The organism is Pseudaminobacter salicylatoxidans, from assembly GCF_003148475.1.
Classification (GTDB): domain Bacteria; phylum Pseudomonadota; class Alphaproteobacteria; order Rhizobiales; family Rhizobiaceae; genus Pseudaminobacter; species Pseudaminobacter salicylatoxidans.
On record NZ_QGGG01000016.1, the window covers coordinates 1 to 107,062 of the forward strand.

Genomic DNA, 107,062 nt, shown 5'->3' on the forward strand with positions numbered 1-107,062 from the left:
GCCACCAACATCACGGCAGCGAAGATCGACGCGAAGCTGATCCTGCAGAACGGCACCGTCATCGAGGACCTGATCAATGTCGATGCATTCTCGCGCTTCGAGCCGCTGACGTATTCGTTTACACGTTCGACCAACTTCGATGATGGCGCATGGCGGCATCGTGGAACACTCATCGTCAACGTTCCTGCCGGAAAGCCATTTATCGAATTCGTTGATCTGACCGCGACCTCGACCAGATCGGGAAGCAACACGACGTGCGATGCTTACATTGTGGTAAAGCGGAACGGAAACTCATCCAGCGTGTCCGCCGGTGAATTGTTTGGTGAGGCCCGATCGCAGAATGGCGCGGGCACCGTGTCCGACAGCCGAAACGTCATGCGGCGCATATCTGGCGCGTCGACGGTTCGATATGACATCTGGACGTGGAACACGCTTCAGACATCTCCCAACCAAACCGGCTCTGTCACGGTCAGGTGCAACTCCGGCATTTGGGTGTTCACATGAGTACGCGCAGCACGTTCTATCTCGTCGTTGACCGCAACGGGTGCATCGTCACGCAATGCCGCGTTCCAAACTCGATGTTCCCTCCGGAAATCGCAAGGGGCACGCGTATCGTGGTCCCGGCGGATGGGAAGGGGCCTGACACAGAGGTGCGCGTTGATCGACGTAAAGTTCGCAAACCGATCAACGCGGTCGCCACGCTTAACGATGTTCTGCTTCCATCCAACGAACAAGCGGCGCCGGCCGAACACCGCCTGGAGATCTTGCGCGGCGAAGCAATAGCCGAGCTGGACCGTGCCTTCGCAGCTCGGCTGCGGTCACTGCTTGGGCCGCTGGCGGATCTGCATGCGGCAAAACGTCGACAAGCCGAGGCAGGTGGCGGGGCTCTGGTTGCTGACGAGACTGACCGGCTCGCGATCATGGAAAACGCCGTGCGTCAGGACGAGGCGATCGCACAAATGGAGCACAAGCGCAGGAGCCTGAAGGCTCGGATCCGGTCGGCTGCGACCTCACAAGATATCGAAGACGCGCTTGCAGCGCTCATTGACGACAAACGCTGAGGCAATCATCACATGGCACAGTCTTACAAGACCGGCACCGTCACGGTGGCGGCCGGGTCCACTTCTGTCGTTGGCGCGGGTACAGCATGGGCGCTTGCGCTTGTCACCGGCGGCCTCTTCTGTTGCGCCGGCATGGCGGTGCCGTGCACCGTGATCGACGACACGCACCTTGAACTCGATTATCCGTGGCCCGGCGCGAATGGTGCTGACCTTGCCTATTCGATCTTCCGTGAGACGGCGCAGGCCGCAAGTGCGATCGAGGCAAATGACCGGCTGGCGTCGATCGCGGATCGGCTAAACAAGCTCAGCTACATCAATTTCGACGCGATGGGCACGCTGGCGCAGCGCGCGGCCTACGACACCGCACCGAAGGATTTCATCTTCCTCGATGTCACGACAGAGCCGTTCGAGCTTTATATCAAGGCTTCGGATGCGGCTGGCGACTGGGCTGGGCCGAATGTTTACGGCCAGGGCGCAAGGGGTGAGCAAGGCCCGCTGACGCCCTTCCTGTTCGTGGCACCCGAAGCGCTCGCGCCGGGATCTCTGCCGACCGTCTCAAACACCGGCACGCCCACCGCGCCGAAAATGAAGTTCGGCATCCCTGCCGGCCGTGGTTTCTACAGCAAGGGCGATTACGCCGCCGGCACCACCTACCAGCCCGATGATGTTGTCCTGTTTGCAGGCTCAAGCTGGATCGCGCTGCAGGAAACGACCGGCAATACGCCGCCCGCGCTGCCAGCGACCGAGAATGCATGGTGGCGGCTGATCGCTCGGCACGGGAACGATGGTCAGGGAACTGTCACCGAGCTGGTCTCTGGCAATTTGGTAGACATCAACTCTACTGACCCAACCAAGCCAGTGGTGTCTCTGAAGTCGATGGCCAGCCAACGCATTCTCGGACGTCAGGCTGCCGGCGTGGGTGATGTGGAACTCTTGACCGGCGATCAGGTGCGCGGCATCGCAACTGCCGCACGCGATACTTTCGCGACAAACACGGAAGCCGATACTGACTGGGACACGATTGTCAGTCCGGGGTTTCACCCTCGGCTGCTTGGGATCAATAACCCAAATGCCCCGGTCTCCAGCCAGTACTTCTACTGCGACGTCAAGCGCTACTCGACGGACCAAAACCTCATCCAGATTGCATATCCTTATCGCAACTCTACTGGCGGGATTTGGTATCGCATTCGCGCCGCAGGATCGTGGGGGCAGTGGGTCCAGGTCGGCTCGGACGCGATCACCCGCATTACCAATGCCAACGGCACGGCGACGCGACTTCCTGACGGTACGCAGATTTGCACGAAGAAGCTCACAGGCCTTGGCCCGGTTTCTCTCGCGTGGGGGAACGTGTTCTGGAACAACAACACGCACAACATAGGCAACTGGGCTGCAGAGTTCATCGAAGTGCCGGCAGTTTCCGGCTTCAAGGTTGGCGGGATCAGACCTCTGCTGATCGGAGCGTCTTCAAACGAGATAACGACCACAGATGGGGGCTCTCTCGTCATGATGAGCGGAACCGCCGTCACTGAATCCAATTTCGTGGTCTCTATCACCGCCATAGGGAGGTACAAGTGACATGATCGTTTCCTTCTCTCCCGTCACCTGCCTGCCCCGGACCCCCAAATCACTGACAGTATCGAAGGTTGGTGATGTCCTGACGATCAATGGCGAGGTCTTCGACTTCACCGACCTGCCTGACGGCGCGACCATCCCGAAAGGCATGGTGCCGTGTGAATTCATTGTCGGGCCGGTCGAGCGTATCGCTGACGTCCTTCAGCTGACACTGCTCTTGCCGCATGGGCCGAACCCGTCGCCTGCGGTCGCCTTTCCATCTGACCTGATCGACCCGCCAGACGGGCCACTCGCCATCCCGTTTGATCCTGAACCCGCCGAGGAGCCCATCGATGTGGAAGCCTGATCCCTCGACCATCATCACGGCCGCAATGAAGGCGGCCGAGGCGCAGGCGACCACCGTCGAGCTGTTCCGCGTCGCCATCCAATCGCATGTCGATATGGTCGCCTCCAGCCGCCGCTATGACAGTGGCAATTCTCTGGCGTCCTATGTTGCCAGCGGCAATGCGCAGTGGGCCGCCGAGGCGCAGGCCTTCGTCGGCTGGCGTGATGCTGTCTGGATCCACGCATATGCAGAACTGGACAAGGTGCTTGCCGGTGAGCGCCAGCAGCCGACGGTGGAAGCGTTTCTCGCTGAATTGCCGTTTATCGAGTGGCCGGCAGAAGCGTCAGCTTGACCGCCAATGGTCCCTGTCTCTGGCTGCAACGTCACCCTTGTATCGCGTGTGCAATTCGGCTGCTTCCCACAGTTTCGACGCGGCGATGAAAAGCGCAAGGGGCAGCAGGAAAGCAGTTGTGACAACAATCGCGACGAGCGATCCGAGCATGTAAACGGCGCGAAGCATTGCAACCTCCCGATTTGTGTCGGGGAGTTCGAAACTCTCGGTGGAGAGCGCCCACGCCTTTAGCTTTCGCCTGGACATGCGCGTGAGCCTCCCCGACGTATCGGGAAGCGCACTTACGGCTGCACTGGCCGCCACCGAGGGGTTTCGACGCCCCGCCTACGGATGCATCCGCAAGGCGTCGAGACATTAGGCTGCAACTTCAACCCAATCAATCCGTGTTTTAGGAAAATCCGCCCATTCTCGGGCGCGCTGTGGCCGGCTACCTGAACAGCCACCACCACCCGCCGGCGAACGCGACCATAAGCGCGATCGTGAGCAATATGTCCCACCATCGCGCTTTACCGCCGCCGTAATGTGGTGATCGATCCCAGCCGCCCATAGCCCTCTCCCATTGATGGGAGCCTAGCTATCCGGCTGATGAACGCAAGGGTGGCCCGACCCGTGGCAAGGCGGGAGTGCAATTCTTGCAAGGGGCCGGGCCTGTCCTGCAGGGCGTCAGGACGGCGGTCTCATATCAGCATCACAGTTAACGAAAGGACCAGCTATGCGAACCAGCCAATCCGGGCGGGGCGATATCGCACGTCGCGAAGGAACCGTTCTGACCGCCTATCAGGATAGTGCCGGCATCTGGACAATCGGAACCGGCCACACATCAGCAGCCGGTGCCCCCAAGGTGGTCAAAGGCATGAAGATCAGCGCGTGGGAGGCTGATCAAATCCTGACCCGCGACCTTGCCGTCGTCGAGAGCCAGGTATCGGCCGCCGTCAAAGTCCATCTGAACCGGAATGAGTTCGATGCGCTGGTTTCGCTCTGCTTCAACATCGGTGGCGGTGCCTTCAAAAACTCGACGCTTGTTCGCAAGCTGAATGCTGGAGACAGGGCAGGCGCGGCCGATCAATTCCTTGTCTGGAACAAGGCCACCGTCAACGGCAAGAAGGTCGAACTGCGCGGCCTGACCATTCGCCGGCAGGACGAGCGCAAGCAGTTTCTGACGCCTTTCGTCACCACCCCAAAACCCAGCAATACCAAGGCTTCCGAGCCTCAAAAAGCCCCTCAAGTCACCACCTCTCCAAGCGGCTTTTGGACCGCGCTTCTCTCCATCCTCAAAGCCATCTTCAAGGGAGGCCGATAATGGGTCCATATATTCGCATTCTGCTGCGCTACGGCGTGGGTGGCATCATCGGCTATGAGGTGGGTGATCACCTTGCCGCCGATCCTGATGTTGTTGCCGTCACCACGGCCGCTGCCGCCGCACTGGTCGGCTTTGCCACCGAAGGCTTCTATCTGCTTGCCCGGAAGCTGGGGTGGCGCACGTGACCGCCTACCTCATCGCAGCGCTGGCCGGTCTTATCTCGCTCATAGCCGTTTACGCGCGCGGGCGTGTCGTCGGAGCCAAGCTCGAACGCACGGCAAACAATGCCAAGGAGGCCGAAGCGAATGCAAAGGAATTGCAGGACGTGGCGGCGGCCGGCGCGGCGCGCGCTGATGCTGACCGGCTCAATGCTGATGCTGGCAAGCTGCGCCAGCCAGACGCCTACAAGCGCAAATAAGGCGATGTGCTCGGTTTGGCAGCCGGTCACATGGGCCGATGCCGATACCAACGAGACATTGCGACAGATCAAGGCGAATAACGCGGCGCGCGACAGCTATTGCGGCCGGAAATAGCATCACACAACGGGGACATGGGCAGTGGACGGACGGATTGCGAACATGGATGAAACAGCCAAACCAGCCGAACGCATGGCGGAGCTTCCAGAAGAAACGCGGGAGTTTCTTGCGCAGCTACGGGAAGAGGACATCGCCACGCTGAAAGACGGCGTGCGACTCGTCAACGCGATCCGCACGGTCGGAACCTTCATGAAATGGCTGATCGTCGGTTTTCTCGGCTTCGTCGTGGGCGTCGTGATGCTGGGCGAATCGGTACTGAAGATCATTGCCTGGTTCCGCCCGCCGCCCGTTTGAGTTCCAGCGCAGAAAGGAGCGACCATGGCCTATCGTTGTCATCCGCCGAATGAGATCAATGCGCGCACTTACGTGACGCCCTGACCATTTTCCCGACGCCAGTAATATGGCTGCGCCCGCTCCGGTTCGCCGGGGCGGGCTTTTTTGCGTCTGGGTGATCGCTTGGGGTTGGTGTGCGACGATTAATGGAACAAGTTGGCGGTAAATCAGTTGTCTCAAAGGTGGGTTTGGAACAGAACGGGCCCGCCGGATTGCCGTTCCGGCGGGCCTTTTATACTTGCGGAAGGATGATGGATGACAAGTGTTCCCGACGGCATCTTCAAGCCCAGACCCACAGCGAGCGAAACCAAGGGTGACATGACCACGAGGGCGGCGCGAGAAATCGTCGAGCGCGAGAGAGCTGTTCGCGACGCGAAGAGCGAGCGATTGCGGCTGGCCAGATTGGCGCAGGAACAGGATGAAGTCACTGATCACCCAGTTGATGACAAAGGCTGATCCGATAGCTGGGCCCGTTCTGGCTGCGAAGCGAAAATCTCAATCCTCTTGCTTTATGTATCCCGAACGTCCATATGAGGGACATCGGCTGCCAACCGGCCGGGAACGCTCGTCGAGATACGATGTTGGGTTTCCCTGAGCGGTAGTTGTATTTGCCCTGATTGATGGTGCGCCGACCACGAATGTACCGGCGGTTCACATGTCTCAGGATTGAAGGGGAAGCGGGCATCACGGCCCGCTTTTTTCATGCCCGCAAAAGCGCTGTCGTTCGCAATCCGACCTGGCGCGTGACTTATCATGTTGCTTCTGTTGCCGAGGCCGTTGACACCTCGCCATCCTTTCTCAAGGCCGCCTCGAGATCGGCGGCGTCTATCTGGACGACCTGGTGCGTTCTGACCCCGGATGTAATCGCGGGCAGGTGGATGAAGGTGGCAACGCGTCGGTAAGCCAGCCATGAAAGGCCCTCGATCTCTTCGTCGTCCTGATCGATGAAATATTCACCAGGCGGCTGCGGAGCGTCGAACCCGTACAGCAGGAACGGGGAGGAAAACCGGACGGTTCTTCTGGTGGTGCGCATGGTTGTTGCTCTATGGTTGCCGGCGCACCCAGAGGGCTGATCTCGGGGTGCGTTGGGAGGCCTATATCAGTTGGTTGCGGCGCTTGGTTTCGGTCAACCGCCGGCGCGTGCCGTCACTGTCATTGTCGATGAAGCGCTTCGCTTCTGTACGCGGCAACCGACCACTCGCGCCGTTATCATTGGGAGCTGTGATTTCAAGCGCTTCCAGATACAGGGCCAATTTCTCCCGAAGCTCCGGCTCTGCCGTGAGGTTTTCCTCGTATTGCTTAATGAGAAAGCGTGCCGCGGCGGTTTCTCTGGGGAGATTGCGGAAGGTCTGCGATTCGCGCACTTCTGCGACAAGGCGGCTGATCATGCTCATGTCGGCGGAGGTGAGATAAGTGGAAGACATGATGTCCTCCTGAACTTGGGGCTAGGGTATGTTGGCCCTTAATCGGGATCGCCCGTTCCAGATGACGCCGACATGGCATCATGCGCTTCATGCCTCACATAGTCCATGAACATTCTGGACTCGCTTGAAAGTCTCGCGTTAAGGGCAGTTTTTCTGTTCGCGAAAAGTAAGTCTCGAATAAACCTCAATTGAGGCGTATGTTCCCCAAATCGTTCATTTGGCCTGACTTGGCCTTCCGCGGCGTCAGAGGCTTTCGACCCGCCAATTTCTATCCAGGTTTACGATGCTCGAGCGCGGCACGATTTTGCCTCGCGACTGTTGGGCAGACTTTTCGTCCATATTGGCGCTGGAGCGCACTCGCCGCGGCACATTGCCAAGGCCTGGACAGAGGGCAACCGCTCTCGAACCTTAGGATACAAGAAAATGGCACTGCATCGATTTGCGATAGGACAGTCAGTTCATCTGAAGAATGGATTCAACCGGTCCGACGCCGCCGGGGGAGTTTATCGTATCACCGCGATCCTGCCGGAGCGGAATAACTCGCCTCAATACCGCATTCGCAGCGATGGTGAGCGGCATGAGCGGGTAACCACCGAGGACACGCTCGAACTTATCAACCTACCATCGCCTATCGGGTTTTTGTTTAAGGGAGATTTCCATGGCTAAAGGTCAGATGCGCAGCAATCGGGAAATCAGGAAGCCTAAGAAGGAAAAGAAACCGGACAAAGCCGGAGCGCCGTCAGGTTCGCAAGTCAGGCTCGCCGACAACGGAAATGTTGGGGTTCGCCGGCCCCAGAAATGAGCCATCCCGCAGGTAGCTCAGATGAAAGTCATCATTGAGTTTTATCGGGTTCGCGACGTGGACGGCGCACACGCGGTCTTAGGGCGCGTAACTTGCGATGCCCTCGACAGCGCCGCGGCTATCAGACTGGCAAAATCGCTCTTCTATTCCCTCGATATGCCCCAAGAGCCTGACAAGGTCAGTATTTACGACAAAGAGGGACGTCAACTCTACTGCGCGGCGCCGAAATCAACGACCTATGATCGCTTTGGCGAGGAGTTATGCCATGCAACCACACAACCAAAGAACCACGCGAGGCGACCACGGTTTTGATATAGGCGCCTGGGAAAATGAAGGTGGAGCGCTAGGGCGGTCCATTATCAACCACAATTACGGCCGCCGCGTTGAGGGGGATCGGTCGTGGACGGTCTATCACGTATTCAGCGGCGTCCCAGCCGTCGTGGGAGGTCGACTTATGACGGGACTGGAGCGAGGGGAGGCCACCGCTACCATGATCGGTCTCAATGCGCGCAACGCTCTGAAACGCAAGCAGCTGGCCGAGGCGGCGCGTTCAAGATTGACTCAGGCGGGAGACAAACCATGACGCTGATCTTTCCTAATCGCAGCCGAAGCTATGATGAAGCGGCCAAACGTATCCGTTTTGTCGGATATGACGGTACCTTCCAGGTACCCTTCTCGATCGAGGCTCAGGCCTTGTTGAGTGAGGTTCCTGTGATCGATACCGAACAGAAATGCCTGGCGGCTTTTGATGCCTCCCGGCTTCCAATTCTGGACGCAGCACAGCGCGCCTATACTCGCAGCAACAAGAGCTTCTACGTGCTGACGGAAGCCGATCTGCGGTAGAAGCGGCGTTGGTTGCGACTCGCCTTCCTCGTCGCGATCGAATGCCATCACGACGATCAGTTTCGGCATCTTCTGCTGTGGCGTGATGCTGGACATGGCGGGCATCTCCAGAACTTCTCATGAACAAACCGGCGATTCGCGTGTCACTGGCGTGTCAATCACGTGTCAGCAAATCATGCTTGTTCCATCTTCGTTCTGCACGAGCCTGCACGAACCTGCAAGAAAGTTTGCCGCAAATCCCTTTATCCCTTGCGGTTTTCTAAGGCTTTCGATATTCGCAGCAGTGGGCCACCTCTCCCCAACGAGAGGCGTGCTATCTGGAAGGATAGGATCAACATGACTGTACTGCCGAAGCCGGACTTGCGTCCGGCAAACCCTAATTTTTCATCCGGCCCCTGCGCAAAGCGCCCCGGCTGGTCCCTCCAAGTTCTCGCTGACGCAGCCCTCGGCCGCTCCCACCGCGCCAAGATCGGCAAGACCAAGCTCCAGCAGGCAATCGACCTCACCCGTGAAGTCCTGCAGGTTCCGGCCGACTATCGCATCGGCATCGTGCCTGCGTCCGACACCGGCGCCGTCGAAATGGCGCTCTGGTCGCTGCTCGGCGCCCGCGGCGTCGACATGCTGGCCTGGGAAAGCTTCGGTGCCGGCTGGGTCACCGATGTGGCCAAGCAACTCAAGCTGCCGGATGTCCGCATCTTCGAAGCACCCTATGGCGCGTTGCCCGATCTCGCCGCAGTCGATTTCGACCGCGACGTGGTGTTCACCTGGAACGGCACGACCTCCGGCGTGCGCGTGCCGAACGCCGATTTCATCCCGGCCAATCGCCAGGGCCTGACCATCTGCGATGCCACTTCGGCCGCCTTCGCGCAGAAGCTGGATTTCCAGAAACTCGATGTCGTCACCTTCTCCTGGCAAAAAGTGCTGGGCGGTGAGGGCGCGCATGGCATGCTCATCCTGTCGCCGCGTGCCGTCGAGCGGCTCGAAACCTACAAGCCGGCCTGGCCGCTGCCGAAGCTCTTCCGCCTGACCAAGGGCGGCAAGCTGATCGAAGGCATCTTCAAGGGCGAGACCATCAACACGCCGTCCATGCTGGCGGTGGAGGATTATCTCGACGCGCTCAATTGGGCGAAGTCGATTGGTGGGCTCGACGCCCTGACCGCCCGTGCCGACCGCAATTTCGCCGTGCTCGATGCCTTTGTCGGGAAGACGCCGTGGCTCGCCAATCTGGCGACCGATCCGGCAACGTGCTCGAACACTTCGGTGTGCCTCACCATCGTCGATCCGGAAGTGACCGCGCTCGACGCGGAGGCGCAGGCCGCCTTTGCCAAGGGCATCGTTTCGGCCCTCGACAAGGAAGGCGTCGCCTATGACATCGGCGCCTATCGCGATGCGCCGTCGGGTCTGCGCATCTGGACCGGCGCGACCGTCGAAGCTTCCGACCTCGAGGCGCTGACGGCATGGCTCGAATGGGCGTTTCGGAACCAGAAGGCCGCGCTGAAAACGGCGGCCTGAGTCCCAGGTTCTTTGGGCGGCCGGGTTGGGACGGTCGCCTGCTTCCCCAAGTTTGAATTTCACCTGATGGAGGCCATTATGGCACCTCGCGTACTCGTATCCGACAAACTCTCCCCCACCGCCGTTCAGATCTTCAAGGATCGCGGCGTCGAAGTCGACTATCTGCCCGATGTCGGCAAGGACAAGGAAAAGCTCGCCGAAATCATCGGCCAGTATGACGGCCTCGCCATCCGCTCGGCCACGAAGGTCACGGAAAAGCTGATCGCCGCCGCGACCAACCTCAAGGTCGTCGGCCGCGCCGGCATTGGCGTCGACAATGTCGACATTCCCGCCGCCTCGCGCCGCGGTATCATCGTGATGAACACGCCCTTCGGCAATTCCATCACCACCGCCGAGCACGCCGTTGCGCTGATGTTCGCACTGGCCCGCCAGATCCCCGAGGCCAACAGCTCGACCCATGCCGGCAAGTGGGAGAAGAACCGCTTCATGGGCGTCGAGATCACCGGCAAGACGCTGGGCGTGATCGGATGCGGCAATATCGGCTCCATCGTGGCCGCGCGCGGCGTTGGATTGAAGATGCACGTCGTCGCCTTCGACCCCTTCCTGTCGGAGGATCGCGCTTCCGAACTGGGCGTCGAAAAGGTGGAACTGGACGCGCTGTTCGCGCGTGCCGACTTCATCACGCTGCACACGCCGCTCACCGACAAGACGCGCAACATCATCAATGCCGATGCGATCGCCAGGATGAAGGACGGCGTGCGCATCATCAATTGCGCGCGCGGCGGCCTGATCGTCGAGGCCGACCTGATCGCAGCGTTGCAGAGCGGCAAGGTGGCCGGTGCCGGCATCGACGTGTTCGAGGTCGAGCCCGCGACCGAGAACGCGCTGTTCGGCATGGACAATGTCGTCACCACGCCGCATCTGGGTGCGTCCACCACGGAAGCGCAGGAGAATGTGGCGCTGCAGATCGCCGAGCAGATGTCGGACTATCTGATCAAGGGTGCGGTCTCCAACGCCATCAACATGCCCTCGATCACGGCCGAGGAAGCGCCACGCCTGAAGCCGTTCGTAAAGCTTGCGGAGGTGCTGGGCGCCTTTGTCGGCCAAGTCACCGAAGATCCGATCAAGGAAGTCGAGATCCTGTTCGATGGCTCGACCGCCGCCATGAACACGCGTGCGCTGATCAGCGCGGCCCTTGCTGGCCTGATCCGCCCGCAGGTGGCGGACGTGAACATGGTGTCGGCGCCGATCATGGTGAAGGAGCGCGGCATCATCGTCGCCGAGGTCAAGCGCGACAAGTCGGGCGTGTTCGACGGCTATATCAAGCTCACCGTCAAGACCGAGAAGCAAACCCGCTCGATTGCCGGCACCTGTTTCTCCGATCACAAGCCGCGCTTCATCCAGATCAAGGGCATCAATCTCGACGCCGAGGTCGGTCAGCACATGCTCTACACGACCAATGCCGACGCACCGGGCATCATCGGCCTGCTCGGCACCGTCTGCGGCGAGAACAGCGTCAACATCGCCAACTTCGCGCTCGGCCGCGACCGGCCGGGCGGCGATGCCATTGCGCTGCTCTATCTCGACGCGCCGTTCCCGGAAGACGTTCTGGCCAAGGTGCGGGCGCACCCGGCCATCGAGTCGGCCAAGCCGCTGCAGTTCGACGTGAACGGCAACTGAGGCTGGCGGAAGATCGGATGAACGGAAAGGCGTCGGGCAACCGGCGCCTTTTTCGTGCTGTGGGGGCGCGTTTCTTGAACGGCCTGGCATTCTTTTCCCCGGAAACGCATGGCCTTATGCAAGCATTGGATCGCGTTTTCTAAACTGCTAAGCTGCAGAGGTTCGGAGGCAGTGATGAAACTGATCGTTGACGTGCGCTGGGATGCTGAAGCTTCGGTCTGGTATGCCGTTTCCAGAGACGGGACCGGACTGGCAACCGAAAGCGAGACGCTTGATGGATTGCGACAGAGCATTCTGGCAATCCTCCCCGACCTGGCCGATCTGAACGATCCTGCCGAAGTTGAGGTGGAACTGATCGTACACGGAATTTCGACTGCAAGCGGGCCAATGGCGGCGGAGTAGTTGCCGGTATATACCAGCATCGTAGCGTGCGGGCCGGATGGGAGACGGCGCGCTATCGATGGAGAATTTTGCGAAGCCTCTGAAAAAGCTGTTGGCGGAAGCCGGTTGGGAATGTCTGCGGCAAGGCAAGGGCGATCACGAAATTTGGCACCATCCCGGCACGGGTCAGCGTGTTACCGTCGTCACATTCCTGAAATCGCGACACTTGGCAATGCAATTCTCAAGGATGCCGGTCTGCCCAAGGCATTCTGAGGAACCGCGCCTCTTCAGCGTTCTTGCTTGCCCGATACCCGGACAAGTAAAGGTTGCGGCGCGACGAAATTGTTGTAGCCGCCGGGCCAAAGAATGGTCGCGTTTCGGGAATGTAGCCGTTATAGAGGCCTGTCGTTCTATAGGTTTGCGCCGCGCGCGCGGCACGGAAGGGAAGAAATCATGGCCAATGTGGTGGTCGTCGGCTCGCAGTGGGGCGACGAAGGCAAGGGCAAGATCGTCGACTGGCTGTCGGAACGCGCCGATGTGGTGGTGCGCTTCCAGGGCGGGCACAATGCCGGCCACACGCTGGTGGTGGACGGCAAGGTCTACAAGCTGTCGCTGCTTCCCTCCGGCATCGTGCGCGACGGCAAACTGTCGGTTATCGGCAATGGCGTGGTCTTCGACCCGCATGCTTTTGTGGCCGAAGCCGAGAAATTGCGCGAGCAGGGCGTGGAAGTGACACCCGAACGCCTGAAAATCGCCGAAAATACAGCGCTTATCCTGTCGCTCCACCGGGAGCTTGACGGATTCCGCGAAGATGCGGCCTCCAATTCCGGCACGAAGATCGGGACGACCCGCAGGGGCATCGGCCCCGCCTATGAGGACAAGGTCGGACGCCGCGCGATCCGAGTGATGGATTTGGCTGATTTGGACACATTGCCGTCGAAGGTGGACCGGTTGCTGACGCATCACAATGCGCTGCGCCGCGGTCTCGGCCATTCGGAAGTTACGCATGAAGCGATCATGCAGGAACTGACCTCCGTCGCCGACAAGATCCTCCCCTATATGGACCGCGTCTGGAAGGTACTGGATGACCGCCGCCGCGCGGGCGAACGCATCCTGTTCGAGGGTGCGCAGGGCACGCTGCTCGACATCGACCACGGCACCTATCCGTTCGTTACCTCGTCCAACACCGTTGCCGGCCAGGCCGCGCCCGGCTCGGGCATGGGGCCGAACGCCATCAACTATGTGCTCGGCATCACCAAGGCCTACACCACGCGCGTGGGCGAAGGGCCGTTCCCGACCGAGCAGCAGAACGAGATCGGCGAGTTCCTCGGCACCAAGGGCCACGAGTTCGGCGTGGTCACCGGGCGCAAGCGCCGCTGCGGCTGGTTCGATGCGGTGCTGGTGCGCCAGGCGGTGGCCGTCAACGGCATCAAGGGCATCGCGCTCACCAAGCTCGACGTGCTCGACGGGCTGGAAGAGATCAAGGTCTGCACCGGCTACATGCTCGACGGTGAGCTGATCGACTACCTGCCGGCCAGCCAGGGCGCGCAGGCGCGCGTGGAGCCGGTCTATGAGACGCTGGAAGGCTGGAAGGCCACCACCAAGGGTGCGCGCAGCTGGAACGACCTGCCCGCGCAGGCGGTCAAATATGTGCGCCACATCGAGGAACTGATCGGCGCGCCGGTGGCGCTTTTGTCCACCAGCCCCGAGCGGGACGACACGATACTTGTGACCGATCCCTTTCAAGACTAGTTTTTGCCAACTCCCGGCCAGCGCAAGGCCGGCCGGGAATGAAACCTACAGGTCGAAAGAAGCATGGCAGATTTCGTTGCGGTTCTGAAGAAGACGCTGGACGGGTTGACCGATCCGACGCCGGCTTTGCGGCAGAAGGTCTATGCCAAGGCCCGCGCGACCATCGAGGCGAAGCTGGCGGCGATCAATCCGCCGCCGCCGCAAGCCGTGGTCGACCGGCAAAAGCGCGCTCTCGAGGATGCCATCGCAACCATCGAGAAGGACTATTCCGACCACGCCCAGCCGAAGATCAGCGAAGACCCGCTGCAGGAACTGGAAAGCGTCTTCGCCTCCATCGAGCGCCAGAAGAACGCGCCGCTGAAATCGGCCGAACCGGCCGCGCCGCTAAGCGCGCCGGAGCCGTTGAAAGAGCCTGTAAGCGAAGCCGCGCCCGAGGCTCCCAGGCGCGAGTTTGCATCGTGGCTCGACACCGCGCCCAAGACCATGCCGGGTGCGGCTGCCGCGGCAACGCGCCCGCAGGAGCCCGAGGCGCCGGCCCCGGAGGCTGAAATTACGGCCGCACCGAAGGCCGACGACGCGGCAATGCCGGCATCGCCGCAGGCGGCCGATGTGGTCGAAGATGACGATGATGATCTTGCCGATCTCGACAGGCTGCCCGGCGCGGACGCCGAGCCCACCCCATCGACCGCGTCGTCCCTTGCCGGCAGCGACCCGGCCAGCGACGAGTTCTTCCATGCCGCCGCCAATCAGCATGAGCGGGAAGAGGTCTTTGGCGAGGAGATTCCGGAGCGCCGCCGGTCCTATCGCGGCCTTATCGCGGCCGCAGCCGCGCTCGTCGTTATCGGTGGCGCGGGTTATGGCATCTGGCTGAACAAGGATGCATTTTCGGGGCTCTTTGGTGGTTCCGGCAAGGAGGCGGCGGCCGTTGCGCCCAAGCCGCTTGTGGATGGCGCCGCCAAGGACGATGAGGCTGCCGGAGGCGCTCCCACAACCGCCTCCGGCGAAGAGCCTGCAAGCCAGCCCGCCACCGCCAGCGGAGAGCCGAAATTCACGCAGCGCCTGAACGCCGACGGCACGGAAGCGGATCCCGGCCCGGCCGGAGGCAGCGCCACCATCGGCGAGGGCACCTCGGTTGCCGCCGCCACGCAAGCCCCCCAGGTGACACCGCCTGCCGGGCCGCAGACACCGCCGCCGGCAAGCGGCAATCCGGCTCAACCGAGTGTGGCGATCGGCCAGCGCGCGATCTTCTACGAAGAGCGCACCAGCGTGGCGCAGGGCTCGGCCGAGCCCGGCAATATCGTCTGGTCGGTGGTGAAGGAATCGCCCGGCGGCGACCTGCCGCCCGAGCCCGCCATTCGTGCCGAGGCAACCATCCCCGGCAAGGACCTGCAGTTGCGCATGACCATCCGCCGCAATGCGGACCAGACGCTGCCGGCCAGCCATATCATCGAGATCATCTTCCTGACGCCGGCAAGCTTTGAGGGTGGCGGCATCGAGAATGTGCTGCGCGTTTCGATGAAGAGCTCGGAACAGGAGGCCGGCAACCCGCTGATCGGCATTCCCGCCAAGATCGCCGACGGCTTCTTCCTGATCGCGCTGAACGACGGCAAGCCGGAGACGGAAGCCAATATGACGCTGCTGCGCCGGCAGAGCTGGATCGACGTGCCGATCGTCTACAAGTCGGGCCGCCGGGCGCTCTTCACCATGGAAAAAGGTCTTCCCGGCCAGAAGGTGTTCGACGAGGCGCTCAAGGCCTGGGAGGCTGCAAGCGCCAGCAACAGCGCCGGCTGAGGCCGGCCTGTGGCGTGATCCCAGGGCGGGCTCTCGGAGCCGTCCGCTTCGTAAAGAGACAAAAAAACCCGCCGGCGAGGCGGGTTTTTTGTTGTTTTGCCGGTGGCTGCGTCAGGCGGCGGTGCGGACCTCGGAAATCACGCCGATAATGTCATCCACCACGGTTTCCACCAGCTTGGGATCGTCGCCCTCGGCCATGACGCGGATCAGCGGCTCGGTGCCGGAAGGGCGGATGACGAGGCGACCGGACTGGCCGAGACGGTTGCGGGCCTCCTCGATCGCGGCCTTCACCGGAGCTGCTTCCAGCGGCTTGCCGCCGGAGAAGCGTACATTCTTCAGAAGCTGCGGCACCGGCTCGAACTTGCTGCACAATTCGCTCACCGGCTTGTTCTGCCGCTTCACGCAAGCCAGCACCTGCAGCGCCGAAACCAGACCGTCGCCGGTGGTGGAGAAATTCGACAGCACGATATGGCCGGATTGCTCGCCACCGACATTCAGGCCATGCGCGCGCATATGCTCGACCACATAGCGGTCGCCCACTTTCGTGCGGTGGAGCTGCAGCCCGATGCCGTCGAGGAAGCGTTCCAGCCCGAGATTGGACATGACCGTGGCAACCACGCCGCCGCCGGCGAGATGGCCGCTCTGGTGCCAGGCTTCGCCGATCAAAGCGAGGATCTGGTCGCCATCGACCACATTGCCCTTTTCGTCGACGATGACCATGCGGTCGGCGTCGCCGTCCAGCGCGATGCCGATGTCGGCGCGCACTTCATGGACCTTCCTGGCCAGGCTCTCGGGATGGGTGGAACCGCATTCCTCGTTGATGTTGAAGCCGTTTGGATCGTCATGGATGGCGATCACTTCCGCGCCCAGTTCCCACAGGGCGGCGGGCGCCACCTTGTAGGCCGCGCCATTGGCGCAGTCGATGACGATGCGCAGGCCCGACAGCGACATGGAGCGCGGCAGCGTGCGCTTGGCAAATTCGATGTAGCGGTCATGCACGCCGTCGATGCGCTTGGCCCGGCCCAGCGCGTCGGCATCGGCCAGCGCGATGTCGATATCCTGGTCGAGCAGCGCCTCGATGCGCATCTCGATCTCGTCCGACAGCTTGTAGCCGTCAGGGCCGAACAGCTTGATGCCGTTGTCGTAGTATGGGTTGTGCGAGGCCGAGATCATCACGCCGATGTCGGCGCGCAGCGAACGGGCCAGCATGGCCACTGCCGGCGTCGGCACCGGGCCGAGCAGGAAAACATCCATGCCGGCGGCGCAGAAACCCGCAACCAGCGCGTTCTCGATCATATAGCCTGACAGGCGCGTGTCCTTGCCCAGCACCACGCGGTGGCGATGGTTGCCGCGCTGAAAGGAAAGACCGGCCGCCATGCCCACCTTCATGGCGACCTCGGCAGTCATCGGAAATTTGTTGGCCCGTCCCCGGATACCGTCTGTTCCGAAATAACGTCTGCTCATACTTGTCCAGTTTCCCCAGCCTTGGGCTCGCTCCCGCACTCAGCTTTTGCCACAGCCCACCGGCGCGCACAGATCACATTGTGTAAGAATATGTTACAAATCCTTCGGAAAGCTTTAATTTACTGTTGTTTTTCCTTGTTAACCGGCTTCACGAAGCAAACCGGGCAATATGCGTGATTTTACCCGTCGACCGCGATGTACAAGCTTTCTGAAGCCGTACGCCAGCCAACTTGCCGCGGATGAGTCGGTTTGCAGACTTAACTATCTGGTTCCGTCGTCCGGGGGAACAGGAAGAAATTTCATGCATTACTAAGCATCTGGCGTCGCCTGCCGTTGCGGGATATTCCTATAGGAGACGTCTGTGGCGGCAACAATGGAGAGAAATGCCATGCTCATCACTCGTCTCATCACCCTTTCCGGCATTGCCATCGCGGCCAGCCTGCTGGCGGCACCTGCCAGTGCGCTAACCATGAAAGAATGCAGCGCCAAGTATAACGCGGCCAAGGACGCCGGAACGCTGAACGGCATGAAGTGGAACGACTTCCGCAAGGCCGAGTGCGCCGCCGATGCGGGCGCGGCAACCGCTGCGCCCGCAAAGACGGAAAAGAAGTCCGCGAAATCGACAAAGAAGGCGACCGACACGGAAGCTTCGAGCGATGGCGCAAAAGGCCTGACCATGCAGGAATGCAGCGCCAAATATAACGCGGCCAAGGATGCAGGCTCGCTGGGCGGCAAGACCTGGAACCAGTTCCGCAAGGCCGAATGCGGCCCCGGCGCCAGCGCCGCTGCAGCCGCCAAGCCCGCCAAATCCTCCACCACGGCCGCCGTCGCCGAAGGCAAGGGCCTGACGATGAAGGAATGCAGCGCCAAATATCAGGCGGCAAAGACCGGCGGCACGCTCGGCGGCATGAAGTGGAACGACTTCCGCAAGACCGAGTGCGGCGCCAACGCAGCCGATGACGACACCGTGCCGGCCGCGAGCGAGGCTACCTACAGCGGCGAGCCCGCCGCACCCACGGCCAGGGCGCCGGGCGGCGTCAAGTTCCCGACCGCCGTGTCCAAGAAGTATTCCAACGAGAGCCCCGGCAAGGCGCGCATGCACACCTGCCTGGATCAGTATTATGCCGCCAAGGACGCCAATGCGCTCGGTGGCCTGAAGTGGATCCAGAAGGGTGGCGGCTATTACAGCCTCTGCAACGCCCGGCTGAAGAGCTGATCGCTTTTCGGCCATTCGGCATTTCGAAGACCCGCGCATTCCGGTGCGCGGGTTTTTTCTTGTGAAGCGGCATCTGGTCGGTGCGTTGAGCCCCGCTCTTTTCGTTTCAGCAGCGGATCACGACCGCGCCTTCCAGCAGCATCGGCGGTTCGCGCAACATGCCGGCGCGGAAAGCTTCCTCTGCCCGCAGGTGCCCTTCCGCGTGAGGACGACGGTTGCAGCAGCCCTCCGGGCTTCCTCCCCGCACGGTAAAGCCCACCGTCCTCAGACTGTTGGAAGCCCGCCCGAAAATCATCGCGACGTGTAGGATCCGGTCGGCACCGAACCGGCGAAATCCGCCTCGCTGCCGGCCCTGTCGCTGAGGGCGGGTGACGAGACGGTAGCAAGAAAAAAGCCGCGAGAAACAATCCTCGCGGCTTCATTGGTCTTGCGGCGCGCGCGGGCGATGTCGCCTAGCCTTGCGGCTGTGGCTCCAGGCCGGCATCGGGTTCCTCGCCGCCCTTCTTCTTGCGGCGGCCACCGCTGCTGCCGGCCTTCGGCACGGCCGAGCCACGGCTTGGCGGCGTGTCGTCGCCCAGGTCGCGCGAGGGCTTGTGACCGGCCAGCAACTGCTTGATCTCGTCGCCCGAAAGGGTTTCGTACTCGAGCAGGCCTTCGGCCAGCGCAATCCAGTCCTTCTTCTTCTTGCTCAGGACGTTGCGGGCGGTGGTGTAGGCTTCTTCGATCAGGCGGCGCACTTCGGCGTCGATGAGCTGCGCGGTCTCTTCCGAGACGTTCTGGGTGCGCGCCACCGAATGGCCGAGGAACACTTCCTCCTGGTTCTCGCCATAGGCGACCTGGCCCAGCTTGTCGGAAAAGCCCCAGCGCGTGACCATGGCGCGGGCGAGCTTGGTGGCCTGCTCGATGTCCGAGGCGGCGCCCGAGGTGATGTTCTCCTTGCCGAACTTCATCTCTTCGGCCACGCGGCCACCCATCATGATCGCCAGTCGCGAGATCATGTATCTGTAGCTCATCGAGTAGCGGTCGCCTTCGGGGAGCTGCATGACCATGCCGAGCGCACGGCCACGCGGGATGATGGTCGCCTTGTGCAGCGGGTCGGCCGCCGGCACGTTCAGCGCCATGATGGCGTGGCCGGATTCGTGATAGGCCGTCAGCTCCTTTTCCGCCTGGGTCATGGCCGTGGAGCGGCGCTCCGCACCCATCATCACCTTGTCCTTGGCGTCCTCGAACTCCTGCATGGTGACGAGGCGCTTGTTGCGGCGCGCGGCCATCAGCGCGGCCTCGTTGACGAGGTTCATCAGATCCGCGCCCGAGAAGCCGGGAGTGCCGCGTGCCAGGATCTTGAGATCGACATTCGGCGCCAGCGGCACATTGCGCACATGCACCTTGAGGATCTTCTCGCGGCCGACGATGTCCGGGTTCGGCACCACGACCTGGCGGTCGAAGCGGCCGGGACGCAGCAGCGCCGGGTCGAGCACGTCGGGACGGTTGGTCGCAGCGATGAGGATGATCGATTCATTGGCCTCGAAGCCGTCCATCTCGACCAGAAGCTGGTTCAGCGTCTGTTCGCGCTCGTCATTGCCGCCGCCGAGGCCGGCGCCGCGATGACGGCCGACCGCGTCGATTTCGTCGATGAAAATGATGCAGGGCGCGTTCTTCTTGGCCTGCTCGAACATGTCGCGCACGCGGCTGGCGCCGACGCCCACGAACATTTCGACGAAGTCGGAGCCCGAGATGGTGAAGAAGGGCACGTTGGCTTCACCGGCCACCGAGCGGGCCAGCAGCGTCTTGCCGGTTCCGGGAGGGCCGACGAGCAGCACGCCACGCGGAATCTTGCCGCCCAGTCGCTGGAACTTCTGCGGGTCGCGCAGGAATTCCACGATCTCCTCGAGGTCCTGCTTGGCCTCGTCCACGCCTGCGACGTCCTGGAAGGTGACGCGGCCATGCGCCTCGGTCAGCAGCTTGGCCTTCGACTTGCCGAAGCCCATGGCGCGGCCCGAGCCGGACTGCATCTGGCGCATGAAGAAAATCCATACGCCCAAGATCAGGATCATCGGCAGCCAGGACAGCAGCATTCCCACGATGGAGTTGGAGCCATCGTTTTCAGGGCGCGCGGTGATGGTGACGTTCTTGTCCTCGAGCTTCTGCACCAGCGAAGGGTCGCCCGGCGAGTAGGTCTGGAAGCCGGTCGAGCTGTCGGTGTAGGAGCCGGTGATACGGTCGCCCGCGATGGTCACCGTCTTGACGCGGCCGGCGGACACATCCTTGAGGAAATCCGAATAGGCGACGTCGCTGGAAGCCCCGCGCGTCTGCGGCGTCTGGAAGAGGTTGAACAGGGCGATCAGCAGTACTGCAATGATGGCCCAGAGCGCGAGGTTACGGTAATTCGGATTCATCGGGTTTCCCGTAGTGCCCTGTGCCGGGCACATCGTTGTTGAGAGCGTGCTGCTAACATAGGCAGCAGCAGGGCCTATGCCAAGCAGAAGAGCATGGTTCGGTTAAGCTTTACTGGCAATATGGCCTGCCAATGGCGGCGGCGGATGCGATTTTGCGCCGATCAGCCCGGCCGTCACCGCAGCCGGCGCAAGATCGAAGCCCGGCAGGAACAGCGCCCACGGCCCGACGACGGGTGCTCCCGAAACCCCATGCAAGCTCACCGGAGCCTCCAGGCCCCCAAGATATTCGCCCTCCCGCCAGAGCCTCGGCAGCGTTGCGCGCGCCGCGCGAGCAAGGCTGGCGGGCGCGGCAACGGCATCTATTTCCTGCGTTTTTGCCGCCGCCATGCCGGTCGGGGCGAGCGTCAAATCCTGCGCGCCGCCGGTCACATGAAGGCGGAAGCGGCCGTCCCAGACAGCATCTTCCACGGGCGCGGCCGGCGCAGGCAGGTGGCGCGCTTCACGGCGCAGGAATATGCCCTGCTTGCGGGCGTCGATCACGGTCCGCGACAATGTGGCGCAAAACCGTTCCTCGACGATCCTCGCAAAAACCGTCTGCGCACGCGCCAGGTCCGGCAGGTGGGAGGCACCGCCGGCCGCGCCGAGCAGAATGCGCAGCGCATAGACGGCCGCATCTGGCGCAGCCTTCGCGAAATCAGGCGCAAGGCGGATCAGGCCGGGGCAGGGATATGTCGCATGGGTGCGAATGAGAGCGGCGGCTTCTTCGCCCAGACGCCTGCGGTTGTGCGCCGCGCTGGCGGCATCGGCGAGCGCGGTTGCGATCCGCCGGTCGTCGTCCCGGCCGAGCGCGGCGCGCATGCGCGGCCGCTCGAACGTTTCGTTCACATTGGTCGGATCGTCCAGCCAGTCCTCATGGCGGTTACGCAGGAAGTCGCGCAGCGTCTCGCGGCGCGCGCCGAGCAGGGGACGTGCGATCCATGTTTCGCCTTCGAACAGCGTCACCGTCGCCATGCCGGCCAGGCCGCGCGCGTCCTGTTTTTCGGCGAGGCGCCCGGCACGCATCAGAACGGTTTCTGCCTGATCGTCGGCGGTGTGCCCGGTCAGGATCACGTCCGTGCCTTCCAGCCGCGCCGCTTCCGCCAGAAGCCGGTAGCGCGCCAGCCGCCCGGCGGCGGGGATGCCGGTGGCCGGCTTCGGCCCGGTCCAGCGCAGGATGCGATGGGAAATGCCATGACGGGCGCAAATCCGCGCCACCTGCCACGCCTCCCCGGCGGAACCGGGGCGCAAGGCGTGGTCGACCGTCACCGCGACCAGCCGGACATCGGGGGCGGTTCGTGCGAGCCAGTCTTTGGTGAGAAGAAGCAGCGCGAGCGAGTCGCTGCCGCCGGAAACCGCCGCCACGAGGGCGCGGCGCTGCGCAAAATCGAAGGTCTGGAAGAGAGGGAGAGGGTCAGTATCGATGCGGGTGGTCAGCACGCGGCGAGCGCCTGTTCCTGCTTGATGCGGTCCTTGAGCGCGCCGGAAATGTCGGGGTAGCGCTTGCCGATCTCGCCGAAGGTGGCGCAGGCGACGTCGCGCTGATTGAGGCCGGCCAGCGAGATGCCGAGCTTCAGCAGCATTTCCGGGGCCTTCTTGGACTTCGGATAGGATTTGTTGGCGGCCAGGAATGTTTCGGCCGCATCGCGGTATTTCTGTTGCCCGAGCAGCGCCTCGCCAAGCCAGAAACGCGAGTCGGCAGCCTTCGGGTCGTTCGGGAACCGCGCGATGTGATCGCGGAAGCCGGCTTCCGCCGTGCCGTAGTCGCCCGAAAGGATGAACTGGTAGGAATTGCGGTAGAGTTCGTCGGGATTGTCGGTTTCCGGCAATGCGGCAACGGCCGTGCCGCCCGCAGCCGGTGCGCTCGCGGCGGTGTTGCCTGCCGGTGCGTGGTTGCCGGATGCCTCGTCGCCGACGCTGCCGCTCTTGACGTTGCCATCGGCGTCGAAGGTGATGGTGCCGAAGGTCTTTGGCGGCGTGCCGCGTCCCGGTGTTGCGGTGGCGGTCTGGGTGGCGTCGCGACCGCCCTTTTCCGCGGCGCCTTGCGTGGACGTCGCGCCCTGCGTCTTCTTGTGGCCGGTGGAGGTCGCGGAATTCTCCGCGACGCTCCGGTTGCTATTGCTGCCGGCATCCGACTTCTTCTGGCCGCCGTCTTCCAGTTCCTGGAAGCGGAACTCGTTGTCCTCCTGCATCTTGCGCAGTTGCTCCTGCATTTGCAGGATCTGGAAATTGAGTTCCTCGATGGTGCCGTTCAGCGACCGCACCTGCTCTTCCAGAGCCGTCACGCGTGGGTCGCTGACCTGTGCAAGCTGCACCATGCCAGAGGTGCCGCGGTCGAAGACGCCCGGAAGATCGGCCTTCGGCATGGGTACGGCAAGGCCGGGGCTGCCGGCCGGAGTCGGCGCGGCGCCAGCCAGGGTGTCGCGCGCGAACGCCGCGCCCGACATAAGAAGCACGGCCAGCGTGCCACTCAGGATCGTTCGAAAATACATGTGCCTCTCGCCAATGGTGAACGGGAATTGCAATCTCGACGATTGCTCCTCGCCTTTTATCAGGGCGCGCGACTTCGGCCAAATTTTGTTTGAGGCCGCGGCCATGATGCCGGTTTGCAACCCGATTGCGTGACGTTGCCGGAATGCAACACATGCCCGGCCGTCAGGCGCGGATCGCGAGCAATGAAAAAGGCGGCCACGTGGACCGCCTTTTGCAGGTTTCTGGCAGAATGCCGCGGCTGCTTAGCTGCCGGCGCCCGAAAGCGTGGTGACCGCGCGGCGGTTCTGCGACCAGCAGGAGATGTCGTCGCAGACCGCGACCGGGCGTTCCTTGCCGTAGGAGATGGTGCGAATGCGGTTGGCGGGGACGCCGCGGCCGACCAGATAGTCGCGGGCGGCGGCGGCGCGGCGTGCGCCCAGCGCCAGGTTGTATTCGCGCGTGCCGCGCTCGTCGGCGTGGCCTTCCACGACGACCGCATACTGGGTGTACTTGTTGAGCCACTGCGCCTGGCGCGAGAGGATGCCCTGCGCGTCGGCACGGATCGACGAGGAGTCGGTATCGAAGAAGATGCGGTCACCGACATTCACGGTGAAGTCCTGCGCCGAGCCGGGGGTTGCGGCGCCGCCGCCAAGGCCGAGATCGGCCGCGCTGTTGGGTGTCTTCTTGGAAGCGCAGCCGGCAAGCGCCAGCGACGCCACCAGGGCGATGGCCACAGGGTTGGTTGCAAATTTAGCGATGCGGCGCATCCCGCCTCTCCTTCGCATTCGAGTGATTTCGTTGATCGACCAGTAACCACATCGCGGTTAACCGGCGTTCAAGAAATATGGTTAACGTTTGGTTTTGGCCGCCGTCCCGGCCAGTTGGAGCCTATGTCTCATTTCGCGCGCACCCTAGGCCGAAATGCGGCAGAAGCGCGGCGATTGCGTGAAAAGCCGCGCTTCGGAAGCCAGGTCCGCTATTCCAGCAGCGGCGACCAGGCCGGGTCGGAGGCGAAGTTCGCGGTGGGGATGGGCTGCTCGTTGCGGCCCGTCAGGTCGATGGAGTAGAGGCGGGGTCCGCCCGAGCCGGCGGCTTCGCGGAAGAACATGATGACGCGGCCGTTCGGCGCCCAGGTCGGGCCTTCCTGCTGGAAGCCGCTCGACAGGATGCGCTCGCCCGAGCCGTCGGTCTTCATGACGCCGATCTGGAACTGACCGCCCGATTGCTTGGTGAAGGCGATGAGATCGCCGCGCGGCGACCATACCGGCGTCGAATAGGTGCCTTCGCCGAACGAGATGCGGGTCTGGCCCGAGCCGTCCGCGTTCATCACATAGATCTGCGGGCGGCCGCCGCGATCGGAGGTGAACACGACCTTGGAGCCGTCCGGCGAGAAGGAGGGCGAGGTGTCGATCGCGGTCGAATTGGTCAGGCGCGTGGTGGTGCGGCTGCGCAGGTCCATCGAGAAGATGTTGGAATTGCCGTCGTCGCGCAGCAGGCTCATGATCACCCGCTGGCCGTCCGGCGAGAAGCGCGGCGCAAAGGTCATGCCGGGGAAATTGCCCACCAGTTCACGCTGGCCGGTCTCGATCTGCAGCAGATAGACCTGCGGCTGGCCGCTTTCATAGGACATGTAGGTGATTTCCTGACGCGTCGGCGAGAAGCGCGGCGTCATGGCGATGGAGCGGCCGTCCGACAGGTAGCGCACATTGGCGCCGTCCTGGTCCATGATGGCCAGCCGCCGCTTGCGGTCGGTCTTGGCGCCGGATTCGTCGACGAACACGACGCGCGTGTCGAAATAGCCCTTTTCACCGGTCAGGCGTTCATAGATCGCATCGGCGATGATGTGAGCCACGCGGCGTGAATTCGCCCGCGACGAGAAGAACTGCTCGCCCACGAGCTGCTGGCCCGCGAACGTGTCCCACAGGCGGAACTCGGCGCGCAGCCTGCCGTCGGCTTCCTGGCTGACGCGGCCGGTGACCAGCGCTTGCGCATTGATCACCTTCCAGTCCTCGAAGCGCGGAGCGGCGTCGGGATTGGAGATCTTCTCGATGAAGGCGCCCTTGTCGATCGGCGCAAACAGGCCCGAGCGCTTGAGGTCGGCGGCGACGATGCTGGAGATTTCGGCGCCGATGCCGTCACCCGACAGGAAATCGGTGATGGCGATCGGCAGCGGTTCGACATTGCCCTTGTTGACGTCGATCTCGACCAGCGCGCGCGCCGGCAGGGTCGCCACCGCGCTCATACCGGCAGCGAGCGCGCCCATCAGCATGATCGTTTTGAAGAGATGTTTCATTCAGTTCAGCCTCTTTTGTTCGGGCCCGCAAAGGCGGAATCAGAACATTTCGCTTGGATCGAAATTGACGATGACATCCGCCCAGGCGTCATACTTGTCGGCGGGAAGGTTGTAGGGCGAGCATTTCAGCACCGCGCGCCGTGCTGATTCGGCCGCGGCACGCTCGACGCCGCTCGCTCCGCCGCCGGAGATGATTTCGGCGCCGCCACTCACCGCCCCGTTGCGATCGAGCTTGAACTTCACCGACACGCGCAGGTTCTGCGCGTCGGCAGCCCCGGCCGGGATGTTCCAGCAGCGCTGGATCTGGCCGCGCAGCGCGTCCATCTCGCTCAGCGACAGCTTGGAGGCGTTGTTGCCCTTGTCGCCACCCAGGGCCGCCTGTTCGGTCGAGCGCTTGGCGCCGCCGCCGGCCGCCTTTTCCTTGCTGAGCAGGGCGGCGATCTCGTCGGCGTCGAACGACTTCTCGTCCGATTTCTGGCGCGAGGAGGACGCCTGCTTGATCAGCTTTTCCGCTTCCTTCTTTTCGGGAGACTTGGCGGTCTGTGCCTGCGGCGGCTGCGGCTTGGCAGCGGGCGAGGGGGCCGACTTGGGCAGTTGAACGGTCTCTGCGTCCGGGCTCTCGGATGCGATGGTTTCGGCCACGGGGTCCGGCTTCACCTCCTGCTTGGGCTCGGGCTGCGGCTTCACCTCGGTGGCCGGCGTGGGCGTCGGCTTGGGTTCTGGCTGCTTGACCGGCTCCGGCTTGGGGTCGTCGGCGGGCTTGGGCGTCGGTTCGGGCGAAGGCGGCGGCGCATCGGCCGATTCCACCGGCTTGGGCTTGGCTTCGGGCGTCGGCTTCTTGTCGGTGTCGACGCTGTTTTCGCCCACCTTCTGGGCATCGGCAACGATGTCGGGCCGTTGCGTCGGCTTCGGCGCGGGCTTTTCCTTCATCGGCGATTTCTTGTCGCCCTGCTGGATCTGGGTCAGCGATTCGATCGGAACGATGTCGACGGGAAGGGATTCGACATCCGTCACCTCGAAGGCGCGCGGCGCCGACAGCGTGAACAGGCCGAGCCCCAGCGCCGCAGCGTGCAGGATAACCGATGTTGTAAGACCGGCTTTCATGCCTTGCTACTTGTCCTGTTCCTGCAACGTCACCAGGCCGAGATTCTTGTAACCGGCGGCCGAAATACGCGCCATCACCTTCATCACCGTGCCGTAGTCGGCGGTCTTGTCGCCGCGCACATAGATGCGCTCGTCATAGCCGGTCTGGGAAATCGCCTCGAGCTTGGCGACGATCTCCTCGAGCGGGATTTCGGTTTCCTGCAGATAGATCTGGCCCTGGTCGTTCACCGACACGGTGATCGGCTGCGTCTCGGAATTCATTGCCTTGGCCTGCGTCTCGGGCAGGTCGATCGGCACGCCGACGGTGAGCAGCGGCGCCGCCACCATGAAGATGATGAGCAGCACCAGCATCACATCCACCAGCGGCGTGACGTTGATTTCGGAAATCGGTCCCTTGCGCCCGCGCCGCCTGCCGCGTCCGCCGCGCGCACCGCCTGCGCTTACAGACATACCCATGATTGCGTCCCCTTAGGCCTTCTGGGCCACCTTCTCATCGATTTGCCGCGACAGTATGGCGGAGAATTCGTCCGCGAAGCCTTCCATGCGTCCGCCCAGCTTGCCCGCATCCGCCGACAGCTTGTTGTAGGCGATGACGGCGGGAATGGCGGCCAGCAGGCCGATTGCCGTCGCCAGGAGCGCCTCGGCGATGCCGGGGGCGACCACGGCGAGGTTCGTCGATTTCGAACCGGCGATCGCCTGGAACGAGGTCATGATGCCGACCACGGTGCCGAACAGGCCGATGAAGGGGGCTGCCGAGCCGATCGTGGCGAGGAAGCCCAGCCGGCCCTCCAGCCGCTCCATCTCGCGCGTCAGCGCCAGGTCCATGGCCTTGTCGATGCGCGTCTGCAGCCCCAGCGGCGATTTCGCGCCCTTCTCGAAGCTCTTCTTCCACTCGCGCATGGCGGCCACGAAGATCGAGCCCATGCCCGAAGTCTTGCGGTCGGACAGCGTGCGGTAAAGCTCTTCGAGCGACTGGCCAGACCAGAAGACCTGCTCGAAGCGGTTCAGCGCCACACGCATGCGGCCATACGCGACGGCCTTGTCGACAATGATCGCCCAGGTCCAGATGGAAGCGCCGAGCAGGCCGAGCATGACCAGCTTGACGACCCAGCCGGCCTGCCAGAACAGTGCCCATATAGACAGTTGTGCGCTCGGTTCTGCGAGTGCGAGGTTTTCCATGTTCAGACAGTCCTTAATACTTTCCGGGCTCGGCTCAACGCTGCCCTTTGCGCTTCATCCCGACTTTGGTCCGTTCGCGCGAAGCTACCGGAATGCCCCAGAATTGCGCCGTTGCAGGCCTTTTCGGGGCGAAATTTGGTAAAAGGAAGGCGCTGAATCCGCGCAATCTTCACCATGTTCTTCATGAACTGTTATGGTTAAGGATGAGTTAGGAGTAAGGCCGCGAGATAACGTGCGACTATTCGCGTCGCATCTTTTTGTGGCGGGTGCCCGTGGAAATGCGCGCCCGGTCCTCTGGTATCGGCGCGCGCGCCGTTCTATATTCGCCAAGGCGGTCTGCGCCTCGCGGCAGGAGTAACATTCCCCGGGGCCTTATCGATCCTTAAGGGAGCTGTCCCTGGGAAGACCCGTGGGTTTTCTCATACGGCGCCCACCTACTTTGTAGGTTCCCGGGATCGACATCTCCACCGGTTGTGTGGATCGCCACTTTTCTCCTGCAATTTGATGGTTGCGCGTCCGGTTGCGGCACTTTTGCGCCGGGCGTCGAAATTTCGTGCCTCGTGGAGTAAGTGTCGTTCCCGCGACGCCGTGTCATGCCGGCCCCACCTATTTTTTGAGGAACATGCGGCGGTTGCAGGAGGTAGAGCCATGACGGACATGAAGGCGCTGAAAAAGGAACTGCGTCGCGAGGCGCTGGCGCGCCGCGACGCCCTGCCGGTCGACTGGCGCATCGAAATGTCGCTGCAAATGGCCGAGGCCGCCGCTTCCGTCCCTCTCGATCCGGGCACGGTCGTTTCAGGTTTCTGGCCCATGCGCTCGGAGGTCGACAGCCGGCCGCTGATGTTTGCGCTGCGCGAGAAGGGCGCCCGCCTGTGCCTGCCCGCCATCCTCGACAAGACCACCATCGTCTTTCGCGAACTGGTGCGGGGGGCCGAACTGGTCGGGATGAGCTTCGGCACCGCTGGCCCCGGCGAGGGTGCGGAGGTGCTCGACCCCGAAATCATGCTGATACCGCTCGCCGCATTCGACAGGCGCGGCCACCGCATCGGCTACGGCGCCGGCTATTACGACCGCGCCATCGGCAAGCTGCACGACAAGGGCATGCGTCCGCGCATGATCGGCGTCGCCTTCGACTGCCAGGAGGTTGCGCTGGTGCCCGACGAGCCGCACGACGTGGTTATCCCGGAAATCCTGACCGAAACCGGGTTGCGCCGCTTCGGCTCCTCTCTGTAGAAGGAAAAGGCGTCCGGCGACCGAAAATCGCGCATGCCGTCAGGCGTTAGAGCATGTTGCAGCCAAGTGGAATCACTCGGTGTCGCATACATGCAGCAAAATCAACTAGATGGACCATGATGTCGTCCGAAAGCCGCTTCGCACTTTTCAGCATCATGGTCTAGGCTTGGCTGCGGGACAAGGATTTCATGAGACTTCTCTTTCTGGGTGACATGGTCGGCAAGACCGGCCGCACGGCGGTCTGGGAAAGGCTGCCGGGACTGATTTCCGATTTCCGGCTGGATTTCGTCATCGTCAACGGCGAGAACGCCGCCGGCGGCTTCGGCATCACCGAAGAGATTTTTCGCGAAACGCTGAACGCCGGCGCCGATGTGGTGACCACCGGCAATCATGTGTGGGACCAGCGCGAGGCGCTGACCTTTGCGCCGCGCGAGGAACGCTTCCTGCGCCCGGCCAATTTCCCCAAGGGCACGCCGGGGCGCGGTTCGGGCGTCTATGTCGCCCGCAACGGCGCGCGTGTGCTGGTGTCCAACATCATGGGCCGCGTCTTCATGCATCCCGAGCTGGACGATCCGTTCCAGGCCGCCGAGCGCGAGCTTGCCGCATGCCCGCTCGGCGAGCAGGCGGATGCCGTGGTGATCGACTTCCACGCAGAGGCGACCAGCGAGAAGATGTGCTTTGCCCATTTCGTCGATGGGCGCGCCAGCCTCGTCGTCGGCACGCATACGCACCAGCCGACCGCCGATCATCAGATTCTCAATGGCGGCACCGCCTATCTGACTGATGCCGGCATGTGTGGCGACTATGATTCCTCGCTGGGCATGGACAAGGAGGAACCGCTCAACCGCTTCCTTTCCAAGGTGCCGAAAGGACGCTTCGAGGCGGCCAGCGGTCCGGCGACGATTTGCGGCGTCGGGGTCGAGATTTCCGATCGCACCGGCCTTGCCGAAAAGGTGGCGCCGCTCAGGCTCGGGGCCAGGCTGGAAGAAACCGTTCCGGTTTTTTGGTCCTGACGTTGACGTAAGCCGGGGCCGTTCCTACTTCTTGCCGGAAATCCTACCGGACAGGGGACAAGCTCCGCAGATGCCGATCATCGACTTTCTGGCGCCGCATTTCGCATTTCTCGGCGATCCCACGGCGTGGGCCGCCCTTGTCACACTCGTGGTGATGGAGGTGGTGCTCGGCATCGACAACCTCATCTTCATCTCGATCCTCACCAACAAGTTGCCGCCGGAGCATCAGTCGCGGGCGCGCCGGCTGGGCATCAGCGCCGCACTCGTCATGCGTCTGGTGTTGCTGGCCACCATATCCTTTATCGTGCAGCTCACCACGCCGGTGTTCACCTTGTTCGACCATGGCTTCTCGTGGCGCGACATCATCCTCATCGCCGGCGGGCTGTTCCTGGTCTGGAAGGCCACGACCGAAATCCACCATTCGATGGACCCAGCCCATGGCGACGGCGCGCAGAATGCGGCCAGCGGCACGCTGCAGCTCACGCTGGGCGCGGCGATCTTCCAGATCCTGCTGCTCGATCTGGTGTTCTCGGTGGATTCGATCATCACCGCGGTCGGCATGACCGACGAGATCGTCATCATGTATATCGCCGTCATCGCGGCGGTGACGGTCATGCTTTTGGCCGCCGACCCGCTGGCCAAGTTCATTGCCGCCAACCCGACCATCGTCATGCTGGCGCTCGGCTTCCTGCTGATGATCGGCATGACGCTGATTGCCGACGGCATGGGCTACCATGTGCCCAAGGGCTACATCTACGCGGCCATGGGCTTCTCGGCGCTGGTCGAGGGCCTCAACATGCTGGCGCGGCATCGCAGGTCCGGCGGCGGACACTGACACCCCTTTTTGCCGGCCACTGTGGGGGGCGGCAAAACGGTTCTTCTGGACGTTGGGCGGCATTTTATCTATAAGCCGCCCCATTCCAGATAGCCGAAATTCAACGACAGCAGGGGTTCCATGGCTGGCCATTCACAATTCAAGAACATCATGCACCGCAAGGGCCGTCAGGATGCGGCGCGGTCCAAGATGTTTTCCAAGCTCGCGCGCGAAATCACGGTTGCCGCCAAGCAGGGCCTTCCCGACCCGGCGATGAACCCGCGCCTGCGGCTCGCGATCCAGAACGCCAAGGCCGAGTCGATGCCGAAGGACAACATCCAGCGCGCCATCAACAAGGCTTCGGGCGGTGATGCCGAGAACTACGAGGAAGTGCGCTACGAGGGCTATGGCCCTGGTGGTATTGCCGTTATCGTCGAGGCGCTGACCGACAACCGCAACCGCTCCGCCTCGAATGTGCGTGCCGCCTTCACCAAGGCCGGCGGTGCGCTGGGCGAAACCGGTTCGGTCGCGTTCATGTGGGATCGCGTCGGCGAGATCGTCTACCCGCCGGCTGCCGGCGATGCCGACAAGGTGATGGAGGCCGCGATCGAGGCCGGCGCGGAAGACGTGCAGTCCGACGAGGACAGCCACACCATTTTGTGCGCCTTCGAAGACCTCGGCGACGTGTCCAAGGCGCTCGAAGCCTCGCTCGGCGAAGCCCAGTCGCTCAAGGCGATCTGGAAGCCGCAGAATACCGTGCCTGTGGACGAGGATCGCGCCCGCTCGGTGCTGAAGCTCATCGCCACCCTGGAGGACGACGACGACGTGCAGAACGTCTACGCCAATTTCGAGGTGGACGAAGAAACCATGGCCAAGCTCAGCGCGGCATGACCACGCCCGGGGCCCGCATCGCCATCACCTACTGCACGCAGTGCATGTGGATGCTGCGTGCGGGCTGGCTGGCGCAGGAACTGCTTTCCACCTTCGGCACGGATCTCGCGGAAGTGGCATTGGTACCCGGCACCGGCGGCATCTTCGAGATCACCTGCAATGGCGAGCTGATCTGGGAACGCAAGCGCGACGGCGGCTTTCCGGAGGCCAAGGTGCTCAAGCAGAGGGTTCGCGACATCATCGACCCGCAACGCGATCTCGGCCATGCCGACCGCAAGCCGGCGGAGTGAGCCCAGGCCGCCCGGACGCTCTCCGACATGCGAGGCCCGCAATAAAAAAACCCGCCTCGAAGGCGGGTTTTTTTTGCAATGGTTTCGAAGCGCGGCTTAGATGCCGAGGCCTTCGTAGCGCTTCTTGAACTTCGACAGGCGGCCGCCGCGGTCGAGCAGCGTCTGCGTGCCGCCGGTCCAGGCCGGATGGGTCGACGGATCGATGTCGAGATTCATCGTGTCGCCTTCCTTGCCCCAGGTCGAGCGCGTCTGGTATTCGGTACCGTCGGTCATGACGACCTTGATCATGTGGTAGTCGGGATGGATATCGGCCTTCATCGCACTTTTTCCTGCTGTCGGGCGCGGATCGCGGCTTGCGCCTGCGGCGATGCGCCTCTTTTGAAAACTCGAAGCCGCAGCTATTGAGGGCCACGGCTTCTAAAACGGTCGGCGTGGCTATACATCAGGCCGATTTGAATCACAAGGCCGCAGCGGAGGTTTCGCGCAGACGGCTGAAAGGACGGAAAAGATGGCTGAAACGGAGCGGAACGAGGAACGGAAAAGCCGACGTTCCCTGCAGCCTCTGCGACGACTTTCGCCCTACATCATGCGCTATCGCGGCCTCGTCCTCGGGGCCGGCGTCTCGCTGGTCATGGCCGCCGTCACCACGCTGACCTTGCCGATCGCTGTGCGCCGCATGATCGATCACGGCTTTTCGGAGTCGGATTCGGGTTTCATCGCCAATTATTTCTCCATGCTCGTGGCCATGGCCGCGCTACTGGCGCTGTCTTCGGCCTGCCGCTACTATTTCGTCATCACGCTCGGCGAGCGGGTGGTGGCCAATATCCGCCGCGACGTGTTTGCGCGCGTCACCAGCCTGTCGCCTGCCTTTTTCGACACCGCGCAATCGGGCGAGATCGTCTCGCGCCTGACCGCCGACACCACGCAGGTGAAATCCGCCGTAGGCGCCACGGCCTCGGTTGCGCTGCGCAATGTCATTCTGTGCTTCGGCGCCATCGCCATGATGATCGTGACCAGCCCGAAACTGTCCGGCCTCGTGTTGGCGGCGATCCCCGTCATCGTCCTGCCGCTCGTCGGTTTCGGTCGCTCGGTGCGGCGCAAGTCACGCGCCGCGCAGGACACGCTGGCCGATGCCACGGCCTACGCCAGCGAGCAGATCGGCGCCATTCGCATCCTTCAGGCCTTCACCAACGAAAAGCTGGTCAACGGTCGCTTCGCCCGCGCGGTGGAGGTTTCCTTCGAGGCCGCGCGCTCGTCCATCTTCGCGCGCTCCTTCCTCACCTTCTTCGCCATCTTCACCATCTTCGCCTCGGTGGTGGCGGTGCTGTGGTTCGGTTCGCGCGATGTGCTGAGCGGCGCGCTGTCGGCCGGCACGCTTGGGCAGTTCCTGCTCTATTCGGTTTTCGCCGCTGGCGCGCTCGGGGCACTTTCGGAGGTGTGGGGCGATCTCAGCCAGGCGGCAGGCGCCGCCGAGCGGCTGACCGAAATCCTGGCCGAAGAACCGACGATCACCGCCCCGGCGCATCCGCTGCCCTTGCCGGCAAAACCGGAAGGGCGCATCGAGTTCCGCAGCGTCTCCTTCGCCTATCCCGCGCGCCCGGAGCGGCCCACGCTGCATGATGTCGGCTTCACGATCCAGCCGGGCGAGACGGTGGCCATTGTTGGCCCGTCGGGTGCCGGCAAGAGCACGATCTTCTCGCTGCTCCTGCGTTTCTACGATCCCGATGCGGGTGCCGTGCTCATCGATGGTGTCGATGTGTCGAAGGCCGATCCGCAGGCCGTTCGCACCCGCATGGCGATCGTGCCGCAGGACATCACCATTTTCGCGGCCAGCGCGGGCGAGAACATCGCCTTCGGCCGGCCCGATGCCTCGCCGCAGGACATTCGCGACGCCGCGCGCGACGCGCTTGCCGACGAATTCATCGAAAAGCTCGAAAAGGGCTATGACACGCAGGTGGGCGAGCGCGGCGTGATGCTGTCGGGCGGCCAGCGCCAGCGCGTGGCCATTGCCCGCGCCATTCTGCGCGATGCGCCGATCCTGTTGCTGGACGAGGCGACCTCGGCGCTCGACGCCCAGAGCGAAACAGCGGTTCAGACCGCCCTGGAGCGCTTGATGCAGGGCCGTACCACCATCGTCATCGCGCATCGGCTGGCGACCGTCCTGAAAGCCGACCGCATCCTGGTCATGGATGGCGGCCGCATTGTCGAGGAAGGCACCCATGCCAGCCTCGTGCGCAAGGGCGGCGTCTATGCCGATCTGGCGCGGCTGCAATTCGAAACCGGCGCAACCGCTTTCCAGGCGGCGGAGTAGAGCATTTGCAGTCAGACGGAATCGTCTGACGTCGCACAAATGCGGCCAGGAAAACAAGGCTGGAGCAGCGGAGGCGCGTTCGTCAGAACGCCCGCCGCTCCAGCCGCGGCGGGCACCGCCTACGCCCCGTAGCGCTGCTTCAGATGCTCGATGAAATAGCGCGCATTGAGTTTCTCGCCGGTCGCGCGCTCCAGAAGTTCGGGCGTCGAATAGCGCGAGCCCTGCGACCAGATATTATCGCGCCGCCAGCCATTGACCGTCTCGAAATCGCCGCGCGCGATCTGCTCGTCCACGGCCGGATGCTGCTGTTTGAGCGCCGCCCATTGCTGCGCCGCCATCATCGCGCCCAGCGTATAGGATGGGAAATAGCCGAAGGCGGCGCCTGGCCAGTGCACGTCCTGCATCGGCCCGTCGGCGGGGTTGTCGATGGTCGAGAGCCCCAGATAAGCGCGCATCTTGGCGTCCCACGCTTCCGGCAGGTCCACAGGGCTCAGCTGGCCGCCGACCAGTTCCTGCTCCAGTTCGAAGCGCAGGATGACGTGCAGCGGATAGGTCACTTCGTCGGCATCGACGCGGATCAGGCCGGGCTCGACCATATGCACATGCGGCAGGATATCGGCCTTGCTCCAGTGTTCGCCCAGATGCTGTTCGACCAGCGGCAGGCCCCAGTCCCAGAAGGCCGGATTGCGGCCGAACTGCTTTTCCACGAACAGGCTCTGGCTTTCATGCACCGCCATGCCGCGCGCCTTGCCGAGCGGCCAGTGCGCCCAGTCCTGCGGCAGGTTCTGCTCATAGAGCGCGTGGCCGGTCTCGTGCAGCACGCCCATCAGCGACGACAGGAAGTCGGTGGTCTTGTAGCGCGTGGTGATGCGCACATCGGTCGGCACGCCGCCGCAGAACGGATGGTGCGACACCGACAGGCTGCCGTGCGTGAGGTCGAAGCCCACGGCCGCCATCATCGCAAGGCCAAGCTCGCGCTGGCGCTCGACCGGATAGGAGCCGGAAAGAGGTTTTAGCGGCGCCTTCCCCAGCCGGGCAGCCTGCACCTCGAGCGCTTCCGGCACGAAACCCTTGAGAAAGCGCTTCAGTTCATCGAACACGGGCGCGATGTCGGCGGCGCGGTTGCCGGGATCGTACTGCTCCATCAGCGCGTCGTAGGGCTGGAGCTTGAGCGCGTCGGCGCGCATGGCGGCCTCCTCGCGCACCAACGCGATCACGCCTTCCAGCGCGGGCAGGAAGCCCGCCCAGTCGTTCTTGGCGCGCAGGTCGCGCCAAAGCTGCTCGCAGCGCATGCGCGCCACCGTCAACCGTTCGACGAACTCGGCGGGCAGGCAGGTCATGTTGGTGTATTGCCGCTTGAATTCGCGCAACGCCGCCTGTTGATCCGTGTCGAGCGCCTCGCTCTCGGCCGCGCCCATCCAATCGGCGATTTCGGGCGCCGTCGCCTGCCGGTGATGCATGCCCGCAAGCGTGGCCACGGCTTGCGCGCGCTTTTCGCCGCCGCCGATCGCCATATGGGTGGCCTCGTCGGCTCCGAGAATGGCGAGCGCATGTTCCAGCGCCTCGAGCTTGCGGCCGAGCTGGTCGAGTTTTGCGAATGACATGGTGCCTCCGGACATCGTTGCAGGCCGGCGAGAGGACACCAATGCGCCGCCGCTGGCAAGCCCCTGAAAGGGCCTGCCGATGCGGGTGTCAGCGCTCGGTCAGCTTCAGCTCGATGCGGCGGTTGCGCGAGCGCGCCTCGTCGGTGCCGGCGGTATCCAGCGGCTGGTATTCGCCGAAGCCGGCCGCCACCAGCCGGTTTGCCGGCACGCCGTTCTCGATCAGGAATTTCACCACCGAGGTCGCGCGGGCCGACGAAAGCTCCCAGTTGTCGCGGTAGCGCCCGGTGCCGGAAAGCGGCCGGTCGTCGGTGTGGCCGTCTACGCGCAGCACCCAGTTGATTTCGGGCGGAATTTCCTTCTGCAGCTCGATGACCGCATCGGCCAGCTTTTTCATCTCGACGCGTCCGGCCTCGTTGATGACCTCCGATCCGACCGGGAACAGCACTTCCGACTGGAAGACGAAGCGATCGCCGACGATGCGGATGTTTTCGCGGTCGGAGAGGATTTCGCGCAGGCGCCCGAAGAAGTCGGAGCGGTAGCGGTTCAGCTCCTGCACGCGTTGGGCGAGCGCGACGTTCAGCCGGCGGCCGAGATCGGCGATCTTGGTGTTGGATTCGCGGTCCTTGGCCTCGGAGGCCTGCAAGGCATCCTCCAGCGCGGCGATCTGCTTGCGCAGCGCCGAAATCTGCTGGTTGAGAAGCTCGACCTGCGACAACGCCCGCTGGCTGATCTGCCGCTCCTCGTCGAGTTCGCCCGAGAGCGAGCCGATGCGCGCGTCGGCGGCGGCGCCCGCGCCCGCACCCTGCGCCAGAAGCTGCTGCAGGCGGCTCTTTTCGGCCTCTGCGGCCGAAAGCGAGGCTTGCAGATTGGCGAGCGAATCCTGCGCGTCCTGGGTGTTGGATTTTTCCAGCGCCAGAAGCTGCGTCAGCTCGTTGATCTGCGAGTTGAGGCGGTTCAGCACCTCGTCCTTGCCGGTGATCTCGCGGCTGAGCAGGAACTGCGCCAGCACGAACACGGACAAGAGGAACATGATGGCCAGGAGCAGCGTCGACAGCGCGTCGACGAAGCCTGGCCAGTAATCTATGCGGCGGTCGCTGCGCCGGCGGGCCAGCGCCATCTCAGCTATGCTCCCGCTTCTTCAGCGCATCGGCGATCTTGTCGAGGGTCGCGCGCATCGCCTTCTGCTCCTGCGATTGGGCTTCCACCCAGTCGCGCATGATCTGCTGCTCGGAGCGCATGTTCTTGACCAGCCCGGAAATGCCGTCGGCCAGATTGGCCATGGCGGTGGCGACGCGCGGGCTGGAGCCGCTGCTTTCCTGCAGGTTGCGCAGCCGCTCGGCCAGCACCCGGATTTCCTCGGCGGTGCCGGCATGCACGGCGTCGCTCACCGGCATGTCCGAGGACAGGTCGGTGACGGAGGAAAGCCAGTTTTCCAGTTCCGTATAGAAGCGCGTCTGCGCGCGGCCGGCCTGAAGGTCGAGGAAGCCGAGCACCAGCGAGCCTGAAAGACCGAACAGCGAGGACGAGAACGCCGTGCCCATGCCGGCCAGCGGCGCCGAAAGGCCCGCCTTCAGGGCTTCCAGCACGGCGGCCGTGTCACCGCCGCCGGGGTCAAGCGACTGGATCGTGTCGCCGATCGAGCCGATCGTGTGCAGCAGGCCCCAGAAGGTGCCGAGCAGGCCGAGAAACACCAGAAGTCCGATCAGATAGCGCGAGATGTCGCGCATTTCGTCGAGGCGCGTCGCGATGGAATCGAGCATGGTGCGCATCGAATTGGTCGACAGCGACGTCGATGACGAGCGGCCGAGCAGCGCCTTCATGGGCGCCAGCAGCACCGGCTCGGTGGTTTCCATGCCCGCGCGGAAGGAGTTCACCCAGCGCACTTCGCGAAACAGCCGCACCACCTGCATCAGCGCCAGCAATATGCCGATCAGCAGCACGCCGAGGATCAGCCCGTTGAGGCCGGGATTGGTGGCGAAGGCGGACGAGATCTGCCGCGCCAGAATGGCCGCGATGAAGGCGACGATGGCCAGGAAGATCAGCATCGAAAGCAGGAAGACCTGCGGGCTCGACAGCTTGTGCGGGTCGTAGTCCGCGTCGGCAGCCTTGCCCGCCCCAAATTGTCTCAGCAATGCCATTCGCACTCCGATTGTCCGAATTCTACCGCGCGGCGGCGCCTGTGTAACAGTCTTCAAGACTGCCCGCGACTCTAAACGGAATTGTGACGAAAATGAAAGACGATTGCTGCGGCGGCGGCATCGGATGAGCCGCCTACAGCCGGTTGACGATCAGGCAATCGATCAGCGCGGCGAAATGCAGGCCGGCGCCCGTCACCACGAAGCCGTGCCAGACCGCATTCTGAAAACGCAGGCCGCGCCAGACGAAGAACACCACGCCGCAGGAATAGACGATGCCGCCGGCAAGCAGCAGCGTGAGCGTCATGGGCGGCAGCGTATCGAGCAGGGTGCGCGCCACCATCACGCCGCTCCAGCCGATGGCGAGATAGAAGCCGATGGCGAGCCGGTCGAAGCGGCCGGGAAAGAACATTTTCAGCACGATGCCGGCCAACGCGGCAGACCAGACCAGCGCGATCATCTGGCCGGCGAGCATCCCGTCGCCGAGCTGGGCGAGAAAGGGCGTGTAGGTCGCCGCGATCAGCAGATAGATCGCGGCATGGTCGAAGCGCCGCAGGATCCACTTGGCCGGTGAGACCGGCCAGAGATTGTAGGCGAGCGAGATCGACAGGACCGTCAGCAGGGCGACGACATAGAAGGCGGCTGCCAGATATTCGCCGGGATCGAGCCGGGAGGCGGCAAGCGCCAGCGTGGCCGAGCCCGCCGAGATCGCCAGCACGATGCCCACCGCGTGGACGATGCCGTCGGCGATCAGCTCGGCGCGTGAATAGTGGAAGCGGCCCGCGAAGGGCAGGCCGTCATCCGCGATCTGTCGCCGGTACGGTTCGGATGCCTCCATGACCACCTGATATTTCCGGCGGCCTTGGACTTTTTCAAGGCAGGGTGACGCCCCGCCTCAGCGCGTCACTGGCTTCTTCAGCGTATTCATCAGCGCGCGATGGATCGCTTCGTTGCCGGCCACGATTGTGCCGTCGTCAAGCATGCCGGCGCCGCCGTGCTTGTCGGTGACGAAGCCGCCCGCCTCGCGGATCATCAATATGCCTGCTGCCATGTCCCAGGCAGCCAGCGGCTCTTCCCAGAAACCGTCCATGCGGCCGGCCGCGACATAGGCGAGATCGAGTGAAGCCGAGCCCAGGCGGCGAACGCCGGCGGCCTCACCCATCACGTTGCGCAGCTCGACCAGGAAATTGCCGTGGTGGCCGCGGCCCAGATGCGGAATGCCGGTGCCGATCACGGCATCGGAAAGCTTGGCGCGCGCGGCCACGCGCAGGCGCCGGTCGTTGAGGAAAGCGCCGCCGCCGCGCTCGGCGGTGTAGAGTTCGTCCATCGCCGGATTGTAGATCACGCCGGCGACGAGCTGGCCCTGCCGCTCCAGTGCGATCGAAATGGCGAACACCGGAATGCCGTGCAGGAAATTGGTGGTGCCGTCGAGCGGATCGACGATCCAGCGGTGCTGGTCGTCCTCGCCGGCTACCTCGCCGCGCTCTTCCATCAGGAAGGAATAGCCCGGCCGCGCCCGCGACAGCTCGGTATGGATGATCTCCTCGGCCTTGCGGTCGGCCTGGCTGACATAGTCGCCGGGGCCCTTGAGGGAGACCTGCAGGTTCTGCACCTCGCCGAAATCGCGCGCCAGCGAGCGCCCGGCCTTCATCGCGGCCTGGACCATGACATTGAGGATCGCTGAACGCGCCATTTCAGAAGTCTCCGGAAAGCCCCGCTTAGTCGGCGCGGCGGATATAGGTGATTTCGTTGGTATCGACGATGACACGCTCGCCGGACGCGATGAAGGGCGGCACCAGAACGCGGATGCCATTCTCCAGCACCGCCGGCTTGTAGGACGAAGCGGCCGTCTGACCCTTCACCACCGGGTCGGCTTCGGTGATCGTCAGCGTCACCTGGTCGGGCAGGGCGATGCCGATCGGCTTTTCTTCGTAAAGCTCCACGGTCACCATCATGCCGTCCTGCAGGAAGGCGGCGCGCTCGCCCACGAAATCCTTGTTCAGTTCGAGCTGCTCGTAGCTCTCGGTGTCCATGAACACCAGCGATTCGCCCTGTTCGTAGAGGAAGGAGAAGTCCTTCTGCTCCAGGCGCACCTTTTCGACCGTCTCGGCCGAGCGGAAGCGTTCGTTGAGCTTGGTGCCGTTGATCAGGTTCTTCAGCTCGACCTGATTGTAGGCGCCGCCCTTGCCGGGCTTCACATGGTTCGTCTTGACCGCCACCCACAGACCGCCATCATGCTCGATGACGTTGCCGGGACGGATTTCATTGCCGTTGATCTTGGCCATAGTTTTGCTGTTCCGGAGAAGATTGCCCGCCCAAGCGGCGGTTTCGGCGCCTCCAAGACCATAAAATAGCGTTTGAGGCAAGAGAGACGGGAAAATGCGCGGGAAATCGCGCAGTGCAGGGAAAGCGTCCCGCGCCGTCAGCGCAGCCTGTTTGCCCGCTGCAACGCCTGCTTCAGCTCGTCATCGGTCAGGCCGTCGAGAAAATCGTCCATCTCCGGGTCGGCCAGTCCGGCGCGCCGCGCCAGAATGTACCATGCGGCGGAGCTGATGGAGTCGGGCTCCGTGCCGAAGCCGTTCATATAGAGCTTGGCGAGGCGGTTCTGCGCCGCGACATTGCCGCCGAGTGCGGCGCGCTGCATCCACATGAAGCCGCTTTTTTCGTCGCGCGGGCCGCCGCGTCCGTTGATAAGCCAGGTCGCGAGGTCCAGTTCGGCCGTGTCGAAGCCCTGGCGTGCCGCCAGCGCCAGCCAGTGGCGGGCCTGCGCGTCATCCGGCTTCTTGCCGCCCGCGCCGTTGGCATAGAGCTGCGACATGGCATATTGCGCGTCGGCCACGCCGGCATCGGCGGCGCGCTCGTAATAGACGGCAGCCCTTGCCAGGCCCTGCTCGCCGGGTTCCTCGGAGACGAGAAGCTGCGCGAAGTTGAACTGCGCCAGCCGGTTTCCCGCTTCCGCCGCCGATTGCATCAGCGCATAGGCGGCCTTGTGGTCCTTTTGCACATAGGCGCCGTCGAGCAGCATCAGCGCATACTGGAACTGGGCCTCGGGAACGCCCTGCTCGGCGGCCTTGGCATACCATTTGGCCGCCTCCTTGTCGTCGCGCGCCATGCCCAGTCCGCGCGCCAGGATTTCGGCCACCAGCGTCTGCGCCGAGGCGCTGCCGGCTTCGGCGCGCCGCAGCGCCAGATTGTAGGCGGTCTTGTAGAGTCCGCGCTGGAACGCGCCATAGGCCGGGTCGGTCCTCGCCCCGCCGAAACGGTCGGCGTCGGGCTCGCCATTTTCCGATTTGCCGCCCCCGAAGCGCTGCGGATCGACCATGTCGGTGGGCGCCGGCAGGCGCTTCATGTCGTCCGGCACCGGGGTGGTCGAGGGCAGCGGCTTCATTTCGCGCTGTGTGGCGCTGGTTTCTGGCCCCGACGACTTCGTCTCCTCGGCATGGCCTGCCTGCGGCGCGAGCGTCAATGCCAGCGCAAGATACAGGACCGGGCGAAGGATGTTTTGCGAAGCCGTCACGACCCGTCCCCGTTCAGCCGCCGTAGTCGAAGACCGGTGCGGTCTCGTCCAGAATGGCGTTGGCGCGCTCCACCGCCGCGCGCGGATCGACGCCCTCACCGAAGACCGCGCTCGACAGCGCCACGAACTCGGCGCCGGTTTGCGCAACCGCCTCGACCGAGGCGATGTCGGAACCCGCCATCACGATGCAGGGGATCTCGATCATCTCGGCCCACCAGCGCCCCAGGGTCAGGTTGCGCTGGTGCGGCTCGGGCTTGGTATCGTAGCCGAAACGGCCGAAGAACATGTAGTCGGGCCGCGCTTCGCCGAGGTCGAGCGCGTCGTCGCGGGTCTTGGCGCCGCCCGTGCCGACCATCATTCTGGGCTGATAGTGTTCGACGGCTTCTTCCAGGGCCTCGGGGCCGGTTTCCAGATGGAGGCCGTCAGCCCCGACACGGCCGGCAATGCGGGTGTCTTCGGCGATGATGGCGGCAATGCCTGCTGCCTGCGCCACCGGCACGATGCGTTCGGCGAAAGCCTGGAAGCTCGCTTCGTCACGTCCATGGCCGGGCAGGATCAGCGAGGCGATGTCGCCGCCGGCAATCGCCTGTCGCAGCCGTTCCGCGAATTGCTCCGCCGTTGCCCCTTCGGGGGCGATCAGCACGATGCGGCAGCGATTGGGTGTGGCGGCGTCGGTCATCATGGCGTTCCGTTGATGTGTCCCCATGCAGGGCGATCATGGTTGGATTTGGGCAATAGAGGAAGTCGCCGCCGTTGAACAGCCATCGCGTGCGGCGTGGCCAGCACCTCCAAATGTTTCAAAGGGATAACATTATTTGAGGGTAAAAGATCGAACTCCGCCTTCTTCTGACCGTTACCCCTCCGTAGAGCACGACCCGTATCGGCATGCATTTTCGCGGTGTGCGCAGGGCTGCTCAGTTTCAACACCTGTCAAATTCCAAGGCGGCAATGACAACGACGAGTGTACCTTCCCGGCGGGATACCCGCATCGATGTGTTTCGCGCGCTGGCGCTGCTGACAATCTTCGTCAACCACCTGCCGGGCACGGTCTACGAGCATTTCACGCACAAGAATTTCGGTTTCTCCGATTCGGCCGAAGCCTTCGTGCTGATCTCGGGCATCGCCATCGGGCTTGCTTACGGGGCCAAGTTCACGCCGGGCAACCGCCTGGTGATGGCGCTGAAGGCATGGCGGCGCGCGGGCGTGCTCTATGTCACGCATATGATGACGACGGTGGCGACGCTTGCGATCTTCGCGGGCGCAGCGGTCTATTTCACGCGGCCGGCGCTGTTGAAGATGATCAACATCGAGCCCGTGATGGAGAACACGCCGCGCGCCCTGGTCGGACTCGCCACGCTTGGCCACCAACTCGGCTACAACAACATCCTGTCGATGTATGCGGTCGTGATGATCATGCTGCCGGCTTTCCTGCTGCTGGCCACTGTCAGCCTGCGCCTGACGGTTGTGGTGTCGGGCCTCGTCTGGTTCGTGGCGGGCGTGTGGAAGATCGCGCCGCCCAACTATCCCACCGAGGGCGTCTGGTTCCTCAATCCGCTGTCCTGGCAGTTCCTGTTCGTGATCGGCATGGCGGCGATGATGCATGTCAGGCGCGGCGGCGAGCTGGTGCTGAAACCCTGGCTCTTGGGCGCTGCCGCCGGCTATCTGACGCTGTCGCTGTTGTGGGTGCGCCTGCCGCTCTGGGGCGTCGACATCTCCTTCGGACTGCCGGCGGTTCTGACCGGCTTCGACAAGACCTTCCTGTCGCTGCCGCGCCTGCTGCACGTTCTGGCGATCGCCTATCTCATCGCAGTCGTACCCGCCCTGTCGGAACTGGCGCGCACGCGGCCCGACCATCCGCTCGCAGTGCTCGGCAAGCACTCGCTGCCGGTTTTCGTCGCCGGCACCGTGCTGGCCATGGCCGGCCAGGTGATGAAGACCGTGAGCCCCGGCGGGCTGCTCTACGACACGGTGCTGATGTCGACCGGCATCGCGCTGCAGTTCGCGCTCGCCTATTATCTCGAGTGGCTGCCGAAGATCGGCTGGGGCGGGCGCAAGCCGGCGACAAGCGGGGCGGTGCGTCCGGCCGGGCCGAAACACATGGTCGGCAAGACGCCATCGGTGACTCCGGCGCGCTGACAGGGCGATTGCGCCGGCTTTGGCGTCAGGCGGGAAGCGTGGGCTTCCCGCAACATTTGCGACGGACCCGCTCAATCCTGATGACGAGGGCAAAACCTGCCGCTAAAGTTCCCGGAGACATCGACTTCCGGGAGCTACCGTGCCCAGCATTTATGACAGCGGTCTGGACCGCAATCCTGCCAATCATCAGCCACTGACACCCCTGACCTATCTGGAGCGCGCCGCCGCTACCTATCCGAAGCAGGTCGCCATCATCCACGGCGACAGCCGCGTCACCTATCGGGATTTCTGGCGCCGCTCGCGCCAGCTTGCCTCGGCGCTGGCCGGGCAGGGCATCGGCAAGGGCGATACCGTCACCGTGATGCTTTCCAACACGCCTCCCATGCTTGAGGCGCATTTCGGCGTGCCGATGGTCAAGGCGGTGCTGCATTCGCTCAACACCCGGCTCGATGCGGCCGTCATCGCCTTCCAACTCGACCATGCCGAAAGCCGGATCGTCATCGTCGATCGCGAATTCTCCACCGTCATGAAGGAAGCGCTGGCGCTGGCCAGGGTCAAGCCGCTGGTGATCGACTATGACGATCCCGATTACCCCGACGACGCGCCCTATCCCAAGGGCGAGCGCATCGGCACGCTTGACTACGAGGAATTCGTCTCGGCCGGCGATCCGGAATTCGCCTGGTCGATGCCGGAGGACGAATGGGACGCCATCTCGCTCAACTACACCTCCGGCACCACCGGCAATCCCAAGGGGGTGGTCTACCATCATCGCGGCGCGGCCTTGATGGCCTATTCCAACACCATCCATGCGGGCATGGGCAAATATCCGGTCTATCTGTGGACGCTGCCGATGTTCCACTGCAATGGCTGGTGCTTTCCGTGGACGCTGGCCGTGCAGGCGGGCACGCATGTGTGCCTGCGCTGGGTGCGCTCCGCGGCGATGTACGACGCCATCGCCGATCACGGGGTCACGCATCTGTGCGGCGCGCCGGTCGTCATGTCGCTGCTGATCAATGCAAAGGATGACGAGAAGCGCGAATTTGCGCAGACCGTCACCTTCAACACGGCCGCCGCGCCGCCGCCCGAGGCGGTGCTTTCGGGCATGGCCGAGGCAGGCTTCGCTGTGACCCATCTCTATGGCCTCACCGAAACCTACGGTCCGGCCGTGGTCAATGAGTGGCACGAGGAATGGGATGCGCTGCCGCCCGCCGAGCGCACCACGAAGAAGGCGCGTCAGGGCGTGCGCTATGCCGCCCTCGAAGGGCTGACCGTGAGGGACCCCGAAACCATGGAGCCTACGCCGGCCGATGGTGACACCATTGGCGAGGTGATGTTCCGCGGCAACATCGTCATGAAGGGCTATCTGAAGAACAGGCCGGCCACCGACGAGGCCTTTGCCGGCGGCTGGTTCCATTCCGGCGATCTCGGTGTCATGCATCCGGACGGCTATATCCAGCTCAAGGACCGCTCCAAGGACATCATCATTTCCGGCGGCGAGAACATTTCCTCCATCGAGGTCGAGGACGCGCTTTACAAGCATCCGGCGGTCGCGTCCTGCGGCGTCGTCGCCCGCGCCGACGAGAAGTGGGGTGAGTCGCCGGTCGCCTATGTCGAACTGAAACCCGGCAAGACCGCGACCGAGGACGAGATCCTGGACCATTGCCGCACGCTGCTGGCGCGCTTCAAGGTGCCGAAGATGGTGGTGTTCGCCGAGATTCCTAAGACGTCTACTGGCAAGATCCAGAAGTTTGTCTTGCGGGACATGGCAAAGCGACTGTGATCGCCTGTAAGGATACTTGTATCTGCAATAAACAGACGCACCGACCCCGGTAAATCTGTTTTGCAAATAAAAGTTTCATGTTTGCTTTGTTGGGATTATGCTTTCACCCCGTTATCATTGGGGTGAGGGCGCATTCCGTACGTGAAGCGTCCTCTTTGTCTTGGAGGAGACGACAATGCAGGGCGTGGCAAGAAACTTCTTCCTACTCGCAATCATATACGCGATATGCGGCCTGATGCTTGGGCTGTTCATGGGGATAAGCGGAGATCATACCGAAATGCCCGCGCATGCCCACATCATGGTTGCCGGCTGGCTGATGTCGGCTGTCTTCGCATTCTTCTATCATCTGTTTCCGGTGGCCCGTATGTCGCGGTTGGCACCAGTGCATTTCTGGCTGACCGCGGTCGCGGGCATCGGCCTTGTGGTTTCGCTCTTCTTCCTGCTGGCCGGAAATGGGTCGCTCGAGCCGCTGGTGGGCATATTCTCGATCGGCTTTTTCCTCGCCATGCTGCTGTTTGCATGGATCGCGATTCCGGCGATTCGCCCCGTTGAAACGAAGGCGTCCCCTTTTGAGACAACCGACGCACCCGGCGCGGCTCGTTAACCGGCCGTTAAGCTTAAGGTTATTTAATAAGGGCGTCCAGTTATCTGGATTCTTACCGAGTGGCTGGAGCCACTTCGTTTGACGCCTCCCTGTTAACTCTTGAGAGCCGCTTTTCCAGCGGCTCTTTTTTTCGCGTGTGTGACATGCTTGTTACTGGCGGGCGCCGTTAACCTTCTGTTAAACATATGCTTGCCTTCGGGCCGCCTCGCGCGCATTTTCCACACCTATCGAACTTGGGGCAGGCGACTGGGAGTGCGCGGATGTGGCACCAGAGCAAGCTTGACGGTGGTGCAGAGGCGTGACGATGAATGAGCCTTCGATAGAATGCGGCAACACGATCCGCCTGGCGGAACGGCGTGTGTTCTCGCAATCCTCCTTCAAGCCGCTTTACGACGAGGGTATGGGGCTGGTCGAACAGACCGCTGAGTATCTCGACGGGCAGGGCCGTGCCGACGCCAGGAAGCTGTCGCGGCTGGCGGCCACGCTCTATGCCGCCGAATCCATGCGTCTCACCACGCGCCTCATGCAGGTCGCTTCCTGGCTGCTCTTGCAGCGCGCCGCCAATTCCGGCGAGATGACGCGTGATCAGGTGGCGGCGGAAAAGTCCAAGGTGCGGCTCGACACCGCTTCCGCGCGCGAGGATGCCGCCGGCTGGGGCGAATTGCCCGCGTCCTTCCTCGATCTCGTCAACCGGTCGCTCAGCCTCCAGGCGCTGGTGCGCCGCATGGACGACGAGATTTATGGCGAGCACGCGCACCGTCCCGCCCCGAGCCGCCGCAGCAATCCCGTTTCCGACCAGATCATGCTGCTCAACACGGCTTTCGGCCGCTGAGACATCGGCGGGCAAGCCCGTTCCCGCAGTCTCCGTTTCCGGTTTGTTCACAATTTCCTGACACATGGGTCCGGCGGAGGTACAGTCGCCGGATGAGCCAAGCGATTCGCATTATCGGTATCGACCCGGGGCTTCGGCGCACCGGTTGGGGTGTTGTCGAGACGCTCGGCAATTCGCTGCGCTTCGTGGCGGCGGGCACGGTGCGCTCCGACGACAAGGCGTCGCTGGCCACCCGGCTGTGCCAGCTCCATGACGGGCTTGCCGATGTGCTGCACAGGCAGATGCCCCATGAGGCGGCGGTCGAAATCACCTTCGCCAACAAGGACGCCACCGCAACCATCAAGCTCGGGCAGGCGCGCGGCGTGGCCATGCTGGTGCCGGCCCGCGCGGGCCTGGCCGTTGCCGAATATGCGCCCAACGCCGTCAAGAAGGCGGTGATCGGCGTCGGCCATGGCGACAAGAAGCAGATCCAGATGATGGTGAAGGTGCTGATGCCCAAGGCCGTTTTCGACGGCGCCGATTCGGCGGACGCTCTGGCAATCGCCATCTGCCACGCGCATCACCGCCAGAGCGTGACCTCGCGGCTGGCTGCGCTGGCCGGTTGATCGCCGCCGATGTTCTTGACTTGTTCCGCGTATTCGAATAGGTAATACCACAGAGGTATTACCATGCGCGTCACCGAAAAAGGTCAGGTCACCATTCCGAAGGAAATCCGTGACCGTCTGGGCATTGGTCCGGGCAGCGAGGTCGAGTTCGTGGAGCGCGATTCCGTTGTGGTCCTTGAGAAGCGCGAGGCCTTGCCCAGGCAGGGCGAGCAGACCTTCGAGGAATGGGCTGCGAGCGTGGCGGGAACTTTCGATACCATGGGGATGGACGGAAAGGCCTATGTAGACTGGCTGCGGGGACCGCGTGAAGATCTCGACACTCATTGACACCAATGTGTTGATCGACGTTCTCGGTCCGGCGGAGTTGCAAACACGCCGCTGGTCGCTGGCGGCTCTCAAGCAGACGTCTGCCGAGGGGGCTGTCGTCTTCAGCGCGATTGTCTGGGCCGAACTGTCGAGACCCTCGCTAGGCGAAGAGACGTTGTCACGTGCATTTTCCTGGCTCCAGCCGATCCGCGAGGACTTTCCGTTCAACGCTGCTTTCCCGGCCGGCGCGGCGCATACGCTCTACCGTGTTCGGGGAGGCAAGAGGGAAAGAACCTTGCCCGACTTTTTGATCGGCGCGCATGCAGCGGTGTCGGGGCATCGGCTGTTGACGCACGATGCGGGCCGTTACCGCACCTATTTTCCCAGTCTCAACATATTGAGCCCTGAAACCTATCCCCTGGAGAACGGCTAGATGATCGGCAAGCTCAAGGGCACGGTGGACGAGATCGCCGAGGACCATTGCGTGGTCGATGTCCACGGTGTCGGCTATGTCGCCTTTTGTTCTGTGCGCACATTGGCCACCTTGCCCGGACCGGGCGAGGCGGTGGTGCTGTTCACCGAGACCTATGTGCGCGAGGACATGATCCGGCTCTACGGTTTCCAGAGCGCGCTCGAACGCGAATGGTTCCGGCTGCTGCAGGCCAATGTGCCGGGCGTGGGCGCCAAGGTGGCGCTGGCGGTATTGTCCACGCTGAGCCCGAGCGACCTTGCCAATGCCATTGCGCTGCGCGACATCGCCATGGTCAGCCGCGCGCCGGGCGTGGGCAAGAAGGTGGCCGAGCGCATCGTCACCGAACTGAAGAACAAGGCGCCAGCCTTTGCCGGCGAGGCTTCCGCCACCATCGGCCTCAAGCAGGAGCTGGGCGAAGGCGTCGCCGCCGCGCCGATCGCCGACGCCGTCTCGGCGCTGGTCAATCTCGGCTATTCGCGCGACATCGCCGCCAATGCGGTTTCCGCCGCGCTGAAGACCGCAGGCGAGGAAGCCGATTCGTCAAAGCTCATCCGTCTCGGCCTGAAGGAGCTGGCGCGGTGAGGCCCTGCCGCTTGCCCAGACGATCCCGCCATGCGAGGACGGGCGGATGAACACCGAACCTCGCATCCTTTCGGCCGAAAAGCGCGGCGAAGACGTGGACGCCACGCTGCGCCCGCAAAGCCTGGACGAATTCGTCGGGCAGGCGGCCGCGCGCGCCAATCTGAAAATCTTCATCGAGGCAGCCAAGGGGCGCGGCGAGGCGCTCGACCATGTGTTGTTCGTCGGCCCGCCGGGATTGGGCAAGACCACGCTGGCGCAGATCATGGCGCGCGAGCTCGGCGTCAATTTCCGCTCCACCTCCGGCCCGGTCATCGCCAAGGCAGGCGATCTGGCCGCGCTGCTCACCAATCTGGAAGAGCGCGACGTGCTCTTCATCGACGAAATCCATCGCCTCAGCCCGGCGGTGGAGGAAATCCTCTATCCGGCAATGGAGGATTATCAGCTCGATCTCATCATCGGCGAAGGGCCGGCGGCGCGCTCGGTCAAGATCGACCTTGCAAAATTCACGCTGGTCGCCGCCACCACCCGTCTCGGCCTGCTCACCAACCCGCTGCGCGACCGCTTCGGCATTCCGGTGCGGCTGAATTTCTACACGGTCGAGGAGCTGGAGCTGATCGTGCGGCGTGGCGCGCGCATCCTCGGCCTGCCCATGGGCGATGACGGCGCGGTCGAGATCGCGCGGCGCTCGCGCGGCACGCCGCGCATCGCTGGCCGCCTGCTCCGCCGCGTGCGCGATTTCGCTACCGTTGCAGGTGCAGCTATCGTCGACAGGAAGATCGCCGACGAGGCGCTGTCGCGGCTGGAGGTCGATGCGCTCGGGCTCGATCAGCTCGACCGGCGCTATCTCTCGATGATCGCGATGAACTTCGGTGGCGGCCCGGTCGGTATCGAGACCATCGCGGCCGGCCTGTCGGAACCCCGCGACGCCATCGAGGACATCATCGAGCCCTATCTCATCCAGCAGGGTTTCATCCAGCGCACGCCGCGCGGCCGCGTGCTGACGGCGAACGCCTGGAAGCATCTGGGGCTGGAAGCGCCGAAGGACGTGGCACAGCAGCAGATCAACCTGTTTCAGGAAGAATAAGGTTCGCGCCCTATTCTTCCGGCTTGACGCCTACTGCTTCAACCCGCGCACCACCTCCATCACATCCGGCCCGGCCTTCCTGCCATCGAATTCCTCGACCACGCCGAAGGCGCCGCCATACCCCCAGAGCGCCCATGAAAAGCCGTGGCGTTCGGCGCGCCCGATCACGTCGCGCACATAGGCTGCACGGTCCTTGCCGGGTATCACGAACGGATTGCCGTATTCCTGCCGGATCATGCCGAATTCGCCGAGGAAAATATTTTCGGGGCTGATGCCGTGCGCCTGCGCCCATTTTTCGATTGTGTCGAATGGCGCCTCCATCTGCGCCTGCAGCTTGTCGGCGGTGTCCATGGTGGCGATCTGTTCATCGAGATAGGCGAGCATGCCGGCGCGCCGCGTCCATGGCGCGTCGGTCCGGATTTTTTCGCGGATACGTTCCAGCGCGGCGTCCAGCTCCGCGCGTGACACAGCGTCGGGCGGGAAGGGCAGGCCGGTGACATAGCGGATAAAGTCACCGGACCAGGTCGCGCCCTGATGGGTGAGCAGGAAAGGTTCGTAGGAGTGAAAGGTCCAGATGACGTTGTCGTCGCGGATGGCCGAGGGGTCGATCTTCGCCAGGGCCTCCGCGCTGGCATAGCAGCTTCCGCTCAGCACCAGCGTCAGCCGCGTGGCCGAGGCGCGGGCGGCGGCATAAAGCCTTTGCAGTTTTTCCGGCCACAGATCGGCCTTGCCGTCATCGCAATCGATCACCGGCTCGTTCATCGGCTCGAAGGCCACCAGCGCGGGGTCCTCTTTCGACAGGAGCTGTGCTGTCTGCCGCACCAGTTCCACATAGGCGTCGAACTGGCTGGCGCTGTCCATCACCTCTGCCATGCCCACGGCGCGGCTGCTGCCGGCCGTCGCCAGATGCAGGTCCACAACCACCTTCAGCCCGGCGGCATTGATCATGCGCACGGACTCAAGCACGGACGCCAGCAGCTTTTCCCCCAGTGCCGCGCTGCCTGGCGACAGGAAGGGCGAAGGGTCGACCGGCATGCGCACGAAATCGAAGCCGCCTTCCTTCAGCCGTTCGAGGTCTGCCGCGGCAAGCGTCCTGCGCCATTCGGGAAAGGGCAGGATCACCGTCTCGTCGTTCCAGCGGCTTGCGTCCGGCCAGGTCGTCCAGAGGTCGAGATTGATGCCGCGCTTCATGGTGAAGCTCGCCGCGCCGGCGGCGGTTGCGCCGATCACAAGCGCGGCCAGCAGCGTGGCCTTGAACATGGCCATCAATGATGCCATCCGCATTGTCATCGGATATGCCCCTCTCGACGCGCCCGCATCTGCGCGATACCTGTCAGTTTCGAGCCGAAAAGGAAAGCGCGATGGACGATCATGGTGAACGCGAAAGGCTGTTGGCGGGCATTTCGGGCGAGCTGACGCCGTCGGGCCATCGCCTCATGGCGCGGGTCTACTATGCCGACACGGATTTTTCCGGCGTCGTCTATCATGCCCGCTATCTGGAGTTTCTGGAGCGTGGCCGCTCCGATTTCCTGCGGCTGGCCGGCGTTCACCACACCGAACTTGCCGATGGCAAGCATGGCGAAAAGCTGGTGTGGATCGTGCGGCGCATGGAGATCGATTTCCGCAGCCCCGCCCGCATCGACGACATTCTGACCGTGGACACGCGCACGCAAGACATTTCCGGTGCACGCATCCGCATGGCCCAGCAGTTGAAGCGCGGGCAGGAAGTGCTGGTGGAAGCCAGGGTGGAAGCCGCCATCATCGGCGAGAACGGCCGGCCGCGCCGCTTCCCGCGCGACTGGATCGCGGCCTTCATGCCGCATGGCGAAGGATGATCCGCCGCCACAACAACCTTACAAGCGTGCAGCAAGGAGCCGGGTATGACACCGAAAGCCGTATACTGGGACATGGACGGGACGCTGATCGACAGCGAGCCGCTGCACGAGAAGGCGTTGCGGACGGTGCTAACGAGCCTCGGCATCACCCCGCCGCCGGATCTGCACGACCGCGTCGTCGGCATCGCTGCCGTTCCCGTCTATGAGATGATGCGCGACGAACTCGGCCTGAAACTGTCCTTCGACGACTGGATCCTGCGCAAATATGTCTACTACATGGAGCATGTCGCCTCGCTGAAGCCGCGCGGCGGCGCAGTCGAGGTCTATCGCGACCTGTGGGCGCAGGGCACGCCGCAGGCGGTGGTGTCGAACTCCGACCGGCTGATCGTGGAGGCCAATCTGCGCGTTATCGGCATCGATAGGCCGGGCATGAAGAGCGTCACCCGCAACGATGTACGTCTGGGCAAGCCCGACCCCGAGCCGTTCCTGCGCGCGGCCTGGCTCACCGGTGTCGATCCGGCCGAGACCTTTGTTGTCGAGGACAGCCATGCCGGCGCCACCGCAGGGGTCGCCGCCGGCATGAACACGCTGTTCTGGCCACAGCAGCCGGGCGACGAGGCCCCCGCCGGGGCAATCCTCGTCTCCAGCCTGGAAGAGCTGCGCGGTCATCTCAGGCTGGACTGACTGGAGGGGGCGGCAAGCCGAGCCCGTCAGTTGCGATAGGCCGGCTCCTGCTCGTCGAGGATCGCCTTCAGTTCGGCCAGATGCTGTTCGGCCTGGCCGGGATAATCGTCCAGCTCGCTGGCGGTTTTTTCGGCGACCTCATCGGACAGCGTGCGCAATGGCTGGCCGGTCCACAGTGCCTTGATGTAGGTTTCCGCGGCGCGCTCGAAATAATAGAGCTGGTTGAAGGCCTCGGCGACGGTCTTGCCGATGACCATCACGCCATGGTTGCCCATCACCATCACCCGGACCTTGGGATCGGCGAGAAGTTTCGAGCAGCGCTCGCCTTCTTCCTCGAAGGCGAGGCCGCCATAGTGCGCGTCCACCACATGGCGGTTGAAGAACATCGCCGAGTTCTGGTCGATCGGCGGCAGGCGCGAATCGGCCAGCGAAGCGAGCACCGTGGCGTGAATGGAATGCACATGCAGCGCGCAGCGCGCATGCGGGCAGTTGCGGTGGATGGCGCCATGCAGCCCCCAGGCGGTCGGATCGGGCGCGCCCGGACGGTTCATCGTCTCGGGATCGTTGGCGTCGATCAGCAGCATGTCGCTCGCCTTGATGCGCGAAAAATGCATCTGGTTGGGGTTCATCAGGAACTGCGTGCCGTCGTCGTTGACGGCGAGCGAGAAATGGTTGGCCACCGCCTCGTGCATGTTCAGCCGCGCCGTCCAGCGAAAGGCGCAGGCGAGATCGACGCGCTCCTCATAGAAGGGCAGGTTGCTGCGGGTCTTGGCTGACAGTTGCGCGACGCTCATGGTTCCTCCCCTTGGTCGTCTGGTCTCGGTAGTATCGAGGATGCCCTGCCGGCTGCCCGGCGGCAACCGTATTCGCGCCTGTGGCTCATGCAATGGTGTCGAACAGGCGCAGGATCCAGGAAATCTGGTAGATCAGCGCCGCCGCCACGAACAGCATGTGGAATGTCCTGTTGGTGGTGAAGATCGCAGCGATGCAGAGCACGAGAAAGACCGGCGTGCGGATCAGATATTCGTGGCCGAAATGGGCGAAGTGCTCGCGGCCTTTCAGCAGTGTGTCGATGATGTCGAGCACGAAGGTGGCAGCCAGCAGGCCGAAAAACCACACCCGTCGCGATATGAAGAAATCCTCGTAGCTCTTGTAGTCCAGCATGCTGTCGGGAAACAGCAGCGCGCACATGAGGAACAGCGTCGTCGAATAGAAGATCAGGAAGAGGTATTTGCCGAAGGTCCAGCTATCGATGTGGAACAGGCCGAATTCCCACCACCAGAAATGCACCAGCATCAGGAACACCATGCCGACCCAGGCGAGGTGCACGGGGTAGAGCGCATAGCCGCGTGGATGCTGGACGATGCGCGCGATGCCGGACAGGAGCCGGGTGAGGCCCAGACCCACCACCATGCCCATGACGATACGGATATGCGGAAAAATTTCCGCGGCGCTGTGAGTGGCCTGATCCATGGAAACTGCTACGTCATCAAATGGTTGCTTCCGCAAGGGTAGGGCATGCGCCGCCGCGTGGCAAAGAAAAACCCCGGCGCGAGGATCGCGGCCGGGGTCGGGTGTCAGCCTGGGGCCTCGGCCCTGGCGTCGATGGATCAGGCGGCCGCGGCGACGTCGCCCTTCTTGACGGCTTCGAGAATGTTCTGCGGCGAGGAGACGCCATAGGGGTCGGTCTCGCAATTGTCGGAGTAGCCCTCTTCCTCGAACCACTGCTCGACCACGCCGTCATTGATGACAGCGCCATAGCGCCACGAGCGCATGCCGAAGCCGAGATTGTCCTTGGCCACGAGCATGCCCATCTTGCGGGTGAACTCGCCCGAGCCGTCGGGGATCAGCTTGACGTTCTCGAGGTTCTGCGACTTGCCCCAGGCGTTCATGACGAAGGCGTCGTTGACGGAAATGCAGTAGATCTCGTCCACGCCCTGTTCCTTGAACTCGCCATGCAGCTTCTCGAAGTCGGGGAGCTGGTAGGTTGAGCAGGTCGGGGTGAAGGCACCCGGCAGCGAGAACAGAACGACGCGCTTGCCGCCGAAATAGTCGGCCGAGGTCTTGTCTTCCCAACGGAAGGGATTGGGGCCGCCAACCGACTCGTCGCGGACGCGCGTGCGGAAGGTCACGGAGGGAACTTTTTTCCCGAGCATTGTCAAACTCCTCGAAAAGAATGAAGCAAGCCCGCGCCTTGTTAGGAGGAGCAAGGGGGTCTGCCAATAGGTTTTGTGCAGCGCGAAAATATCAATTGCCTATGGGCTGTCCAGCATTTGCGCCGTGGCATCAGGTCGCGGTCCACAAGCTTTCCGCGACTGGACCAGCAAAGTCCGAACCTAACCGCAGCCCCGGTTTTGCGCCCCTCGAAACGGCAGGCTGCAGGGTGCGCCGGAACCATGGCTGGCGGCTCTCTGGCCGGCTCGAAGTTCCTGCCGGGCGAAATGGTCACGGTCGGGGAACTTGACCCGACCCGCATCCGTTTGGTTCGTTAGGCGCTCAGCCACAGATTGCCAATCGACGATTCATGAGGACCAAGCGATGCTGATTCCGATGACCCGCGACGCGAAATGGATGCATGTCGCCGCGGTGTGTGCTTTTCTTGCCGCCCCGACACCCAACATGGCGCTGAATGCGCAAGGTCTGGAGAGCCAGAAGGCCATCGACACGATCATCGGCTCGGATGTGGAGGAAGAGGAGGTGCGCGCCGCCGACGATTCCGACCGCATCGTGGCGGCGATCGAGAATGCGCTGGCCGCCAGCAGCGATGTACGCAAGACTTCCAGTCTCGAGAAGGTCGACATTGTCTTCCTGCCGGATGCGGCCGATAACGGTCTGCCGCCCCCCATCGATGCCGCGCTGAAGAAGCACGAGAAGGAAGTGGCCGACCTGCGCAAGGAACTGGAAGGCAACGCCATGCTCTTCCACGCCATAGATTCGCGCTCGGTGCTGATGCGCGACGTTCTGGCCGTCGAGTTCGACGGCCAGAAAAGCGTCGTCATCTATGCCGCCGCCAAGCCTTCGAAATGACAGCGTTTGCCGTTTGAGCAAAGTGCGGGTCGGCGGGCTTTCCTCTTCTCCATTCAATGTAAGGGACGGTCGTGAGACATGCGGTTGCCTCGGGGCATTTCGCTTTCTATAGATAAGAGCGGGGCCGCAAGATCGGCCGTGCCGTAACAATGCGGCCGGCCGCATTGAGCGAGCGAAGCGAAAAGCGACGTTTTGACGAGAAACGTTCAAGTCTTGGGAAGGGCCGCATGGCAGATAAGCTTTCGCAGGAAATCATCGACAAGATCAGGGCCCATGCCGACATGGAGGGCGGCGAGGTAACGCCGGAAACGGAACTCAATGCGCTCGGCATTCATTCGCTGGAACTCACCGAGATCATTTTCGATCTTGAGGAGGCCTATGGCATCGAGATCGAGATGAACACGGTGGAAGCCTGGGGCAATCTCAAGAATGTCGGCGACATGGTCGCCGCCGTGCGCGAACTGATCGGCGCCAAAGCCTGAGATGGGCCGCTCGCGCGTCGTCATCACCGGTCTGGGCGGCCTTTGCGGCCTTGGCACCAGCGTTCGGGAAATCTGGGCGGCCATGCGCGCCGGCCGATCGAGCATCGGGGAAATCACCACCGCGCCGCTGCATGAGCTGAAGGTGCGGATCGGTGCGGAAATCAAGGAGCTTCCCGAGCACGGCCTTGAGAAAAAACGCCTCGTCACCATGGATCGCTACAGCCTGATCGCGATCCTCGCCGCCGGCGAGGCGCTGGCGCAGGCTGGCTTGAAGATCGACGAAAACAACGCTTCGCGCATCGGCGCGTCGGTCGGCACCGGTATTTTCGGGGCCGAAACCGTCGAGGAAAATTATCGCGGCCTTTTCATCGAAGGCCGCTCGCGCGCCAATGTCTTTGCCGTGCCGCGCATCATGCCCGGCGCACCTGCCGGACAGGTCAGCATGGAACACGGCCTGCGTGGGCCGGTCTTCGGCGTCACGTCGGCTTGCGCCTCCTCCAACCACGCGATTGCGATCGCCGCCGACCAGCTTCGCCTTGGCCGGGCCGATGTCATGGTCGCCGGCGGCACGGATGCGCCGCTCTCCTATGGCGTGCTCAAGGGCTGGGAGGCGCTGCGCGCGCTGGCGCGCGAGACCTGCCGGCCGTTTTCGGCCGACCGCGACGGGCTGGTGATCGGCGAGGGTGCGGGCATGGCGGTGCTGGAAACCTATGAACACGCCACCGCGCGCGGCGCCACCATCCTGGCCGAACTCGCCGGCTCGGGCATGTCTGCCGACGCCACCGACATCGTCGCGCCCACCGTGGAGGGGCCGGCCGCGGCGATGCGGGCCTGTCTGGCCGATGCCGGGCTGAAGCCGGAGGATGTCGACTACGTCAACGCCCACGGCACCGGCACCAAGGCCAATGACGAGATCGAGACGGCCGCGATCCGGCGCGTATTCGGCGCGCATGCCGACAGGCTTTCGGTCTCCTCCACCAAGTCGATGCATGCCCATTGCATGGGCGCATCGGGCGCGCTGGAGATGATCGCCTGCGTGATGGCCATCCGCGAGGGGCTGGTGCCGCCAACGGCCAATTATCGCGAGAAAGATGCGGCCTGCGACCTCGACATCACGCCCAATGTCGCGCGCGAGCGTAAGGTTCGCGCCGCCATCAGCAATGGTTTCGCCTTTGGCGGCACCAACGCGGTGCTGGCGTTCCGCGCTGCCTGATTCCAGGAGCATGATCCCGAAAAGTGGAAACCGGCTTTCGGAAAAGATCATGCTCAAACAAATAGATAGTGTCTGATGACGATTGGAGGAAACGTCATCGGACACTGGCGCCCTGGCACGGATGCGCGGCGCGACCTACATGAACCGCCCGGGAAGGCGCCTCGGCTGCAGTCCCGGACTTTCCTTCCAGGCATTTCCGGGGACGTTCCATGACCGATCTTTCCACCTTTCCGATCACCAGCCGCTGGCCGGCGAAGCATCCCGACCGGCTGCAGCTTTATTCCTATCCCACGCCTAACGGCGTGAAGGTGTCGATTGCGCTGGAGGAGATCGGCCTCCCCTACGAGGCCCATGCCGTCAATATCGGCAAGGACGAGTCGTGGACCCCGGAGTTCCTGTCCCTCAACCCGAACGGCAAGATCCCGGCGATCCTCGATCCGAACGGCCCGGACGGCAAGCCGCTCGGCATGTTCGAATCCGGCGCGATCCTCGTCTATCTCGCCGACAAGACCGGCAAGCTGGTGCCGGCCGATGCCGCGCGCCGCTACGAGACCATCCAGTGGGTGTTCTTCCAGATGGCCAATGTCGGGCCGATGTTCGGGCAGGTCGGTTTCTTCCACAAATTCGCTGGCCGCAACATCGACGACAAGCGCCCGCTGCAACGCTATCGCGACGAATCCAGGCGCCTCATCGGCGTGCTCGACACGCGGCTGGAAGGCCGCCAGTGGATCATGGACGACGATTTCACCATCGCCGATGTCTCGCTGCTTGGCTGGACGCGCAACCTGATCGGCTTTTATGAAGCGCGTGAGCTGGTCGGTTTCGACAATTTCAAAAACGTCGCCCGCTGGCTGGAGCAGGGGCTGGCACGGCCCGCCGTGCAGCGCGGACTGGAAATCCCGCCACGCGCCTGACCTGAAGCACCGAGCCGGGAAGGTCTTCCCGGTTCGGCCGTGCATCGCAGGGGAGCCGCCCTCTCAGTCTTCGGTCATCAGCACGCTTCGCACCACCAGGTCGGCAGGGCGGCGTTTTTGCATGACGCGCTCGATATTGGGCAGGTCGTTGCCGGCGATCCAGTCGCGCGCCTCCTTGTCGCTCTTGCCGTGGTCGCGCCAGCGCTGCATCAGCCGGCGTTCCAGCTCGTTGCGCGGCAGGTCGAGATAGATGGCAAAGTCGAAGAAGGGCGAAAGCTCGTTCCACGGCGCCTCGTCGAGCAGCAGATAGTTGCCCTCGACCAGCACGAACTTCACCTCGCTGTCGATGACCGACGCCCCGGCGCGCGCCAGCTCCATATTGCGGTCGAAGACGGGCACGGCGATGTCCGGCTCCACGGATCGGATGCGCCTCAGCAGGGCGGCGAAGCCACGATAGTCGAAGGTTTCAGGCGCCCCCTTGCGCGCGCGCAAGCCCCGCTTGTGCAGCACGGCATCGTCGAAATGGAAACCGTCCATCGGCACCACGGCGGCGGAGCCTTCCGGAAACAGGCCGAGCAGTTTTTCGGAGAGGGTGGATTTTCCCGCGCCGGGCGCGCCGGCGATGGCGACAATGAAACGCCGGCCCTTGCCGGCGCGCTTGAAAATAGTTGCGGCGATGGTGGCAATCTCGGACATCGAAACCCCCGTCTCTTTGTCGATGCATCTTGCGGCGGTGTCGGAAAAACTTCAAATCCCGAGCCTTACCCGTCACTGAAACTTAATGCGCGTTGCGCGTCCCGGTTCCGATGCGGACCCGGATGCGGCCTTAATGGAGCGGAAACCGGGATTGCGATAGGCTGGCGGCCGCTGTAGCCATAGCTCGATGGCATATGCGTCGAATTCAGCCGGGTGATGTCGTTGCGGATCGTTTTCTTCTCTCGTCTTTCGTTTGTTGCCAAGCTGGCGTGGGTGGTCCTTCTCGCGGGGCTGGCGGCGGCATGCTCCACCACGACCACGCTGAATTCGGTCAAGGTTCCGCAATCCGACTCGACCAAGCACGCCGCCATCGTGGTCGATGGCAGCAATGGGAGGGTGCTTTACCAGTCCAATGCCGAGGCGCGTCGCTATCCGGCGTCGCTGACCAAGATGATGACGCTCTACATGACCTTCGAGGCGATGGAGAGCGGCCGGCTGTCGAAGGCCACGCAAATCCCGGTTTCGGCCTACGCCGCCGCGCGGCCGCCGACGAAGATCGGTTTCCGCCCCGGCCAGTCGATTGACGTGGATTCGGCCGTCTATGCGCTTTGCACCAAATCGGCCAATGACGTTGCCGTGGCGCTGGGCGAGGCGCTGGGCGGAACCGAGGAGCGTTTCGCGCAGATGATGACCGTCAAGGCGCGCCAGCTCGGCATGCGCAGCACGGTGTTCCGCAATGCCTCCGGCCTGCCCGACGACCAGCAGGTCACCACCGCGCGCGACATGGCCCTGCTTGGCATGGCGCTGCGCAAGCGCTTTCCGCAGCATTTCAGCTATTTCTCCAGCCGCTCCTTCAGCTATCGCGGCAAGACCATCCGTGGTCACAACGACCTGCTCGGGCGCGTGCAGGGCGTGGACGGCATCAAGACTGGCTATATCCGTGCATCCGGCTTCAACATCGTCACCTCTGTCAGCACCGATGGCCGCAAGCTGGTGGTGGTGGTGATGGGCGGCGATACGGCCCGCAGCCGCAATGCCGAGGTGGAACAGCTCATCGAGCGCTATCTGCCGCAGGCGAGCCGGTCTGCCAGGCCGGTGGACGAAGCCCCCGCGTCGATACCGGTGGCTGCGTCCGCATCGACCACGCCATCGGAAACGTTGGGAATGCCCGCCGCGCCTCTGCCGGGAACGGCGCTGGTCGGTGTGCCCGCCCGCCCGGAAATGCCGGTCGAATAGGTCGGGCCGCTCTCACCCCTCGATAGCCTCTTCGGCCGCGCCTTCCGGCTCTTCCAGCCGGAACCAGGCGATGTAGAGCGCCGGCAGGAACAGCAGCGTGATCGCCGTGCCGGAGATGATGCCGCCCATCATCGCATAGGCCATCGGACCCCAGAACACCTCGCGGGCAATCGGGATCAGCGCCAGGCTGGCCGCCGCGGCCGTCAGCGCGATCGGCCGCATGCGGTGCTCACTCGCCTCGATCACCGCCGTCCAGCGTTCGGTGCCGGCCTCCACCAGTTCCTCGATCTGCACGATCAGGATGACCGAGTTGCGGATCAGTATGCCGATCAGCGCCAGAACGCCCAGCAACGCCACGAAGCCCATGGGCGCGCCGCTTGGCAGCAATGCGGCCACCACGCCGATCAGGCCAAGCGGGGCCACCGCCACCACCAGGAACAGGCGCTGGAAGCTCTGCAACTGGATCATCAGGATCGTGGCCATGACGAACAGCATGATCGGCACAACCGCGATGATAGGCGCCTGGCTCTGGGCGCTTTCCTCCACCGTGCCGGCCACCGCCACGCCATAGCCATGCGGCAGCCTGTCGGCGAAGGCCTGCACCGACGGGGCAAGCTGGCTGACGATCGTCGCCGGCTGGACATGGCCGACGATGGCCGCCTCGACGGTGATGGTGGGAATGCGGCTGCGGCGTATGATCGTGGGCTGCTCGAGGTCGTAGCGGAAGTTTGCCACGGCGGCGAGCGGTATGGATTCGCCCGTGCCGGTGGGTATCTGCAGGGTTTGCAGGGTTGCGATGGAGCCGCGTTCGGTCTCGCGCGAACGCCCGATCACATCGATGAGATAGGTCGAGTCGCGCACCTGCGTGACCGTTATTCCGCCCACCACGCCGTTGAGCGACGTGGCTATGTCCTGCGAGGTGATGCCGAGCTGGCGCGCCTTGTCCTGCAGCACGTCCACCTTCAGCACGCGGCCGGGTTCGTTCCAGTCATAGCTGAGCGCGGTGAGGTTGGGGTTCTGGGCCATCACGCCGGCGAACTCCATGGCGAGCGCCCGCACCGCCTGGATGTCGGGGCCGCTGACGCGATACTGCACCGGCCGGCCCACCGGCGGCCCCAGTTCCAGCGTCTTCACATAGGCGTCCGTCCCCACGAACTGCTCGCGCAGGATTTTCTGGATCGATGCGCGCACCCTTTCGCGGGCTTCGAGATCCTTGGTCACGATGACGACCTGGCCGAAATAGGGATTGGCCGGCTGCACGTCATAGGCCAGCACGAAGCGCACCGCTCCCTGGCCGATATAGGAGCTCCAGCGCTCGATGTCGGTATTGCCTTCCAGTGCGACCTTTTCGAAGCGCTCGACCTGCTCGTGCGTATCGGCGATGGAGCTGTTTTGCGGCAGGTTCCAGTCCACGATGAGCTCAGACCGATCCGAAGCGGGGAAGAACTGCTGCTCGATGAAAGGCAGGCCCGCCACCGAAGCGGCAAACAGCGCAATCGTTGCGATGATGGTGATCCAATAGTGCCGCACCGATGCCAGCAGCGCGCCGGAAAACATCCGCCTGAAGCGGCCTGCTTCCTCATGCCTGGCCTTCATGGCGGCCGGCAGGATGGTGACGCCCAGCAGCGGCGCGAACAACACCGCCACGATCCATGAGACCAGCAGCGAAACCGCGATCACCACGAAGAGGGTGAAGGTATATTCGCCGGCAGAGCTGTTGTTGAGGCCGATGGGCATGAAGCCCGCGACCGTGACCAGCGTTCCCGTCAGCATGGGAAATGCGGTCGAGGTATAGACGAAGGTGGCCGCCTTGCGCAGCGAATCGCCGACCTCCAGCCGCGCGACCATCATCTCCACCGCGATCATCGCGTCGTCGACCAGCAGGCCGAGCGCGATGATGAGCGCGCCGAGCGAAATGCGCTGCAGCGAAATGTCCAGATAGGCCATGGCCAGGAAGGTGATGGCCAGCACCAGCGGGATCGAGCAGGCGACCACGAGGCCCGCGCGCAGGCCAAGGCTGACGAAGCTGACGATCAGCACGATGGCCACCGCCTCGAACAGCGCGCGCGTGAAGCCCGACACCGCTTCCTTCACGATCACCGGCTGGTCGGCCACCAGATGGATGCCCACGCCGATCGGCAGTTCGGCGGTCACCTTGTCCATTTCGGCATTCAGCGCCTTGCCGAAATCCAGCAGATTGCCGTTCGGCTTCATGCCGATGGCCAGCCCGATCGCGTCCTGGCCGTCGAAGCGGAACAGCGAGGTCGGCGGATCTTCATAGCCGCGCACCACCGTTGCCACATCCGTCAGCCGGAAGAAGCGGTCGTTGACGCGCAGATTGATGGCCTTGAGGCTCTCCTCGGAGGTGAACTGGCCGGTCACGCGCACGCTGATGCGCTCCGGGCCGGCCTGTATCACGCCCGAGGGCGTGATGGCGTTCTGCGCCTGCAGGCTCTGGATGATGGCCTGCTGGTTGAGGCCGAGTGCCGCGATCTGACGGGTGGAGAATTCGAGATAGATCGCCTCGTCCTGCGCGCCGATCAGTTCGACCTTGCCGGCGTCCGGCACGCTCAGTACGCGCCTGCGCACCATCTCCACATAGTCCCGCAGCTGGCGCATCGTCAGCCCGTCTGCCGTGAAGGCGTAGATGTTGCCGAACACGTCGCCGAAGCGGTCGTTGAAGAAGGGTCCCAGCACGCCTTGCGGAAAGCTGCTGCGGATGTCGTTCATCATGTTGCGGACCTCGACCCAGGTCGGGTCCACGTCGCGGGCCTTGGTCGAGGCCTTGAGATTGACGAAGACGATGGTCTGCCCGGAGGTGGTGATGCTGCGCGTGTAGTCGAGGCTGTCCAGTTCCTCCAGCTTCTTCTCGATGCGGTCGGTGACCTGCAGCATCGTCTCTTCCACCGACGCGCCCGGCCAGTTCGCCTGGACGATCATCGTCTTGATGGTGAAGTGAGGGTCTTCCTCGCGGCCGAGATGCATGTAGGAGTAGATGCCGGCTGCCACGAAGACCAGCATGAAGTACCAGACCAGCGAGCGGTGGTTCAGCGCCCAGTCGGAGAGGTTGAAGCCTTTCACTGCGCCCCTCCTTGCGGAACCGCCACCTTCTGTCCCTCGGCAAGGCTATGGACGCCCGCCGTCACCACGCGCGCGCCGGCGTCCAGTCCGCTCGCCACCACGAAACTGCCGGCGCTGCGCGAGCCGACCTTCACCTCGCGCGGCGACACCGTCGAATTCGCGGGATCGACCACCCAGACCTGCGTCTTGCCATCCTGCTCCAGCAGCGCCGTCAGCGGCAGCACGATCGACGCCGGCACGTCGGTGACGCGACGCGCGGTCATCGTCGCGCCCATGCGGAAGGCGCTGGGCGGATCGGCGAGCGTGAGTTTCACGCGGCGTGTGCGGGTGGTCGGATCGGCCTGCGGGGCGATCTCGCGGACCTTGCCCTGCGCGCGGATGGAGGGCTGCGACTGCAGCACCACCTCGAAGGGAGTGCCGATCTCGAGTTCGCCCGCCACGTCTTCGGGCGCGTCGAACCACGCCTCGCGGATGTCTGCCCGCGCGACGGTGACGACCATCTGTCCCGGCGAGACGGTCTGGCCGACCTCCGCGCCGGTGGCGGTGACGATGCCGTCGAAATCCGAAAACAGCCGGGCATAGCCCAGCTCTTCTTCCGCTTTGGCAAGACTTGCCTGGGCGCGCTCCAGATTGGCCGCCGCGGAATCGTGCGCCTGCCTGGCCGAATCATAGGTCGCTTGCGGGGTGTTGCCGCTGGCAAGCAAGGTGCGCTGGCGTTCTTCCGCCGCCGCCGCGTTGGCCATCTGCGCCTGCGCGCTGGCAAGGTCGGCGCGCGCCCCCTGCACCGAAAGCTCCAGCGAGACCGGATCGAGCGAGGCCAGCGTCTGGTTCTTCTCAACCGTATCGCCCACTTGCACCGGGCGCGAAACGATCCGCCCCAGGATGCGGAAGGAAAGCTGGGCGCTCACCTGCGGCTCGATCGTGCCGGCAAACCCCTGCACCTGGCGGGTCTTGGGTTCGATCACGGTCGAAAGCACCGGGCGGACGATTTCCTGTGGCGGCTCCTCTTCCCCCGAGCAGGCGGCAAGCGCCATCAGCGCAAGCAGGACGGCGGCTGCGGCGGGCGCTCTCATTGGCCGCCCTCCGCGATCTCGACCTGTTGGCCCGGATGCAGCATCTGGCCGCCGGCGGTGACGGCGATCTGGCCGTCCTCCAGTCCCCTGTCGATGACGACGATGTGGGAATCGTAGGTGTAGATCTGAACCGGCGCGAGCGATACGCGCCGCGTTTCCGGGTCGATAAGCCACACGGCGGGCTTGCCGTCGCTCGCGCTCAGCGCCTGCCACGGCAGCACCACCGCCTTGCGCGGCGCTGCGCGGATCGACCCGGCCACGGCCGCGCCGAGCGGCATGGCGGCGGGGGTGCCGGGGATGGCCACCTTCACGCGCACGGTGGCGGTGGACGTGTCGATGACCGGCGAAACCTCGCGTACGCTGCCCTGCGCCGTCACCTTCGGGTCGGACAGCAGCGTGATCGTCACCGCCGGCGAGGCCGGCGTAGTGGCCACGAGCGTCTCCTGGACGTTGAAGACGGCATCCCGGTCGCCATCCTCGGCCAGCGTGAACACCGTCTGCGCCGCCTGCACCACCTGCCCGGCCTCGACGTCGCGCGCGGTGATGATGCCGGCCGCGCCGGCCTTCAGTTCCGTATAGGAAAGGTTTTCCTGCGCAACGGCGAGCTGGCTTTGAGCGGCCTGCACGGAAGCCTCGGCGGTGCGCAGGCCCTGATTGGCCTGGTCATAGTCCCGCCGGGTGGTGAAGCCCTGTGCCAGCAGCGTCTTCTGGCGGTCGAAGGTGGCGCTCGACTGACGCAATTGCGCCTGCGCGGCGTCGAGATTGGCCTTGGCCGAGACCAGATCGGATTGCTGCGTCTGCGGGTCGAGCCGCGCCAGCACCGTGTCCTTGCCGACATGCTGGCCCACATCGGCCATCCGCTCGGCCACGCGCCCGCCGACACGGAAGGCGAGATTGTCCACCGTTCGCGCCGCGACGACACCGGTCAGCGAGAAGGTCGGCGCGAAGTCGGCATATGCCACCGTCTGCGCGCGCACCCGCAGCAGCGGCGCCTCGGCCTGTTCCTGTTTCTGGCATCCGGAAAGCAGCAGCGTCGCGAAAACAAGGCCGATGGCCGCGATGTGAAGACGATGGCGCTCGCGTCGATGCGCACGGGATGGCGGCCCCCCGATCGACCACAAAGCTGCGCTGCCTTCCATCGCTCCCCCACAGGCATCGAGGTTTGCAGCGCGACGAAATCAAGCTTCGCGAGCGCCTGCACAAGACGAAAATCGAGCTTCAACAGGAAGCTAGCAGCTTTGCCTTCAACTTCAAGGTGCCTTTCCGAGGGGCCGTCAAGGCTCGATTGTGCCGGAAGCCGGCCGTTGGCATATTCTTGACGAGATTTCCCGCCAGAGCCTTCCCGATGCCGCTTCGCGGCAAAAGAAGACGCATGGTGGGACATCACACAGAATGAAATCCGCTTTGAAAATGGCGGCGCTTTGCGCCGTGCTCCTGCTTGCCGCCTGCCAGACGGCTAAAATGCCCGGCGACGGTGCATCGGTCTCCGCCGACAGCTATCTTGCCGAGATCCGCACCACCCACGGGCTCAGCCGCATGGTGGCCGATCCCAAGCTGGAAAAGGCCGCCCTGCAGCAAGCCACCTATATGGCGCGCGCCGGGTTGATGAACCACACCACCGGCTGGCGCAAGGATTTCGCCACGCGCATGAAGGGCAACGAGGTGGAAGGGGCTGCGGCCGAAAACATCGCCCATGGCCGCATGGACATGGGCAAGCTCTTCACCATGTGGATGAATTCGCCCGGCCATCGCCGCAACATGCTGGACCCGCGCTTCGGCAAATATGGCCTCGCCTATGTGCGCGACGGTACCGGCAGCGAGGTCAAATACTGGGCGCTGGTGCTGGGGCGCTAGAGTAGGTTGCAGCCAGGTGGAAACACCTGGCGTCGCACACATGCGGAAAAATCAACTGGATGGACCATGATGTCGTCCGAAAACCGCTTCACGCGGATCGGCCTGCGCGAGCGCCGCGCCACATAAGGCATGATCTTTCCCGAAAAGTGGAAAGATCATGCTCCAGCGTGGGCCAACCGGCCGCGAATGGCCGCGTCCTTTCTGTTCTGGGATTCAGCTCGGGTTTTCGAGCGTGAACATGTCGGTCTTTTCGTCATAGGCGAACAGCTCGGCATAGCGTGCCCAGCTCGTCACGGCGCGCAGCGTCTTTTCCGCCTTTTCCTCCACCATCTTGTCTTCCAGCTCGTCGCGGAAGCGGCGGGCCGGGGCTTCGTGGTTCGACCGCTCGTCCAGCACGCGGCGAATATGCGCGGCAAGCGGCACATGCGCGTCGAGTTGCTGGGCGAACATATGCTTGCGCTCGTCCACTTCCGCCTCGGCAAAGCGCATGCCGGCCTCGGTGAGCTGGATGTCGCCTTCCTCCAATTCCGCGAAATGCAGCAATTGCAGCGTCTCGGCGATGGGGAACAGCTCGTCGATCTCCAGTTGCAGGCCGGCCGCCAGCGGCGGCAGGTCGGCCCTGCCGCGATAGGGCTCGGCCGCCACCGTCTCGATCAGGCCCGACAGCAGGTTGGTGGAAACCTGCGGCAGCACCATGTCGATGCCGGTTCCGGGGAACAGGCCGTCGGCCACCGTCGCGGCCGCGGGCTTCCTGGCCGTCATGCGCTCGTAGATGTCTTCCACCAGCGCGCGGAAGGTTGGATCGAGCCGGTCGCGCGGCTGCGGCAGGTCGATGCGGATTTCAGCCGCCACCCGGCCGGGGTTGGAGGAGAAGATCAGCACGCGGTCGCACATCAGCACCGCCTCCTCGATATTGTGCGTGACCATCAGGATCGACTCGATGGGCATGCGGCCTTCCGACCACAGGTCGAGCAGGTCGGTGCGCAGCGTCTCGGCCGTCAGCACGTCGAGTGCCGAGAAGGGCTCGTCCATCAGGAGCACCTTGGGGTGCACCACGAGCGCGCGGGCAAGGCCGACGCGCTGGCGCATGCCGCCCGACAGTTCCTTCGGATAGGCGCTTTCGAAGCCGTCGAGGCCGATCAGGTCGATGGCCTCCAGCGCGCGCTTGCGCCGCTCGGCCGCGTCGATGCCGCGCGCTTCGAGCCCAAGCTCGACATTCTGCAACACGGTCAGCCATGGAAACAGCGCGAAGCTCTGGAACACCATCGAAATGCCGTCCGGCGTGCCGGACACGGGATTTCCCTCGAAGGTGATCGAGCCGGAGGTGGGGCGGATCAGCCCGGCGATGGAACGCAGCAGTGTCGACTTGCCCGAGCCGGAGCGGCCGAGCAGGCCGACGATCTCGCCCGGACGCAGGGTCAGCGCGACATTGTCCAGCACGACGAACTGGCCGTTGTCGTAGCTCTGGCTGATGCCCTTGACCTCGACCAGCGGGGCGGCGTTTGCAATCGTTGCGGTGGTGGTGACGAATTCGTTCATGGGTCGGTCTCCCGATCAGATAAATGTAGTGTCGTTTCAGTCGAGGCGCAGGCGGCGCTCGGCGAAGACGTAGAGCGGGCGCCACAGGGCGCGGTTGAAGAGCGTGACGAACAGCGACATCACCGCGATCCCCAGCACGACGCGGGGGAAGTCGCCGGCCTCGGTGGCCTTGGCGATGTAGGCGCCGAGCCCATAGGCCTCCAGATGCGTGTTGCCCCAGCTTGCCAGCTCGGCGACGATGGAAGCGTTCCATGAGCCGCCGGTGGCCGTCAGCGCGCCGGTGACGTAGTAGGGAAAAATCCCCGGCAGCATCACCTTGCTCCACCAGCTCCACGAGCCGAGCCTGAAGACCGCGGCCGCCTCCTTGAGATCGGAGGGGAAGGCGGTGGTTCCGGCAATCACGTTGAACAGAATGTACCACTGCGTGCCGAGGATCATAAGCGGCGACAGCCAGATGTTCGGGTTGGCGCCGGTGGCGACGATGGCGATGACGACGAAGGGGAACAATACGTTCGCCGGGAACGCCGCCAGGAACTGCGCCAGCGGCTGCACCTTCTGGGCGATGGATGGGCGCAGCCCGATCCAGACGCCGATCGGCACCCAGATCAGGCTGGCGAGGGCGACCAGCACGGCCACGCGCAGCAGCGTCGCGAAACCGCCGCCGAAGACCTCGGCCACATCGCTCCAGCCGAGCGTGCGGCGGATATAGGCGACGGTCACCGCCGCACACGCCGCCGCCAGCAGCACGATGAAGGCGAGCCACAGCCGGTCCGCGATAGCGCTTGCCGGGCGTGCCTCCTCCTCGCGCGTTGCCTTGCGCCGCCCGCCGGCGCTCACCAGCATCAGCCGGTTCCATCCGGCCGCAAAGGGCATGCCGGCAAGCTTCAGCATCCGCGTGCGGCGCAGCATGTCATAAACCCAGGAGCGCGGCTTTTCCTGGCTCGCGGTCTGCTCGGCGCGGAACTTGTCCGCCCAGGCCACGATCGGCCGGAACAGGAGCTGGTCGTAGAGCGCGATCAGGATGGCCATGGCCAGCACCGCCCAGCCCACGGCGAGAAAATCCTGTTTTGAGATCGCCAGCGCCAGCCACGAGCCGATGCCCGGCAGTTCCACCGTCGTGTTGCCCACGGTGATGGCCTCGGAGGCGACGACGAAGAACCAGCCGCCCGACATCGACATCATCGTGTTCCAGATCAGGCCGGGTGCGGCGAAGGGCGCGTCCAGCCGCCAGAACCGCTGCCAGGCGGTCAGCCCGAAGGCGCGCGAAACCTCGTCGAGGTCGCGCGGCACGGTGCGCAGCGACTGGTAGAAGGAAAACGTCATGTTCCAGGCCTGCGCGGTGAAGATCGCGAAGATCGACGCCAGTTCGGCGCCGAACTGGCTGCCTGGAAACAGGCCCATGAAGAAGGTCACGGTGAAGGTCAGGAAGCCCAGAACCGGCACCGACTGCAATATGTCGAGCGCCGGGATGATGATCATCTCGGCACGCCGGCTCTTGGCGGCGAGCGTGCCTACCGCGAAGGTGAAGACCAGCGAGGCGATGATGGCGGCGAACATGCGCAGCGTCGTGCGCAGCGCATATTCGGGCAGGTTGGCCGGGTCGAGCGTCACCGGCGTGGTCGACAAAAGCTCGATCGAGCCGCGCATGGCGATTGCCGCATGGGCCATCAGCACGAATATCGCCGCCATGATCGACAGGGCGACAATGTCGTAGATGTTGGGCATGATGCGGCCGCGCGACAGCGTTGCGGCGTCGCTCAGCGATTGGCGGTTGTGGGGCAGGAAGATCATTTGCGAACCTCGGTGTCCGTATCGGAATATGTCAGTGCGGGAAGGCGCTGCCGGCCGCGCCGCGAGGCGGCGGCGCTTGGGCAGGCCCGGACAGAGGACGCGCTTGGGCGCGTCGCAACCGGCAAGCGTTGCGGCGGGCGCAGGATTTTCGCGATCAGGAAAAAGGCGTCGGCGTCGCGGACCTGAAGGTCAGGCGGCGAAAGCGTGTCGCAAGCAGCAACTGACACCCTCGTCGGAAAGGGTGCGATGCTCACGCGGCGAGCGGCCTTCGAAGCGTCCGGTCAGCGGGTCGCGCTGGCACGCAATGTGGGCGGCTTCCTCATGGATGGTTTCCACCGGGCGGAAGCGGATGCGCGAGGCGGGCGCAGCACTGCGCACGGCAAGCTGCACGGCGTCGCGATCACGGAAAAAGAGAGTGTTGTTCATGGCTTGCCTCCTTGGCCCGGTTGGACCCGGAGGCAAGCGGACAGACCGTCAGGCCTTGTCGAGGCTCACCCGGCGGGACGCACCGGACTCGGTATCGATTGACGGATGCGGTGCCCGGACCCGGCTGAGAGCCTTCCCCGGACAGCGGCTAGAATGACTGTCCATAACCTGTTCGATCTGTTGATGACCGCCCCGGACGAACCGAAGCATGGGTGCCTTACGCCCGGTGCGTTTGAAGTGTCAAGGATGAATTGCCCGCGGACAGTCGCCTCGCCGCAATGTGAAGGAGGGTGGCTGCGGAGTTTCCAGCCGCGTCAGCGCAGGGGTGCAGGGCGCTGGCGATCGGCGTTTCCTCGCTTTCTCGGGAGGAAGGGTGACGGGGTAAGGTTCGAGACGCAGAAGAGGGGTGACGGAGGCCGCCCGGTCCCGTTCCGCCGCGCCGCCGCAAGAAGGCAGCGCAGCTCGCTATGCCATCCGTTCCTGCGCTTCCGCCCACAACGCATGCGTCAGTTCGCCGGCGGGCAGTTCCCGCCCAAGCCGCACTGCCTGTCCGGCCCAGAGCGACATGAAATCGCTGGAGCCGGCGGGCTCTGATTTCGCCCGCAGCGGCGCCAGCGCGCCGCCGGCCAGCGGAAAGGCGGGCGCGAGATCGGAGACCGGCCCCACCTCGCGCATGATGCGGTTGAGGATGCCGCGCGCCGGTCGCCCGGTGAAGACATTGGTGATCGCGATCTCGTCGCTGCGCGCGGAGCGCAGAGCCTGCCGGTGCAGGGCGGCCACCTTGGCCTCCGGGCAGAACATATAGGCGGTGCCGATCTGCACCGCCGAAGCGCCCAGCGCGAAGGCTGCGACGATGCCGCGCGCATCGGTGATGCCACCGGCCGCGATCACGGGCACGGAAACCGCGTCCACTACCTGCGGCACCAAGGCGAAGGTGCCGATCTGGGTCGCGACATCGTCGGTCAGGAACATGCCGCGATGGCCGCCGGCTTCGGCACCCTGCGCGATGATGGCGTCGCAGCCATGGTCTTCCAGCCAGCGCGCTTCCTCCACCGTCGTCGCGCTCGACAGCACTTTCGCGCCGGTCGCCTTCACCCGCTGGAGCAGCGATTTTTCCGGCAGGCCGAAATGGAAGCTCACCACCTCGGGCCGGTATTCTTCGACCATCTCGCACAGCGCGCCGTCGAAGGGTGTGCGGCTGGAATTGGGCACCGGCGCCTCGGGGTCGAGCCCGAGTTCGACATAATAGGCCGCGAGCCGCTTGCGCCATGCGGCCTCGCGCGCCGCGTCCGGCATGGGCGGCGTGTGGCAGAAGAAGTTGAGGTTGATGGGCCTGGCCGTGCGCTGCCTTATGATGCCGAGTTCGCTGCGGAACTGTTCGGGCGACAGCAGCGCGCAGGGCAGCGCGCCCAGACCGCCCGCTTCCGCCACGGCGATTGCCAGTTCCGACCCCACCGGCCCCGCCATCGGCGCGAGCAGGATCGGCAGGTCGATACCGACGAGTTCCTGGAAGCGACGATCGGTATGCATGGGCTGTGCTCCGTGATCTGAAATCGATATGTGCGGGGGAGGCCGGTCAGCCGATGATGATCCTGTCCATCGGAATGTCGTGCGCCTGTGGATAGATGGTGGCGATCCGGGCCTCCGTGTAGCCGATGCCGAGCACCAGCGGCTTTGCCGGCATGGCCGCCAGCGTGCGGTCGAAGAAGCCGCCGCCGTAGCCCAGCCGGTAGTTTTCACCGTCGAAGCCGACCACCGGCGCGATCACCACGTCGGGATAGACCGCCGGCCCGTTGGACGGTACCAGTATGTTCCAGACGCCGCGCTCCAGCGGTTCGCCGGGCGCCCAGGCGCGGAATTCAAGCGGATGGCCGGACTGGATCACCACCGGCAGCGCAAAGCGTCCCCCGGCCGCGATCATGTCGTTCATCCAGCCGCGCAGGTCCGGCTCGCCCTTGAACGGCCAGTAGAGGCTGATGAGCTTGCCCCGTGGCGCGCCGATCGCCTCGCTCAGCCCCGCCGCGATCGTCTCGGTGCGCGCCGCCCGTGCGTCGGCCGACATGGCCATGCGCGCATCGATCAGGCGCTGGCGCTCGGCCTTGCGCCAGCGTTTCACATCGGTCCAGGCGGCGGCGTCCGCCGGCCTGTCGTCGGGTTGGAATTCAGGGGTCAGCTCATGCATGAAACAGGGCGGAGACGCGTAGCCGCGCGCATTGTCGTTGTCGCTCATGGGACTTCCTTGCCGTAGGCTGCTTACCCCGACTATTCGCCCGCAGGCGCCGAAACGCAAACCCAAACGCGACCTGGCCGAATACAAAGCCGACACTGACACGCGTTGACGTCGCCGCTCGCCGCTGTTGCAATGCGGCCTGCGGGAAAGGGGAGGCGGTTATGCGGCAGCCATTCTTCACCATCGGCCACGGCACGCGCACCATCGACGAATTCGTCCATCTGCTGCGGCACGCCGATGTGCGGCTGGTGGCCGACATCCGTACCGTTCCCCGCTCGCGGGCAAACCCGCAATATAACGGCGATGTGTTGCCGGACAGCCTTGCGCCTTTCGGCATCGGGTATACGCATCCTGTCGCGCTCGGCGGGCTGCGCGGCCGCTCCAGGACTGTGCCGGCGCAGGTCAACGGCTTTTGGGAAAACCAGAGTTTTCACAACTATGCCGACTATGCCATGAGCGACGAATTCCGCGCCGCGCTCGAGAGCCTGATCGCGCTCGGCCGCACCGAACGGCTCGCCCTCATGTGCGCGGAAAGCGTCTGGTGGCGCTGCCATCGCCGCATCGTCGCCGACTATCTCATCGCGCGTGGCGAAACCGTCTTTCACCTTATGGATCATGACCGGATCGATCCGGCGACGCAGACGCCGCAGGCTGTGGTGCGGGCCGATGGCGCACTCGTCTATCCCGTAGCGGTGCCGTGACCGGCCGGACCATCCCGAAACTGTGAACGAATGTGTTTGCAATTGCGCGGATGCGGCCGGGTGCGGCAGGAACTGGCGCAGCGGCGCGCGCGTTGAGCCGCCATGAAACAGGAGGCCAGGGCCATGCGCTTGCTTCTCCTTGCAGTGTGGCTTGCCATGCCGTTGCTTGCCGGCTGCTCCACCACCACCGTCGATACGGCTTACGAAAATCGCGACTACGCCCAGCCTTGGCTCACTCCCGATTGGGGCGAGACGGGGATCGGCGGCACGCACACCACCCATCGCGGCAAGTGATCCCGTGGGCGCACCGGCACCCTGTGCGAGGAGGCGGACCGGGCCGCCGGTGCGGGGGAAACAGGCCTGACACAAGGCCTTGAGTGACAGGACTCCACATCGCCGCAACGCGCGCTAGATTTTTTAGGGTTGCTTCCAGAGGAGGTGACCGATGAAAGGCGCAGCAGTTTTCATGACCGGGGGCGTTCTGGCTGGAACCGTGATCGGCGCGGCGCTGGGTTTTGCGCTCAACACGCCGCAATTCGGCATCTATATCGGCGTCATTGTGGGCATCAGCACGGCGATGGCGATCGCCGCCAACCGGACTTGACCCCGGCGATGCTTCACTGTGCCTTTCATTGTCGCCGGTCCGTTCCTACACTATGTGCAATGGTCTGGAGGTAGAGCCATGTCCGTAAAATCGTTGCTGTTTGCCGCCGCGCTCGGATTGTCCGGCCTTGCGCTTTCGGGCTGTGTCGAGACCGGACCCTACTATTACGATGATTACGGCGGATATGACTATTACGGGGGCGGTGCCGTGATCTATCCGGGCGGCTACTACAATGTGCGTCCGGCCTACCGCTATGATCGCCATTACAGGCACGGCCATTATCGTCCGGGTCATGTTTATCGGCCCGGCCACGTCACCAGGCCAGGCCGTGTCGATCGTCCGCCGAAGAAGCGGCCTGTCGCCACGCGTCCGTCTGTGAACACATCGCAGTGGAGCCGTCAGTCCGTCAAAACCAAACCTGGCGACTGGACCAATCCGGGCACGGGCAAGCCCGTCAAGCGGCTGCCCCAGTGGGAGTAGCGCCGTAAGCGCGCGAGCATGCGCGTAGCTGCCCGGGCCACGCGGCGAAGCCGCCCGCCCACGACCTGATCATCGGCCGGAACCTCCGGCCGACTTTCTACGCAATCGGCACAGGAGGGATTTGAGCCGTGTATGCCCATATATTGATCGCCACCGATGGTTCCGAACTGGCCACGAAAGGGGTGCAGCATGGTCTTTCGCTGGCTGTCGCGCTCAAGTCCAGGGTAACTTTCGTGAACGCCACCGAGCCGTTTCCGGGATTTGGTCTCGGCGACCCGATGGCGAACTACGCCGCGACCGACAGCTTCAACGACTATCAGCAGGAAGGCGTTCGCTTTGCCGAGCAGGTGCTGGGCAAATGCAAGGCCGCGGCCGAGGAGGTGGGGCTCGACGCCGATACCGTCCATGTCGACATGGTGCGTGCGGCCGAAGCCATTATCGAGACGGCGAAGAAGCGCGACTGCGACCTGATCGTGATGGCCTCGCACGGCCGCCGGGGGCTCGGACGCCTGTTCCTGGGAAGCCAGACGATAGAAGTGCTGAGCTACAGCGACATCCCGGTGCTGGTCGTGCGATAGGCGCCGCCCGGCATCCACCCGCGAGCAGGCGTCAGGCGAGGGAAACGACGACCGTTTTGGCCACGCCGTGCTCGTGCAGGTCGAGCGTGGTGGAATAGGCCGCGCCGCTGCGCTTGGCTTCGAGGATTTTCGAGAGATCGATGCCGTGCATGCCGAGCGAGCCGAGGGCGCTGCTGGGCAGCACGGCGTTGAGCGCGCGGACGGCGAAGAGCGGTACGTTGACGGTCGTCTCGCGCTCGCCGTTGATGAACTTCTCGATTCTCAGTCTTGTCATTCCGCTTCCGACTCGCGTCGCGAGGAAGAAATGCCGATCCGGCTTCGATGCCGATTGCCTGTCATGGGCCGGCGCACCCTTCCGCGATCAATGCGGAAATTTTAGGGCTGCCGCGACATGGATACCGGTCGCCGGAAAAGCGTCGAGAAAGGTATCGACGGGACCGATCGCCTGAAGATGTCTCTGGGGATACTCGATATACCAGGCTTCCGAATTGGCGCGGAACACAGGCAATCCGGCTGAGAAGCCGGATGGTGCCCAGGAGAGGACTCGAACCTCCACGCCTTGCGGCACACGGACCTGAACCGTGCGCGTCTACCAATTCCGCCACCTGGGCTAGGTGTGCCGCCGATGTAAGCGGACAGCGGGGCGCTGTCAACGCGCTTTCGGCAAAAAACCTCGCCATGATCGAAAGATGCTGTGGGCCGGTCGTTCAAAGTCCCGTATCGACGTGGGAGCGGCAGTCGGAAGGCGTAAAAACGGTGATTTTGTCGCAGTTTGGCGGCGACGGCAGAAGTCATGCGAATTGCCTGGTGGGGCGCGATGAAAGGTGCCGTAAGGTCAGCCGAATCGCTTGCCGGCTTTGCGCGGCGAATCATCGCGCCGCCCGAAAAGCAAAAAGCCCGGCGGGCGGCCGGGCTTTCAATATGCGAAGGCGACACGGCGCTCAGGCCGAAAGGATTTCCTTCGACGCCACGGTCGAATCGGCGTTCAGCCGGTAGATCATCGGCACGCCGGTGGCGAGTTCGAGCTTGACGATGTCCTCGCCCGAAATCCCCTCAAGCGCCATGATCAGCGCACGCAGCGAATTGCCGTGCGCGGCCACCAGCACGGTCCCGCCGCGCAGCACATGCGGCTGCATCTCATGCATGTAGTAGGGCCACACGCGCGCGCCCGTGTCCTTCAGGCTTTCGCCGCCGGGCGGTGGGGTGTCGTATGAGCGGCGCCACACATGCACCTGCTCCTCGCCCCACTTGGCGCGGGCGTCGTCCTTGTTGAGACCGTTGAGGTCGCCATAGTCGCGCTCGTTCAGCGCCTGGTTGCGCACGGTCTTCAGGTCGCTCTGGCCGGTGGCGTCGAGAATGTGCTGGCAGGTGTTCTGCGCCCGCTTCAGCGCCGAGGTGAAGGCGATGTCGAACTTGAAGCCGCGTTCGGCGAGCCGGGCGCCCGCCGCCTTGGCCTCCGCCTCGCCCTGCGCGCTGAGTTCCACGTCGCGCCAGCCGGTGAACAGGTTCTTCATGTTCCATTCGCTCTGGCCGTGGCGGACGAGCACGAGGGTTCGGGTCATGTGTTTGTGTCTCCCTTGGGTATGAGAACGGCGAGCGGGTCAGGCTCTATCTATTTGTTTGAGCACGATCTTTTCCGAAAGTCGGTTTCCACTTCGGGATCGTGCTCTAGGAAAGGCCGAGCACGTCGCGCATGGAATAGAGGCCCGGCTTGCGGCCATGCGCCCAGAGCGCGGCCTTCACCGCGCCGCGCGCGAAGATGGCGCGGTCCTCGGCATTGTGCGACAGCGTGATGCGTTCGCCGACGCCGGCAAGGATGACGGAGTGGTCGCCCACGACGGAGCCGCCGCGCAGCGTGGCGAAGCCGATGTCGCCCTCCTTGCGCGGGCCGGTGTGGCCGTCACGCACGCGCACGCTGTGCTCGCCAAGACGGATGCCGCGCCCGGCGGCGGCGGCTTCGCCCAGCAACAGCGCCGTGCCGGACGGCGCATCGACCTTGTGGCGATGGTGCATTTCAAGAATCTCGATGTCGAAATCCTCCGGGTCCAGCGCCTGCGCGGCCTGCTCCACCAGCACCGCCAGCAGATTGACGCCCAGGCTCATATTGCCGGATTTGACGATTGTTGCGTGGCGGGCCGCCGCCGCGATCCCGGCTTCGTTCTCCTGTGTGAAGCCGGTGGTGCCGATGACGTGCACGATGCGCGCCTGCGCGGCATAGCCGGCGAATTCGACCGTCGCCGCCGGGGCGGTGAAGTCCAGAACGCCATCGGCCTTGGCGAAGGCCGGCACCGGGTCGTCGGTGATCGTCACGCCGATCCTGCCGAGACCCGCGAGTTCGCCCGCGTCGAGACCGACATGCGGCGAGCCCTTGCGCTCCACCGCTCCGGCCACCCGCACGCCCGGCATGGAATGCGCGGTGCGGATCAGCGTCTGGCCCATGCGCCCGCCGGCGCCGACGACGACAAGACCCATGTCGCTCATGCGTTTTCTCCCTCGAGATCCGCCGCTGGCATGGCGACGGTATCGTCCACCAGTTCCAGCCCCTTCTTGTTCTGCAGGCGATAGAAGCGGGCATAGGTGCCCTGCGGCCTGGCCAGCAATTCTTCATGCGTGCCTTGCTCGATCACGCGGCCGGCCTCCATCACGATGATGCTGTCGGCATTGATGACCGTCGAGAGCCTGTGCGCGATGACGATGGTGGTGCGCCCCTGCATCGCCGTGGTCAGCGCTTCCTGCACGCGCGCTTCCGACTCGTTGTCGAGCGCCGAGGTCGCCTCGTCCAGAAGCAGGATCGGCGCGTTGCGCACCAGTGCCCGCGCGATCGAGACGCGCTGGCGCTGGCCGCCCGAAAGCGTCACGCCGTTTTCGCCCACGGGCGTGTCGTAGCCCTGCGGCTGCTGGCGGATGAAGTCGTCCGCTGCGGCCTGGTCGGCGGCCGAACGGATTTCCGCGTCCGCCGCGTCGGCGCGGCCGTAGCGGATGTTGTCGGCAATCGTGCCCTCGAACAGATAGGGCTGCTGCGAGACATAGGCGATCGAGTTGCGCAGCGACTGCTTGGTGACCCTGGAGATGTCCTGTCCGTCGATGGTGATCTTGCCGGTATCGAGGTCGTAGAAGCGTTCCAGCAGCGCCGTCACCGTCGTCTTGCCGGCACCCGAGGCGCCGACGATGGCCGTCGTCTTGCCGGCTTCGGCCACGAAGCTCACCTCGCTCAGCACCGGTCCGCCGGTGCCGGCATAGGTGAAGGAGACGCGGTCGAAGCGCACCTCGCCCTTGCCGACCTTCAGCTCGGCCGCGCCCGGCGCATCGCCCTGCTGCGGTTCGAGGTCGAGGATTTCATAGATCATGCGCGCATTGACCAGCGAGCGTTCCAGCCCGACCTGCAGGCGGGCAAGGCGGCGCACGGGGTCATAGGCCAGAAGCAGCGCCGTGATGAAGGAAACGATGGAGCCGGGCGGCGCGCCGCCGCCGGCGGTGCGGTAGCCTGCATAGGCGATGACGGCCGCGACCGCCACGCCCGCCAGGATTTCGGAGATCGGCGTCATGCGCTCCGAAACGCGGGCGATCTTGTTGGAGCGCTCCTCGGCGTGGTCGATCATCTCGCCCATGCGCTGCGAGAGCTGGTCCTCCATGGTGAAGGCCTTCACCACGGCGATGCCCTGCGTCGCCTCCTGCATGGAGCCGATCAGCCGCGAGTTGATCTCCACGGCCTGCCGGGTCACGGCGCGCAGGCGGCGCATCAGGTAGTTGACCGAAATGATCAGCGGCGGGCCGATGAGGAAGGCGACCAGCGACAGCATGGGGTTCTGCACCACCATCACCGTCACCAGCGCAATCAGCGAGACGAGGTCGCGCGCAACTGCCGAGAGCGTCAGCGACAGCAGGTCGCGTATGCCGCCGACATTCTGGTTGATCTGGGCGGCCAGATGGCCTGAGCGGTTTCCGGTGAAGAAGCCGACATCGAGCCTCATCAGATGGTCGAAGATGCGCCGCTGGTAGCGGGCGACGAGATTGTTGCCGACCTTGGCCAGGATCACCGCCTGCGCGTAGCCGGCCACGCCGCGCACCACGAATGCCGCGACGATCGACAGGCTGATGAGCGTGATGAGATCGCTGCGCTGGTTGTAGAACAGATCGTCGATCACATCGCGCATGATGTAGGCGGGAAACGCCGTGGTCAGCGCCACCGCCACCATGCACAGCGCGGCGACGACATAGGACCACACATATTCGTGGCCGTTTTCCGCCAGGATGCGCCTGATGACCGCGATGATCTCGCCGCGATCGACTTTCGTGCGTTTCTTCTTGAAGAGGCTCAAATTCGGATCTGTCCGTGCGTTGCGATGCCGGACGGCGCCACGCGCCGCCACCCGGCGCTCCTAATAGCGTCATCGCGCCCGCTTGCCTATGGGCAGGCGCGAAACTTCATCGTGATGGCATCGCCGCCGCGCTTGGCCCGCAACTGCGGCGGTCTTATGACCGCCAGCGCCGCCCCGTCGTCTCCACCCCGAAACGTGACGGGATGCGTGCATAGGCGGCAAGGCCGTTCAGCGCCGCCAGCGGGTGGGTGATGACATAGACCGGCATGTCGCGCATCAGCGCCCCATGCGGCGCCTTGTCCTCGAATGCGGCGCGGAAGCTGCCGGATTTCAGCGCCGGCACGATCTTCTGGGCGATGCCTCCGGTGAGGTAGACGCCGCCGCGGCTCATGAACACCAGCGCAAGATCGCCGGCGGTGCGGCCAAGGCAGGTGACGAAGAAGTCGAGCGCTTCCTCGGCCACGGCGTCGGATTTTTCCAGCGCGGCGGCGGTGATTTCGGCCGGCGTGGTGAAGCGCGCTTCCTTGCCGTCTGCCGTGGCGATTGCCCGGTAAGCGTTGACCAGTCCGCGCCCGCACAGGATCTGCTCGCCCGAGATGCGGCCCTCGATCGGCTCCAGATGCGGAAAGATCTCGCGGTCGCGGTCGGTGCGCGGGCCGATGTCCATGTGGCCGCCTTCGCCCGGCACGGGTATCCATTTGCGGCAGGCGTGGATCAGCCCGGCGACGCCGAGCCCGGTGCCGGGCCCGAGCACCACGCGGCCGGCATTTTCTTCCGGCTCGCCGGGGCCGATCTTTTCCAGGTGCTCTTCGCCGAGCGATGCAACCGCCAGCGCCTGCGCCTCGAAATCGTTCAGCACCACCACGTCGGAGAAACCGAGTGTCTCGAACATCGCTTTCGGGCGCACCACCCAGGGGCAGTTGGTGAGGGGGATTTCGTCGCCGTCCACCGGCCCCGCCACCGCCAGCACGGCCGAGCGCGGGCTGAGCGAGGTGTGGTCCAGCACCGCCTGCTGGATGGCGTCGTCGATGGTGGCATAGTCCGCCGTCTGCACCACGCGCGTCTCGCCGGGCTCGGAATTGGCGTCCACGATGATGGCGAAACGGGCATTGGTACCGCCGATGTCGCCGATCAGGATGGGAAACTGCAGGATGGCGTCCTCGTCGCGGGCAAAAGGCATTCCGGTCAAAATCCCCAAATTCACGGCTGGCTCAGCCTTCTGGCCAGCATCTCGGCTGTGGCATGGTTCAGCGCCAGCGGTATGTCGTAAACGATCGCCAGACGCATCAGCGCCTTCACATCCACGTCATGCGGCATCGGCGTCAGCGGATCAACGAAGAAAATCACGGCATCGATCTTCTTCTCGGCGATCAGCGCGCCGATCTGCTGGTCACCGCCCAGCGGGCCGCTCTTCAGGCATTTTACCTTCAACTGCGGGCATTCATCCATCACCCGCCGGCCGGTCGTGCCGGTGGCGACGAGATCGCAGGCGGCGAGAAAATCCGCATGCGCAATCGCGAAGCTGACCATGTCGGCCTTCTTTTCGTCATGCGCGATCAGCGCCAGTCGCAGCGGAGATGTCATCTGACAGCCGGTTGCTGGAGTTAAATCGGTTGAAATCTATAACCAAGGATCGCGGACTGCGAAAGGGGCCTTTCCGTCATGACCGCCGGGTCCTTTCACCGGTTTTGGTGGCGATGACGACGAAACCGTCCCTCCTCCACGTCGGAAGGTTAGGGGTGCAGGGCTGGGCGGGTCGCCTCCCCATGCGGCGGCCCTGCGGACGCCCTCAGCGCGCCGGGCGCTGCACGGGCAGCGGCGGGCGCTTGACCGGCGTCGGCGCGAAGGCGCTGGCCGGAACCGGCGGCTGGCCAAGTTCCACCTGCGGCGCGGAAGGCGCCGGCGCATCGGCCACCGTCGTGGCGCCGAAACCGCCAAGCGTCACGGCCGCTTCCGAAACCGGCTCGGGCTGGGTCAGCACGACGCGGCATTCCTTGGGCAGGCTCGCCATGGTCATCACGTCGCGGGCGCGCGGCTTCTGCGGTCCGGTGGCGGGCCGCCACGGCTCCTCGGTGAACCACCAGGCCAGCGACTTGTCGCAGCCGTCGCTCTTCGGCGTCGGTTCCTGCGCCTTGCAGCCGGTGGAGCCCGGCTGGCAGCCGATGCGGACATGGAAATGATAGTCGTGGCCCCAGAAGGGGCGGATCTTGTGCAACCACGAGCGGTCGCCCGTCACCGTGTCGCAAAGCTTTTTCTTGATACCCGGATTGACCAGAATGCGCTCGACTTCCGGGTAGCTCGCGGCGCGTTTCAGCAGCCGCTCATGGGCGGGCGTCCACAGCCGGTCGATCACCCGGTGGGTTTTCGGATTGACCAGCGAGGTCGCGCTCATGTTCTCGCGCTCGGTCGGCGTCAGCCGCCGGTCGGGCATCGGCGTGAACCAGATGTCGGCGTCGAGGCCTATCTGGTGCGAGGCATGGCCGGTCAGCATCGGCCCGCCGCGCGGCTGCGAGATGTCGCCCAGCAGCAGCCCCGGCCAGCCATCGGCCACGGCGTCGTGTGACAGTCTCTCGATCAGCCGGATCATCGTCGGATGACCCCAGCGCCGGTTGCGCGACAGGCGCATCGCCTGCCAGGTCGGACCATCAGTGGCGATCGCCATGCCGCCGGAAAAACAGCCCTTGGAATAGAAGCCATAGGAACGGGGCTGCGCGACGGAGGGAAGTTTCTGCGCGCCGAACAGGTTCTTGGCCAGTTCCTCGGCATGGGCGCCCGGCGCCTCGAAGCCGGAAAGGGCGAATGCCGCGACTGCCGCCGCCGCGAGGCGGGTTGCCGCCGTCAAGAAAGTTTTCATACGCATATCCATCCGGTCCGGCCCCTTGCCGACAAGCTTGGGACGACTTGCTTAGCGAAACGTAAACGACTGTCACCGCCCGGTTTTGGCCGGTCGGCTTATCCGCGCTTCATGGCGCTGCGTGGCTCACCCTCGCTCCAGTTGCCGGCCGCCCACATCGCATCGAAGGCGGCGCGATAGTCGGGATAGCGGAACCGATAGCCGGCGGCCTTCAGCGCCGCGTTGGAAACGCGTTTGTTCTCGCCATAGAAAGACCGCGCCATGGGCGAAAGTTGGGCGGTCTCGAAGGGAATTTCCGGCGGCGGTGTCGCACCCATCAGCCCGGCGGCATAAGTTACCACGTCCTGCGGCGGCGCCGGCATGTCGTCGGTGACGTTGAAGACCCCGCCCAGATCGCGCCCCGCAAGATGCCAGACGGCGCCGGCAATGTCCTCGCCATGGATGCGGTTGAACACCTGTCCCTGTTTGATGAGGCGCTTGGCGGTGCCGTTGGCGAGGTTCACCAGCGCGTTGCGGCCGGGGCCGTAGATGCCCGAAAGCCGCAGCACCGCAATCGGCAGTCCGGCCTCCACGCCCAGCGCCTGCCATTGCCTTTCCGCTTCCAGCCGCATGATCGAGCGGCGCGACACCGGCCGGCATTCGGCCGCCTCGTCCACCCAGCCGCCGCCATGGTCGCCATAGACGCCGACAGTGGAGAGATAGCCGATCCATCGCAACTCCGGCATGCCGTGCAGGATCTTCTCGCGTGCCGCGTTCAGCACCGGGTCGCCCGCCTCGTCGGGTGCGATGGAGATCAGCAGGTGGGTCGTTCCGGCGAGCCCGGCGGACAGTTCCCCGGTCAGCGCCCCGTCGAAGGCGAAAGGCTCGATGCCCGCCTGCCGCAGTGCCTCGAATTTTTCGGGCGAGCGCGTGGTTCCGGCGAGGCGAATGCCCGTTTCGGGCCTGGCCCGGCCGGTCGCCTTACCCGAATAGCCGGCTCCGAAGATGAACATTTTTATCGCGCTCATGCACGCTCCCCGCTTCAATCCGGCTGGCCGGTCGCCAATGCCCATTCCCGACGCACTTCTGCGTCGCTTTCCGTGTTTTGCCGTGCCGCCGCGAGCCTCGCGAAGTCCGGCGACCGCATCAGGCGCGACAGCGCCCACACGGCCGCACCACGCACCAGCGGCGAGGGATCGTCAAGCAGGCTTTCGCAAGGGGCAGCCAGCGCGTCATCGCCCGAATTGCCAGCGGCGATCAGCACGTTGCGGACAAAGCGGTCGCGGCCGATGCGCTTGACCGGCGAGCCCGAAAAGAAGGTGCGGAAGGCCGGGTCATCCATGGCCAGGAAATCCGCCAGCTTCGGCGCCAGAAGATCGTCGCGGGCGGCGAGCTTCGCTTCCGCAGCGGCCTGCGCGAACTTGTTCCACGGGCAGGCGGCGAGGCAGTCGTCGCAGCCATAGATGCGGTTGCCCAGCGCCGCGCGGAATTCATGCGGGATCGGCCCCTTGTTCTCGATGGTGAGGTAGGAGATGCAGCGGCGCGCATCGATCCGGTAGGGGGCGGGAAAGGCGTGCGTCGGGCAGGCGTCGAGGCAGGCGCGGCACGAGCCGCAATGGTCGATGTCCGGCTGGTCGGGCGCGATCTCGGCCGTGGTGAAGATGGTGCCGAGGAACAGCCAGGAACCGAACTCGCGGCTTACGAGATTGGTGTGCTTGCCCTGCCAGCCGATGCCGGCGGCCTGCGCCAGCGGCTTTTCCATCACCGGCGCGGTATCGACGAAGACTTTCACGTCGCCGCCGGCGCGCGCCACGATCTTGCCGGCCAGTTCCTTCAGCCGGCCCTTGATGACATCGTGGTAGTCGCGGTTGCGGGCATAGACCGAGATCGCGCCGCGCCCGGCCTGCTGCTGCAAGGCGCGCGGATCGTGGTCGGGGCCGTAGTTCATCGCCAGCACGACGATGGAGCGCACCTCCGGCCACAGCGTCTTCGGCGCGCTGCGCCGCTCGAAGGTTTCGGCCATCCAGCCCATCGAGCCGTGAAGCCCTTCGGTCAGGAACTGCGCCAGCCGGGCAGGGGCCTGCGGGATCGCCTCGGGCGAGGTGACGGCGATGGCGGCAAAGCCGGCATTGCGGGCCTCGCGCTCGATCATCTGCCGCAGGCGCTGGCCCGGCTCGGGCTTCGCCCTGGCGGCTATGTCAGAAGTCGAGGTCCGCATAGTGAGACACCGGCGAGATGCCGCGCACGCGGTCGCCGAGCAGCGGACGGAAAGAGGGGCGCGATTTCACGCGCGTGTACCAGTCGCGCGCGGCGGCGTGGCCGTTCCAGTCGATCTCGCCCAGATAGTCGAGCACCGAAATGGCGGCGGCGGCGGCGAGGTCGGCATAGGTCATGCGCGGGCCGGCCAGCCAATGGCGGGTGCCGGCCAGCCAGTTGGTGTATTTCATGTGCTGGCGGATATTGGAGCGCGCGGCGCGGATCGCGCCCGAATCGGGCGAGCCGCCGCCCATCTCGTTGGGCATCAGCGGCTTCAGCACGCGCTCGCGCACGAGATGCTTGGTCACTTCGCTCTCGGTCTTGACCAGATACCAGTCCACCAGCCGGCGGATTTCGGCGCGCGCCATCGGGTCCTCGGCAAACAGCCGCCGCTCGCGCTTCAAGACGCCGCGCGTCTCGTCCAGATATTCGGCGATCACGCTGGCGCCGATGATCGGCACGTCGCCCTCCGCCAGCAGCACCGGCAAGGTGCCGGCGGGGTTGAGCGACAGGAATTCCCTGCGCCGCGCCCACGGCTTTTCCTCGATCAGCGCCAGCTCCTCGCCATACTCGCCGAAGGCGAGGCGGACGAAGCGGCAGGAAGCGAACATGGGGTGGTGAAAAAGTGTCAGCATGGTTCCTTGGAGAAAACTGCGCTGGTCATTTTTCGGCCGCGCCGGTAGTTCTATTTAAGCCCGATTCACGAGGCTGTCATGGCGCATCCGTATAGGGACAGTTCGGCGCCATGACAAGCAAGCCTCACAATTCCCCGCATCGTTGAGAACCTGATGGAACATCAAACCATTGCCGAAGCCCTGCTGCTTGGTCTGCTCGAGGGGCTGACCGAATTCATCCCGGTTTCCTCTACCGGGCACATCCTGCTTGCCGGGCATTTCCTGGGTTTCCAGTCCACCGGCAAGGCCTTCGAGGTGTTGATCCAGCTCGGTGCGATCCTGGCGATCCTGACCGTCTATTTCGGCCGGCTGTGGAAGATCGCCACCGACCTGCCCAGTTCGCCGCGGGCGCGGCGCTTCGTGTTCGGCATCCTGATCGCCTTCCTGCCGGCGGCCGTCATCGGCGCGCTGGCGCATGGCTTCATCAAGACAGTGCTGTTCGAGACGCCGATGCTGATCTGCATCATGCTCATCCTTGGCGGCTTGGTGCTCCTGTGGGTCGACAAGCTGCCACTGAAGCCGACATATCACGAAGCGATGGATTTTCCGCTGCCGGTGTGCCTCGCCATCGGCTTCTTCCAGTGCCTGGCGATGATCCCCGGCACGTCACGCTCGGGCTCCACCATCGTCGGTGCGCTGCTCATGGGGGCCGACAAGCGCTCGGCGGCCGAGTTCTCGTTCTTCCTCGCCATGCCCACCATGGCGGGCGCCTTTGCCTATGACCTGTTCAAGAACCGCGACATCCTGACGGCGGCCGACCTGCCCATCATCGCCACGGGCTTCATCGCGGCCTTCGTCATGGCCGTCATCGTCGTGCGCTGGCTGCTCGATTATGTCTCGCGCCATGGCTATGCGCTGTTTGCCTGGTGGCGGCTGGCGGTCGGCGGCGCGGGTCTGGTCGCGTTGCTGGTCTGGGGCTGATTTTCCCTGACCGGCGGCTACCTGTCTGCTCGGCCGCACCCGAAAATACCCACCCCTGACCCCTCTCGCAAGGGAGGGGCCAGGAGCGGGGGTACAAGGCCACGCAAGCTAATCAGTAAAAGCCGCTCACCCGCAGCAGGACGACGTCAGCATCGCCGCGACGGTCTTGTCTTCGTCGGGATATTCGTCGTGGCGCTTCACCCAGTCCATGGTGTCTTTCTCGTTGCGGCCCTTGGGCGTGCGGTCGAGGAAGACATAGGTGCTGATCCTGTCCTCGTCGCCGCGCGCATATTGCGAGAAGGTGCGGTAGATGTTGCCGTCCGCGTCCTTGTAGAACACGGTCAGGCCATGCAACTCGTCCATCTCGAAATCGAGCGGCGCGAAATTGTAGATCGCGGTGCCGTTGGCGATGTCTTCCTTGTGGAATGAGACGCCGAAATCGTAGTTGAAGTCGCTACCGAAGGACGACACCCAGTCGAACTTCCAGCCCATGCGCTTCTTGTAGGCCTCGATCTGCGGCAATGGCGCGCGCGAAACCGCCACCACCGTCACGTCATGATGCTTCAGGTGCTGGATCGGGCCGTCGAGATGGTCGGCGCCGAACGAGCAGCCGACGCAGCCCGCTTCCCAGTCCGGGCCGAGCATGAAGTGAATGACGACCAGCTGGCTGCGTCCGTCGAACAGTTCCTCCAGCGTCTTGCGGCCCTGCGGCGTGTCGAACGCATAATCCTTGTCCACGCGCGTCCAGGGCAGCGCCTGCCGCTCGGCGTTCAGCCGGTCGCGATGACGGGTATATTCCTTCTCCTTCACCAGATGCGCCTTCTGCGCTTCCATCCATTCCTGCTGGGATACGATCCTGTGCGGTTGCATGTCTTCCTCCTGCGATCCGCTGGGATGGGATTTCGCCTTTGCTCCGGAAACTTCCAGGCACCGGGCCGGTTCCTTCCGGATGTGCAAAGACCGGCTTTGTATTTAACTTATAGGTTAAATATGAGCCGGACGGCATTCCCTGTCAAGTGCGGAACGGTTATTGTGAATGCTCAGGATGCGCGGCGCGATCGGAAATCGCCGCACGGCGGCGCAGCCAGCGGGCGACGAGCCAGCACAGCATTGCCCAGGCCGCGCCGATGCACCAGCCCGCGGCGACGTCGGAAGGCCAGTGCACGCCCAGATAGAGCCGGCTCAGGCCGACGATCAGCGTCGCCAGCACCGCCACCGCCAGCACATAGATGCGGGTGGCGCGGTCGTGCAGCGTCTGCGCCAGCAGCGCGCCGAGCGTCAGATAGATGACGGCCGACATCATCGCATGGCCGCTGGGAAAGCTCAGCGTCTGCACCTGCACCAGATGCGGCACGATGTCGGGACGGGGGCGGTCGATGCCGAGTTTCAGCAGGCTGCCCAGCACCTGCCCGCCGGCTATGGCTACGAAGACGAAGAGCGCCGTCCGCGCCTGCCGCACCACCAGCAGATAGCCGATCACGACGATAGTGATGAGCGTCAGCACCGCCACGCCGCCGAGGCTGGTCAGGTCGCGCATGGCGTCCTGCAGCCAGTGCGGTCCGATCGGCGTCGCCAGGTCGCCCGGCCTGCGCAGCGCCAGCAGGATTTCGGTGTCGAAGCCGTGCGGGGCGCTGTCGCGCGCCACCTCCATCAGCTCCACGAACCCCCAAAGTCCCGCCGTCACGATGATCGCGGCCAGCAGCACGGTGAACTCGACCTTGCCGAGTAGGCCGGATGGCGCTGTCTTCATGAAGGCTCCCAGATGCTTTGTCGCTGGCAGAGATGCAGGACTTGGAGCATGATCCCGAAAAGTGGAAAACCGGTTTTCGGAAAAGATCATGCTCAAACAAATAGATAGAGTCCGATGATGTTTTCTCGAAACATCATCGGACTCTAGATAGGCAGCCAAGTCGCCTTGGCCATCGCCGAGGCGAAAACTTATTGCCCGCCGGCCTGGGGTCCGAGGGTGATCAGCCCCACCGCAAGGATGGCGAGCACGATGCCGCCGCTTTGCAGCGCCGTCAGCCGCTCGCCGAAAAAGGCCAGCGCGATCACATTGATGGCGACGAGCTGGATGATGGCCGAGAGGCTGAAGGCCGAGGCCATGCCGAATTCGCGCACCAGCCGCAGCATTACGAGGTTGCCGGCCGAATAGAGTATCAACGTCAGCGCCAGTTTCGGCATGCTTGGCGCCAGCGCCCAGGATTTCGCGCAGGTTGCGGCAAACAGGAAGATCACCGTCGAGGCGACGAGCTGCAGGAAGCCGGATAGGGTCAAGTCGGTCTCCACCGGGCATGGCGCGGAAAGGCCCCATGGCACCGCTTCAATCCGGCCCGTTGCGCGATCTGTCGTATAAAGACCCGATGCCGTCAAGGTGCCTTCCCTCACGCCAGTTGCGTCTCGGTTGCTGGTCCAGCCCTTGCCTGGCCCGCCGTCCCGCGCTTAGCTGTCGTGGCGACGACAACGCCGCCTGCGCGTGGCTGTAATCCGGGGAAAACCAATATGAGCGAACTGAAGACCGCCATCATCACCGCCGGCGGCAGCGGCATGGGCGCGGATGCCGCGCGCAAGCTGGCGCAGGACGGCTTCAAGGTCGCCATCCTGTCCTCTTCCGGCAAGGGCGAGGCGCTGGCGAAGGAACTCGGCGGCATCGGTGTCACCGGCTCCAATCGCTCCAACGACGACCTCAAGCGGCTCGTGGACGCGACTGTGGAGAAATGGGGCCGCATCGACGCCGTGGTCAACAGCGCCGGCCACGGGCCCCGCGCCCCGATCCTGGAGATCAGCGACGACGACTGGCATCTGGGCATGGAAACCTACCTCCTGAATGCCGTGCGCATGGCGCGCCTCGTCACGCCGGTCATGCAGGCGCAGAAGTCGGGCTCCATCGTCAATATCTCGACCTACGCCGCCTTCGAGCCGGAAGCGCTGTTCCCGACATCGGGGGTGTTTCGCGCAGGCCTTGCCGCCTTCACAAAACTGTTTGCCGACAAATATGCGTCCGAGAATGTACGCATGAACAATGTGCTGCCCGGCTTCATCGACAGTCTGCCAGAGGCCGGGGATCGCCGCGCACGCATTCCCATGGGCCGCTATGGCCGCGTCGGGGAAGTGTCGGAGCTGATCGCCTTCCTCGCCAGCGACAAATCGAGCTACATCACCGGCCAGAACATCCGGGTGGACGGCGGCATCACGCGCTCGGTGTAAGGGAGCCTTATCGGCGGCGGTTGCGCAGGATCGCCCTGGCGATGCTGTCGGCCTGCCGCACCGACTCCCGGAAGCAGCCGCGAATGCTTGGCCGCATGCCGAGGAACCACAGGCCCGGCGCGTCGGGATGGTCGGCGCCGTTGACGAGCGGAAACCCCTTCTCGTCCAGCACGCCGAATGCGCCGACAAGCCCCTCGAGCCCGGTGCGGTAGCCTGTCGCGGCGATGGTCACGTCCGGCTGAACCGTTTGCCCGTCGCTGAGCACCACCGTGCCGTCGGTGTGGAACGCGTGCACCGTCGGCACGACCTTGATGCGTCCGGCCTTGATTGCGTTCATCGCGCCGTCGTCTGCGGCGATTGCGGTGTAGTCGGAGCGCAGGCGGCTGACGCCGCCGCCCGGCGCTTTGGGCAGGCCGTAGCGGGTCATGTCGCCCCATATCAGCCGCTGGGTCGTCGCCACCACGAAATCCGCGAGCCGGTTGGGCAGGGAAGCGGTGATGGGTGAGAATTTGTGCACGGCCACCTTGGCGATGCGCTTGGGCAGGATCGCCGGCCCGTTGCGCGCGGCAAGCCAGAGCTGGCCGGTCTGCACACGGATGAGATGGTTGAGAAGGTCGAAGCCGGAATTGCCGGCGCCGATCACCAGCACCGACTTGCCGGCATGGGCCGCCGCCTCGCCGAAATCGGCGGCGTGGATCAACCGGCCGCCGAATGTCTCGGCGCCCTTCCATTGCGGCATGTAGGGGTGTTTGTCACGGCCGGTCGCCACCACCACGTCGCGTGCCGTCCAGGCATGGCCATTGGCATGGACCGTCCACAATTTGTCCGCGCGGGAGATTGCGTCCACCCGTATGCCATATTCGATCGGCAGGTTCTGGCCTTCGCCGAAGGCCGTCAGATGCGCTACCAGCTGGTCGCGATGGGGAAAGGCCGGCGTCCCCTTGGGAAAGGAGGTTCCCGGCATGGCCGAGAGATCGCGGTGGGTGTTGAGCGTCAGGTTGCCATGCCGCCGCCGCCACGGTTCGCCGATCCGCGCCTCCTGTTCGAGGATCACGGCTGGCAGCCCCTGTTCGCGCAGTGCATGGGCGCTTGCCATGCCGGCCGCGCCCGCCCCGATGACGATGACCCGTTCGGCATCCGTGGAAGACATGTCGTTCTCGCTGGAATTGCGGCGCCGGGATCGGCGCAGGTTCTGTTCCTTGTGGAACAAGCGCCTGTTTTGGGCAAGACTTGGGCCGACCGACAATGATCTTTCGCCTTACCGTGCTTTCGGATAGAGCGTCGGGCAGGAAACGACACATGCCCTCACTGCGCAAGACATTCGACGCCTATCTCGACGGGAGAGCCGCCCCGGTGCCTCGCATGGATCTGGCGCCGGAGGCACGCCTGCGCCTGGTGCGCAGCCATGGCGATTTCTCGCTCGCCTATTCGACGGCCGTGCAAGGCGGCCTTTCCTATTTCGGCGACGACGAGGGCTATATCGCCTTTGCCACCAAGATGGGCCGGCATTTCGTCCTGGGCGATCCGGTCGCGCCGGCGGCCGCGCGGGCCGATTACATCCGCCGCTTCGTGGCGGCGGCAGGCGACCCATGGTTCGTGCAGGTCGGGCGCCGGACGGCGCAGGCGCTCGCCGGGTTCGGCTATCAGGTCAACCATGCCGGCATCGACACGCGCCTGGTGCTTGCCACGCACGACTTTTCCGGCACGCGCAACGAGACGGTGCGCTATTCCGAACGCTGGCTGTTCAAGCGCGGCTATGCGATCGTCGAGGACGACGGCGACACCGCCTCGCGCGTCCATGTCGAGAGCCTTTCGGCGCAGTGGCGCGCCGAGCGCATCGTCAAACGCCGTGAGATGACCTTCCTCAACCGGCCGTTCAAGGTCGGGCTGGGTGATGCCATGCGCCGTTTCATGCTGCTCGATCCGGACGGCAGGGCCGTGGCGCTGCTCGATTTCGACCCGATGTTCCGGGATGGCGAAATCCTGGGCTACACCACCGCCTTCAAGCGCAAATTCGCCGACACCACGCCGCATGCCGAGATCGGCCTGACGAAATTCGCGGTCGACCGTTTCCGCAAGGAAGGCCATGGGCAGGTCACGCTTGGCCTCTCGCCGCTTGCCGGCATCGAGGACACGGGCTTTCGTGAAAGCCGCTTCTGGCGCGCCATGTTCGAGCGCGCCTATGCCTCGCGCCGCGTCAACAGCCGCATCTTCAACGTGCAGGGGCAAGCCGCCTTCAAGCGCCGCTTCCACGGCGAGGAGGAGGCGACCTTCATCGCTTTCCGCCGGGGCTCGCCCTTCGGCATGACCGCGCTTTTGCGGCTGTGCAAGGCGATCTGATTCCCACCGCCCGGATTTGACTCATGCTGCCTTGCGCGCGGCGAAGCGGTTGCCCGGCAGGTGCGTGACGCGGCCGTAGCGGGCAAGGGTGACAAGCACCTGCGCGACGCGGTGCTCGGTTCTCCTGCCGCCCCTGCGGAAGCCACGGGCGATTTCCAGAGCTTCCATGGGCCGTCCTGCCGCCGACAGCACCGCCTCCACCGCCAGCGGCTGTTCGTAGCGGTCCGAAGGCCATGCGGGCAGCGCCTTGTCGATTGCGACGACATTTTCGCCAAAATCCAGCGCGCCGGTTCTGGCGGCGGCACCTTTGGCAAAACGCGGTATCTGGTATTCGGGCCGCAGCCAGCGCACATGGCCAGCGGCTTCCTCCCGCGCCCGCTCGGCGTTCAGCGCCACCAGCCGCTCCAATATCTGCTCGTCGGCCAGATCGGCCGGCCAGCCATAGGCTTGCGCCGACAGCCGGTCGATCGTCTCGTGCAGTTCTTTCAGGATGAGGACGAGCCCGCGCGCCTTCACGTCCTCCTCCTTGCCGGAAAGCTTTTCGCCGGGCCGAAGCGCCTTCAGCCTTTCCAGCACATTGTAAAGGCCGGTCAGCGTCAGGTCGGGATTGTCGGCCAAAACCCTCTTGCGCGTGGCGTCCAGTTCCTCACCGTCCGCGCGAAGTTTTTGGCGAAGGTCCTGCCCCGGATCGGGGAAGGGGAAGGGATCGAAGCATCGTGATTTGGAATAGCGCGGATCGTTGCCATAGCCCAGCCAGCCGCCGACAATCGGTGCCCATGCGGTATGAATTCGGCTGGAAAGAATGGAGAGTGTTGCAGCGTCGTCGCTCGCCATCACCACGATCATGTTGTCGGCGAGTATCGAGGCGTCGAGAAACTGAAAAACGCGGTGCTTGGCCGTCTCGACGGTCGCGATATAGCGGCCGAGACCGGCAAGCGCGGGACGAAGCTCGCTCCGAGGTTTGCCGAAAATCCACCAGTTTTCCAGATATGTCAGCGCATCCTTGGTAGGAGATTTGTGGAATTGCTCCTGTCGTTTTGCTTTCACCGTCTGGATCAAGTGCTGATAGACTTCGGGAAACTCGCGCCGTACCTTTTCACCCGACTTGCCGAACAGATCTATCACCATCGCGCCGCGTGACCGCGAGGTCAGGTCGCGCCCGTTTCGGTATGGCCTGATATGCTTTTCGAGACCGGGGCGGGAACCAAGTCCCAGATGCTCGGCCTCCGAGGGCTGGACGATGAAGCCGGCGCCATGAAGCTTCACGCCGGGTGAGCATATGCCTACATTGCCTCGCAACGGCAGAGCTTTGGTCGCATCGACGCCGATGCTTAGGTCAGGATTGATCGACCCCACCCGCGTCGAGAGCTCGATCCTCGGATCGTCCGTATCGAGAAGCGTTTCGGCGACCGTCTCGCAGACTCCTCCATCCTTCCTGCCCGCCTCGCATACGGTCATGGCGATCCGCACCGCCGCGCTGTCGCGGGTGGCCCTGGTCCATGGATGATCGGGAATGGCGAAGATCAGGCTGATCGGCGCTTTCGCGTTCAGGTGCCTTTCCATCACCCGGCGCTGAAAGACCTGGCTGATCGAATTGGTCGTAACGAGGCCGAAGCGTCGCAGCGGCGTCTTCCTGCGTGTCAGAAGCTCGGCCGCGCGGTCCCACCAGTACATGACGAAATCGGCGCTTTCGTTCATGTGGCGGTGCGCGCTCCAGAGCGCTTGCGCATAGCCGGAGCCCAATCGCGAACGGATGTCCTTGCCGCCGATGAATGGCGGGTTGCCGACGATGAATTCCGCCTCCGGCCAGTCCGGCCGGCGCGCATTCGGACAGGTCTCGATGCGCTTGCCGTCTTTTTCCTCCACACTGGCAAGCGGACAGCCGTCCCAGGTCAGCACCGCGTCATAGCCCTCGCGGCGGCCGAAATTGATGTTCCTGAAAGCGCGCAATATCGGCTCGGCGGGGTGGCCGGTGCGGTTGCGATAATGCTGCTGCAGATAGCCGATCCACACCACCAGTTCGGCGATCGCCGCCGCGCGCGGGTTCAGCTCCAGCCCGAGGAACTGGTGCGGATCGACCGTCTCATGCTCCAGCCCGAGGCTTTCCGGCACGCCGAGACGGGCAAGAGTTTCCAGCACCTCGCCCTCCAGCTTCTTCATCAGTTCGAGGCTGACATAGAGGAAATTGCCGGTACCGCAGGCCGGGTCGAGCACCCGCGTCGCGCAGAGCCGGTGATGGAAGTCGCGCACGATCTCGATTGCCCGCTTTTCCTCGCCTTCCTCCTTGGCGGCTTCGGCCTTGGTCAGCGCCCTTTGCCAGTCGCCGCGCAGCGGCTCCATCACGGTCACCTCGACCAGCCGCTGCACATAGGCGCGCGGCGTGTAATGCGCTCCGAGTTTCTTGCGTTCACGCCGGTCCAGCGCCTGCTCCAGAAGCGTGCCGAAGATGGCCGGGTCCACTTCCGTCCATTTCGCCTTCGCGGCCGCCAGCAGTTCGCCGATTTCCTCGCGCCCGAGCGGAAAGGCGCGCGCGTTCCTGAACAGGTTGCCGTTGAAATGCCGAAGATGCGTGCGGAACGCCGAAAAGAAGCGACGCTCATGCGATGGCTCGTCCATCTTGGCCCACAGTTCCTCGACGAGCGGCACGAACGCGCCGGGGCTTTCCAGGCAGTCGCCGAGCATTTTCGCGAACTCGCCGCGCGGCAGCAGGTCCACATCCTCCGCGAACATGGTGAAGATGCAGCGCATCAGGAAATGCGCCACCTCCTCGGCCGGGTGGTCGGCCTCCAGCGCCTTGCTCACTTCGGCCAGCCGGGCGGCGATTTCGCGCGTCACGCGGGCCGATTCCCGCGCCGGGTCGAGGCTTGCCGGATCGGTCCAGATTTTCGCCAGCAGTTCGCGGGTGTCGGGTTTGCGCAGGTCCTCCAGATAGATGCGGAAGCCCTTGCGGTCCGGAAACTGGCTGTAGGCGCGCCCGGTGCCGGTGAAATCGGCATAGATCTCCAGCGCGTGGCCGACATCGCAGGTGAGGATGAAGGGCGGCGCCGCGTGGTCTGCGTCGAGCAGGAAGACATAGTTTTCCGCCTGCCGGCGGGCATTCTGCATCATCACGTCCCAGCCGCGCGCCACAGTCCTGCGGCCAAGCTGTTCCGCCTCCGATGCCGGCGCGGGCGGCTGGCCGGGAATGGCGTTCTTGCCGCCCGGCAGGCGCGACTGCTTGGCCTCCAGGATGAAGCAGCCCTTCTTGTAGAGGTCGATGCGTTTGCTGGCGGCAATTGGGTCGCTTTCGCGCCGGCGCACCGCGCGCTCGAACACATAGTCGTTGAATTCGCGCTCCGCCTCGGCCGGGTCCGGCCGCGCAACGCCGATCATGTCGCACAATTCGGTCAGGAACATCTGGTAGTTGGCCCGCTCCGCGCCACCTTCTCGCGCGGTCCAGCGGGCAATAAATGCCTCGATCTCCACGGCCCCCTCCCTGGAAACGCGAAGCGCAAAACCCCCTTCGGGCGGCGGCACCCCTGCCGCACGCCCGCGCTCCGCCGCCGATCCTGAATCTATCCGCTATTACCTAAGGTAGTATAATTGTAAAATGCAACTTTTGATTGATCGCGGGGGAGATATTTTCAGCTACAGTGCTTGCGCGGCTGCGCTTGTGAAGCCTTGCGCGCCCTGCTAAATGCGCGATCATGACCACAGCGCTCGACCACATCCGCAATTTCTCCATCGTCGCCCATATCGACCATGGCAAATCCACGCTTGCCGACCGGCTCATCCAGATGACCGGGGGCCTCGACTCGCGCGAGATGGCCGGCAAGGAGCAGGTTCTCGATAATATGGATATCGAGAAGGAGCGCGGCATCACCATCAAGGCGCAGACCGTGCGCCTGAACTACCGCGCCAGGAACGGCGAGGATTATATCCTCAACCTTATCGACACGCCCGGCCATGTCGACTTCGCCTATGAAGTGTCGCGCAGCCTCTCGGCCTGCGAGGGGTCCCTACTGGTCGTCGATGCCTCGCAAGGCGTCGAGGCGCAGACACTGGCCAATGTCTACCAGGCGATCGACAACAACCACGAAATCGTCGTGGTCCTGAACAAGATCGACCTGCCCGCCGCAGAGCCTGAGCGCATCAAGGAGCAGGTCGAGGAAGTCATCGGCATCGACGCCTCCCAGGCCGTGATGATCTCGGCCAAGACCGGTATCGGCATCGAGGACGTGCTGGAGGCGATCGTCGCCCAGCTTCCGCCGCCGCGCGAGGGCGACGCCAAGGCGCCGCTCAAGGCCATGCTGGTCGACAGCTGGTACGACGCTTATCTGGGCGTCATCGTTCTGGTCCGCGTCATCGACGGCGTGCTGAAGAAGGGCCAGACCATCCGCATGATGGGCACCGGCGCGAAATATCCGGTCGAGCGTACGGGCTTCTTCACGCCCAAGATGATACAGGCTGACGAGATCGGCCCCGGTGAATTCGGCTTCATCACCGCTTCCATCAAGGAGGTGGCCGACACCCGCGTCGGCGACACCATCACCGAAGACCGCCGCCCCACCCAACAGGCGCTGCCGGGCTTCAAGCCGGCGCAGCCGGTCGTGTTCTGCGGCCTGTTCCCGGTCGATGCCGCCGACTTCGAGGATTTGCGCGGCGCCATGGGCAAGCTGCGTCTCAACGACGCTTCCTTCTCCTACGAGATGGAAACCTCGGCCGCGCTCGGCTTCGGCTTCCGCTGCGGCTTCCTCGGCCTGCTGCACCTCGAAATCATCCAGGAGCGGCTGGAGCGCGAGTTCAATCTCGACCTGATCGCCACCGCTCCCTCCGTCGTCTACCGCATGGTCATGACCGACGGCACGGTGAAGGAGCTGCACAACCCGGCCGACATGCCCGACGTGGTCAAGATCGACCATATCGAGGAGCCGTGGATTCGCGCCACCATCCTCACGCCCGACGAATATCTCGGTGGCATCCTGAAGCTGTGCCAGGACCGCCGCGGCATCCAGGCCGACCTGTCCTATGTCGGCAAGCGCGCCATGCTGGTCTACGACCTGCCGCTCAACGAAGTCGTCTTCGATTTCTACGACCGGCTGAAGTCGATCTCCAAGGGCTATGCCTCCTTCGACTATCACCTCACCGACTATCGCGAAGGCGATCTGGTGAAGATGTCGATCCTCGTCAATGACGAGCCGGTGGACGCGCTTTCCATGCTGGTGCACCGCACGGCGGCCGAAAAGCGCGGCCGCGTCATGTGCGAGAAGCTGAAGGAGCTGATCCCGCAGCACATGTTCAAGATCCCGATCCAGGCGGCCATCGGCGGGCGCATCATCGCGCGCGAAACCATTTCGGCGCTGCGCAAGGATGTGACCGCCAAGTGCTATGGCGGCGACGTGTCGCGCAAGCGCAAGCTCCTCGAAAAGCAGAAGGAGGGCAAGAAGCGCATGCGCCAGTTCGGCAAGGTGGACATCCCGCAGGAAGCGTTCATCCAGGCGCTCAAGATGGGCGACAATTAGTCCCTTCCGCTTCGTGCCCATGAGGGAGAGCCTCGCCATTTGGCCCCGCCTTGCGGGGCCTTTTCATTCCGGCCTTGTCCATGGCCGTGGCGTCCGTGACCGGGGGCTGGCCATTCCCGAAATATTCCGATAGCTTGAATGCACACCGAGGGGTGCCCCGACAGGGGGCTGAGATACTGACGGCCGCAGGCAGCGCAGTGACCCTTTGAACCTGATCCGGGTCATTCCGGCGAAGGGACGGCTCAAGCTATCTCCTTTGCCGGTCTCTTTATGTGAGGCCGCCATGTCGAAAACTCCGATACGTTCCCCGTTCCGCGTCGAGGCCGTTTGCCCGGCCAGCACCGCCGTTGGCTTCCTGTGCGGGGTCGCCCGCAACACGGGAGACGCCGCATGATCAGCAACATATTGAGCATTGCCGGCACCGACCCGACCGGCGGCGCCGGCATTCAGGCCGACCTGAAGACCTTCAGCGCGCTGGGGACCTACGGCATGTCCGTCATCACCGCCGTCGTCGCGCAGAACACGACCGGCGTTTCGTCCTTCGTCACGCTGGAGCCGGATTTCGTCGGCGCGCAGATCGATGCGGTCTTCGAGGATGTCCGCGTCGATGCGGTGAAGATCGGCATGGTGCCGACAGCCGCCATCGCAAGCGTCATCGCCGGGCGGCTGCGCCGCCATGGCGCGCGCAACATCGTGCTCGATCCGGTCATGGTCGCCAAGTCGGGTGATCATCTGTTGCAACCCGACGCGGTTGCGGTGATCCGCGACCGCCTCCTGCCGCTCTGCTCGGTGGTGACGCCGAACCTCCCCGAAGCCGCCGTTCTCTTGGATGCCGAGCCGGACTGGTCGCTGGCCGAAATGCATGTCCGCCTGCGCGAACTCGCCCGTTTCGGCAGCGAGGCGGTGCTGCTGAAAGGCGGCCATCTGGGCGGCCGTGACAGCGTCGACCTGCTGCTGTCGGGCGGCAGGGTGAGCGCCTACTCGCAGCCGCGCGTGGCGACCCGCAACGACCACGGCACAGGATGCACGCTCTCGGCCGCGCTGGCGGCTTTGCTGCCGTCCATGCCGCTGGAAGCGGCAACGCAAAAGGCCAAGCGCTACCTGACCGGCGCGCTGGCTGCCGCCGACCGGCTCGATGTCGGGCACGGCCATGGCCCGGTGCATCATTTCCATGCGCTTTGGACATCGCACGAAGCGCATTCCGCGCGGGCGCTGGCTCCCGCGGATTGACAAGCCGGCCGCAGGCGATCAGTCTGCGGCCATCACCTGGGGAGCCCCGACAAGGGGCTGAGAGACTGCTGGCCGCGTGCAGCGCAGTGACCCGTTGAACCTGATCCAGTTCATACTGGCGTAGGGATGGTGCAAGGGCTCATCGGCTCGCGGTCCGTCAAAAGACCGCCGGGAAAAGCAGGACAACAGGCTTCCTCCCCCGATCACGGTCCATATCCTCCTTCCGGCATCCGAACTGGGTCTCCAATGCAAGCGGGCAAAGGAGGTCCCTATGAATGCTCATGCGAAAACCACGACACCCGTCGTCACCACCGGCGCGCTGCCGGCATCGCGCAAGGTCTACAAGCCGGGCGCCATGCATCCCGGCATCAGCGTGCCGATGCGTGAGATCGACGTTCACCCCAGCGCCGGCGAGCCGCCGGTGACGATCTATGATTCGTCCGGCCCCTACACCGATCCCGGCAAGGCCGTCGCCATCGAGCAGGGCCTGCCGCGCATCCGAGACGGCTGGATCGCCGCGCGCGGCGATGTCGAAGCCTATGGCGGACGGCTGGTGAAGCCGGAGGACAACGGCTTCGTCTCCGGCGAACGCCTGACGCCGGAATTCCCGGTGCGGCATCGCCCGCTGCGCGCCGTGCAGGGCCGTGCCGTTACCCAGCTTGCCTATGCCCGCGCCGGCATTGTCACGCCGGAAATGGAATTCGTCGCCATCCGCGAGAATCTCGGCCGCGAAAGGCTGCGCGAGCAGGCCAAGCGTGACGGCGAGAGCTTCGGGGCGGCCATTCCCGACTTCGTGACGCCGGAATTCGTGCGCGACGAGGTGGCGCGCGGCCGCGCCATCATCCCCTCCAACATCAATCACCCCGAAAGCGAGCCGATGATCATCGGCCGAAACTTCCTGGTGAAGATCAACGCCAATATCGGCAATTCCGCCGTCACCTCGTCCATGGCCGAGGAGGTGGAGAAGATGGTCTGGGCGATCCGCTGGGGCGCCGACACGGTCATGGATCTGTCCACCGGCCGCAACATCCACAATATCCGCGACTGGATCATCCGCAACGCGCCGGTGCCGATCGGCACGGTGCCCATCTATCAGGCGCTGGAGAAGGTCGGCGGCATTGCCGAGGATCTGACCTGGGAAGTGTTTCGCGACACGCTGGTCGAGCAGGCCGAGCAGGGCGTGGACTATTTCACCATCCACGCCGGCGTGCGGCTGCACCACATTCCGCTCACCGTCGATCGTGTCACCGGCATCGTCAGCCGTGGCGGCTCGATCATGGCCAAGTGGTGCCTGCATCATCACCGCGAAAGCTTCCTCTACGAGCATTTTGCCGAGATCTGCGACATCGCGCGCGCCTATGACGTGTCGTTCTCGCTGGGTGACGGCCTGCGCCCGGGCTCCATCGCAGACGCCAACGACGCGGCCCAGTTCGCCGAGCTGGAGACGCTGGGCGAGCTGACGCAGATCGCCTGGGCCAGGGATTGCCAGGTGATGATCGAAGGTCCCGGCCATGTGCCGATGCACAAGATCAAGGAGAACATGGACAAGCAGCTCGAGGTCTGCGGCGAGGCGCCTTTCTACACGCTCGGGCCGCTCACCACCGATATCGCGCCGGGCTACGACCACATCACGTCGGGCATCGGTGCGGCCATGATCGGCTGGTTCGGCACGGCCATGCTCTGCTACGTCACGCCCAAGGAGCATCTGGGCCTGCCTGACCGCGACGACGTCAAGACCGGCGTCATCACCTACAAGATCGCCGCCCATGCCGCCGATCTGGCCAAGGGGCATCCGGCGGCCAAGATCAGGGACGACGCGCTGTCGCGGGCGCGCTTCGAATTCCGCTGGGAGGACCAGTTCAACCTGTCGCTCGACCCGGACACGGCGCGCGCCTTTCATGACCAGACGCTGCCCAAGGAAGCCCACAAGGTGGCGCATTTCTGCTCCATGTGCGGGCCGAAATTCTGCTCCATGCGCATCTCGCACGACATTCGCGATGCCGCGCGCGAGGAGGGCGAACGCCGGCAGGGCATGGCTGAGATGGCGCAGAAATATCGCGAGGGCGGCGATCTCTATGTCCCGGTCGACAAGGCGGAGGCATGAGCACCGTGCATGCGCGGTTTAAAGCGTGATCCCAAACCGGTTTTCGGGAAAAGATCATGCTTCGCCAAACCGAGGCCGATGATGTTGCGAAAAACGTCACCGGCCACCGGAGGCGTTCCCGTCAGGCCGTGAGGCCGACGAGGTTCATCAGGAAGCGGAAGACGAGCGCCACGACGCCAAGGCTCAGCACGCTCGCCGCCCAGATCAGCACCAGCCAGCCGATCCGCTTCGGCCAGTTGGGCGAAGGGGAGGAGGCCGCCATCAGTGGTAGCCTTCTCCGGCCTTCACCTTGCCGCGGAAGACGTAATAGGACCACGCGGTATAGGCCAGTATGATGGGGATGATGAACAGCGCCCCCACCAGCGTGAAGCCCATGCTCTGCGGTGGCGCGGCGGCTTCGCGCAAGGTGATGTCGGGCGGGATGATATGCGGCCACAGGCTGATGCCGAGCCCGCTATAGCCGAGGAAGATCAGGAACAGCGCCAGCACGAACGGCCCCGCATGCGGGGTGCCGTGCAGGCTGCGCAGGATCAGCCAGGTGCATACCAGGACCAGCACCGGAACCGGCGAGAACAGGACGATGTTGGGGAAGCTGAACCACCGTTCGGCGATTGCCGGATGGGCAAGCGGGGTCCACAGGCTGACGATGCCGACGACCACCAGCAGAAGCATCGTCACGGGCCGGGCCAGTGCCACCATGCGCTCCTGCAGCGCGCCTTCCGTCTTGATGATGAGCCAGGTGCTTCCCAGAAGCGCATAGGCGACCAGCACCCCGAGGCCGGTGAACAGGCTGAACGGCGTGACCCAGTCGAGCGCGCCGCCGGCATAGGCCCCGTTCTCGACCTTGAAGCCGTTGAGGAACGCGCCCAGCGCCACGCCCTGGAAGAAGCTTGCCACATAGGAGCCGCCGGCAAAGGCCTTGTCCCAGAAGGCGCGATGGTGCTGGTCGGCCTTGAAGCGGAATTCGAAGGCCACCCCGCGCAGGATCAGCCCCAGCAGCATGATCACCAGCGGCAGGTAAAGCGCGCTGAGGATGATCGAATAGGCCAGTGGGAAGGCGGCCAGCAATGCCGCGCCGCCCAGCACCAGCCAGGTTTCGTTGCCGTCCCACACGGGCGCCACGGTGTTGACCATCACGTCGCGGTCCTCGCGGTCGCGCACGAACGGGAACAGGATGCCGATGCCGAGATCGAAGCCGTCCATCACCACATACATCATCAGGCCGAAGGTGATGATGATGGCCCACACTACCGGAAGATCGATGCCCATCTTGTCAGCCTTTCGTGTCCTGGCGAGGAGAAGCGAACATTTCCATCTGGTCGGGCGCGGCCGACATGGGCCGTGCCGGCCGTCCGGCGCTGTGCTCGCCTTCCGGCGGTTCGTCCGTGGTGTCTTCCGGCCCCTTGGCGACCAGTCTCAGCATGTAGCGGGTGCCGACGCCGAACACGCCGAAATAGACCACGATGAAGGCGATGAGCGTGACGCTCATCGCCAGCGTCGAGTGGTTGGACACGGCATCCCTGGTGCGCATGATGCCGTAGACGATCCAGGGCTGGCGGCCGATTTCGGTGGTGAACCAGCCGGCCAGTATGGCGATCAGCCCGGCTGGCCCCATCACCGTGGCGAAGCGCAGGAACGGGCGGGTCAGGAAGAGATTGCCTTTCCAGCGCAGCCACAGCGCCCACACCGCCAAAAGCAGCATCAGCACGCCGAGCCCGACCATCACCCGGAAGCTCCAGAACACCACGGTCGAATTGGGCCGGTCTTCGGGAGCGAATTCCTTCAGGCCTGGGAACTGGCCGTCCCATGTGTGAGTCAGGATGATGCTGCCCAGGCGCGGCACCTGCAGAGCATAGAGCGTCTCTTCCTTTTGCATGTCCGGCCAGCCGAACAGGGTGAGCGGCACGGCTTCGCCAGGCTTGTTCTCCCAGTGGCCCTCGACGGCGGCGATCTTGGCGGGCTGGTATTTCAGCGTGTTGAGGCCGTGCAGGTCGCCGATGAAGATCTGCACCGGCGCTGAAAACAGCAGCATCCACATGGCCATGGAAAGCATGGTGCGCACACGCTGGTTGTCGTTGCCGCGCAGCAGGTGCCATGCGCCGGAAGCGCCCACGAACAGCGCCGTAGCCAGATAGGCGGCCACCACCATATGCGCCAGGCGATAGGGGAAGGAGGGGTTGAATATCACCTCCAGCCAGTTCACCGGCACCACGATGCCGTTGACGATCTCGAAGCCCTGCGGCGTCTGCATCCAGCTGTTGGAGGCAAGGATCCAGGTGGACGAGATCAGCGTGCCGAGCGCCACCATGACCGTCGAGAAGAAATGCAGCCCCGGCCCGACGCGGTTCCAGCCGAACAGCATCACCCCGAGGAAGCCGGCTTCCAGGAAGAAGGCGGTCAGCACCTCATAGGCCAGCAACGGGCCGGTGACGCTGCCGGCGAATGTGGAGAAATAACTCCAGTTGGTGCCGAACTGGTAGGCCATGACCAGGCCGGAAACCACGCCCATCGCGAAATTGACGGCGAATATCTTCGACCAGAAATGGTAGAGGTCGCGATAGACCGCGTCGCGCTTCCACAGCCACAAGCCCTCCAGGACGACGAGGTAGCTCGCCAGCCCGATGGTGATGGCGGGGAATATGATGTGGAAGGAGATCGTGAAGCCGAACTGGATGCGGGCTAGTTCAAGTGCTGTCAGGCCGAACATCTGGGACCTCTTTGTCGAGCACAACCACGCTGCACACGGCTGCGCATATGAGCCGAAGACCTTCCAGCCGCCGGCAAAATTGTAATCATTCTCCCTGTGGTTGTCATCCTGAACCCGAAAATGCCGGAAGTCGAACCCGACATTTTGCCCCATGAGGCGCGTTGTCCTGCGACAGTTTTGCAGCAAGCCGCTTCTCCGGGGTGCCGAATCAGATGCCCCTCTGCCGGTTGACTGCCAGCCGGGCGGGGCTCATCGTGGGCGCGACATGACGACGCAGATTGATCTGAGCGGGCTGAAATGCCCCCTGCCGGCCCTGAAGACGCGCAAGGCGCTGCGCGATCTTGCGCCGGGCGAGCAAATCCGGGTTATCTGCACCGACCCGTTGTCCGCCATCGACATTCCCAGTCTGCTTTCCGACACCGGAGACCGCCTGCTGGAGACGAAAAAACAGGGCGGGCGTATCGTTTTCGTGATCGAGAAGCGTGTCGCGAATGGCGCTTGAAAGTGTTGATTTTCTTCGCCCGGGCTGATTGGCTTGCCCTATAGTGGCTATAGGCTGGCATAGCTCCGACGTCTGATCCCGGGAGGTGACGCAGGTGAACATCCAGGACCCAAAGTTGCGGCGCGGCAAGGATCGCGGCCCCAAGGGGCGCGGACTTGACGATCACGCGCTGCACGAGGTGCGTGCGCTCCTCGGCGACAGGCCGCGCCGGCGCGACCTGCTGATCGAATTCCTGCATCTGGTCCAGGATGAGTACGGCTACCTGTCGGCGGCGCATCTGCGCGCGCTGGCCGAGGAGATGCGCCTGTCGCAGACCGAGGTCTACGAGGTCGCGTCGTTCTACGACCATTTCGACATCGTCAAGGAAGGCGAGACGCCGCCGGCGCCGCTGACCATCCGCGTCTGTGATTCGGTAAGCTGCATGGTGGCCGGCTGCGAGGCGCTGATCGGGGAACTGGCCGCCGGCATCGATTCCGATGCGGTGCGCGTCGTGCGGGCGCCCTGCATGGGTCGCTGCGGCACGGCTCCGGCCGCGCGCATCGGCAATCGCGAGGTGGACAACGCCACCAGCGAGGGTCTGCTGGCCATGGCCCGCGAAGGCGAAATCGGCACCGTGGTGCCTTCCTATACCGGGCTCGACGCTTATCGCGCGGCCGGCGGCTATCGCCTGCTGGACAAGGTGCGCGCGGGCGAGATCACGCCGGACGCGCTGATGGAAACCATGCAGGCCGCGGGTCTGCGCGGCCTCGGCGGCGCCGGCTTCCCGGCCGGCAGGAAATGGAGCATCGTGCGCTCCTTCCAAGGCCCGCGCCTGATGACCATCAATGGAGACGAGGGCGAGCCCGGCACCTTCAAGGACCGCGTCTATCTGGAAAACGACCCGCACCGCACGCTCGAAGGCGCGCTGATCGCGGCCCATGCGGTCGAGGCCCAGCGCATCTATTTCTACATGCGCGACGAATATCCGGGCGTGCTGCACATCCTGCGCACCGAGATCGCGGCGCTGGAGAAGGCCGGCATCGCGGCGCCCGGTTTCATCGAACTGCGCCGCGGCGCCGGCGCTTACATCTGCGGCGAGGAAAGCGCGATGCTGGAATCGATCGAGGGCAAGCGCGGCCTGCCGCGCAACCGCCCGCCCTACATCGCCGAGGTCGGCCTGTTCGGCCTGCCCACCCTCAACCACAATGTCGAGACGCTGTGGTGGGTGCGCGACATCGTCGAGAACGGCGCCGAATGGTTCGCCGCCAGGGGCAAGCCCGGTCATCCGGGCGTTCGCTCCTGGTCGGTGTCGGGCCGGGTGAAGGAGCCGGGCGTGAAGCTGGCGCCGGCGGGCGTCACCGTGCGCGAGCTGATCGAGGAATATTGCGGCGGCATGGCCGATGGCCACGAGTTCAAGGCCTATCTGCCCGGCGGCGCTTCGGGCGGCATCCTGCCCGCCTCGCTCGGCGACGTGCCGCTGGATTTCGGCGGCGAGCTCGCCAAGCTCGGCGCCTTTGTCGGCTCGCATGCCATCGTCGTGTTCTCGCAGGCCGACAGCGCCCGTGACGTCGCGCTCAACCTGCTGAAATTCTTCAAGCATGAAAGCTGCGGCCAGTGCACGCCCTGCCGCGAGGGCACGGGCAAGATGGCGGCGCTTCTGCAGCAGCCTGCGCCGCTCGACGAGACGGCGATCCGCGATCTCGAAAGCGTCATGCGCGACGCTTCCATCTGCGGGCTTGGGCAGGCTGCGCCCAACCCGGTCAACCATCTGCTGACCTATTTCCGGGATGATCTGTAATGGCCGGTACGATCAAGTTCACGCTCGACGGTAAGGCGGTTACGGCCGCCGAAGGCGAAACCATCTGGGAGGTGGCCAAGCGCGAAGGCACGAAGATTCCGCATCTGTGCCATGTCGATCTCCCCGGCTACCGTCCGGACGGCAATTGCCGCGCCTGCATGGTCGATGTCGAGGGCGAGCGCGTGCTCACCGCCTCCTGCATCCGCAAGCCGACCGAAGGCATGGTGGTCCATACCGACACCGAGCGCGCGCAGAAATCGCGCGAAATGGTGTTCGAGCTTCTGGCCAGCAACATGCGCCCGGCCGATGAGGGACCGGACAACCAGTCCCCGTTCTGGGAGTGGGCCTCGTCCATGGGCATTTCCGGCAGCGACCGTTATGCCACCAAATTCGGGGACAATGGCGACGCCGCCGGGTTCGACATCTCCAATCCGGCCATCGCCGTCAATCTCGACGCCTGCATCGCCTGCAATGCCTGCGTGCGTGCCTGTCGCGAGGTGCAGGTCAACGACGTGATCGGCATGGCGAATCGCGGCGACCACGCCATTCCCGTCTTCGACATGCACGACCCGATGGGCAATTCCACCTGCGTGACCTGCGGCGAATGCGTGCAGGCCTGCCCCACCGGCGCGCTCTACGAAAAGTCGCTGATGGACAAGGACTACCGCACCCGCGCCGTGCAGTCCTTCGACAAGGTCGTGGATACGCTGTGTCCCTTCTGCGGCGTCGGTTGCCAGACGCGGGTTGCCGTGAAGGACAACCGCATCGTCCAGGTCGATGGCCGCGACGGGTTCGCCAACCAGAACCGGCTCTGCGTCAAGGGCCGCTTCGGCTACGACTACGCGATGTCGCCCGAGCGGCTGACCAGGCCGCTGATCCGCCGCGACGACGCGCCGAAGGCCGGTGATGCCGACCTGCGCGGCGTCGATCCGCTGACCATCTTCCGCGAAGCGACATGGGAAGAGGCCATGCAGCGCGCATCGGCCGGACTGGTGTCGCTGCGCGAAGAGCATGGCGGCGCGTCGCTGGCCGGCTTCGGCTCCGCCAAGGGCTCCAACGAGGAGGCCTATCTGTTCCAGAAGCTGGTGCGGCAGGGTTTCGGCACCAACAATGTCGATCACTGCACGCGGCTGTGCCACGCCTCGTCCGTGGCCGCGCTGATGGAAGGCGTGGGCTCCGGCGCGGTGTCGGCACCCTTCAACGACGCCATGAAGGCCGATTGCATCATCGTCATCGGTGCGCGCCCCACAACCAACCATCCGGTGGCGGCGACCTTCTTCAAGCAGGCGGTCAAGCTGGGCAAGAAGCTGATCGTCATGGACCCGCGCGGTCAGGACCTGATGCGCCATGCCTATCAGGCGCTGCGCTTCACGCCCGGCAGCGATGTGGCGATGCTCAACGCGCTTCTCCACGTCATCATCGAGGAAAAGCTCTATGACGAGCAATATATCCAGGCGAACGTTTCCGGCTTCGAAGCGCTGAAGGAGAAGGTCAAGAAATTCTCGCCGGAGGAAATGGCGCCCATCTGCGGCATTGCGGCGGACGTGCTGCGCGACGTCGCGCGCACCTACGCCAAGTCCGAGCGCTCGATCATCTTCTGGGGCATGGGCGTTTCGCAGCATGTCCACGGCACCGACAATTCGCGCTGCCTGATCGCGCTGGCGCTGATCACCGGGCAGGTCGGCCGTCCCGGCACCGGGCTGCACCCGCTGCGCGGCCAGAACAACGTGCAGGGCGCTTCCGACGCCGGGCTGATCCCGATGTACTATCCCGACTACAAGTCGGTGGAGAACATCGACATCCGCAGCCATTACGAGAACTTCTGGGGCCAGACGCTGGACCCCAAGAAGGGGCTGACCGTGGTCGAGATCGTGGACGCCATCCACGACGGCGAAATCAAGGGCATGTACATCATGGGTGAGAACCCGGCCATGTCCGACCCGGACCAGATCCATGCCCGCAATGCGCTGGCCAAGCTGGAGCATCTCGTCGTCCAGGACATCTTCTTCACCGAGACGGCCTGGCACGCCGATGTCATATTGCCGGCCTCGGCACATGCCGAAAAGCTCGGCACCTTCACCAACACCAACCGGCAGGTGCAGCTCGGCCGACCCGCGCTCGACCTGCCGGGCGAGGCGCGGCAGGACTGGGAGATCATCGTCGATCTTGCCCATGGGATCGGGCTCGACTGGAACTACAGCCACGTCTCGGAGG

107 protein-coding genes, 1 tRNA gene, 1 other RNA gene, 1 pseudogene and 2 riboswitches are annotated in these 107,062 nt (G+C 64.3%); of the genes and pseudogenes, 58 read left to right on the forward strand and 52 right to left on the reverse strand.

The features are described from left to right. The 10 genes from C7441_RS24145 to C7441_RS19145 form a co-directional block, all read left to right on the forward strand. Positions 1 to 504: hypothetical protein (locus C7441_RS24145; protein ID WP_170125192.1), on the forward strand; the 504-nt coding region annotated here is incomplete at its 5' end. Continuing rightward, entirely contained in the window at positions 501 to 1,061 is a 561-nt protein-coding gene (locus C7441_RS19100) for a hypothetical protein (protein ID WP_109614247.1), read from the forward strand. The genes C7441_RS24145 and C7441_RS19100, both read left to right, overlap by 4 nt. A 12-nt stretch (positions 1,062 to 1,073) precedes the next feature. Beyond that, positions 1,074 to 2,636: a pyocin knob domain-containing protein gene (locus C7441_RS19105; RefSeq protein ID WP_109614248.1), complete on the forward strand. Its 1,563-nt coding sequence runs from the start codon at positions 1,074 to 1,076 to the stop codon at positions 2,634 to 2,636. Position 2,637: 1 nt separating this feature from the next. After that, positions 2,638 to 2,979 carry a hypothetical protein gene (locus C7441_RS19110; protein WP_109614249.1) on the forward strand — a complete coding sequence of 114 codons (342 nt, stop codon included), beginning with the start codon at positions 2,638 to 2,640 and terminating at the stop codon, positions 2,977 to 2,979. Beyond that, on the forward strand, positions 2,966 to 3,310 hold the full coding sequence (locus tag C7441_RS19115; RefSeq protein WP_109614250.1) for a hypothetical protein: 345 nt from the start codon (positions 2,966 to 2,968) through the stop codon (positions 3,308 to 3,310). Before C7441_RS19110 ends, C7441_RS19115 begins: the two co-directional genes overlap by 14 nt. Before the next feature lie 712 nt (positions 3,311 to 4,022). Next, positions 4,023 to 4,610 (forward strand): lysozyme, encoded by a 588-nt coding sequence (locus C7441_RS19125; protein ID WP_109614252.1) that lies wholly within the window; start codon positions 4,023 to 4,025, stop codon positions 4,608 to 4,610. Continuing rightward, positions 4,610 to 4,795, forward strand: coding sequence for a hypothetical protein (locus tag C7441_RS19130; protein WP_244916205.1), 186 nt, complete (start codon positions 4,610 to 4,612; stop codon positions 4,793 to 4,795). Before C7441_RS19125 ends, C7441_RS19130 begins: the two co-directional genes overlap by 1 nt. After that, positions 4,792 to 5,028 carry a hypothetical protein gene (locus tag C7441_RS19135; protein ID WP_146201531.1) on the forward strand — a complete coding sequence of 79 codons (237 nt, stop codon included), beginning with the start codon at positions 4,792 to 4,794 and terminating at the stop codon, positions 5,026 to 5,028. Before C7441_RS19130 ends, C7441_RS19135 begins: the two co-directional genes overlap by 4 nt. 160 nt (positions 5,029 to 5,188) lie before the next feature. After that, the gene (locus C7441_RS19140) at positions 5,189 to 5,440 is read left to right on the forward strand and encodes a hypothetical protein (protein WP_109614254.1); all 252 of its coding nucleotides are present in this window, start codon (positions 5,189 to 5,191) and stop codon (positions 5,438 to 5,440) included. 294 nt (positions 5,441 to 5,734) lie between these two features. Further along, entirely contained in the window at positions 5,735 to 5,935 is a 201-nt protein-coding gene (locus C7441_RS19145; RefSeq protein WP_109614255.1) for a hypothetical protein, read from the forward strand. A 295-nt stretch (positions 5,936 to 6,230) separates the two neighbouring features. Here C7441_RS19145 and C7441_RS19150 read toward each other — a convergent pair whose 3' ends face one another. Continuing rightward, entirely contained in the window at positions 6,231 to 6,512 is a 282-nt protein-coding gene (locus C7441_RS19150) for a hypothetical protein (protein ID WP_109614256.1), read from the reverse strand. 61 nt (positions 6,513 to 6,573) lie between these two features. Then, on the reverse strand, positions 6,574 to 6,903 hold the full coding sequence (locus C7441_RS19155; protein ID WP_109614257.1) for a hypothetical protein: 330 nt from the start codon (positions 6,901 to 6,903) through the stop codon (positions 6,574 to 6,576). Positions 6,904 to 7,326: 423 nt separating this feature from the next. Here C7441_RS19155 and C7441_RS19160 point away from each other — a divergent pair, with 423 nt between their 5' ends. The 9 genes and pseudogenes from C7441_RS19160 to C7441_RS19205 all read left to right on the forward strand — a co-directional run bounded on the left by C7441_RS19160 (position 7,327) and on the right by C7441_RS19205 (position 15,664). Continuing rightward, positions 7,327 to 7,569, forward strand: a complete 243-nt coding sequence (locus C7441_RS19160) for a hypothetical protein (protein WP_109614320.1) — start codon at positions 7,327 to 7,329, stop codon at positions 7,567 to 7,569. Positions 7,570 to 7,726: 157 nt separating this feature from the next. Continuing rightward, positions 7,727 to 8,017: a hypothetical protein gene (locus C7441_RS19165; protein ID WP_210205680.1), complete on the forward strand. Its 291-nt coding sequence runs from the start codon at positions 7,727 to 7,729 to the stop codon at positions 8,015 to 8,017. 267 nt (positions 8,018 to 8,284) lie between these two features. Then, entirely contained in the window at positions 8,285 to 8,548 is a 264-nt protein-coding gene (locus tag C7441_RS19175; protein ID WP_109614259.1) for a DUF1488 family protein, read from the forward strand. A gap of 336 nt (positions 8,549 to 8,884) precedes the next feature. Next, positions 8,885 to 10,060 (forward strand): phosphoserine transaminase, encoded by a 1,176-nt coding sequence (locus C7441_RS19180; RefSeq protein WP_109614260.1) that lies wholly within the window; start codon positions 8,885 to 8,887, stop codon positions 10,058 to 10,060. A gap of 78 nt (positions 10,061 to 10,138) precedes the next feature. Beyond that, positions 10,139 to 11,740 (forward strand): phosphoglycerate dehydrogenase, encoded by a 1,602-nt coding sequence (gene serA, locus C7441_RS19185; RefSeq protein ID WP_026060364.1) that lies wholly within the window; start codon positions 10,139 to 10,141, stop codon positions 11,738 to 11,740. A 174-nt stretch (positions 11,741 to 11,914) separates the two neighbouring features. Then, positions 11,915 to 12,142, forward strand: coding sequence for a DUF1902 domain-containing protein (locus C7441_RS19190; protein WP_170125193.1), 228 nt, complete (start codon positions 11,915 to 11,917; stop codon positions 12,140 to 12,142). A gap of 58 nt (positions 12,143 to 12,200) precedes the next feature. Continuing rightward, a pseudogene (locus C7441_RS24650) lies at positions 12,201 to 12,278 on the forward strand (type II toxin-antitoxin system HicA family toxin); the annotation flags it as partial. 296 nt (positions 12,279 to 12,574) lie between these two features. Beyond that, a complete protein-coding gene (locus tag C7441_RS19200) occupies positions 12,575 to 13,873 on the forward strand; it encodes an adenylosuccinate synthase (RefSeq protein WP_019172021.1) in 1,299 nt (432 codons plus the stop codon). A 63-nt stretch (positions 13,874 to 13,936) separates the two neighbouring features. Continuing rightward, positions 13,937 to 15,664 carry a hypothetical protein gene (locus C7441_RS19205; RefSeq protein WP_109614262.1) on the forward strand — a complete coding sequence of 576 codons (1,728 nt, stop codon included), beginning with the start codon at positions 13,937 to 13,939 and terminating at the stop codon, positions 15,662 to 15,664. A gap of 111 nt (positions 15,665 to 15,775) precedes the next feature. On the opposite strand, the gene glmM is transcribed toward C7441_RS19205, so the two are convergent. After that, positions 15,776 to 17,128, reverse strand: coding sequence for a phosphoglucosamine mutase (gene glmM, locus C7441_RS19210; RefSeq protein ID WP_026060363.1), 1,353 nt, complete (start codon positions 17,126 to 17,128; stop codon positions 15,776 to 15,778). Between the two features lie 388 nt (positions 17,129 to 17,516). Here glmM and C7441_RS19215 point away from each other — a divergent pair, with 388 nt between their 5' ends. Further along, positions 17,517 to 18,344, forward strand: coding sequence for a hypothetical protein (locus tag C7441_RS19215; RefSeq protein ID WP_109614321.1), 828 nt, complete (start codon positions 17,517 to 17,519; stop codon positions 18,342 to 18,344). Between the two features lie 452 nt (positions 18,345 to 18,796). On the opposite strand, the gene ftsH is transcribed toward C7441_RS19215, so the two are convergent. The 8 genes from ftsH to tolQ form a co-directional block, all read right to left on the reverse strand. Then, positions 18,797 to 20,740, reverse strand: coding sequence for an ATP-dependent zinc metalloprotease FtsH (gene ftsH, locus C7441_RS19220; RefSeq protein WP_109614263.1), 1,944 nt, complete (start codon positions 20,738 to 20,740; stop codon positions 18,797 to 18,799). Positions 20,741 to 20,842: 102 nt separating this feature from the next. Continuing rightward, entirely contained in the window at positions 20,843 to 22,216 is a 1,374-nt protein-coding gene (gene tilS, locus C7441_RS19225) for a tRNA lysidine(34) synthetase TilS (protein WP_244916206.1), read from the reverse strand. Continuing rightward, the gene (gene ybgF, locus C7441_RS19230; protein WP_170125194.1) at positions 22,210 to 23,268 is read right to left on the reverse strand and encodes a tol-pal system protein YbgF; all 1,059 of its coding nucleotides are present in this window, start codon (positions 23,266 to 23,268) and stop codon (positions 22,210 to 22,212) included. The genes tilS and ybgF overlap by 7 nt, the downstream gene beginning before the upstream one ends. Before the next feature lie 243 nt (positions 23,269 to 23,511). After that, positions 23,512 to 24,015 (reverse strand): peptidoglycan-associated lipoprotein Pal, encoded by a 504-nt coding sequence (gene pal, locus C7441_RS19235; RefSeq protein WP_019172014.1) that lies wholly within the window; start codon positions 24,013 to 24,015, stop codon positions 23,512 to 23,514. A gap of 209 nt (positions 24,016 to 24,224) precedes the next feature. Continuing rightward, positions 24,225 to 25,541 carry a Tol-Pal system beta propeller repeat protein TolB gene (gene tolB / locus C7441_RS19240; RefSeq protein ID WP_019172013.1) on the reverse strand — a complete coding sequence of 439 codons (1,317 nt, stop codon included), beginning with the start codon at positions 25,539 to 25,541 and terminating at the stop codon, positions 24,225 to 24,227. Between the two features lie 39 nt (positions 25,542 to 25,580). After that, entirely contained in the window at positions 25,581 to 26,645 is a 1,065-nt protein-coding gene (locus tag C7441_RS19245) for a hypothetical protein (protein WP_109614265.1), read from the reverse strand. A 6-nt stretch (positions 26,646 to 26,651) separates the two neighbouring features. Then, the gene (gene tolR / locus C7441_RS19250; RefSeq protein WP_109614266.1) at positions 26,652 to 27,101 is read right to left on the reverse strand and encodes a protein TolR; all 450 of its coding nucleotides are present in this window, start codon (positions 27,099 to 27,101) and stop codon (positions 26,652 to 26,654) included. 12 nt (positions 27,102 to 27,113) lie between these two features. Next, positions 27,114 to 27,824, reverse strand: a complete 711-nt coding sequence (tolQ, locus tag C7441_RS19255; protein WP_019172010.1) for a protein TolQ — start codon at positions 27,822 to 27,824, stop codon at positions 27,114 to 27,116. A 330-nt stretch (positions 27,825 to 28,154) separates the two neighbouring features. Here tolQ and ssrS point away from each other — a divergent pair. From ssrS to C7441_RS19285, 6 genes are all read left to right on the forward strand, one after another. Further along, positions 28,155 to 28,310, forward strand: a non-coding RNA gene (ssrS, locus tag C7441_RS19260) — 6S RNA. 162 nt (positions 28,311 to 28,472) lie between these two features. Continuing rightward, positions 28,473 to 29,057, forward strand: a complete 585-nt coding sequence (locus C7441_RS19265) for a 5-formyltetrahydrofolate cyclo-ligase (protein WP_109614267.1) — start codon at positions 28,473 to 28,475, stop codon at positions 29,055 to 29,057. Positions 29,058 to 29,245: 188 nt separating this feature from the next. Further along, the gene (locus tag C7441_RS19270; protein WP_026060359.1) at positions 29,246 to 30,070 is read left to right on the forward strand and encodes a TIGR00282 family metallophosphoesterase; all 825 of its coding nucleotides are present in this window, start codon (positions 29,246 to 29,248) and stop codon (positions 30,068 to 30,070) included. Between the two features lie 70 nt (positions 30,071 to 30,140). Then, entirely contained in the window at positions 30,141 to 30,905 is a 765-nt protein-coding gene (locus C7441_RS19275; RefSeq protein WP_109614268.1) for a TerC family protein, read from the forward strand. 120 nt (positions 30,906 to 31,025) lie between these two features. Continuing rightward, positions 31,026 to 31,775, forward strand: coding sequence for a YebC/PmpR family DNA-binding transcriptional regulator (locus tag C7441_RS19280; RefSeq protein WP_109614269.1), 750 nt, complete (start codon positions 31,026 to 31,028; stop codon positions 31,773 to 31,775). Then, positions 31,772 to 32,065 carry an Rdx family protein gene (locus C7441_RS19285; RefSeq protein ID WP_109614270.1) on the forward strand — a complete coding sequence of 98 codons (294 nt, stop codon included), beginning with the start codon at positions 31,772 to 31,774 and terminating at the stop codon, positions 32,063 to 32,065. The genes C7441_RS19280 and C7441_RS19285 overlap by 4 nt, the downstream gene beginning before the upstream one ends. A 96-nt stretch (positions 32,066 to 32,161) precedes the next feature. On the opposite strand, the gene rpmE is transcribed toward C7441_RS19285, so the two are convergent. Then, positions 32,162 to 32,383 carry a 50S ribosomal protein L31 gene (gene rpmE / locus C7441_RS19290; protein WP_019172003.1) on the reverse strand — a complete coding sequence of 74 codons (222 nt, stop codon included), beginning with the start codon at positions 32,381 to 32,383 and terminating at the stop codon, positions 32,162 to 32,164. Between the two features lie 190 nt (positions 32,384 to 32,573). Here rpmE and C7441_RS19295 point away from each other — a divergent pair, with 190 nt between their 5' ends. Then, positions 32,574 to 34,376: an ABC transporter transmembrane domain-containing protein gene (locus tag C7441_RS19295; RefSeq protein WP_019172002.1), complete on the forward strand. Its 1,803-nt coding sequence runs from the start codon at positions 32,574 to 32,576 to the stop codon at positions 34,374 to 34,376. 119 nt (positions 34,377 to 34,495) lie between these two features. Here the strand turns inward: C7441_RS19295 and C7441_RS19300 are convergent, their stop codons facing one another. The 8 genes from C7441_RS19300 to C7441_RS19335 form a co-directional block, all read right to left on the reverse strand. Next, the gene (locus C7441_RS19300; RefSeq protein ID WP_109614323.1) at positions 34,496 to 35,980 is read right to left on the reverse strand and encodes a carboxypeptidase M32; all 1,485 of its coding nucleotides are present in this window, start codon (positions 35,978 to 35,980) and stop codon (positions 34,496 to 34,498) included. Between the two features lie 88 nt (positions 35,981 to 36,068). Next, positions 36,069 to 37,097 (reverse strand): peptidoglycan -binding protein, encoded by a 1,029-nt coding sequence (locus tag C7441_RS19305; protein ID WP_109614271.1) that lies wholly within the window; start codon positions 37,095 to 37,097, stop codon positions 36,069 to 36,071. Between the two features lies 1 nt (position 37,098). Then, positions 37,099 to 38,118 (reverse strand): MotA/TolQ/ExbB proton channel family protein, encoded by a 1,020-nt coding sequence (locus C7441_RS19310; RefSeq protein WP_109614272.1) that lies wholly within the window; start codon positions 38,116 to 38,118, stop codon positions 37,099 to 37,101. A gap of 133 nt (positions 38,119 to 38,251) precedes the next feature. Next, on the reverse strand, positions 38,252 to 38,953 hold the full coding sequence (gene trhA / locus C7441_RS19315; protein WP_109614273.1) for a PAQR family membrane homeostasis protein TrhA: 702 nt from the start codon (positions 38,951 to 38,953) through the stop codon (positions 38,252 to 38,254). 57 nt (positions 38,954 to 39,010) lie between these two features. Then, positions 39,011 to 39,808: an inositol monophosphatase family protein gene (locus C7441_RS19320; protein WP_109614274.1), complete on the reverse strand. Its 798-nt coding sequence runs from the start codon at positions 39,806 to 39,808 to the stop codon at positions 39,011 to 39,013. A gap of 25 nt (positions 39,809 to 39,833) precedes the next feature. Next, entirely contained in the window at positions 39,834 to 40,400 is a 567-nt protein-coding gene (efp, locus tag C7441_RS19325; protein WP_019171998.1) for an elongation factor P, read from the reverse strand. Between the two features lie 137 nt (positions 40,401 to 40,537). Beyond that, a complete protein-coding gene (locus C7441_RS19330) occupies positions 40,538 to 41,632 on the reverse strand; it encodes a tetratricopeptide repeat protein (protein ID WP_109614275.1) in 1,095 nt (364 codons plus the stop codon). 13 nt (positions 41,633 to 41,645) lie between these two features. Further along, the gene (locus C7441_RS19335; protein WP_109614324.1) at positions 41,646 to 42,311 is read right to left on the reverse strand and encodes a thiamine phosphate synthase; all 666 of its coding nucleotides are present in this window, start codon (positions 42,309 to 42,311) and stop codon (positions 41,646 to 41,648) included. Positions 42,312 to 42,580: 269 nt separating this feature from the next. On the opposite strand from C7441_RS19335, the gene C7441_RS19340 reads away from it, so the two are divergent. From C7441_RS19340 to ruvB, 9 genes are all read left to right on the forward strand, one after another. Beyond that, positions 42,581 to 43,768: an OpgC family protein gene (locus tag C7441_RS19340; protein WP_109614276.1), complete on the forward strand. Its 1,188-nt coding sequence runs from the start codon at positions 42,581 to 42,583 to the stop codon at positions 43,766 to 43,768. A 139-nt stretch (positions 43,769 to 43,907) separates the two neighbouring features. Beyond that, positions 43,908 to 45,548: an acyl-CoA synthetase gene (locus tag C7441_RS19345; protein ID WP_109614277.1), complete on the forward strand. Its 1,641-nt coding sequence runs from the start codon at positions 43,908 to 43,910 to the stop codon at positions 45,546 to 45,548. Positions 45,549 to 45,723: 175 nt separating this feature from the next. Next, positions 45,724 to 46,152 (forward strand): hypothetical protein, encoded by a 429-nt coding sequence (locus C7441_RS19350; RefSeq protein WP_109614325.1) that lies wholly within the window; start codon positions 45,724 to 45,726, stop codon positions 46,150 to 46,152. A gap of 304 nt (positions 46,153 to 46,456) precedes the next feature. Next, entirely contained in the window at positions 46,457 to 46,984 is a 528-nt protein-coding gene (gene rcdA, locus C7441_RS19355; protein WP_109614278.1) for a protease adaptor protein RcdA, read from the forward strand. Positions 46,985 to 47,076: 92 nt separating this feature from the next. Then, entirely contained in the window at positions 47,077 to 47,589 is a 513-nt protein-coding gene (ruvC, locus tag C7441_RS19360) for a crossover junction endodeoxyribonuclease RuvC (protein ID WP_019171992.1), read from the forward strand. A gap of 63 nt (positions 47,590 to 47,652) precedes the next feature. Continuing rightward, positions 47,653 to 47,916: an AbrB/MazE/SpoVT family DNA-binding domain-containing protein gene (locus C7441_RS19365; RefSeq protein WP_109614279.1), complete on the forward strand. Its 264-nt coding sequence runs from the start codon at positions 47,653 to 47,655 to the stop codon at positions 47,914 to 47,916. Then, entirely contained in the window at positions 47,894 to 48,328 is a 435-nt protein-coding gene (locus tag C7441_RS19370) for a type II toxin-antitoxin system VapC family toxin (RefSeq protein WP_109614280.1), read from the forward strand. Before C7441_RS19365 ends, C7441_RS19370 begins: the two co-directional genes overlap by 23 nt. Next, entirely contained in the window at positions 48,329 to 48,949 is a 621-nt protein-coding gene (gene ruvA / locus C7441_RS19375; RefSeq protein ID WP_019171989.1) for a Holliday junction branch migration protein RuvA, read from the forward strand. 46 nt (positions 48,950 to 48,995) lie between these two features. Then, positions 48,996 to 50,033, forward strand: coding sequence for a Holliday junction branch migration DNA helicase RuvB (gene ruvB / locus C7441_RS19380; protein ID WP_109614281.1), 1,038 nt, complete (start codon positions 48,996 to 48,998; stop codon positions 50,031 to 50,033). A 30-nt stretch (positions 50,034 to 50,063) separates the two neighbouring features. Here ruvB and C7441_RS19385 read toward each other — a convergent pair whose 3' ends face one another. Continuing rightward, positions 50,064 to 51,299 (reverse strand): glycoside hydrolase family 5 protein, encoded by a 1,236-nt coding sequence (locus C7441_RS19385; RefSeq protein WP_109614282.1) that lies wholly within the window; start codon positions 51,297 to 51,299, stop codon positions 50,064 to 50,066. Positions 51,300 to 51,394: 95 nt separating this feature from the next. On the opposite strand from C7441_RS19385, the gene ybgC reads away from it, so the two are divergent. Both ybgC and C7441_RS19395 read left to right on the forward strand, forming a co-directional pair. Beyond that, positions 51,395 to 51,868: a tol-pal system-associated acyl-CoA thioesterase gene (ybgC, locus tag C7441_RS19390; protein ID WP_109614326.1), complete on the forward strand. Its 474-nt coding sequence runs from the start codon at positions 51,395 to 51,397 to the stop codon at positions 51,866 to 51,868. Between the two features lie 45 nt (positions 51,869 to 51,913). Then, positions 51,914 to 52,552 (forward strand): HAD family hydrolase, encoded by a 639-nt coding sequence (locus tag C7441_RS19395; protein ID WP_109614283.1) that lies wholly within the window; start codon positions 51,914 to 51,916, stop codon positions 52,550 to 52,552. Positions 52,553 to 52,578: 26 nt separating this feature from the next. Here the strand turns inward: C7441_RS19395 and C7441_RS19400 are convergent, their stop codons facing one another. The 3 genes from C7441_RS19400 to C7441_RS19410 all read right to left on the reverse strand — a co-directional run bounded on the left by C7441_RS19400 (position 52,579) and on the right by C7441_RS19410 (position 54,708). Further along, positions 52,579 to 53,346: a class II aldolase and adducin N-terminal domain-containing protein gene (locus C7441_RS19400; protein WP_109614284.1), complete on the reverse strand. Its 768-nt coding sequence runs from the start codon at positions 53,344 to 53,346 to the stop codon at positions 52,579 to 52,581. Between the two features lie 85 nt (positions 53,347 to 53,431). Then, entirely contained in the window at positions 53,432 to 54,025 is a 594-nt protein-coding gene (locus tag C7441_RS19405; RefSeq protein ID WP_109614285.1) for a hypothetical protein, read from the reverse strand. Between the two features lie 137 nt (positions 54,026 to 54,162). Beyond that, positions 54,163 to 54,708 (reverse strand): peroxiredoxin, encoded by a 546-nt coding sequence (locus tag C7441_RS19410; RefSeq protein WP_019171982.1) that lies wholly within the window; start codon positions 54,706 to 54,708, stop codon positions 54,163 to 54,165. A gap of 382 nt (positions 54,709 to 55,090) precedes the next feature. On the opposite strand from C7441_RS19410, the gene C7441_RS19415 reads away from it, so the two are divergent. The 4 genes from C7441_RS19415 (at position 55,091) to C7441_RS19430 (ending at position 58,188) form a co-directional block, all read left to right on the forward strand. Further along, on the forward strand, positions 55,091 to 55,579 hold the full coding sequence (locus tag C7441_RS19415; RefSeq protein ID WP_019171981.1) for a hypothetical protein: 489 nt from the start codon (positions 55,091 to 55,093) through the stop codon (positions 55,577 to 55,579). Between the two features lie 227 nt (positions 55,580 to 55,806). Continuing rightward, positions 55,807 to 56,061 (forward strand): acyl carrier protein, encoded by a 255-nt coding sequence (locus tag C7441_RS19420; RefSeq protein ID WP_109614286.1) that lies wholly within the window; start codon positions 55,807 to 55,809, stop codon positions 56,059 to 56,061. A 1-nt stretch (position 56,062) separates the two neighbouring features. Next, positions 56,063 to 57,274 carry a beta-ketoacyl-[acyl-carrier-protein] synthase family protein gene (locus C7441_RS19425; RefSeq protein ID WP_109614287.1) on the forward strand — a complete coding sequence of 404 codons (1,212 nt, stop codon included), beginning with the start codon at positions 56,063 to 56,065 and terminating at the stop codon, positions 57,272 to 57,274. Positions 57,275 to 57,483: 209 nt separating this feature from the next. Continuing rightward, positions 57,484 to 58,188, forward strand: a complete 705-nt coding sequence (locus tag C7441_RS19430) for a glutathione S-transferase N-terminal domain-containing protein (protein ID WP_109614288.1) — start codon at positions 57,484 to 57,486, stop codon at positions 58,186 to 58,188. Between the two features lie 63 nt (positions 58,189 to 58,251). On the opposite strand, the gene C7441_RS19435 is transcribed toward C7441_RS19430, so the two are convergent. Then, positions 58,252 to 58,884 carry a nucleoside triphosphate hydrolase gene (locus C7441_RS19435; protein ID WP_109614289.1) on the reverse strand — a complete coding sequence of 211 codons (633 nt, stop codon included), beginning with the start codon at positions 58,882 to 58,884 and terminating at the stop codon, positions 58,252 to 58,254. Positions 58,885 to 59,100: 216 nt separating this feature from the next. On the opposite strand from C7441_RS19435, the gene C7441_RS19440 reads away from it, so the two are divergent. Continuing rightward, positions 59,101 to 60,120, forward strand: coding sequence for a D-alanyl-D-alanine carboxypeptidase family protein (locus tag C7441_RS19440; RefSeq protein WP_109614290.1), 1,020 nt, complete (start codon positions 59,101 to 59,103; stop codon positions 60,118 to 60,120). 12 nt (positions 60,121 to 60,132) lie between these two features. Here C7441_RS19440 and C7441_RS19445 read toward each other — a convergent pair whose 3' ends face one another. The 3 genes from C7441_RS19445 to C7441_RS19455 are packed head-to-tail and all read right to left on the reverse strand — an operon-like array spanning position 60,133 to position 65,413. Continuing rightward, positions 60,133 to 63,201, reverse strand: coding sequence for an efflux RND transporter permease subunit (locus tag C7441_RS19445; RefSeq protein ID WP_109614291.1), 3,069 nt, complete (start codon positions 63,199 to 63,201; stop codon positions 60,133 to 60,135). After that, positions 63,198 to 64,274 carry an efflux RND transporter periplasmic adaptor subunit gene (locus C7441_RS19450; protein WP_109614292.1) on the reverse strand — a complete coding sequence of 359 codons (1,077 nt, stop codon included), beginning with the start codon at positions 64,272 to 64,274 and terminating at the stop codon, positions 63,198 to 63,200. The genes C7441_RS19445 and C7441_RS19450 overlap by 4 nt, the downstream gene beginning before the upstream one ends. Further along, positions 64,271 to 65,413 carry an efflux RND transporter periplasmic adaptor subunit gene (locus tag C7441_RS19455; RefSeq protein WP_109614293.1) on the reverse strand — a complete coding sequence of 381 codons (1,143 nt, stop codon included), beginning with the start codon at positions 65,411 to 65,413 and terminating at the stop codon, positions 64,271 to 64,273. The genes C7441_RS19450 and C7441_RS19455 overlap by 4 nt, the downstream gene beginning before the upstream one ends. A gap of 253 nt (positions 65,414 to 65,666) precedes the next feature. On the opposite strand from C7441_RS19455, the gene C7441_RS19465 reads away from it, so the two are divergent. Then, positions 65,667 to 66,128: a CAP domain-containing protein gene (locus C7441_RS19465; protein WP_040692787.1), complete on the forward strand. Its 462-nt coding sequence runs from the start codon at positions 65,667 to 65,669 to the stop codon at positions 66,126 to 66,128. 213 nt (positions 66,129 to 66,341) lie between these two features. On the opposite strand, the gene C7441_RS19470 is transcribed toward C7441_RS19465, so the two are convergent. The 5 genes from C7441_RS19470 to C7441_RS19490 all read right to left on the reverse strand — a co-directional run bounded on the left by C7441_RS19470 (position 66,342) and on the right by C7441_RS19490 (position 72,114). Then, a complete protein-coding gene (locus C7441_RS19470; protein WP_109614295.1) occupies positions 66,342 to 67,667 on the reverse strand; it encodes an ABC transporter ATP-binding protein in 1,326 nt (441 codons plus the stop codon). A 36-nt stretch (positions 67,668 to 67,703) separates the two neighbouring features. Then, positions 67,704 to 69,458, reverse strand: coding sequence for an ABC transporter permease (locus C7441_RS19475; RefSeq protein WP_109614296.1), 1,755 nt, complete (start codon positions 69,456 to 69,458; stop codon positions 67,704 to 67,706). A 189-nt stretch (positions 69,459 to 69,647) separates the two neighbouring features. Then, positions 69,648 to 69,884 (reverse strand): hypothetical protein, encoded by a 237-nt coding sequence (locus C7441_RS19480; protein ID WP_109614297.1) that lies wholly within the window; start codon positions 69,882 to 69,884, stop codon positions 69,648 to 69,650. Positions 69,885 to 70,349: 465 nt separating this feature from the next. Further along, the gene (locus C7441_RS19485; protein WP_109614298.1) at positions 70,350 to 71,414 is read right to left on the reverse strand and encodes an NAD(P)H-dependent flavin oxidoreductase; all 1,065 of its coding nucleotides are present in this window, start codon (positions 71,412 to 71,414) and stop codon (positions 70,350 to 70,352) included. A 46-nt stretch (positions 71,415 to 71,460) separates the two neighbouring features. After that, the gene (locus C7441_RS19490) at positions 71,461 to 72,114 is read right to left on the reverse strand and encodes a 5-formyltetrahydrofolate cyclo-ligase (RefSeq protein WP_019171968.1); all 654 of its coding nucleotides are present in this window, start codon (positions 72,112 to 72,114) and stop codon (positions 71,461 to 71,463) included. Positions 72,115 to 72,275: 161 nt separating this feature from the next. Here C7441_RS19490 and C7441_RS19495 point away from each other — a divergent pair, with 161 nt between their 5' ends. From C7441_RS19495 to C7441_RS19510, 5 genes are all read left to right on the forward strand, one after another. After that, positions 72,276 to 72,815 carry a DUF488 domain-containing protein gene (locus tag C7441_RS19495; protein ID WP_109614299.1) on the forward strand — a complete coding sequence of 180 codons (540 nt, stop codon included), beginning with the start codon at positions 72,276 to 72,278 and terminating at the stop codon, positions 72,813 to 72,815. A gap of 123 nt (positions 72,816 to 72,938) precedes the next feature. Further along, on the forward strand, positions 72,939 to 73,109 hold the full coding sequence (locus C7441_RS24150; protein WP_170125196.1) for a hypothetical protein: 171 nt from the start codon (positions 72,939 to 72,941) through the stop codon (positions 73,107 to 73,109). A 151-nt stretch (positions 73,110 to 73,260) separates the two neighbouring features. Continuing rightward, positions 73,261 to 73,419 (forward strand): hypothetical protein, encoded by a 159-nt coding sequence (locus tag C7441_RS24155; RefSeq protein WP_019171965.1) that lies wholly within the window; start codon positions 73,261 to 73,263, stop codon positions 73,417 to 73,419. Positions 73,420 to 73,497: 78 nt separating this feature from the next. Next, the gene (locus C7441_RS19505; protein WP_146201532.1) at positions 73,498 to 73,899 is read left to right on the forward strand and encodes a hypothetical protein; all 402 of its coding nucleotides are present in this window, start codon (positions 73,498 to 73,500) and stop codon (positions 73,897 to 73,899) included. Positions 73,900 to 74,027: 128 nt separating this feature from the next. After that, positions 74,028 to 74,477 carry a universal stress protein gene (locus C7441_RS19510; protein ID WP_019171963.1) on the forward strand — a complete coding sequence of 150 codons (450 nt, stop codon included), beginning with the start codon at positions 74,028 to 74,030 and terminating at the stop codon, positions 74,475 to 74,477. A 31-nt stretch (positions 74,478 to 74,508) separates the two neighbouring features. Here the strand turns inward: C7441_RS19510 and C7441_RS19515 are convergent, their stop codons facing one another. The 11 genes from C7441_RS19515 to C7441_RS19565 form a co-directional block, all read right to left on the reverse strand. Further along, on the reverse strand, positions 74,509 to 74,751 hold the full coding sequence (locus C7441_RS19515) for a hypothetical protein (protein WP_019171962.1): 243 nt from the start codon (positions 74,749 to 74,751) through the stop codon (positions 74,509 to 74,511). A gap of 252 nt (positions 74,752 to 75,003) precedes the next feature. Beyond that, positions 75,004 to 75,088: transfer RNA gene (locus C7441_RS19520), tRNA-Leu, on the reverse strand. 330 nt (positions 75,089 to 75,418) lie between these two features. Then, the gene (locus tag C7441_RS19525; protein WP_019171961.1) at positions 75,419 to 76,039 is read right to left on the reverse strand and encodes a 2,3-bisphosphoglycerate-dependent phosphoglycerate mutase; all 621 of its coding nucleotides are present in this window, start codon (positions 76,037 to 76,039) and stop codon (positions 75,419 to 75,421) included. Between the two features lie 106 nt (positions 76,040 to 76,145). Further along, positions 76,146 to 76,958: a 4-hydroxy-tetrahydrodipicolinate reductase gene (dapB, locus tag C7441_RS19530; RefSeq protein WP_109614302.1), complete on the reverse strand. Its 813-nt coding sequence runs from the start codon at positions 76,956 to 76,958 to the stop codon at positions 76,146 to 76,148. Further along, positions 76,955 to 78,796 (reverse strand): ABC transporter ATP-binding protein, encoded by a 1,842-nt coding sequence (locus tag C7441_RS19535; protein ID WP_170125197.1) that lies wholly within the window; start codon positions 78,794 to 78,796, stop codon positions 76,955 to 76,957. The genes dapB and C7441_RS19535 overlap by 4 nt, the downstream gene beginning before the upstream one ends. Positions 78,797 to 78,950: 154 nt before the next feature. Further along, positions 78,951 to 79,976, reverse strand: coding sequence for a glucokinase (locus C7441_RS19540; protein ID WP_019171958.1), 1,026 nt, complete (start codon positions 79,974 to 79,976; stop codon positions 78,951 to 78,953). Positions 79,977 to 79,996: 20 nt separating this feature from the next. Continuing rightward, positions 79,997 to 80,380 carry a methylglyoxal synthase gene (locus C7441_RS19545; protein ID WP_019171957.1) on the reverse strand — a complete coding sequence of 128 codons (384 nt, stop codon included), beginning with the start codon at positions 80,378 to 80,380 and terminating at the stop codon, positions 79,997 to 79,999. 205 nt (positions 80,381 to 80,585) lie between these two features. Next, a complete protein-coding gene (gene mepA, locus C7441_RS19550; protein ID WP_244916207.1) occupies positions 80,586 to 81,650 on the reverse strand; it encodes a penicillin-insensitive murein endopeptidase in 1,065 nt (354 codons plus the stop codon). A 98-nt stretch (positions 81,651 to 81,748) separates the two neighbouring features. Then, positions 81,749 to 82,657, reverse strand: coding sequence for an SDR family oxidoreductase (locus C7441_RS19555; protein WP_109614305.1), 909 nt, complete (start codon positions 82,655 to 82,657; stop codon positions 81,749 to 81,751). A gap of 14 nt (positions 82,658 to 82,671) precedes the next feature. Continuing rightward, complete coding sequence (gene queG / locus C7441_RS19560) at positions 82,672 to 83,847, reverse strand: tRNA epoxyqueuosine(34) reductase QueG (RefSeq protein WP_109614306.1); 1,176 nt, start codon at positions 83,845 to 83,847, stop codon at positions 82,672 to 82,674. After that, positions 83,828 to 84,520, reverse strand: coding sequence for a glutathione S-transferase family protein (locus tag C7441_RS19565; protein WP_109614307.1), 693 nt, complete (start codon positions 84,518 to 84,520; stop codon positions 83,828 to 83,830). Before C7441_RS19565 ends, queG begins: the two co-directional genes overlap by 20 nt. Positions 84,521 to 84,673: 153 nt before the next feature. Between C7441_RS19565 and C7441_RS19570 the strand changes: the two genes are divergently transcribed. Next, complete coding sequence (locus tag C7441_RS19570; protein ID WP_109614308.1) at positions 84,674 to 85,480, forward strand: undecaprenyl-diphosphate phosphatase; 807 nt, start codon at positions 84,674 to 84,676, stop codon at positions 85,478 to 85,480. A gap of 126 nt (positions 85,481 to 85,606) precedes the next feature. Here C7441_RS19570 and C7441_RS19575 read toward each other — a convergent pair whose 3' ends face one another. From C7441_RS19575 to C7441_RS19585, 3 genes are all read right to left on the reverse strand, one after another. Continuing rightward, on the reverse strand, positions 85,607 to 86,350 hold the full coding sequence (locus C7441_RS19575) for a DUF899 domain-containing protein (protein WP_109614309.1): 744 nt from the start codon (positions 86,348 to 86,350) through the stop codon (positions 85,607 to 85,609). Between the two features lie 157 nt (positions 86,351 to 86,507). Then, entirely contained in the window at positions 86,508 to 87,230 is a 723-nt protein-coding gene (locus C7441_RS19580; RefSeq protein ID WP_019171950.1) for a phosphatase PAP2 family protein, read from the reverse strand. A 188-nt stretch (positions 87,231 to 87,418) separates the two neighbouring features. Further along, on the reverse strand, positions 87,419 to 87,757 hold the full coding sequence (locus C7441_RS19585; RefSeq protein ID WP_019171949.1) for a hypothetical protein: 339 nt from the start codon (positions 87,755 to 87,757) through the stop codon (positions 87,419 to 87,421). A gap of 225 nt (positions 87,758 to 87,982) precedes the next feature. Here C7441_RS19585 and C7441_RS19590 point away from each other — a divergent pair, with 225 nt between their 5' ends. Next, complete coding sequence (locus tag C7441_RS19590) at positions 87,983 to 88,687, forward strand: SDR family oxidoreductase (RefSeq protein ID WP_019171948.1); 705 nt, start codon at positions 87,983 to 87,985, stop codon at positions 88,685 to 88,687. A gap of 7 nt (positions 88,688 to 88,694) precedes the next feature. Here the strand turns inward: C7441_RS19590 and C7441_RS19595 are convergent, their stop codons facing one another. Next, on the reverse strand, positions 88,695 to 89,837 hold the full coding sequence (locus tag C7441_RS19595; protein WP_170125198.1) for a flavin-containing monooxygenase: 1,143 nt from the start codon (positions 89,835 to 89,837) through the stop codon (positions 88,695 to 88,697). Between the two features lie 149 nt (positions 89,838 to 89,986). Here C7441_RS19595 and C7441_RS19600 point away from each other — a divergent pair, with 149 nt between their 5' ends. Further along, positions 89,987 to 91,027, forward strand: a complete 1,041-nt coding sequence (locus C7441_RS19600) for a phosphatidylglycerol lysyltransferase domain-containing protein (protein ID WP_109614311.1) — start codon at positions 89,987 to 89,989, stop codon at positions 91,025 to 91,027. A 21-nt stretch (positions 91,028 to 91,048) separates the two neighbouring features. Here the strand turns inward: C7441_RS19600 and C7441_RS19605 are convergent, their stop codons facing one another. After that, a complete protein-coding gene (locus C7441_RS19605; protein WP_109614312.1) occupies positions 91,049 to 94,492 on the reverse strand; it encodes a class I SAM-dependent DNA methyltransferase in 3,444 nt (1,147 codons plus the stop codon). Between the two features lie 221 nt (positions 94,493 to 94,713). On the opposite strand from C7441_RS19605, the gene lepA reads away from it, so the two are divergent. From lepA to thiC, 3 genes are all read left to right on the forward strand, one after another. Then, positions 94,714 to 96,528: a translation elongation factor 4 gene (gene lepA, locus C7441_RS19610; protein WP_109614313.1), complete on the forward strand. Its 1,815-nt coding sequence runs from the start codon at positions 94,714 to 94,716 to the stop codon at positions 96,526 to 96,528. Positions 96,529 to 96,666: 138 nt separating this feature from the next. Continuing rightward, a riboswitch (TPP riboswitch) is annotated at positions 96,667 to 96,783 on the forward strand. 135 nt (positions 96,784 to 96,918) lie between these two features. Then, positions 96,919 to 97,758: a bifunctional hydroxymethylpyrimidine kinase/phosphomethylpyrimidine kinase gene (gene thiD, locus C7441_RS19615; protein WP_109614314.1), complete on the forward strand. Its 840-nt coding sequence runs from the start codon at positions 96,919 to 96,921 to the stop codon at positions 97,756 to 97,758. A gap of 27 nt (positions 97,759 to 97,785) precedes the next feature. Beyond that, positions 97,786 to 97,903: riboswitch (TPP riboswitch) on the forward strand. A 126-nt stretch (positions 97,904 to 98,029) separates the two neighbouring features. After that, positions 98,030 to 99,862: a phosphomethylpyrimidine synthase ThiC gene (gene thiC, locus C7441_RS19620; protein WP_109614315.1), complete on the forward strand. Its 1,833-nt coding sequence runs from the start codon at positions 98,030 to 98,032 to the stop codon at positions 99,860 to 99,862. A 121-nt stretch (positions 99,863 to 99,983) separates the two neighbouring features. On the opposite strand, the gene C7441_RS19625 is transcribed toward thiC, so the two are convergent. The 3 genes from C7441_RS19625 to C7441_RS19635 are packed head-to-tail and all read right to left on the reverse strand — an operon-like array spanning position 99,984 to position 102,569. Next, complete coding sequence (locus C7441_RS19625; protein ID WP_019171942.1) at positions 99,984 to 100,124, reverse strand: DUF2474 domain-containing protein; 141 nt, start codon at positions 100,122 to 100,124, stop codon at positions 99,984 to 99,986. Continuing rightward, entirely contained in the window at positions 100,124 to 101,131 is a 1,008-nt protein-coding gene (gene cydB / locus C7441_RS19630; RefSeq protein ID WP_109614316.1) for a cytochrome d ubiquinol oxidase subunit II, read from the reverse strand. Before cydB ends, C7441_RS19625 begins: the two co-directional genes overlap by 1 nt. Positions 101,132 to 101,135: 4 nt before the next feature. Then, the gene (locus C7441_RS19635) at positions 101,136 to 102,569 is read right to left on the reverse strand and encodes a cytochrome ubiquinol oxidase subunit I (RefSeq protein WP_109614327.1); all 1,434 of its coding nucleotides are present in this window, start codon (positions 102,567 to 102,569) and stop codon (positions 101,136 to 101,138) included. A 265-nt stretch (positions 102,570 to 102,834) separates the two neighbouring features. On the opposite strand from C7441_RS19635, the gene C7441_RS19640 reads away from it, so the two are divergent. The 3 genes from C7441_RS19640 to C7441_RS19650 form a co-directional block, all read left to right on the forward strand. Further along, positions 102,835 to 103,071 carry a sulfurtransferase TusA family protein gene (locus C7441_RS19640; RefSeq protein ID WP_109614317.1) on the forward strand — a complete coding sequence of 79 codons (237 nt, stop codon included), beginning with the start codon at positions 102,835 to 102,837 and terminating at the stop codon, positions 103,069 to 103,071. A 94-nt stretch (positions 103,072 to 103,165) separates the two neighbouring features. Further along, positions 103,166 to 104,848: an NAD(P)H-dependent oxidoreductase subunit E gene (locus tag C7441_RS19645; protein WP_109614328.1), complete on the forward strand. Its 1,683-nt coding sequence runs from the start codon at positions 103,166 to 103,168 to the stop codon at positions 104,846 to 104,848. After that, positions 104,848 to 107,062 (forward strand): molybdopterin-dependent oxidoreductase (locus C7441_RS19650; protein ID WP_109614318.1); only part of this gene is annotated, 2,215 nt, incomplete at its 3' end. The genes C7441_RS19645 and C7441_RS19650, both read left to right, overlap by 1 nt.

Bases quoted from the DNA above. Each gene is read 5' to 3' on its own strand.
- ruvA (WP_019171989.1), top strand. From the start codon at position 48,329: ATGATCGGCAAGCTCAAGGGCACGGTGGACGAGATCGCCGAGGACCAT.
- C7441_RS19265 (WP_109614267.1), top strand. From the start codon at position 28,473: ATGACGGACATGAAGGCGCTGAAAAAGGAACTGCGTCGCGAGGCGCTG.
- C7441_RS19140 (WP_109614254.1), top strand. From the start codon at position 5,189: ATGGATGAAACAGCCAAACCAGCCGAACGCATGGCGGAGCTTCCAGAA.
- C7441_RS19155 (WP_109614257.1), bottom strand. From the start codon at position 6,903: ATGTCTTCCACTTATCTCACCTCCGCCGACATGAGCATGATCAGCCGC.
- rcdA (WP_109614278.1), top strand. From the start codon at position 46,457: ATGAATGAGCCTTCGATAGAATGCGGCAACACGATCCGCCTGGCGGAA.
- C7441_RS19475 (WP_109614296.1), bottom strand. From the start codon at position 69,458: ATGATCTTCCTGCCCCACAACCGCCAATCGCTGAGCGACGCCGCAACG.
- C7441_RS19420 (WP_109614286.1), top strand. From the start codon at position 55,807: ATGGCAGATAAGCTTTCGCAGGAAATCATCGACAAGATCAGGGCCCAT.
- C7441_RS19480 (WP_109614297.1), bottom strand. From the start codon at position 69,884: ATGAACAACACTCTCTTTTTCCGTGATCGCGACGCCGTGCAGCTTGCC.
- C7441_RS19575 (WP_109614309.1), bottom strand. From the start codon at position 86,350: ATGCAACCGCACAGGATCGTATCCCAGCAGGAATGGATGGAAGCGCAG.
- ftsH (WP_109614263.1), bottom strand. From the start codon at position 20,740: ATGAATCCGAATTACCGTAACCTCGCGCTCTGGGCCATCATTGCAGTA.
- thiD (WP_109614314.1), top strand. From the start codon at position 96,919: ATGATCAGCAACATATTGAGCATTGCCGGCACCGACCCGACCGGCGGC.
- C7441_RS19570 (WP_109614308.1), top strand. From the start codon at position 84,674: ATGGAACATCAAACCATTGCCGAAGCCCTGCTGCTTGGTCTGCTCGAG.
- C7441_RS19495 (WP_109614299.1), top strand. From the start codon at position 72,276: ATGCGGCAGCCATTCTTCACCATCGGCCACGGCACGCGCACCATCGAC.
- C7441_RS19165 (WP_210205680.1), top strand. From the start codon at position 7,727: ATGAAAGTCATCATTGAGTTTTATCGGGTTCGCGACGTGGACGGCGCA.
- mepA (WP_244916207.1), bottom strand. From the start codon at position 81,650: ATGAAAACTTTCTTGACGGCGGCAACCCGCCTCGCGGCGGCGGCAGTC.
- C7441_RS19115 (WP_109614250.1), top strand. From the start codon at position 2,966: ATGTGGAAGCCTGATCCCTCGACCATCATCACGGCCGCAATGAAGGCG.
- dapB (WP_109614302.1), bottom strand. From the start codon at position 76,958: ATGAGCGACATGGGTCTTGTCGTCGTCGGCGCCGGCGGGCGCATGGGC.
- C7441_RS24155 (WP_019171965.1), top strand. From the start codon at position 73,261: ATGAAAGGCGCAGCAGTTTTCATGACCGGGGGCGTTCTGGCTGGAACC.
- C7441_RS19305 (WP_109614271.1), bottom strand. From the start codon at position 37,097: ATGGCGCTGGCCCGCCGGCGCAGCGACCGCCGCATAGATTACTGGCCA.
- C7441_RS19310 (WP_109614272.1), bottom strand. From the start codon at position 38,118: ATGGCATTGCTGAGACAATTTGGGGCGGGCAAGGCTGCCGACGCGGAC.
- C7441_RS19340 (WP_109614276.1), top strand. From the start codon at position 42,581: ATGACAACGACGAGTGTACCTTCCCGGCGGGATACCCGCATCGATGTG.
- thiC (WP_109614315.1), top strand. From the start codon at position 98,030: ATGAATGCTCATGCGAAAACCACGACACCCGTCGTCACCACCGGCGCG.
- C7441_RS19105 (WP_109614248.1), top strand. From the start codon at position 1,074: ATGGCACAGTCTTACAAGACCGGCACCGTCACGGTGGCGGCCGGGTCC.
- C7441_RS19565 (WP_109614307.1), bottom strand. From the start codon at position 84,520: ATGCTGACACTTTTTCACCACCCCATGTTCGCTTCCTGCCGCTTCGTC.
- C7441_RS19415 (WP_019171981.1), top strand. From the start codon at position 55,091: ATGCTGATTCCGATGACCCGCGACGCGAAATGGATGCATGTCGCCGCG.
- C7441_RS19300 (WP_109614323.1), bottom strand. From the start codon at position 35,980: ATGTCATTCGCAAAACTCGACCAGCTCGGCCGCAAGCTCGAGGCGCTG.
- tolB (WP_019172013.1), bottom strand. From the start codon at position 25,541: ATGAAACATCTCTTCAAAACGATCATGCTGATGGGCGCGCTCGCTGCC.
- C7441_RS19600 (WP_109614311.1), top strand. From the start codon at position 89,987: ATGCCCTCACTGCGCAAGACATTCGACGCCTATCTCGACGGGAGAGCC.
- C7441_RS19430 (WP_109614288.1), top strand. From the start codon at position 57,484: ATGACCGATCTTTCCACCTTTCCGATCACCAGCCGCTGGCCGGCGAAG.
- C7441_RS19470 (WP_109614295.1), bottom strand. From the start codon at position 67,667: ATGAACGAATTCGTCACCACCACCGCAACGATTGCAAACGCCGCCCCG.
- glmM (WP_026060363.1), bottom strand. From the start codon at position 17,128: ATGAGCAGACGTTATTTCGGAACAGACGGTATCCGGGGACGGGCCAAC.
- C7441_RS19425 (WP_109614287.1), top strand. From the start codon at position 56,063: ATGGGCCGCTCGCGCGTCGTCATCACCGGTCTGGGCGGCCTTTGCGGC.
- C7441_RS19505 (WP_146201532.1), top strand. From the start codon at position 73,498: ATGTCCGTAAAATCGTTGCTGTTTGCCGCCGCGCTCGGATTGTCCGGC.
- C7441_RS24150 (WP_170125196.1), top strand. From the start codon at position 72,939: ATGCGCTTGCTTCTCCTTGCAGTGTGGCTTGCCATGCCGTTGCTTGCC.
- C7441_RS19640 (WP_109614317.1), top strand. From the start codon at position 102,835: ATGACGACGCAGATTGATCTGAGCGGGCTGAAATGCCCCCTGCCGGCC.
- C7441_RS19635 (WP_109614327.1), bottom strand. From the start codon at position 102,569: ATGTTCGGCCTGACAGCACTTGAACTAGCCCGCATCCAGTTCGGCTTC.
- C7441_RS19275 (WP_109614268.1), top strand. From the start codon at position 30,141: ATGCCGATCATCGACTTTCTGGCGCCGCATTTCGCATTTCTCGGCGAT.
- C7441_RS19580 (WP_019171950.1), bottom strand. From the start codon at position 87,230: ATGAAGACAGCGCCATCCGGCCTACTCGGCAAGGTCGAGTTCACCGTG.
- C7441_RS19205 (WP_109614262.1), top strand. From the start codon at position 13,937: ATGGCAGATTTCGTTGCGGTTCTGAAGAAGACGCTGGACGGGTTGACC.
- C7441_RS19320 (WP_109614274.1), bottom strand. From the start codon at position 39,808: ATGGCGCGTTCAGCGATCCTCAATGTCATGGTCCAGGCCGCGATGAAG.
- C7441_RS19160 (WP_109614320.1), top strand. From the start codon at position 7,327: ATGGCACTGCATCGATTTGCGATAGGACAGTCAGTTCATCTGAAGAAT.
- tolR (WP_109614266.1), bottom strand. From the start codon at position 27,101: ATGGGTATGTCTGTAAGCGCAGGCGGTGCGCGCGGCGGACGCGGCAGG.
- C7441_RS19545 (WP_019171957.1), bottom strand. From the start codon at position 80,380: ATGACATCTCCGCTGCGACTGGCGCTGATCGCGCATGACGAAAAGAAG.
- C7441_RS19200 (WP_019172021.1), top strand. From the start codon at position 12,575: ATGGCCAATGTGGTGGTCGTCGGCTCGCAGTGGGGCGACGAAGGCAAG.
- C7441_RS19145 (WP_109614255.1), top strand. From the start codon at position 5,735: ATGACAAGTGTTCCCGACGGCATCTTCAAGCCCAGACCCACAGCGAGC.
- C7441_RS19100 (WP_109614247.1), top strand. From the start codon at position 501: ATGAGTACGCGCAGCACGTTCTATCTCGTCGTTGACCGCAACGGGTGC.
- C7441_RS19455 (WP_109614293.1), bottom strand. From the start codon at position 65,413: ATGGAAGGCAGCGCAGCTTTGTGGTCGATCGGGGGGCCGCCATCCCGT.
- C7441_RS19405 (WP_109614285.1), bottom strand. From the start codon at position 54,025: ATGGATCAGGCCACTCACAGCGCCGCGGAAATTTTTCCGCATATCCGT.
- C7441_RS19465 (WP_040692787.1), top strand. From the start codon at position 65,667: ATGAAATCCGCTTTGAAAATGGCGGCGCTTTGCGCCGTGCTCCTGCTT.
- C7441_RS19150 (WP_109614256.1), bottom strand. From the start codon at position 6,512: ATGCGCACCACCAGAAGAACCGTCCGGTTTTCCTCCCCGTTCCTGCTG.
- C7441_RS19130 (WP_244916205.1), top strand. From the start codon at position 4,610: ATGGGTCCATATATTCGCATTCTGCTGCGCTACGGCGTGGGTGGCATC.
- C7441_RS19555 (WP_109614305.1), bottom strand. From the start codon at position 82,657: ATGAGCGCGATAAAAATGTTCATCTTCGGAGCCGGCTATTCGGGTAAG.
- C7441_RS19280 (WP_109614269.1), top strand. From the start codon at position 31,026: ATGGCTGGCCATTCACAATTCAAGAACATCATGCACCGCAAGGGCCGT.
- C7441_RS19590 (WP_019171948.1), top strand. From the start codon at position 87,983: ATGAGCGAACTGAAGACCGCCATCATCACCGCCGGCGGCAGCGGCATG.
- C7441_RS19365 (WP_109614279.1), top strand. From the start codon at position 47,653: ATGCGCGTCACCGAAAAAGGTCAGGTCACCATTCCGAAGGAAATCCGT.
- C7441_RS19525 (WP_019171961.1), bottom strand. From the start codon at position 76,039: ATGACCCGAACCCTCGTGCTCGTCCGCCACGGCCAGAGCGAATGGAAC.
- C7441_RS19450 (WP_109614292.1), bottom strand. From the start codon at position 64,274: ATGAGAGCGCCCGCCGCAGCCGCCGTCCTGCTTGCGCTGATGGCGCTT.
- rpmE (WP_019172003.1), bottom strand. From the start codon at position 32,383: ATGAAGGCCGATATCCATCCCGACTACCACATGATCAAGGTCGTCATG.
- C7441_RS19395 (WP_109614283.1), top strand. From the start codon at position 51,914: ATGACACCGAAAGCCGTATACTGGGACATGGACGGGACGCTGATCGAC.
- trhA (WP_109614273.1), bottom strand. From the start codon at position 38,953: ATGGAGGCATCCGAACCGTACCGGCGACAGATCGCGGATGACGGCCTG.
- C7441_RS19285 (WP_109614270.1), top strand. From the start codon at position 31,772: ATGACCACGCCCGGGGCCCGCATCGCCATCACCTACTGCACGCAGTGC.
- ruvB (WP_109614281.1), top strand. From the start codon at position 48,996: ATGAACACCGAACCTCGCATCCTTTCGGCCGAAAAGCGCGGCGAAGAC.
- ybgF (WP_170125194.1), bottom strand. From the start codon at position 23,268: ATGTATTTTCGAACGATCCTGAGTGGCACGCTGGCCGTGCTTCTTATG.
- C7441_RS19175 (WP_109614259.1), top strand. From the start codon at position 8,285: ATGACGCTGATCTTTCCTAATCGCAGCCGAAGCTATGATGAAGCGGCC.
- C7441_RS19295 (WP_019172002.1), top strand. From the start codon at position 32,574: ATGGCTGAAACGGAGCGGAACGAGGAACGGAAAAGCCGACGTTCCCTG.
- C7441_RS19335 (WP_109614324.1), bottom strand. From the start codon at position 42,311: ATGACCGACGCCGCCACACCCAATCGCTGCCGCATCGTGCTGATCGCC.
- C7441_RS19515 (WP_019171962.1), bottom strand. From the start codon at position 74,751: ATGACAAGACTGAGAATCGAGAAGTTCATCAACGGCGAGCGCGAGACG.
- lepA (WP_109614313.1), top strand. From the start codon at position 94,714: ATGACCACAGCGCTCGACCACATCCGCAATTTCTCCATCGTCGCCCAT.
- C7441_RS19125 (WP_109614252.1), top strand. From the start codon at position 4,023: ATGCGAACCAGCCAATCCGGGCGGGGCGATATCGCACGTCGCGAAGGA.
- C7441_RS19190 (WP_170125193.1), top strand. From the start codon at position 11,915: ATGAAACTGATCGTTGACGTGCGCTGGGATGCTGAAGCTTCGGTCTGG.
- C7441_RS19385 (WP_109614282.1), bottom strand. From the start codon at position 51,299: ATGGCCATGTTCAAGGCCACGCTGCTGGCCGCGCTTGTGATCGGCGCA.
- efp (WP_019171998.1), bottom strand. From the start codon at position 40,400: ATGGCCAAGATCAACGGCAATGAAATCCGTCCCGGCAACGTCATCGAG.
- serA (WP_026060364.1), top strand. From the start codon at position 10,139: ATGGCACCTCGCGTACTCGTATCCGACAAACTCTCCCCCACCGCCGTT.
- C7441_RS19110 (WP_109614249.1), top strand. From the start codon at position 2,638: ATGATCGTTTCCTTCTCTCCCGTCACCTGCCTGCCCCGGACCCCCAAA.
- C7441_RS19595 (WP_170125198.1), bottom strand. From the start codon at position 89,837: ATGTCTTCCACGGATGCCGAACGGGTCATCGTCATCGGGGCGGGCGCG.
- ybgC (WP_109614326.1), top strand. From the start codon at position 51,395: ATGGACGATCATGGTGAACGCGAAAGGCTGTTGGCGGGCATTTCGGGC.
- C7441_RS19625 (WP_019171942.1), bottom strand. From the start codon at position 100,124: ATGGCGGCCTCCTCCCCTTCGCCCAACTGGCCGAAGCGGATCGGCTGG.
- ruvC (WP_019171992.1), top strand. From the start codon at position 47,077: ATGAGCCAAGCGATTCGCATTATCGGTATCGACCCGGGGCTTCGGCGC.
- C7441_RS19540 (WP_019171958.1), bottom strand. From the start codon at position 79,976: ATGCCTTTTGCCCGCGACGAGGACGCCATCCTGCAGTTTCCCATCCTG.
- C7441_RS19440 (WP_109614290.1), top strand. From the start codon at position 59,101: ATGTCGTTGCGGATCGTTTTCTTCTCTCGTCTTTCGTTTGTTGCCAAG.
- C7441_RS19180 (WP_109614260.1), top strand. From the start codon at position 8,885: ATGACTGTACTGCCGAAGCCGGACTTGCGTCCGGCAAACCCTAATTTT.
- C7441_RS19215 (WP_109614321.1), top strand. From the start codon at position 17,517: ATGCTCATCACTCGTCTCATCACCCTTTCCGGCATTGCCATCGCGGCC.
- C7441_RS19435 (WP_109614289.1), bottom strand. From the start codon at position 58,884: ATGTCCGAGATTGCCACCATCGCCGCAACTATTTTCAAGCGCGCCGGC.
- C7441_RS19410 (WP_019171982.1), bottom strand. From the start codon at position 54,708: ATGCTCGGGAAAAAAGTTCCCTCCGTGACCTTCCGCACGCGCGTCCGC.
- cydB (WP_109614316.1), bottom strand. From the start codon at position 101,131: ATGGGCATCGATCTTCCGGTAGTGTGGGCCATCATCATCACCTTCGGC.
- C7441_RS19400 (WP_109614284.1), bottom strand. From the start codon at position 53,346: ATGAGCGTCGCGCAACTGTCAGCCAAGACCCGCAGCAACCTGCCCTTC.
- C7441_RS19490 (WP_019171968.1), bottom strand. From the start codon at position 72,114: ATGAGCGACAACGACAATGCGCGCGGCTACGCGTCTCCGCCCTGTTTC.
- C7441_RS19350 (WP_109614325.1), top strand. From the start codon at position 45,724: ATGCAGGGCGTGGCAAGAAACTTCTTCCTACTCGCAATCATATACGCG.
- C7441_RS19270 (WP_026060359.1), top strand. From the start codon at position 29,246: ATGAGACTTCTCTTTCTGGGTGACATGGTCGGCAAGACCGGCCGCACG.
- pal (WP_019172014.1), bottom strand. From the start codon at position 24,015: ATGCGCCGCATCGCTAAATTTGCAACCAACCCTGTGGCCATCGCCCTG.
- C7441_RS19485 (WP_109614298.1), bottom strand. From the start codon at position 71,414: ATGCATACCGATCGTCGCTTCCAGGAACTCGTCGGTATCGACCTGCCG.
- tolQ (WP_019172010.1), bottom strand. From the start codon at position 27,824: ATGGAAAACCTCGCACTCGCAGAACCGAGCGCACAACTGTCTATATGG.
- queG (WP_109614306.1), bottom strand. From the start codon at position 83,847: ATGCGGACCTCGACTTCTGACATAGCCGCCAGGGCGAAGCCCGAGCCG.
- C7441_RS19245 (WP_109614265.1), bottom strand. From the start codon at position 26,645: ATGAAAGCCGGTCTTACAACATCGGTTATCCTGCACGCTGCGGCGCTG.